Annotated in this window: 91 protein-coding genes and 1 pseudogene; 67 read left to right on the top strand and 25 right to left on the bottom strand. The window is 50.4% G+C overall.

What is annotated here, in order from left to right:
* The first annotated feature begins 1,094 nt into the window (after window positions 1–1,094).
* The 17 genes from KTH89_RS12520 (at window position 1,095) to KTH89_RS12600 (ending at window position 17,568) form a co-directional block, all read left to right on the top strand.
* Window positions 1,095–1,490: a zinc ribbon domain-containing protein gene (locus tag KTH89_RS12520; RefSeq protein WP_158348519.1), complete on the top strand. Its 396-nt coding sequence runs from the start codon at window positions 1,095–1,097 to the stop codon at window positions 1,488–1,490.
* Between the two features lie 2 nt (window positions 1,491–1,492).
* Window positions 1,493–2,332 (top strand): DUF5685 family protein, encoded by an 840-nt coding sequence (locus KTH89_RS12525; protein ID WP_238721941.1) that lies wholly within the window; start codon window positions 1,493–1,495, stop codon window positions 2,330–2,332.
* Complete coding sequence (locus KTH89_RS25120; protein ID WP_238721942.1) at window positions 2,329–2,985, top strand: J domain-containing protein; 657 nt, start codon at window positions 2,329–2,331, stop codon at window positions 2,983–2,985. The genes KTH89_RS12525 and KTH89_RS25120 overlap by 4 nt, the downstream gene beginning before the upstream one ends.
* A 558-nt stretch (window positions 2,986–3,543) precedes the next feature.
* A complete protein-coding gene (locus KTH89_RS12535) occupies window positions 3,544–4,785 on the top strand; it encodes an AfsR/SARP family transcriptional regulator (protein ID WP_238721943.1) in 1,242 nt (413 codons plus the stop codon).
* Between the two features lie 556 nt (window positions 4,786–5,341).
* On the top strand, window positions 5,342–5,809 hold the full coding sequence (locus tag KTH89_RS12540; protein ID WP_238721944.1) for a hypothetical protein: 468 nt from the start codon (window positions 5,342–5,344) through the stop codon (window positions 5,807–5,809).
* Entirely contained in the window at window positions 5,806–9,009 is a 3,204-nt protein-coding gene (locus tag KTH89_RS12545) for a vWA domain-containing protein (RefSeq protein WP_238721945.1), read from the top strand. The genes KTH89_RS12540 and KTH89_RS12545 overlap by 4 nt, the downstream gene beginning before the upstream one ends.
* Before the next feature lie 26 nt (window positions 9,010–9,035).
* Window positions 9,036–9,713, top strand: coding sequence for a hypothetical protein (locus KTH89_RS12550; protein ID WP_238721946.1), 678 nt, complete (start codon window positions 9,036–9,038; stop codon window positions 9,711–9,713).
* Between the two features lie 12 nt (window positions 9,714–9,725).
* Window positions 9,726–10,352, top strand: coding sequence for a BsaA family SipW-dependent biofilm matrix protein (locus tag KTH89_RS12555; protein ID WP_158348506.1), 627 nt, complete (start codon window positions 9,726–9,728; stop codon window positions 10,350–10,352).
* Between the two features lie 39 nt (window positions 10,353–10,391).
* Window positions 10,392–11,237 (top strand): BsaA family SipW-dependent biofilm matrix protein, encoded by an 846-nt coding sequence (locus tag KTH89_RS12560; RefSeq protein WP_158348504.1) that lies wholly within the window; start codon window positions 10,392–10,394, stop codon window positions 11,235–11,237.
* Between the two features lie 115 nt (window positions 11,238–11,352).
* Window positions 11,353–12,240: a BsaA family SipW-dependent biofilm matrix protein gene (locus tag KTH89_RS12565; RefSeq protein ID WP_238721947.1), complete on the top strand. Its 888-nt coding sequence runs from the start codon at window positions 11,353–11,355 to the stop codon at window positions 12,238–12,240.
* A gap of 33 nt (window positions 12,241–12,273) precedes the next feature.
* Window positions 12,274–12,795, top strand: coding sequence for a signal peptidase I (locus KTH89_RS12570; protein ID WP_238721948.1), 522 nt, complete (start codon window positions 12,274–12,276; stop codon window positions 12,793–12,795).
* Window positions 12,779–13,624 (top strand): BsaA family SipW-dependent biofilm matrix protein, encoded by an 846-nt coding sequence (locus KTH89_RS12575; RefSeq protein WP_238721949.1) that lies wholly within the window; start codon window positions 12,779–12,781, stop codon window positions 13,622–13,624. The genes KTH89_RS12570 and KTH89_RS12575 overlap by 17 nt, the downstream gene beginning before the upstream one ends.
* Before the next feature lie 44 nt (window positions 13,625–13,668).
* Window positions 13,669–14,340, top strand: a complete 672-nt coding sequence (locus tag KTH89_RS12580) for a SipW-dependent-type signal peptide-containing protein (protein WP_238721950.1) — start codon at window positions 13,669–13,671, stop codon at window positions 14,338–14,340.
* Window positions 14,321–14,854: a signal peptidase I gene (locus tag KTH89_RS12585; protein WP_238721951.1), complete on the top strand. Its 534-nt coding sequence runs from the start codon at window positions 14,321–14,323 to the stop codon at window positions 14,852–14,854. Before KTH89_RS12580 ends, KTH89_RS12585 begins: the two co-directional genes overlap by 20 nt.
* The gene (locus tag KTH89_RS12590; RefSeq protein ID WP_238721952.1) at window positions 14,851–15,543 is read left to right on the top strand and encodes a TasA family protein; all 693 of its coding nucleotides are present in this window, start codon (window positions 14,851–14,853) and stop codon (window positions 15,541–15,543) included. Before KTH89_RS12585 ends, KTH89_RS12590 begins: the two co-directional genes overlap by 4 nt.
* A 29-nt stretch (window positions 15,544–15,572) precedes the next feature.
* Complete coding sequence (locus KTH89_RS12595; protein ID WP_238721953.1) at window positions 15,573–16,373, top strand: sortase B protein-sorting domain-containing protein; 801 nt, start codon at window positions 15,573–15,575, stop codon at window positions 16,371–16,373.
* A gap of 145 nt (window positions 16,374–16,518) precedes the next feature.
* The gene (locus KTH89_RS12600; RefSeq protein ID WP_238721954.1) at window positions 16,519–17,568 is read left to right on the top strand and encodes a hypothetical protein; all 1,050 of its coding nucleotides are present in this window, start codon (window positions 16,519–16,521) and stop codon (window positions 17,566–17,568) included.
* A gap of 502 nt (window positions 17,569–18,070) precedes the next feature.
* Here the strand turns inward: KTH89_RS12600 and aroE are convergent.
* Together aroE and KTH89_RS12610 are read right to left on the bottom strand one after the other, a co-directional pair.
* Window positions 18,071–18,931, bottom strand: coding sequence for a shikimate dehydrogenase (aroE, locus tag KTH89_RS12605; protein WP_238721955.1), 861 nt, complete (start codon window positions 18,929–18,931; stop codon window positions 18,071–18,073).
* A 30-nt stretch (window positions 18,932–18,961) separates the two neighbouring features.
* A complete protein-coding gene (locus tag KTH89_RS12610; RefSeq protein WP_238721956.1) occupies window positions 18,962–19,330 on the bottom strand; it encodes a VOC family protein in 369 nt (122 codons plus the stop codon).
* Window positions 19,331–19,616: 286 nt separating this feature from the next.
* Here KTH89_RS12610 and KTH89_RS12615 point away from each other — a divergent pair, with 286 nt between their 5' ends.
* Complete coding sequence (locus KTH89_RS12615; RefSeq protein WP_158346020.1) at window positions 19,617–20,093, top strand: TrmO family methyltransferase domain-containing protein; 477 nt, start codon at window positions 19,617–19,619, stop codon at window positions 20,091–20,093.
* Window positions 20,094–20,211: 118 nt separating this feature from the next.
* Entirely contained in the window at window positions 20,212–20,451 is a 240-nt protein-coding gene (locus KTH89_RS12620; protein ID WP_158346022.1) for a hypothetical protein, read from the top strand.
* 85 nt (window positions 20,452–20,536) lie between these two features.
* Here KTH89_RS12620 and KTH89_RS12625 read toward each other — a convergent pair whose 3' ends face one another.
* Together KTH89_RS12625 and KTH89_RS12630 are read right to left on the bottom strand one after the other, a co-directional pair.
* Complete coding sequence (locus tag KTH89_RS12625) at window positions 20,537–21,361, bottom strand: MerR family transcriptional regulator (protein ID WP_238721957.1); 825 nt, start codon at window positions 21,359–21,361, stop codon at window positions 20,537–20,539.
* 585 nt (window positions 21,362–21,946) lie between these two features.
* Window positions 21,947–22,831 (bottom strand): helix-turn-helix transcriptional regulator, encoded by an 885-nt coding sequence (locus KTH89_RS12630; RefSeq protein ID WP_238721958.1) that lies wholly within the window; start codon window positions 22,829–22,831, stop codon window positions 21,947–21,949.
* 112 nt (window positions 22,832–22,943) lie between these two features.
* Here KTH89_RS12630 and KTH89_RS12635 point away from each other — a divergent pair, with 112 nt between their 5' ends.
* Both KTH89_RS12635 and KTH89_RS12640 read left to right on the top strand, forming a co-directional pair.
* A complete protein-coding gene (locus KTH89_RS12635) occupies window positions 22,944–24,296 on the top strand; it encodes an MATE family efflux transporter (protein WP_238721959.1) in 1,353 nt (450 codons plus the stop codon).
* 62 nt (window positions 24,297–24,358) lie between these two features.
* Window positions 24,359–24,994: a sugar O-acetyltransferase gene (locus KTH89_RS12640; RefSeq protein ID WP_238721960.1), complete on the top strand. Its 636-nt coding sequence runs from the start codon at window positions 24,359–24,361 to the stop codon at window positions 24,992–24,994.
* Between the two features lie 440 nt (window positions 24,995–25,434).
* Here KTH89_RS12640 and KTH89_RS12645 read toward each other — a convergent pair whose 3' ends face one another.
* From KTH89_RS12645 to KTH89_RS12665, 5 genes are all read right to left on the bottom strand, one after another.
* The gene (locus KTH89_RS12645) at window positions 25,435–26,613 is read right to left on the bottom strand and encodes an ROK family protein (protein ID WP_238721961.1); all 1,179 of its coding nucleotides are present in this window, start codon (window positions 26,611–26,613) and stop codon (window positions 25,435–25,437) included.
* A 10-nt stretch (window positions 26,614–26,623) separates the two neighbouring features.
* On the bottom strand, window positions 26,624–27,754 hold the full coding sequence (locus KTH89_RS12650) for a carbohydrate kinase family protein (RefSeq protein WP_238721962.1): 1,131 nt from the start codon (window positions 27,752–27,754) through the stop codon (window positions 26,624–26,626).
* Window positions 27,755–27,767: 13 nt separating this feature from the next.
* Window positions 27,768–28,697, bottom strand: a complete 930-nt coding sequence (locus KTH89_RS12655) for a class II fructose-bisphosphate aldolase (protein ID WP_158346034.1) — start codon at window positions 28,695–28,697, stop codon at window positions 27,768–27,770.
* A 27-nt stretch (window positions 28,698–28,724) separates the two neighbouring features.
* Window positions 28,725–29,267, bottom strand: a complete 543-nt coding sequence (locus KTH89_RS12660; RefSeq protein ID WP_238721963.1) for a D-lyxose/D-mannose family sugar isomerase — start codon at window positions 29,265–29,267, stop codon at window positions 28,725–28,727.
* Window positions 29,268–29,542: 275 nt separating this feature from the next.
* A complete protein-coding gene (locus KTH89_RS12665) occupies window positions 29,543–29,887 on the bottom strand; it encodes a transporter (protein WP_238721964.1) in 345 nt (114 codons plus the stop codon).
* Between the two features lie 515 nt (window positions 29,888–30,402).
* On the opposite strand from KTH89_RS12665, the gene KTH89_RS12670 reads away from it, so the two are divergent.
* Window positions 30,403–31,275 (top strand): cation diffusion facilitator family transporter, encoded by an 873-nt coding sequence (locus KTH89_RS12670; RefSeq protein WP_238721986.1) that lies wholly within the window; start codon window positions 30,403–30,405, stop codon window positions 31,273–31,275.
* Window positions 31,276–31,283: 8 nt separating this feature from the next.
* Here the strand turns inward: KTH89_RS12670 and KTH89_RS12675 are convergent, their stop codons facing one another.
* A complete protein-coding gene (locus KTH89_RS12675; RefSeq protein ID WP_238721965.1) occupies window positions 31,284–32,150 on the bottom strand; it encodes a hypothetical protein in 867 nt (288 codons plus the stop codon).
* Window positions 32,151–32,279: 129 nt separating this feature from the next.
* Between KTH89_RS12675 and KTH89_RS12680 the strand changes: the two genes are divergently transcribed.
* The gene (locus KTH89_RS12680; RefSeq protein ID WP_158346076.1) at window positions 32,280–32,996 is read left to right on the top strand and encodes an AzlC family ABC transporter permease; all 717 of its coding nucleotides are present in this window, start codon (window positions 32,280–32,282) and stop codon (window positions 32,994–32,996) included.
* Window positions 32,993–33,319, top strand: a complete 327-nt coding sequence (locus tag KTH89_RS12685; protein ID WP_158346078.1) for a branched-chain amino acid transporter permease — start codon at window positions 32,993–32,995, stop codon at window positions 33,317–33,319. Before KTH89_RS12680 ends, KTH89_RS12685 begins: the two co-directional genes overlap by 4 nt.
* Window positions 33,320–33,440: 121 nt before the next feature.
* On the opposite strand, the gene KTH89_RS12690 is transcribed toward KTH89_RS12685, so the two are convergent.
* Together KTH89_RS12690 and KTH89_RS12695 are read right to left on the bottom strand one after the other, a co-directional pair.
* Window positions 33,441–33,605: a hypothetical protein gene (locus KTH89_RS12690; RefSeq protein WP_238721966.1), complete on the bottom strand. Its 165-nt coding sequence runs from the start codon at window positions 33,603–33,605 to the stop codon at window positions 33,441–33,443.
* A 106-nt stretch (window positions 33,606–33,711) separates the two neighbouring features.
* Window positions 33,712–34,653: a 2-hydroxyacid dehydrogenase gene (locus KTH89_RS12695; protein ID WP_238721967.1), complete on the bottom strand. Its 942-nt coding sequence runs from the start codon at window positions 34,651–34,653 to the stop codon at window positions 33,712–33,714.
* Between the two features lie 223 nt (window positions 34,654–34,876).
* Here KTH89_RS12695 and KTH89_RS12700 point away from each other — a divergent pair, with 223 nt between their 5' ends.
* Window positions 34,877–35,929, top strand: a complete 1,053-nt coding sequence (locus KTH89_RS12700) for a metallophosphoesterase family protein (protein WP_238721968.1) — start codon at window positions 34,877–34,879, stop codon at window positions 35,927–35,929.
* Between the two features lie 7 nt (window positions 35,930–35,936).
* Window positions 35,937–37,550 (top strand): ATP-binding protein, encoded by a 1,614-nt coding sequence (locus tag KTH89_RS12705; protein WP_238721969.1) that lies wholly within the window; start codon window positions 35,937–35,939, stop codon window positions 37,548–37,550.
* Between the two features lie 120 nt (window positions 37,551–37,670).
* On the opposite strand, the gene KTH89_RS12710 is transcribed toward KTH89_RS12705, so the two are convergent.
* The 4 genes from KTH89_RS12710 to murC form a co-directional block, all read right to left on the bottom strand.
* Window positions 37,671–38,843, bottom strand: a complete 1,173-nt coding sequence (locus tag KTH89_RS12710) for a ribose-phosphate pyrophosphokinase (RefSeq protein WP_158346086.1) — start codon at window positions 38,841–38,843, stop codon at window positions 37,671–37,673.
* Window positions 38,843–39,835: an ATP-binding protein gene (locus KTH89_RS12715; RefSeq protein ID WP_238721970.1), complete on the bottom strand. Its 993-nt coding sequence runs from the start codon at window positions 39,833–39,835 to the stop codon at window positions 38,843–38,845. Before KTH89_RS12715 ends, KTH89_RS12710 begins: the two co-directional genes overlap by 1 nt.
* Before the next feature lie 24 nt (window positions 39,836–39,859).
* Window positions 39,860–40,963, bottom strand: coding sequence for a DnaD domain protein (locus tag KTH89_RS12720; protein WP_238721971.1), 1,104 nt, complete (start codon window positions 40,961–40,963; stop codon window positions 39,860–39,862).
* Between the two features lie 337 nt (window positions 40,964–41,300).
* Entirely contained in the window at window positions 41,301–42,680 is a 1,380-nt protein-coding gene (gene murC, locus KTH89_RS12725; RefSeq protein ID WP_238721972.1) for a UDP-N-acetylmuramate--L-alanine ligase, read from the bottom strand.
* A 566-nt stretch (window positions 42,681–43,246) separates the two neighbouring features.
* Between murC and KTH89_RS12730 the strand changes: the two genes are divergently transcribed.
* From KTH89_RS12730 to mfd, 5 genes are all read left to right on the top strand, one after another.
* On the top strand, window positions 43,247–44,518 hold the full coding sequence (locus KTH89_RS12730; RefSeq protein WP_158346094.1) for a glucose-1-phosphate adenylyltransferase: 1,272 nt from the start codon (window positions 43,247–43,249) through the stop codon (window positions 44,516–44,518).
* On the top strand, window positions 44,518–45,636 hold the full coding sequence (gene glgD / locus KTH89_RS12735; RefSeq protein ID WP_158346096.1) for a glucose-1-phosphate adenylyltransferase subunit GlgD: 1,119 nt from the start codon (window positions 44,518–44,520) through the stop codon (window positions 45,634–45,636). Before KTH89_RS12730 ends, glgD begins: the two co-directional genes overlap by 1 nt.
* Window positions 45,637–45,698: 62 nt before the next feature.
* The gene (gene spoVG, locus KTH89_RS12740; protein ID WP_158346098.1) at window positions 45,699–45,983 is read left to right on the top strand and encodes a septation regulator SpoVG; all 285 of its coding nucleotides are present in this window, start codon (window positions 45,699–45,701) and stop codon (window positions 45,981–45,983) included.
* Window positions 45,984–46,182: 199 nt separating this feature from the next.
* A complete protein-coding gene (gene pth, locus KTH89_RS12745) occupies window positions 46,183–46,755 on the top strand; it encodes an aminoacyl-tRNA hydrolase (protein WP_158346128.1) in 573 nt (190 codons plus the stop codon).
* A gap of 11 nt (window positions 46,756–46,766) precedes the next feature.
* Entirely contained in the window at window positions 46,767–50,279 is a 3,513-nt protein-coding gene (mfd, locus tag KTH89_RS12750) for a transcription-repair coupling factor (protein ID WP_238721973.1), read from the top strand.
* Here the strand turns inward: mfd and KTH89_RS12755 are convergent.
* On the bottom strand, window positions 50,260–52,296 hold the full coding sequence (locus tag KTH89_RS12755) for a sensor histidine kinase (protein WP_238721974.1): 2,037 nt from the start codon (window positions 52,294–52,296) through the stop codon (window positions 50,260–50,262). The two genes, mfd and KTH89_RS12755, sit on opposite strands and share 20 nt — an antisense overlap.
* Window positions 52,297–52,333: 37 nt before the next feature.
* On the opposite strand from KTH89_RS12755, the gene KTH89_RS12760 reads away from it, so the two are divergent.
* Window positions 52,334–54,208, top strand: a complete 1,875-nt coding sequence (locus KTH89_RS12760) for a hypothetical protein (RefSeq protein WP_238721975.1) — start codon at window positions 52,334–52,336, stop codon at window positions 54,206–54,208.
* Here the strand turns inward: KTH89_RS12760 and KTH89_RS12765 are convergent.
* Window positions 54,203–54,901, bottom strand: a complete 699-nt coding sequence (locus KTH89_RS12765) for a response regulator transcription factor (protein ID WP_158346106.1) — start codon at window positions 54,899–54,901, stop codon at window positions 54,203–54,205. The two genes, KTH89_RS12760 and KTH89_RS12765, sit on opposite strands and share 6 nt — an antisense overlap.
* A gap of 385 nt (window positions 54,902–55,286) precedes the next feature.
* Here KTH89_RS12765 and KTH89_RS12770 point away from each other — a divergent pair, with 385 nt between their 5' ends.
* The 20 genes from KTH89_RS12770 to KTH89_RS12865 all read left to right on the top strand — a co-directional run bounded on the left by KTH89_RS12770 (window position 55,287) and on the right by KTH89_RS12865 (window position 76,861).
* A complete protein-coding gene (locus tag KTH89_RS12770) occupies window positions 55,287–56,318 on the top strand; it encodes a peptidylprolyl isomerase (protein WP_158346108.1) in 1,032 nt (343 codons plus the stop codon).
* Window positions 56,319–56,911: 593 nt separating this feature from the next.
* Complete coding sequence (locus KTH89_RS12775) at window positions 56,912–57,811, top strand: DUF6017 domain-containing protein (RefSeq protein ID WP_330361515.1); 900 nt, start codon at window positions 56,912–56,914, stop codon at window positions 57,809–57,811.
* Window positions 57,812–57,828: 17 nt separating this feature from the next.
* The gene (locus KTH89_RS12780; RefSeq protein ID WP_002566676.1) at window positions 57,829–58,041 is read left to right on the top strand and encodes a DUF5348 domain-containing protein; all 213 of its coding nucleotides are present in this window, start codon (window positions 57,829–57,831) and stop codon (window positions 58,039–58,041) included.
* Between the two features lie 43 nt (window positions 58,042–58,084).
* Complete coding sequence (locus KTH89_RS12785; RefSeq protein ID WP_002566675.1) at window positions 58,085–58,561, top strand: PcfB family protein; 477 nt, start codon at window positions 58,085–58,087, stop codon at window positions 58,559–58,561.
* Window positions 58,558–60,363, top strand: a complete 1,806-nt coding sequence (locus KTH89_RS12790; protein WP_002566674.1) for a VirD4-like conjugal transfer protein, CD1115 family — start codon at window positions 58,558–58,560, stop codon at window positions 60,361–60,363. The genes KTH89_RS12785 and KTH89_RS12790 overlap by 4 nt, the downstream gene beginning before the upstream one ends.
* Window positions 60,364–60,427: 64 nt before the next feature.
* Window positions 60,428–60,643 carry a Maff2 family mobile element protein gene (locus tag KTH89_RS12795; protein ID WP_002566673.1) on the top strand — a complete coding sequence of 72 codons (216 nt, stop codon included), beginning with the start codon at window positions 60,428–60,430 and terminating at the stop codon, window positions 60,641–60,643.
* A gap of 75 nt (window positions 60,644–60,718) precedes the next feature.
* A complete protein-coding gene (locus KTH89_RS12800) occupies window positions 60,719–61,582 on the top strand; it encodes a VirB6/TrbL-like conjugal transfer protein, CD1112 family (protein WP_002566672.1) in 864 nt (287 codons plus the stop codon).
* 33 nt (window positions 61,583–61,615) lie between these two features.
* Window positions 61,616–62,182: an MT-A70 family methyltransferase gene (locus KTH89_RS12805; protein ID WP_080548698.1), complete on the top strand. Its 567-nt coding sequence runs from the start codon at window positions 61,616–61,618 to the stop codon at window positions 62,180–62,182.
* A 6-nt stretch (window positions 62,183–62,188) separates the two neighbouring features.
* Complete coding sequence (locus KTH89_RS12810) at window positions 62,189–62,638, top strand: PrgI family protein (RefSeq protein ID WP_007036732.1); 450 nt, start codon at window positions 62,189–62,191, stop codon at window positions 62,636–62,638.
* Window positions 62,541–64,946: a VirB4-like conjugal transfer ATPase, CD1110 family gene (locus tag KTH89_RS12815; protein ID WP_038282497.1), complete on the top strand. Its 2,406-nt coding sequence runs from the start codon at window positions 62,541–62,543 to the stop codon at window positions 64,944–64,946. The genes KTH89_RS12810 and KTH89_RS12815 overlap by 98 nt, the downstream gene beginning before the upstream one ends.
* A 31-nt stretch (window positions 64,947–64,977) precedes the next feature.
* Window positions 64,978–66,924, top strand: a complete 1,947-nt coding sequence (locus KTH89_RS12820; protein WP_238721976.1) for a C40 family peptidase — start codon at window positions 64,978–64,980, stop codon at window positions 66,922–66,924.
* Window positions 66,925–66,947: 23 nt separating this feature from the next.
* Window positions 66,948–67,211 carry a DUF4315 family protein gene (locus KTH89_RS12825; protein WP_002566668.1) on the top strand — a complete coding sequence of 88 codons (264 nt, stop codon included), beginning with the start codon at window positions 66,948–66,950 and terminating at the stop codon, window positions 67,209–67,211.
* Window positions 67,201–67,968 carry a DUF4366 domain-containing protein gene (locus tag KTH89_RS12830; RefSeq protein ID WP_002566667.1) on the top strand — a complete coding sequence of 256 codons (768 nt, stop codon included), beginning with the start codon at window positions 67,201–67,203 and terminating at the stop codon, window positions 67,966–67,968. The genes KTH89_RS12825 and KTH89_RS12830 overlap by 11 nt, the downstream gene beginning before the upstream one ends.
* Window positions 67,965–70,055, top strand: a complete 2,091-nt coding sequence (locus KTH89_RS12835; protein ID WP_002566666.1) for a DNA topoisomerase 3 — start codon at window positions 67,965–67,967, stop codon at window positions 70,053–70,055. The genes KTH89_RS12830 and KTH89_RS12835 overlap by 4 nt, the downstream gene beginning before the upstream one ends.
* Before the next feature lie 209 nt (window positions 70,056–70,264).
* On the top strand, window positions 70,265–70,420 hold the full coding sequence (locus KTH89_RS12840) for a hypothetical protein (RefSeq protein WP_002566665.1): 156 nt from the start codon (window positions 70,265–70,267) through the stop codon (window positions 70,418–70,420).
* A gap of 10 nt (window positions 70,421–70,430) precedes the next feature.
* Window positions 70,431–70,907: a hypothetical protein gene (locus KTH89_RS12845; protein ID WP_002566664.1), complete on the top strand. Its 477-nt coding sequence runs from the start codon at window positions 70,431–70,433 to the stop codon at window positions 70,905–70,907.
* A 49-nt stretch (window positions 70,908–70,956) separates the two neighbouring features.
* Window positions 70,957–71,160: a hypothetical protein gene (locus KTH89_RS12850; RefSeq protein ID WP_002566663.1), complete on the top strand. Its 204-nt coding sequence runs from the start codon at window positions 70,957–70,959 to the stop codon at window positions 71,158–71,160.
* A 102-nt stretch (window positions 71,161–71,262) separates the two neighbouring features.
* Window positions 71,263–71,862, top strand: coding sequence for a helix-turn-helix domain-containing protein (locus KTH89_RS12855; RefSeq protein WP_002566662.1), 600 nt, complete (start codon window positions 71,263–71,265; stop codon window positions 71,860–71,862).
* 133 nt (window positions 71,863–71,995) lie between these two features.
* Window positions 71,996–76,657 (top strand): LPD25 domain-containing protein, encoded by a 4,662-nt coding sequence (locus KTH89_RS12860; RefSeq protein WP_238721977.1) that lies wholly within the window; start codon window positions 71,996–71,998, stop codon window positions 76,655–76,657.
* 3 nt (window positions 76,658–76,660) lie between these two features.
* Window positions 76,661–76,861 carry a transposon-transfer assisting family protein gene (locus KTH89_RS12865; protein ID WP_003509281.1) on the top strand — a complete coding sequence of 67 codons (201 nt, stop codon included), beginning with the start codon at window positions 76,661–76,663 and terminating at the stop codon, window positions 76,859–76,861.
* A 47-nt stretch (window positions 76,862–76,908) separates the two neighbouring features.
* Here KTH89_RS12865 and KTH89_RS12870 read toward each other — a convergent pair whose 3' ends face one another.
* From KTH89_RS12870 to KTH89_RS12885, 4 genes and pseudogenes are all read right to left on the bottom strand, one after another.
* Entirely contained in the window at window positions 76,909–78,075 is a 1,167-nt protein-coding gene (locus KTH89_RS12870) for a protein kinase family protein (protein ID WP_238721978.1), read from the bottom strand.
* Between the two features lie 221 nt (window positions 78,076–78,296).
* The gene (locus tag KTH89_RS12875) at window positions 78,297–78,668 is read right to left on the bottom strand and encodes a cysteine-rich VLP domain-containing protein (RefSeq protein WP_002566658.1); all 372 of its coding nucleotides are present in this window, start codon (window positions 78,666–78,668) and stop codon (window positions 78,297–78,299) included.
* A pseudogene (locus KTH89_RS12880) lies at window positions 78,665–80,001 on the bottom strand (relaxase/mobilization nuclease domain-containing protein). The gene KTH89_RS12875 and the pseudogene KTH89_RS12880 overlap by 4 nt, the downstream one beginning before the upstream one ends.
* A complete protein-coding gene (locus KTH89_RS12885; protein ID WP_002566656.1) occupies window positions 79,962–80,291 on the bottom strand; it encodes a plasmid mobilization protein in 330 nt (109 codons plus the stop codon). Before KTH89_RS12885 ends, KTH89_RS12880 begins: the two are co-directional and overlap by 40 nt.
* A 377-nt stretch (window positions 80,292–80,668) precedes the next feature.
* Between KTH89_RS12885 and KTH89_RS12890 the strand changes: the two genes are divergently transcribed.
* From KTH89_RS12890 to KTH89_RS12930, 9 genes are all read left to right on the top strand, one after another.
* Entirely contained in the window at window positions 80,669–81,505 is an 837-nt protein-coding gene (locus KTH89_RS12890; RefSeq protein ID WP_002573990.1) for a tyrosine-type recombinase/integrase, read from the top strand.
* A 336-nt stretch (window positions 81,506–81,841) separates the two neighbouring features.
* Window positions 81,842–82,126 (top strand): hypothetical protein, encoded by a 285-nt coding sequence (locus tag KTH89_RS12895; RefSeq protein WP_018595755.1) that lies wholly within the window; start codon window positions 81,842–81,844, stop codon window positions 82,124–82,126.
* Between the two features lie 28 nt (window positions 82,127–82,154).
* The gene (locus KTH89_RS12900) at window positions 82,155–83,342 is read left to right on the top strand and encodes a nucleotide sugar dehydrogenase (protein ID WP_002566654.1); all 1,188 of its coding nucleotides are present in this window, start codon (window positions 82,155–82,157) and stop codon (window positions 83,340–83,342) included.
* A 21-nt stretch (window positions 83,343–83,363) separates the two neighbouring features.
* Entirely contained in the window at window positions 83,364–84,656 is a 1,293-nt protein-coding gene (locus tag KTH89_RS12905) for a glycosyltransferase family 2 protein (RefSeq protein ID WP_002566653.1), read from the top strand.
* Window positions 84,634–85,671 carry a glycosyl hydrolase gene (locus tag KTH89_RS12910; protein WP_002566652.1) on the top strand — a complete coding sequence of 346 codons (1,038 nt, stop codon included), beginning with the start codon at window positions 84,634–84,636 and terminating at the stop codon, window positions 85,669–85,671. Before KTH89_RS12905 ends, KTH89_RS12910 begins: the two co-directional genes overlap by 23 nt.
* A gap of 588 nt (window positions 85,672–86,259) precedes the next feature.
* On the top strand, window positions 86,260–86,703 hold the full coding sequence (locus KTH89_RS12915; protein WP_002566650.1) for an RNA polymerase sigma factor: 444 nt from the start codon (window positions 86,260–86,262) through the stop codon (window positions 86,701–86,703).
* On the top strand, window positions 86,700–86,939 hold the full coding sequence (locus KTH89_RS12920; protein ID WP_002566649.1) for a helix-turn-helix domain-containing protein: 240 nt from the start codon (window positions 86,700–86,702) through the stop codon (window positions 86,937–86,939). Before KTH89_RS12915 ends, KTH89_RS12920 begins: the two co-directional genes overlap by 4 nt.
* Window positions 86,940–87,368: 429 nt before the next feature.
* Window positions 87,369–87,572, top strand: a complete 204-nt coding sequence (locus KTH89_RS12925) for an excisionase (protein ID WP_002566648.1) — start codon at window positions 87,369–87,371, stop codon at window positions 87,570–87,572.
* Between the two features lie 79 nt (window positions 87,573–87,651).
* Window positions 87,652–88,929 carry a site-specific integrase gene (locus tag KTH89_RS12930; protein WP_002566647.1) on the top strand — a complete coding sequence of 426 codons (1,278 nt, stop codon included), beginning with the start codon at window positions 87,652–87,654 and terminating at the stop codon, window positions 88,927–88,929.
* 223 nt (window positions 88,930–89,152) lie between these two features.
* Here the strand turns inward: KTH89_RS12930 and KTH89_RS12935 are convergent, their stop codons facing one another.
* The gene (locus tag KTH89_RS12935) at window positions 89,153–89,557 is read right to left on the bottom strand and encodes a PH domain-containing protein (protein ID WP_238721979.1); all 405 of its coding nucleotides are present in this window, start codon (window positions 89,555–89,557) and stop codon (window positions 89,153–89,155) included.
* A 226-nt stretch (window positions 89,558–89,783) separates the two neighbouring features.
* Here KTH89_RS12935 and spoVT point away from each other — a divergent pair, with 226 nt between their 5' ends.
* The gene (spoVT, locus tag KTH89_RS12940) at window positions 89,784–90,332 is read left to right on the top strand and encodes a stage V sporulation protein T (protein ID WP_158346112.1); all 549 of its coding nucleotides are present in this window, start codon (window positions 89,784–89,786) and stop codon (window positions 90,330–90,332) included.
* Window positions 90,333–90,342: 10 nt separating this feature from the next.
* Window positions 90,343–90,552 (top strand): hypothetical protein, encoded by a 210-nt coding sequence (locus tag KTH89_RS12945; protein WP_158346114.1) that lies wholly within the window; start codon window positions 90,343–90,345, stop codon window positions 90,550–90,552.
* Here KTH89_RS12945 and KTH89_RS12950 read toward each other — a convergent pair.
* Both KTH89_RS12950 and KTH89_RS12955 read right to left on the bottom strand, forming a co-directional pair.
* Window positions 90,509–91,126, bottom strand: a complete 618-nt coding sequence (locus tag KTH89_RS12950; RefSeq protein ID WP_238721980.1) for a M15 family metallopeptidase — start codon at window positions 91,124–91,126, stop codon at window positions 90,509–90,511. The two genes, KTH89_RS12945 and KTH89_RS12950, sit on opposite strands and share 44 nt — an antisense overlap.
* 259 nt (window positions 91,127–91,385) lie before the next feature.
* Window positions 91,386–92,837, bottom strand: a complete 1,452-nt coding sequence (locus KTH89_RS12955; RefSeq protein WP_238721981.1) for a nicotinate phosphoribosyltransferase — start codon at window positions 92,835–92,837, stop codon at window positions 91,386–91,388.
* Between the two features lie 247 nt (window positions 92,838–93,084).
* Here KTH89_RS12955 and KTH89_RS12960 point away from each other — a divergent pair, with 247 nt between their 5' ends.
* From KTH89_RS12960 to KTH89_RS12975, 4 genes are read left to right on the top strand one after another with little or no spacing between them, the layout of a single operon-like run.
* A complete protein-coding gene (locus KTH89_RS12960; protein ID WP_238721982.1) occupies window positions 93,085–94,770 on the top strand; it encodes a two-component system response regulator in 1,686 nt (561 codons plus the stop codon).
* Window positions 94,771–94,789: 19 nt separating this feature from the next.
* The gene (locus KTH89_RS12965; protein ID WP_238721983.1) at window positions 94,790–95,989 is read left to right on the top strand and encodes a GGDEF domain-containing protein; all 1,200 of its coding nucleotides are present in this window, start codon (window positions 94,790–94,792) and stop codon (window positions 95,987–95,989) included.
* A 15-nt stretch (window positions 95,990–96,004) separates the two neighbouring features.
* On the top strand, window positions 96,005–97,237 hold the full coding sequence (locus KTH89_RS12970) for a GGDEF domain-containing protein (protein ID WP_238721984.1): 1,233 nt from the start codon (window positions 96,005–96,007) through the stop codon (window positions 97,235–97,237).
* Window positions 97,234–99,078, top strand: a complete 1,845-nt coding sequence (locus KTH89_RS12975) for a putative bifunctional diguanylate cyclase/phosphodiesterase (protein WP_238721985.1) — start codon at window positions 97,234–97,236, stop codon at window positions 99,076–99,078. Before KTH89_RS12970 ends, KTH89_RS12975 begins: the two co-directional genes overlap by 4 nt.
* Window positions 99,079–99,254: the final 176 nt, after the last annotated feature.

Here is a 99,254-nt window from a genome sequence, read left to right on the forward strand (position 1 = left end):
CGGTTCAGAGGCTCTTGCCCGTCGGACGTGAAGTCCGCCGTGCATCCTGAATCCGGCTTTCCGATTTCACAAAGCGTATTCACAGCCGCCCTATACGCCCCCAGGGAGATACAAAAGAACCCGGCCGCCCGGAGCGTCCCCGGATACCGCCCGCGGTTCCAAACCGTAAGCAGCGGACATACGAAGCCTCCAGGAAGAACGCTAAGCTAATGCGACAGCGCCTGGTGAATTGGCCCGGTTCCTGAATCTGCCGCCCGGATTTCACAAAGCAGCAGCCAGCCCTCCGCCCACCCAAGGACAGGCGTCCGTCCCACCCGGTGTCCCCGGCCGGAAGCCACCATCCCGCCCCCCAGGGTTCTTCCCTGCCTGGTGATAACTGAGTTTTTATGTGTATGATTTTGCGCTAATTGAAAGAACGGTATAGACCGTACACCGTAAAGAAAACTACATATTAAGAAATATTCAAGAGGAAGCCTTATCCTGAAATACATTGCAAATTAAATCAGTGCTCATTTCGAAAAAAGAAGAGGTAAGCATACTCCACAGAACCAACGTATATCAACATTTCTTCTATAAAAAAGTAAACATATTCCTCAGATCCAGTGAAAACCAACGCTTATTATTCAGGAAAGGAAAGAAACATAAGCGAACCCAAGGCAGCACCAAAGTAGGAGGGGGCAGGAGCCAGGGAAGCGTCCGGGGCGGGGGGACTGCGGGAACTGGGCGCGAATCGCTTGAGGCCGCGCCTTAGAACGGGTTACGCAGAAGAGGGCGAAACCTCGCAGGACCCGGGGCACTGTTTGAGCCGCATTTTGGCGAGTTTGCCCCGGGTCCTGCTAATCAGAGGTTTCTCCCTCTTCGGAGTTACCCGTTCTTAGGCGTGGCCGAAGCGATTCGCGCCCAGTTCCCGCAGTCCCCCCGCCCCGGACGCTTCCCTGACTCCTGCCCCCTCCGGCCCTTAGGGCCCCTAGGCCCCCCTAAACCGCAAGTTCACAAAACTTTTAGAAAAATATAATGAGTGGTTTATTGACTTCCGGGGGTGGAGGGTATAAAGTTACCAAATAGAATAAGCGGTAGAGGAGATTGGTATTGAGATGAAGGAGAAGTTTCAGAGATTTATGATGGGACGCTACGGAGCCGACGCGCTGGGGAAAATGATGATCGGGCTGGCGTTGGCGCTTTTGGTGCTCAGCCTGTTTTTCAGGAGAGGACCCTGGTATTTGCTGGCCCTGGTTGTTTTGATCCTTACGTACTTCCGCATGTTTTCCAGAAATGTGCAAAAGAGATATGCGGAAAATCAGTGGTACTTGAAGAAGATCGGGCCGGTGAAGGGCTGGTTCGCCCGGCAGAAATCTTATGCGGCGCAGAGAAAGACGCATCATATCTATACCTGCCCCAACTGCAAACAGAAAATCCGGGTTCCCAAGGGGAAAGGGAAGATCAGTATCCGCTGTTCGAAGTGCGGCACGGAATTTATTAAGAGGAGCTAGGCATGTTCGGATATATTACCATTAATGCACCGGAATTAAAGATCAAGGATTATCAGACCTATCATAGTTTTTACTGCGGGATGTGCCGCAGTTTAAAGAAGAAGTACGGGCGGTTCGGACAGCTGGCCCTGAATTATGATCTGACGTTTTTGGCTATGCTGCATACGGGGTTATATGAACAGCCGGAAGAGGTGGACAAGCACTTCTGCGCGCTGCACCCGACCAGGAAGATGGAGGCCTGCAGGAATCTGGCGGTGGAATATGCCGCGGATATGACGATGCTGCTGGCCTATTTTCAGTATCTGGATCACTGGGAGGATGACAGAAATGCGGCGTATCTGGCGGAGGCCGCTGTGCTGAGGAAGAAGGTCAGAAGACTGGCGGGCCAGTATCCCAGGCAGTTCCGGGCTGTGGTCTGTTATGTAAAAGAGTTAAGACTGGCGCAGCAAAAGGGCGAGTCGGATCTGGATGAGATCGCCGGGCTTACCGGCAATATGCTGGGAGAGATCTTCGTCATGCAGGAGGATGAATGGAGTGGCATTCTTCGAAAAACGGGGTTTTTCCTGGGCAAATTTATTTATCTGATGGATGCCTACGAGGATCTGGAAAAAGACGAGAAGCAGGGGAGTTATAACCCTCTTTCTTTCTGGAAAGAGAAAAAGCCGTTTGAAGAATGGAGTCGTTCGATCCTTACTTATATGATGGCGGACTGCTGCAGGGAATTTGAGAAGCTTCCTATCCTGCTTCATGTAGACATCTTGAGAAATATCCTGTATTCTGGTGTATGGACGAAATTCGATCAGATCACGCAGAAGCGGACGAAGGAGGAGATCGGGGGATGAATCCATACGAGGTGCTGGGTGTCACACCGGCTGCTACGGATGAGGAGATCAAGAAAGCATACCGCAGATTGAGCAGGAAATATCATCCGGATGCGAATATCGGGAAACCGGGAGAAAAAGAGGCCGAGGAGAAGTTTAAAGAAGTCCAGCAGGCCTATAATGCGATTATAAAAGACCGGGAAAACGGTTATTCTTCTTATGGAAGCAATAACGGGGGCGGCTTTGGCGGCGGGTTCGGTAGTTTCTACGGAAACGGCGGTTTCAACAGGCAGCAGGGCGGCTATCAGGATACCGCTTCTGTGGAGATGCAGGCCGCAGCGAATTATATCAACTCCGGGCATTATAAAGAAGCGCTGAACGTGCTGGAGGGTATCCGCAGCCGGGATTCCAGATGGTATTATTACAGCGCCATTGCCAACTCTGGAATGGGAAATAATATACGCGCCATGGATATGGCCCGGCAGGCCGCGGCCATGGACCCGTCCAATCAGGAGTATCAGCTGCTGCTGCAGAGGCTGGAGGCTGGCGGAAGCTGGTATGGGACGATGGGAAAAGCCTATGGCGGGCAGCCGGCGGCAGGAATGAATAATCTGTGCTGCCAGCTTTTGCTTTGCAATATGCTTTGCAACTGCTGCTTTTGCAGACCCTATTAGAGGCATTCTATTGAAGGCCGTACCGGCAGCGGGAGGCCGGGATGCTCCGGACAGCCGGATTCATTTGCCTCCCTGGGAGCGCAGAGGGCTTACGTTTACATACGCTAAGTGGAATCGAAAAGCCGGGTTCAGGAACCGAGCCTAGTCACCAGGAACACGTGATGTGTGCCCGGTGACTAGGCTCTTGCCCGTCGGAGGTGAAGTCCGCCGGACATCCTGACCCCGGCTTTCCGATTCTACTAAGCGGGAGCTCAGCCGCCCTATGCGCTCCCGGGGAGACACAAAGGAATGGCTGGCCGGAGCATCCAGGCCCTGAGCAGCGGGCATTTCCAAACCCGAGGAAGAACCGTGACGGCTTGTTCCTGTTTTTCTGATAAGTAGAAACAATATTACGAAAAATTCGTCAGGAAATTCCCCCCAAAGTACATTTTTATGGACGAAGGTGGGTTGACGCTTGTTCTTGAATTTCATATAATTAAATAAATTATTGTAAGATTAGAGTATTTTGGGCAGTGTGAACGGGAGCAGACGCAGTGCCGGGGGTAAAGGAGAATTACAATGCAGGATAGTGAAGCAGCGCTGAAAGTGCAGATGTTGGGTGGGTTTAATGTTACATATAAAGATAAAACCGTGTCTTTTGGAAGAAATAACATGGCGAAATCCATTCAGCTTTTTCAGATAATGATGATCAACATGGAGAAAGGCATAGGGAAAAGAACTCTGGTAGAGGCTCTGTACGGGCGGGATGAAGTGGAGAACGGCAACAGCAGTCTGAACAATACGATTTTCAGGCTGAGAAGGCAGCTGGAGACCGCGGGCCTGCCGGAAGACCCCTATATTGAGATCAAAAGCGGAGTGTGCACATGGAGTAAGAATATACCGGTGTGGATCGACGTGCTTGAATTCGAGGAGTTAGTGGAGAAGGCGGAAAAGACATCCGACCTGAACGAGAAGACTTCCTTATATATGCGGGCCTGCGCTCTATACCGCGGAGAGTTCCTGCCTATTATGATAGGAGAGGAATGGGCTACCGTAGCGAATGTTACGTATCAGGAAATGTATTTTAAATGTCTGCGGGAAGTCAGTGAACTTCTGAAACAGCAGCGGGAATATGAAAAAGTGTATCAGCTCTGTACAACTGCGGCGCAGATCTATCCCTTTGAGGAGTGGCAGATCTTAAGAATCGACAGCCTGATCGCCATGAACCGATACAAAGAGGCGATGGAGGTCTATGAGGAAGCCACGAAGATGTTTTTCGATGAGCTGGGTCTGACGCCGTCGAAGAAAATGCTGGAACGGTTCCAGGCGATGAGCGGCCATATTCAGCTGCCGGTGGGCAGCCTGACGGATATTAAGGAAGAGATTCAGGAAGATTGCCACGAGGAAGGCGCTTACTATTGTACTTTCCCAAGCTTTATTGACAATTACCGGCTGGTGAGCCGGATGATGGAGAGAAATGGCATTTCCTCTTTTCTGATGCTGTGTACTCTGACGGATTCAACCGGCAGGCCTCTGGAGAAGACGGAGAAAACCCGCGAGGTATCCGAACGTTTTCAGATGGCGGTGCGCAGATCCTTGAGACGGGGTGATCTGTATACAAGGTACAGTCCCTGCCAGTTTTTGCTTTTATTGTCCGGAACGAATCAGGAGAACTGTTCGGTCATTTCCCGGAGGATAGATAAAACCTTCAAGGAAGAGGGCGGAGGAAGGAATAAGATCCGATATCTGGTGACGTCTGTGGTAGATATGAAGGAACATGAAGCGGATAGGCTGAGTTTCAGCAATGTAACCTGGAATTAATGGGAGTGAAAGCGGGAAGAACCAGAAAAGGCCGGAAAAATCAGATTTAAACGTTGCCCGGGTTAGTGAAAGAGTTCAGGAAATAGTACATGTGATAGAATAGATCCGTAAGATAATGGAATACTTTTAAATGTGATGGAATTGGGGAACCGGAGACGGTTTTACCTCCTGAGCAAGTATAGGTTGTGACCTGCATAGTTAGCTATGCAGGTCTTTTTAATATAATAGGAAAGTTCGCCAAATGGCGAACTATTGATAAAAAAACCACAAAATGCGGGCAAAGCAAACAGACAATACTGCGTATAGCTCTGGTTCTTATTGCGTTCCACAACCGCATTCTTATCAAACGGTTTTATGATTCTGTTCCGTTCCCTGCTCATGTCAAACCTCCCTGTGAATAGTTTTTCTTTTATTTTACTAAATTTGTGTTCCGGAAATCCCCTGGAAAAAATAATTTCGCAGTTGCTTATATTGGAACAAAAAATGTAATTCCGAAAGAGATAGCGAAATACTGTTTTTGATATATTGATTTCAGAAGTTGCTGGAGGCGGAAAGAATGTGTAAATCTAAGATGAGTTATACGGCCCCCAATATTCTGAATCTTTGCATTGATGATACCCGAAACGGTGAGGGAAGCGGAAGAATATATCATTGTTACACCAAAGAGCCGATCTTGTTTGAGAACGAGTATCAGATGATCAGACATATGGAACGCCTTTTTGAAAATATCAGTTATCCGCAGGCATCGACGAAAGACCGTTTATTTATAGAACGAAAGGATGCGGCGTTGGAGGAGGCGGTAAGAGTAATGGATCCAAACGAGATCACGAATAAAGGCGGAGAGAAAGGTACATTTATCGTACATGTGCAGTACCGCCAAAACGCGACCTGGCAAGGAGAAGTGGTCTGGGCTGAAAAGAAGATTACCAAGAGTTTCAGAAGTGCTTTAGAACTGTTAAAGCTGATCGATAGTGCATTGGAACAAACGGATACAGAGGAAGCAGAGAAGAGGAGGAAATTATGAAGGATAAAAGATTTTTAACAGTGGTAGCGATTATCCTTTGCCTGACGTTGATATTGGGAAATGGTTTCCCTTCCCTGGCGAGCGATGAAAAGGGAGAAGGCGCACAGACAGAGGGACAGATTCCGGAACCTTCAGAGTCACCGGCAGGGAGCGAAGCGCCGGCGCCGGCATCGCTGCCGGTAGTGACGGATACGCCGGAACCTGGCCGGACGCCGGAGACAACGGAAGTGTCGAACGCCGGATCAGGGCCGGTGACACCGGAACCCACCCAAACACCGGAACCCACCCAAACGCCGGAAGCGGACGGGGAGAACGGTACGGCGGATGGAACCCCGGCGGTTACCCCAAGTCCCACGCCGGACGCAGAAGAGAATCTTTTGGACGCAGAGCCAAGTCCTACTCCGTCAGCGCCTCCCGTAAGCCCTGACGTACAGGCAGACATCCCTTCGGCGGTGGAAGAGGAAGAGAATTTAAAAGGTTTTGAGGCCGGTTACATAGATGAAGACGTAAATATAGAAGTAACCGCGCTGCCGGGCGTATTGCCCGAAGACGCCGTCTTAAAGGTAGTGCCGATCATCCGGCAGGAGATACCGGAAGAGACGGAGGCGGAAGAAAGAAGCAGGCTCGAGGACATAAATTCAAAATATGACCTGACAAAAGCTAAACTGGAAGAGTCGGCGGCGGAACAGGAAGACACGGTAATCGTGGGATTCAAAGCCTATGATATCAGCTTTTATATCACCGATGAAGAGACCGGGGAAGAAAGTAAGATCGAACCGACCGGCGACGTATCCGTCAAAATGAATTTTATCACTCCCATTGTTCCGGAGGATACTGAAGAGACAGAAGACGGAGAAGCTCCGGAAAACCAGATTGCGCCGATGGCTCTTACGGAAAATGAGGAGCTGCCGGAGATCCGGCCCGTGGTTAAGCATCTGAAGGAAGATGAAAACGCGGAAGACGGTATTTCACTGGTGGATATCACGGACCAGTCCGCGGTAGGAGTGGAAGACGGCGGTGCCATTACAGATGTGGCCTTTGTGTCCGACAGCTTTTCCGTATTCACGGCGGCCCTGATGGCTTCGGGTCCTCAGCTTGCGGCTGCCGGTGAAAGTAATTTTTCGAATCTGAGGTTCTATAACTATAAAGATTTAAATAACAGCGACAGAAAGCAAATCTCCGAATATTACGACAGCAGCAGGCCTGCCCTGCGGCTCCAGCGGGACCAGACGCTTACGAACCTGGAAGAGATCGGAAACGCGCTGGTAACCGACGGGAACAAGGCGTTCGGAAACGGGCTGTATGGGCCATATGGCGAACTAAAGGCGGTAACTACCAAAAAAGGCGCCAAAGTTCAGCAGATCAGATACGTAAAGTCCGGCAAGAACTATACATTCCAGTACACTACGGACGGAAAGAACTGGTCGGACCTTTCGAATAAAGACGACGACCGCCTGTATTTCTACTTCCAGGTGTCTGACCGGATCGATACCGGATCGGGGGACGAAAGGCCGCTGCCCGGCTATGAACCGGTGGAACACAATAAGCGGATCGATTATCTGGGAGACGGGAATCCGAATCCGGATACAAGGCTTGCCGATGAAGACAGCTATCGTCTGTACCTGGATATACTGGGTATTCCCAAACAGGAATCGGAACCGGTGGATGTAGTTCTGCTCCTGGACCGTTCCGCCAGTATGGTGAATAACAGGATGGAGGATGGCAGGACCAGACTGGAGCATCTGCAGGATGCCGCCAAAGCCGCGGTTAACACCTTTATGACGGAGGGCAGGAAGAATCCCAACCGCATGTCCATCATCACGTTCAGCAACGGCGCGAAGGAATATGTATCCTTTACCGAGACCAGCCTCCAGAACAAAGAGACGCTCTGTGAAATTATAGACGGAGAGTATAAAGGAAAAAATATCTGGGAGAACAAGTCGGGAACGAACTACCAGGCGGGACTGCAGGAAGCCAAAAGAATCATAGACGGGGACCAAAGCGGACGTAAAAAATATGTAATCTTTGTTACGGATGGCCAGCCTACCTTCTATTATGGCCCTTCCGGCACCACGCTTCATGGGTCGGGATCGAGTATTGATGACCAGACCGCATACTGGAGTAAGTACGCGGCGGCGCAGATTACCGGAATTTCAGGCTTTTATTCCGTGGGTATCGATGACAGCGGCTATAAGACCTATCTGACCGAATTGGCGAACCTGGTCGGGGCGACCGAGAGAATGTACTTATCCGGCAATAACACGGCTCAGCTGGAAGAGACATTTGCAGCCATCGTCAGCTCCATCACAAAGCAGATATCACATGTGTCCATCACCGATACGCTAAGCGATTATGTGGATTTTATAAAAACGACTGGCAGCAGTCCGCAGGCCACAAAAGACAGCATCGGGCTGGTGGTTACGAAGCAGGGGCCGGCAGATGCCCGGCCGGTAACGCTGGATTCAAGTATTTATAAATTAGAGATTAAAGGAAAGACCATAAAACTGATTTTTGATGAGGATTATTTCCTGGAGTCGGGAACCCGCTATACCATGTCCTTCAATGTAAAGCTGACGGATCTGGCTTATGAGACACCCCTTAAGGACACGGGCGATCCGGACACGGATTATGACCGGAAAAATCCGGTCAGCAGCGGAAGGCTGGGACTGTACTCCAACACGACAGCGCAGATCCATTACCGGGAAACGATTCGGACGGAACAGGGATATACTTACCAGAATATGACCGAGGATTACCAGAAGCCGGTAGTGGCGGCCAACGAAGGAAAGTTCCGTGTGCAGAAATACATCGACAATTACCGGGAAGATCTGGAGAATGACGAATTTATGATCCAGATCCTGGGACCGTCAGATAATCCGGTGAAAATGGGAGCGGTTCTGAAGGCCGTCAATGGTACGGGAACGGCAAGTCCGGTGATTAAGGTATCAAAGACAACCAAGTTCCAGATCACGGAGACAGTTCCGCAGGAATATGAGAAGAGCGATACCTATCTCGTCGTGAAGGATGCCGGGACCAACAAAGAAGTGACCGGCAGGATCAGCGGCGACGGCAGTTATGTAACGGTACAGCCGGGAGACGACCTGATCGTCGAGGTACACAATAGTTTCGAACACACAGGGTATTTCCACAATACAGACAGCGTGTTTAATATATTCAAAGCGTACAGAGGGAAAAGTTAAAGATTTGGAAGGAGGAACTGTGGAAAATGAAGTACATACCAAAACGTAATTTCAGATACCGGGTATTCCTTCCGCTGCTGGCCCTGCTGGCTTTGCTGGGGACCGGCGGTACCTACGCGTGGAAGCAGTGGAACCTGTCCGTGGTAAATGAGCTGAAGTCCCATACGACGGAGACTGAAATTACAGAAAAATTTGACCAGGGTTCGTACACAGAAGCGACCAAGACAAAAGAAGTGAGTTTTAAGAATACGGGAAGTTCCTCTGTTTTTCTGAGAATGAGTTATGAGGAGTATTGGACAAAGCAGGACGGAACAGAGGAGATCTACCTGTCGAACACCGTAAACAACAAGGATGTGGCGGTCAAGAACTGGACCGGCGGTTTTAAACCGGGAAGCGGAAGCAAAGACTGGTGGTACGGAGGCGACGGCTGGTATTACTACACAAAGGTACTGGCTTCACAGGGATCGACCCCGAAGGTGCTGGCTAGTGTTACTTTTCCGGATTACCTGAATCCCGCCTATACCGATTACCAGGGGGCCGATTACACTCTGTATTTCAAATCGGAGGTGGTGCAGTTAAGTGACGGCCCGGGAACTCTCAACAGCGCAGAGGTGAACGCCGATGCCACAAGCACACTGTTTGGTATGAAGGCAGCGGTAGACGGTCAGGGTAATGTGACCTGGTCGAAGCCGGACACGAATTAGGAGGAGTGGGAAATGAAAGATAAGTTAAACAGGCTCCCCGGAAAAACCAAATTCAGAGTTCTGCTTCTGGTCGGATTAGCCTTCGCACTTGTGATTGGAAGCACGGTCACCTATTTTGCAAACAGCAATTCGCTGCCCAATCCGTTTCAAACCAATAAAGCGGAGGTTGTGGTGATGGAGCAGTTCGATCCGTCCGACAAATGGGTGCCCGGAGAGCAGAAAAAGAAGGAAGTCTGGTTTGAGAACGACGGAGAGCAGGATATGCTGCTTCGGTTTCAGCCGCAGATCAGCTGGAAGGACCTTAAGGGCGGCGGTCTGCCGGCGCAGATCCCGGACGACGCGGTGACTTTGGATTACAGCCAGGTTATGCCGGGAGGAACCAACGTCCAGTGGGTATTGATTGACGGCTGGTATTACTATAACAAAGTGTTCCATGCGGGAGAATCTACCGAGCAGGTTTTAAAATCCGTAACGTTCAGCAAGACGCTGACCAACGACGGTCATGACGGGACAGATTACTCCAATGTGCAGTGCGATGTGGCGATCAAAGGAGAGACCGTTCAGGCCGATGCACAGGCGGCGCAGACCATATGGGGACGGCAAGCGCTCATCAGCGGCGATGACGTCCGGTGGAAGTAAAATTCATTCATTATAAATAGAAAATCAGGAGGAAGAAAGATGAAAAACAAGAAAATGGCAGCTGGTATCGCAGGGTTGGCAATCGTGGCCCTGGTAGGGGGTTCCCTGGCTTATTTCAACCAGACGATGTCCGCATCCAATAACTTCAGCACAAAACAATACGGTTCCACCCTGACCGAGGATTTTACACCGGAAGAGGGAAAAGACTGGGAGCCGGGCGTAGAAGTAAATAAAGATGTGGAAGTCGTCAATACCGGAGATATGCCGGTGGTAGTACGTGTGAAACTGGAAGAGAAATGGACCAGAGCCGGTGAGGACGCCGCTTATAAGACAAACGATGCTGTGGTAACAACGGCGGCAGTATCCCAGGTGGATCCCGAGGACGGCCTGACTCCGGCACAGGACGGTACGGTTGTAGCGAAGAACCTGATCACCACAGGATGGACCAAGGCCGACGACGGCTGGTACTACTTCAACACGCAGTTAGAGGCAGCCGCAAGCACACAGAAATTCCTGGATTCCGTAACCCTGGCGGCGGATACCGATATGGGTAAATATACGGTGACCAAATACTACACGGAACTGGAAGATATCAAGGCGGCAGAGGCGGCCGGAGTTACCGGCGACGCGGCCACCGGCTGGAAAGAATACACAGATCCGATGCCGATGACAGCATTACATAATAAGACGGTAACGGCGGCTGATCCCGACGCAGTCGGATACAGCGGCTCCAATTACAGCCTGACCATTACCGCACAGACCTGTCAGGCTACCGACAAGGCAGTCAATGCGTTCTTTGGAAAAGATGTGGACGGCGTTACACCCGTAACCATACCGGCGGACGTACTGGCCGGCTGGAATCTTCAGGCGGAAGATATTCAATAAAGCAAAAATAAGAAAGTAAGCTTTCGTACGAAGCTGGTAATTGTGAAGGAATAAAAATGACGGCCCGGTGTATGCCGCAGAGGCATACGCCGGATGAAAAGAAAGGGGATATCACATGAAAAAGAACAAAAAAGTACTGGTACTCAGCGGACTATTGGTCCTGGCTATGGTAGCCGGCGTGTTGGCATACTTTAATAAGACCACCACCATCAACAACCCGTTCTCCACCAAGTCCTACGGCGGGGAGACCGTCGAGAAATTCAACCCGGGCGAAGGCGAGGACTGGGAACCCGGAGCCACCGTTGAAAAGCTGGTAACCGCCACGAATACAGGCGACTATCCGCTGTATGTGAGAGTAAAATTCGATGAGACCTGGACCAGAAAAAATGAAAGCGCTGCTTTCATCGACATCAAGGCAGGCGACGCGGCCATCGAGCCCGGAGCTACCGCTAAGAAGATCCTGAATGTATTCCAGACGAAAGACGCGGCTGGTGAGAACGACGGTATTGCAAATGTGAACGCAGACGACACCGTAGTAGCGAAGAACCTGGTAAATATCACCGGAACCGATGCAAAATGGATCGACGGAAAAGACGGATACTTCTACTACTACAAGCCTCTGGAGCCCACCGACAGCACAGAAGCGCTTCTGGAATCCGTAACGCTTGCGCAGGACGCAGATATGGGCCTCTATGGTTCCGTGATCACCTATGCGCTGTGTGCAGATCCCGATAAGAAGCTGACCGCTCCTCCGGCAGACGCCGTATGGAAATCTGAGGCAGAACTGCTGGCTGGTTCCGGCGCGGCTACCGTAGCGGATTTCATGAAATTAGACCGGAATAAAGGCATGGCGCTGTTTACCAAGAACACCTCCGCACTGGAAGCCGGACTGTCCGGATATGCGGATGCCAATTATTTACTGACGATCACCACTGACTTCGTACAGACCTCGGCAGATGCACTCACGGCTGCGGGCTGGACGCTTCCGGCAGGAGTACAGTAAGCCGGCGGACACGAAAAGTAAAGGCTGGAATTTATGAGACTATTAAAACATATATTCAGCGTCCTTTCCTGGATTGTATTCGCAGTAATCATCGCGTATGTGTTGATCGCCGCGCCCATGGTGGCCGGGTATAAGCCGGTAGTCGTACTAAGCGGCAGTATGGAACCGGCCTACCATGTGGGCAGCGTGATCTACTACAAGAGCACCCCGTTTGAACAGATCAAGGAGGGGGATGCGATTACGTTCAAAGCCGGAGAAGACGCACTGGTGACCCACCGGGTGACAACCAAGAATGAAATCAGCAGGACCTTTGTCACAAAGGGAGACGCGAATCCTTCTGAGGATGCGAATCCGGTAGATGCCGCCAATGTGATAGGAAGAGCGTCAGAGCTCTCGATTCCCTATGCAGGATATTTTATATCCTATGGGAAGCAGTTGCCGGTAATCATCGCTATGGCGGCGGTTATCATAATCAGTATCATATTAGACAGTCTTTATCCCAAGAAAAAAAGGGAGACAGAAAGGGCTGAACAAGAGAATGAAGAGAAACAGTAAAGGAAAACTGATTTCCCTGATTGCTGTGGTATGTGTATTCTTGATTGGGGGAACGATCGCATATTTCAGCGACCAGGAAACCAAAGCGAATACGCTGACCATGGGCAAATTCAATTCCGATCTGCACGAGGAATTCGATCCGCCCTCTGACTGGAAGCCCGGAGTAGAAGTCGAGAAGAAGGTAAGGGTTGATAATACCGGAACCGTAGATATGATCGTTGCAGCCAGGTTTGACGAGAGCTGCGTCAGAAGGGAAGACGTGTATCTGAAAAGATATAACAACGAGACCAAGGAGCTTGAGGATATCTTAGTGGCCAACGCCGGTGAAAAACTTCCGGTAATCTTCGATATCCAACAGCAGGATGGACAGATCGTGTCTTACCAGGAAGTAGCTGTCAAGAACTTCGGAGCTGATGTAACAGAGTACATCGAAGGATCCGATCCTTCGGCGTACGAAGGCAAATGGGTATATACGTACGATGTGAAGAATGGCGTCTATTATTTCCTCTATATGGGGATCGTGGAAGCTGGAAAATCATCGCCGCAGCTGCTCGACAGCGTCACCATGAACAGCAGGCTTGAAAATGTTGTGTCGAATACCGAGCAGGTATACTGGTATGACGAGGAAACCGGTAAAAATAAGCAGTCATTTACGTATCAGAATTCCGAATACGGATATGATGCCGTGGATTACAAGCTGGATATCACCGCCAAAACCCTTCAGGCCAGTGGAAAAGCGATCCAGAGCGAATGGTCAACCGATACCGGGATCATACCGGACAATTTTAAGGAGCTGCTGACGCACCTGGAAGACATGTGCGGTAAGTAGCAGCCGGTGGGATCTTTGGCAGAGAAGATAAAGGAGAAAACCTGATGAAAAAGAAAAAGAATTTGATAAAAATCATCAGTATCATGGCATTGCTTGCTGTGGTGATCGGGATAGGCGCAACACTGGCTTATTTTACCGATTATGATTTCGCTTCCAATATTATCGGTGCCGGCCATGTGGACATCATCCTGACAGAGGACATGGCAGACCCGGAGAATCCGGAAGGCCCGGCGATTCCCTATGTGGATCCTGTGAATCTGGAGCCGGGCGCCGTGATATCCAAAATGCCGAAAATAACGGTTGCGGAGGATTCCCTGGACAGCTACGTGCGTGCGGTGGTCACGGTCACGAATCCGGAAGCTGCCGTTCCTCCTGTAACGATCGAGAATATCGATATCGATGAAAACTGGGTTATCGTTGCGGATCCGAAAGAAAGCGGCACATGGTACTGCTATTATATCGGAGGAGAAGACGAAGGCATCTTAAAGGCCGGAGACTCCGTATATGTATTTAATCAGATTGAATTGCCCGGAGCATGGGAACTTGAAATGAATGACCAGAAAATTCTGGTGGATGTGGTCGCGCAGGCTGTTCAGGCAGAGGGATTTACCCCGACCTATCAGCGTGACGCGGGCGGTAACATCATCTCCTGCGCGTGGTTAAACGCGGATGGCGAAGAAGTGGAAGCGGAAGTTTATGCAGGCACGAACAAATAAGCGGACGGAAAAAAGGATGCTGCCGGGGATATTAAACGGAATCGGAATCGTACTGATGACAGGTATCATCCTGATTTCCCTGCCGCTGGTGCTGCCGAAGGTGTTCGGATACCAGATCTACGGTATTCTGACGGACAGTATGGAACCTGAGTATTCCGTAGGGGAGGCGGTCTTTGTAAAGCCGGTGACCCCGCAGGAAATCAAGGTGGGAGATGCGATTACCTTTCGGCTGGGCACGGACAGTGATCTGACCGCGACCCACCGGGTAGTCCGGATTGAAGAAGAGAAACAACAGTTTATTACAAAAGGGGATGCCAATGTGTCGGAAGACACCACGCCGGTCAGTTACAGCCGCGTAGTTGGAAAAGTAGTATTCGGCATTCCGCTGCTGGGTAGATTATCGTTCTATCTGCATTCCTACACAGGAGTCATAGTCTGTATCGCGGCATTTGCGGTGGTGCTGGCCCTGTGGGTGGCTGCGGAGAAGTTGAAGTCAAAGGAGAGTGCAAAGTGAAAAAAAAGTTAATACTCATGGGTGTGGCGGCGGCTCTCGTTACGATAACATTAATCGGTGGGTCACTGGCCTACTTCCAGGCTACTGGCCATCAGGTGCAGCAGCAGATCAATACGAAAACACTGGAAATCCAGCTGAGTGAAGCAGGGCAGGATGGGAGTGGCAAAGAGATCTACACCGAGCTGCCGAACGGAACGGTCTTCGTGGATAAGATCGCGCCCGGTTCGATTATTCCGAAAGAAGTCTGTGTTACCAATACAAAGGATACCGATCTTTATGTCCGCCTCACCATCACGAAATACTGGGGGAAGGATTCCAACAGCGGAAATGACGCGGATCTTAAGGCCTTTGAAAAGGATATGAATAAGGATGCCGGTAAGATTATCCTGGAGCCGGTCAACACAGCGGGAACAGCCGGAAGCGGGGACTGGATATTACAAAGCGAAGACAAAGAACAGCTGGTTCTATATTATACAAAACCTCTGGCGCCCGGGCAGAACACATCCATCTTCATGGACCGGATCGGGATCTCTTCTGATCTGAAAAATGAGTACGCGGATCTGGGCATTGCATTAAAAATGCAGGCAGACGCCGTGCAGACCTTAAAGGGTCAGGATGCGATGATGTCGGAATGGGGCGTGCTTGCCACTATCGACGGCGCCGGAAATATTTCAAGCATAGAAGAGTAGCCGGATACTCGGGAAAGAAGGAGGATATCATGAAAAAAAGAATAATGGCTTTGAGCATGATACTGACGCTTGTGTTCGGCTTATCAACCGCGGCCTATGCGGATGATACGACTCCCACCGCAGTATTCGACGGGAGCGATGAGATCAAATACAACTATCAGGATACGAATAATTTCGGAAATGCATTCGCCAATATGCTCCCCGGCGAGGACCGGACTCAGGAGATCGTGCTTCAGAATACTTCCGATCAATCGGTGGATTTCTTCATGCGGACGGAAGTCCTGAAGGCTTTCGAAGATACGGAGCAGCGGTCCAACGCGGCCTATCAGATCACATTGACCGTGACGAAGGGGGCCGATACCACGACGATCTACGGCGGCGCGGAAGCGGACGGAAGCGTCAGAGTCGGCGGTGACGAACAGGGCTTAAAGAATATGAACGGCAGTCTGAATGATTGGCTGAAGCTCGCTACCCTAACGAAGGGGGAGAATGCTGTGATACGCCTGCAGGTATATCTGGACGGGGAATCCCACAGCAATGACTATCAGGCGGCTGAAGGAACGTTCCAGTTCGAATTCCGGGCCGGATATGAAGAACCCACGGTGATTAAGCAGCAGAACCAGGACAAAGTGGTTACGAAGACAGTCGTCACGGACGGCCCGGTCAACCGAATCGTCCGTCTGGTTCAAACCGGAGATAACGCGCCGATTTTCCTGTTCGTGCTGCTGGCAGTGGCAGCGGTGATCGTGCTGGCCGTTGTCGTGGTAAAGAAAAAGAAAAAAGATGATTCAAATACCGGGGACGCGGCAAATGAGGAGAAAACGGAATAATAATGTCGTTGACCAGGAAAAATTTACGAAAAAATGTCTTATGAAATAGTTGGCGAAAGTGTATGTCTGCTATAGTTATCCTAACGGGACAGAACCGGTCTCTGTCATAAGGGACCGCAGTATGTTCGGGAAAGGCGGAGGAGCAATGAAAAAGACCGCAAAAAGTTTATTTCGTATGGCAATCATCACCTGTCTGGGAATCTGCCTGACCCTGTCGGCAGCGCCTATGACGGTAAGGGCTGATGAAAACCAGACAGTGGAAAATACATATACAGTTACCTATCGTCCGGGAAATATCGCGAGATTTCGCGACAGCCTGTACGACGAATACGTGGGGCAATATACAAGCGGCGCAGTGACCCGGAGCCAGGCGACCGGAAGCATTAAGATCACCGTACCGGCGGGAGCCCCTTATCCAAGAGTTCCGAATGCCGGTGATGTGGAATTTGACGCGGCCTATGAGGGCAAGTATTATCTGGATACCGCCAGCTGGCCCACACAGCAGACCGTCACGGAAAACGGGGATTACGTAGCGGATTACATCGCATTGGTCGATTCCGTTGAGTACACAGTACGTTTTGTGGATGCGTCCAGCGGCGAAGATGTGGCCCCTCCCGTGATCAGCATGGGAAACAAAAATACGAAAATCACCTATACGGCCAGAAATATCGAGGGCTACCAATATGACAGCTATGTAAAAGAGATGACTCTTGGAAGTACCGGAACGGAAAATATCATGAAGTTCCAGTACACCAGCACAACAGGCCCCAACGTTATCATTGAGGAGATTCCCGGCCGTACGATTACGGATTATGATTATGTGCAGGGCCCCGGAACCGACGTCTATGAAAATGTAGCGGTGCCGGCAGCCAATGGAAACCCTGGCGGAGGCGGCGCGGGTAACGCGGCTCCCGAGGGAGAAGATACCACCACAATCCCGGAAGAAGAGGTACCCTTAGGCGACGGAACACAGGACAGTGACAATGAAGGCGCTGTCGGTGATGAAGCGGACGGTGGTCTGACGGAAATTCCTGAGGAAGAAGTCCCTCTGGGAAGCGGGGAGGAAACACCCGGAAATGTAAGCCCGCTGTTACTGGGCGGAATCTTTGCCGCAGTGGTCGTACTGGGCGGAACGGCATTCCTCCTGGTTAGAAGAAAAAATCGGATGAATCATAATACATCTGATAATGAATAAGTTGATTTCCCTTTATCGGTGCAGAGGAACCTATGTAGCAGAGCATAGGTTCCTTTTAATTGCACGGATATAGGCTGGGGAGGTTCTTCCTCGGGTTTGGGTATGCCCGCTGCTTACGGCATGGAACCGCGGGCGGTATGGTATACAGGGACGCTTCCGGGCGGTCGGGTTCTTTTGTATCTCCCTGGGAGCGCGGAGGGCTAGCGCTGGAATCCGCTAAGTGAAATCGAAAAGCCGGATTCAGGAACCGAGCCTATTCACCAGGAACACGTGATGTGTTCCCGGTTCAGAGGCTCTTGCCCGTCGGACGTGAAGTCCGCCGTGCATCCTGAATCCGGCTTTCCGATTTCACTAAGCGTATTCACAGCCGCCCTATGCGCTTCCAGGGAGATACAAAAGACCCCGGTCGCCCGGAAGCGTCCCCGTATACCATACCGCCCGCGGTTCCATGCCGTAAGCAACGGGCATACCCAAACCCGAGGAAGAACCGCAGAGGAAGCGGCTATTGGAATTCTTTTAAGAGAGCAGCCTTCATAATATCCCGGGGAGCGTCCAGGCCGGTCCAGAGCTTTATATTGATTGCGCCCTGATTTACCAGCATGGCGCAGCCGTTCAGCGTATGGCAGCCCCGGTTCTGGGCCTCCGTAAGGAAGGGAGTCTGGGGAGGATTCGGTATCACGTCGCAGACTACCATGTTCGGCCGCAGGGAGTCATAGACCAGATCGGGGGATGAGGTGTCCGGATATAGGCCGATGCTGGTGCAATTAATGAGTACATCCGTGTCTGCCGGCAGCTCATAGGAATGATCCCAGAGGACGAAATCCGCCTTGACCGGAGTCTTGGCGCGCAGTAATTCCACCAGATCTTCGCCCCGTTCCCGGCTGCGGTTCACGACGGTGATCTTTCCGGCGCCGGCCAGAGCCAGTTCCACGGCGATCGCCTTAGCCGCGCCGCCTGCGCCCAGCAGAACATAATTTTTGTCTGTTATGGGGATCTGTTCTTCCTCCAGAGCTTTGGTAAAGCCCTTGCCGTCGGAGTTTTCCCCGTAGGTCTCCCCGTCTTTCAGATAAATGGTATTTACCGCGCCGATGATGGAGGCGGCATCCGAAATGTGATCCAGATATTTCATGACCGCTACCTTGTGGGGAATCGTGCAGTTGGCGCCTTTCATATGCAGGGCCTTTATCGATTGTACTGCGGTCTCCAGATCCTGGGGATAAACCTCAAAAGCGTTGTAGATCCAGTCCAGTCCGAGGGCCTCAAAAGCCGCGTCCATAATAACTACGGTGGGATTTTCGTCAACGGGTGAACCGAAAACGGTGATAAATTCTTTGCGGTAACATTTCTCATTGGTGTCCGGCATAAAAAAACCTCCTTGTCTTTTCATCTTGTTTTATTTTTTCACGGGAAGGATCTCGATCCAATAGCCATCGGGATCTGAGATAAAATATATTCCCATTTTTTCATTTTCATAGCAGATAATCCCCATATCTTTGTGTTTCTGATGCAGGCCCTCATAGTCATCGGTCACAAAAGCCAGATGGAATTCACATTCTCCCAGGTTATAGGGTTCTGTCCGATCGGCCAGCCAGGTCAGCTCCAGAGAAAATCCCGTGGCCCCGTCCCCCAGATAGACCAGATGGAAAGAGCCGTCCGAAGCGGTCTTTTCCCGAACCGGCGCAAGATCCAGCGCATCCTTATAAAATTTCAGGCTTCTGTCCAGATCCAGGACATTGAAATTAAAATGATTAAAATGAATCATACAGTTACTCCTCTCTTGTGATACAGTCGGTTTTATGCTGCAAATCCGCCCGAAGGGCATGTATTGTATTGATGGGATACTGTTAAGTATACATTATTGAGCAGCGAATGCTGCGAATCCGCCCGAAGGGCATGTGTTGATGGGATACTGTTAAGTATACGTTTTTAAACAGAAGAATGCAAGGAAATGGAATAACTTTTAGGGGAACATCTTTTAGCGGTATTGACTCTCACATGATGTGAGGGTATAAGATCACATCACAATACGTATGAAGGAGGAAATGAGCATGAAACAGCTCTATGTAAAACCAATTGGAGAAACAGGTACAGATGAGGATGGGATGTATATCCAGCTGAAAAAAGAATACTTACCCGGTCTGAAAGGACTGGAAGGATTCGGAGCCATTCAGGTGATCTGGTGGTTCAGTGACTTTGACAAAGAGGAATACCGGTCGGTGCTGGAGTGTCCGTCGCCCTATAAGAACGGTCCTGACAGCATGGGCATATTTGCAACCAGATCACCGATCCGTCCCAACCCGGTCGCCATAACTGTCTCAGACATCACCGGGATCGAATGGGAAACCGGAAAAATCCATCTGGCCTATATCGATGCCCACCCGGGCACTCCGGTACTGGATCTGAAACCCTATACGCCCAGTATGGACCGGATCGAACATCCACAGGTACCCGGCTGGTGCAGTCATTGGCCCGACAGTGTGGAAAGTTCCGGAGACTTTAACTGGGAGGCCGAATTCAATTTTTAAAAGGACAGCAAGAAAATGACCGATGTTCCCTTCATAAAAGCCGCCGTCCCAATAACGGAATAAAAACAAAAGGATCGCACAAACTATCCCTATCCTAACGAAATCCGGAGGCGTGCATATGAAACAAGATCAAAGCAAACTCATATCCAAACAGGAACAAAGCAGACCTGTATCGAGACAGGAACAAAATCAGCCCGTTTCGAGACAGGAACAAAATCAGTCAACCTTAAAACAGGAACAGGAGCGTGCGGAAATGATCCGTCAGAACTCCAAGTACCGGGAAGGAAATAAGCCGGAACCGGACAATAATCCCTTCTTTGAAAATCACAGCAATCCATTGAGCAGCAAGGGAAACTGATGAGCAGACGATTTTCTCAGATATGGGGCGGACATCCCACCCATACCTGAGAAAAACTGCTTTACCCTTACAGTACCAATGGAAATCAATCCCGCCGTTTTAGCGGTACCTGAATCTCCGTCAGATAACGTTCCGGATTCTCTTCATTAAAAGGGCCAAGATGGCAGATCTGCCGGACAGTATCTTTCATTTCATAATACCGGTGTTCCTCCAGCCATCTGGCAAAGGTATGATAAGCCGTGCCGATATTCTGATAAGGTCCATAGACCATTACGCAGGCCATCAATTCCTCCCCTGCGATCAGCCGGTACACAAAATCTCCCCGCCCTATGCCGGGTTTTTTTACCAGACAGCAGACCTCCACGTCAACCTCGCTATCTCCCTCGTTCTCATCATAAAACAGGGCCAGATTATTCACGCCTGTATCCAGCGCCACGTGTTCTTCCATCACAAAGCGGTTCAGCTCAAACCATAGATCCCCTTCGCAAAAATGATCCGGAATCCGTCTCCTAAGAGACAAAACCGACAACTCCGGAATACTTTTTAAAATCACATTACAGTGTACATCCAGGTTCCTGGCCTGAACATCCCGGACGGCGATATCGATCTTATCCACTCGGTCCTGTATCTTGGCCACCTCGGCCAGCAGTTCCAGCTTCTTATGCTCCAGCAGATCGGTTATGGGCATGTCCTGCCAATGCGCAAGTGCCTGAGCGATCTCGTTCACCTGAAAATCCAGATCCCTTAAGAAAAGGATTCGCTGAAGCTTAGGAATCTGTTCCGATGTATAACTGCGATAGCCGGTAACCGGGTCCGTCCTGGAGGGCTTTAAAATACCCTGCTCATCATAATACCGCAGCATCCGGACAGATACCTGCGTCAATTTTGAAAATTCACCTATTTTAAACATTGTTTTGGGGAACCTCCTGGGGGTGTTGGGGGGGCCGGGCCTGAGGAAGCCGGTTGGGCCGGGGAGCCGGGGGACGTGGTGCGTCTGCTGCGGATCGGTCCGGCGGGAGGCCCGTTCTTTCGGGCTGTCTGGCGGGGGAGGCGGAAATTGGCCGCGCTCCGGGGCTGTGGGCTTGCGCCGGCAGCTGCTAAATAAAAACGGGCCGGCGGGGTCAGGAACCGGGGCTATTCACCAGGAACGCATGATGCGTTCCCGGTTCAGAGCCCCTTGCGTGTCGGCGTGGAACGCCGCCCCGCATCCTGACCCCGCCGGCCCGTTTTTATTAAGCAGCTGCACGGCCGCCCAATGCCCCGGAGCGCGGCCAATTTCCGCCGCCCCCGCCAGACAGCCCGAAAGAACGGGCCTCCCGCCGGACCGATCCGCAGCAGACGCATCACGCCCCCGGCTCCCCGGCCCAACCGGCTTCCTCAGGCCCTGCTTTAATATGTGCCAGGTTGCAATTTGCTTGAAATGTTTAGGATTATTGCTTATTTTATAAGCATAACCGGTTATGCAGCATACTTCAAGCTTTAGATCGGTGTAGAGTTAGATTGGGTAGACAGAAAGCGATTTACGATATTGTAAGGGTGTGATTCCGTATTTTCGCTTGAACGTTTCACAGAAATAGCTGCTGCCGCTAAATCCGGATTCTAATGCAGTTTCGATCATAGTTTTATCGGTGTTTTTTAATATTGTTCTGGCCTGCTGCAGACGATATTCCGTTAAATATTCGATTGGCGATGTACCCGTGTGTTTTTGGAATAATAATCCGCACTGTGACTTGCTGATTCCGGCAGAATCGGCGATTTGTTTTAATGTTATTTTTTCGGTATAGTGTTCTTGTATATAGCGAATCATTCGCTTTAGCAGAAGTCTGGTTTGATCCGGGATTAGGCTTTTGGTATCTGTGGGGGGAAGATTTGTTTGTAAATCTATGTAAATGGACAGAGCCGATAGCTGCATCAACAATGCGGGATTTTGAAGATGTTCCAGGCCGGCAGCTTGTTTGATTTTATCAAGAGTCTTCCTGTGCCACGGAATCTCTGATTTTAGTATAACGTAAGGATAAGCGCCGTCGTGAATCATCGGGGAAATGTAATGATCTTCAATGTAGCGGTTGGCAGACAAAATTTCCGGGTGAAAAAGTATACAAACAAAATGACATTCCGACAGATCCTTAGAAAAACCATAGTGCAACTGACATGAGTTGACGAAGATTCCATTTCCTTCCTCTAACAATACGATATCTTCATTGATGTGATACCACATGTGTCCGTTTATGATGTAAATGAATTCAAGATCGTCGTGCCAGTGGCTGATTGCACTGAAACCGTCATAGGCGGAAAGATAAGATGAATGTATGTAATATGGGACTTCGGGATTATTATAAATAACTCTTTCAGAGCCGTCTGATTTGACCGGAACCTGCATAATAGCTCCTTTCTGTGTGATTGTTATATAATTATGGAATATTACGCATGATTATCTTGGGATATTGTTATATTATGGTATCATTAGTAAAAGGAAAAGACAAGGAGTGTATATGAAGAAAACAGAATTACATAACAAAATTTTGTCGCTGGTGCTTCCCATCGCCTTTTCCCAGTTTATGCTCACTCTGGTCAGTGCCTGTGATGCCCTGATGTTGGGAAAGCTGGCGCAGAATGCAATGTCTGCGGTATCTTTGGCGGGGCAGGTAGCATTTGTTCTGAGCTTATTTACGGCTGCCCTGACGATTGGGGGCAGTATGTTCGCGGCACAGTATTGGGGAAAGAAAGACATAGATGCGGTGGAACGGATATTTGCTCTCACGCTGCGGGTGAGCGTCGGGGTCGGCTTACTGTTTACAGTGATATCTTTTATAAATCCATATATTTTTATGAAGATTCTGACCAATGAAGAGGAGCTGGTTGAATTAGGTACAGGATACTTGCGAAGTGTCAGCCTGTCCTATGTTTTGTGCAGTATCAGCCAGATTTATCTCTGCATCATGAAGAACAGCGGCCAGGCCAGATTATCAACTTTAATCAGTTCTTTGGCGGTCATTTTGAATATTGTATTAAATGCGGTCTTGATTTTTGGGTTGTTTGGATGCCCGGCACTGGGAATTTCGGGTGCGGCCTATGCAACAGTTATTGCCAGAGCGATGGAATACGGAATGGTTAAAATCAATGCACAGCGTTCCGAAAGTATTCACCTGCGTCTGCATTGGCTTTTGAAACCGGATAAGGATCTTCAAAAGACAGTCTGGAAACATACACTGCCTGTATTAGGAAATGAACTTGTATGGGGACTTGGCTTTTCCGTATCCGCTGTGATGATCGGACATTTAGGGACAGATGCGGTAGCGGCAAATTCCATTGCATCCATTGTCCGGAATCTGATTGCCTGCTTCTGCATTGGTCTTGGATCAGGGGGCGGCATCCTGGTAGGAAACGCGTTGGGCGCCGGCAGACTTGAGGATGGAAAAATTCTCGGCCGGCAGATTACAATCCTTGCCCTGGGAAGTGGGATCCTATCAGGAATTATTTCAATTCTGCTGATACCAATTGCGCTCAGCGTGATAACCCTTAGTCCGGGCGCAGAGCATGATCTGGTATGGATGCTTGGTATCAGCAGCATCTGGATGGTAGGAAAATCCGTTAACTGCGCAACCGTTGGCGGCATTTTCTGTGCAGGCGGTGACAGCAGATTTGGATTATTATGTGATACGGTAACCTTATGGGGAATCATAGTACCGCTTGGCCTGCTGGCTGCATTTATCTTAAAACTTCCGGTGCTTGTTGTATATTTCATTGTTAATATGGATGAACTGATAAAGCTTCCCGCGGTATTTCGTCATTACAAAAAATATAAATGGGTCAAAGACCTGACAAGATTGGGGGAATGTGTATGACAAAGACAAACAGATTACGAAGGAAGATCTGGAAGAAGAAAAAAGATTGAGAGGTATGGGAAATGAATCAAATTGAGAGAAGAGATGCAGGGCTTCCGTATATTTCGGATGACAGCGTCATGGAACAACAAAAACAAGCACGCAGGCTGACACAGGAACTAAATACGGTGGACCGGTCAGATTTTAAAAAGATTTCTGAGATAGTAAAAGAACTGTTCGGAAAATCACAGGGAGCCTTTGTGAATCCGCCGTTTTACTGTGATTATGGATTTCATATTGAAGTCGGAAAAAACTTCTTTGCAAATTACAATTGTACGATACTGGATGTTGCAAAAGTCAGGATCGGCGATAACTGCCAGATGGCACCGAATGTTTCCATCTATACCGCCGGTCATCCGGTACATCCCCTAACCAGAAACACCGCATATGAATATGGAATCGAAGTTACAATTGGCGATAACGTTTGGATTGGCGGCAATACGGTCATATGTCCCGGTGTCCATATCGGCGACAATGTAGTCATCGGAGCAGGAAGCGTGGTCACAAAAGACATTCCGGACTGGAGTATAGCAGCCGGAAACCCCTGTAAAGTGATTCGAAAGATCACCGATGCAGACAAAAAACTATATTACAGAAATCAGGAATTTGATGAAGCAGGCTGGACTGACGCCTGCCGAATCATTAGAGAAAAACAGTAATACCAGCAGTCCGTTCTCCAAGTCCTTACGCACTTAGCGGTAAGCCACTAACAATCAAAAGCAAAACCAGTAATGAAAACCGAAGAAAACAGACCAAATCCAACCCCAAATCACAGCACATTGCAACCCGGCTAATATTAGTGCAGGGATGAGAGGTACGGGATGCGCGGGGCCTTGCGGGAACCGGTGGAAAATCCCGTGGCGCCAATTCGCTTGAGGCCGGACCTTAGAACGGGTTACGCAGATGGAGGGAGAACCTCGCAGGGCCTGGAACACTGTCCGAGCCGTACTGTGGCGAGTTTGTTCCAGGCCCTGCCAATAAGAGGTTCTCCCTCCATCGTAGTTATCCGTTCTTAGGTCCGGCCGAAGCGAATTGGCGCCACGGGATTTTCCACCGGTTCCCGCAAGGCCCCGCGCATCCCGTACCTCTCATCCCGTCCCTACCCGAAAAACAGCTCCCCAACTCTGGAGCTTCCCCGGAAGACCCCGTTTAAGACACAGCAGGTACTTCCCAGAAGCTGCGCGTTATCCCCAAAATGGGAGCGAAGCACGGGGATAGGATGATCCTTGGCCAGCTTGATCTCATTGATCGTCTTCTCCATCTGCGCCACATTTTCATCCGGCAGATAGACCGCCTCGTGTCCCAGGATGATCGCCTGGGGATTCAGCAGATTGACCGCGTTAATAAGCGCGCTTGATATCTTGTCCGTCATATCCGATAAAATAGGCGCAATGGCGGGATGGGACGGATCGGTACAAAATTCACGGAAAGTCAGATACTGCTTGGTGGCTTCCCTAAGCTGCCGCTGGATGATGGACGCGCTGGCGTAGGTCTCCAGACAGCCCCGGTTCCCGCAGGCGCACAGGTTGCCGTTATAGTCGATGCTGGTGTGTCCTAACTCGCTGCCGTAGCCGGCCGCGTTGTGATAGAGCTGCCCGCCGGATATGATGCCGGAGCCGATTCCGTTGGTGACACCCAGGAATATAAAGTCTTCATAGCTGCGGCCGATGCCATAGAAACGCTCGGCCAGGGCCGCGCAATCGTAGTTATTGTCCAGATACGTGGGAACGCCGTAGCATTTCTCGAAGATCCGGACAATGGGTATATTATTGATTCCGTAAAAATTAGTTGGGTTTAAGATGATGCCGTTTACCGTGTCTACAGGGCCTAAGGAAGCGATCCCGATCCCGGCTATGGGGTCGGAGGTCTTTTCCTTGACTTTGTCAACCAGTCCGAAGAGGATATCCAGCAGCCGGCTGCTGTCGCAATGGGAAATCTCAGCGGTCTTTAGGGCCAGCATATTAAGTTTTAAATCACACAGGACCGCGGAACAGGAATCCCGGTTAATGAGGACGCCGATGACTTTGGGGGCGTCGGGGGAAATGTCCAGATAGATGGGAGTCCGCCCGGGTGTAACCGCCCGGTCTGATCCGGTTTCCCGGACCAGATGGCGGTCGATAAATTCCGAAATGATGTTAGTGACCGACATTTTGGTCAGCCCGGATTGTTTGGAAAGCTCGATCCGGGAAATCTCATTTCCCGTAGCGATTAACTGCAGGATCAGGCCGCGGTTCTGATATTTTAGATTCTGATTGTTGATTCCTGTTTTAGACGGCATGCGATAACTCCTAATTTTTCTCCCAACCGGCGTTTATTTTGTCACGAAGCTGATCGAAAGTCAGCAGTCCGCTTAACGCGTCATAGGCGGCGACACAGGAGGCCCCTGTGCCCGCAGCGTACTGCATGGCTTCCTGCCAGGTGTTGCTGTTCAGGACGGAACACAGGAAAGCGGCGATACTGGTATCGCCTGCGCCGGTACCGGATAGGATGCGGTCGGGACGGTAACTTTTTTCAAAATGTTCCAGATTATCCCATTTTATCATAGTTTCCGGCAATCCGCCACCAATTTGGGCGATCCGGTCCTGGCTGCCGGTGCGCAGATAGATACCGGGCGCGCCGCACTTGATCAGGATAACCTTCGCACCCATATCCAGCAGCCGGTCGGCCAGTGGACGCACATCTTTTTCAATGTCCAGCACAGAGGTGACGTCGCCGCCGGCCGCCCGTTTCACCCACTCCTGATATCTGGGGCGGTCCAGCATATAGGCCAGTTCCTCTACGCTGGGAACGAAGAAGTCCACATAAGGGAGAACGGCGGACAGAATCTCTTCCCAGTCAATTTTTCCAACCGCGGCATTTTCGTCGATGGCGGCGAAGTCCAGTGAGGTGGCGACTCCCATCGATTTCACCTTTTGAAAGAGCTGAACCAGCTGGCTTCCGTGATCGGAATACATATTCTTCATGAGAGGCGGATATCCGAAATGGAACAGGGCGGCATCGCCCACCAGGGAAAAATCAATGTCATCCATGCCAAAGGTATCGTTGGCGCCGGAACAATGCAGAAAAATCCGGTCGATCCCCACCGGCGCCAGCACCACCGAGTAGGAGGTAGCGGAACCGTCAGATACGATCATGCCCGCGGAAGCGTCATATTCTTCTAATTTTGAGAGAACCAGATCGCCAAAGGCGTCCTTGCCGACCTTCCCCATAAGGCGCACGTCGGCTCCGAGAATTTTCATGGCGAGCCCGGTGTTGGCGACCGCTCCGCCGGTATGGACATCGGCCTCCCCCATCTGGATCAGACGTCCGGGAACAAACATTTCGTCAATACGGCAGATCTTTTCGTTAGGAAAAGCAGGGGTGATATCCAGGCAGATATGCCCTGCGACGATTGCCATCCTGGATTTTGCGTTATCCATAAGAATCCCCCTTCTATTTTCCAAGTGTGCTGAGCACTTCTTTGGTTACCAGTTGTACGATAGCTTCGATATCGGCGGCGCTGCGATGCACTTTTCCGGTGGAACCGAACAGTTCCAGTTTTTTAATGACGGCGTTTTTAATGGCGAGGACAGCGGCGGGAATCAGATCGATCAGTCCCTTTTCCATCTTGTCGAAAGCCTGCAGTTCCGCTTCCACAGCTGCGATATTGATGTCGGTAAATATATTAACCTTACTGATTCCTTTTTCAATGGCTTTTTTAAAGTCCGCGTCGGCCAGGCCGGAACCTCCGTGCAGTACCAGCGGCACGGATACGGTCCGGGCGATGGTCTGTATACGTTCAAAGTCCAGTTTGGGCGGCAGCTTGTAAGCGCCGTGAGCGGTGCCTACAGCGATCGCCAGCGCGTCCACGCCGGTTTTTTCCACGAAATCTTTCGCCTGTCTGGGATCGGTATAGAATTTGGACGGATCGGAGAGCGTGGAATTTCCCTCGTGGGAACCTTCATTGTCTCCTACGTGTCCCAACTCGCCCTCGATGGTAGCACCGAAGGAATGAGCGATATCGGCCATCTCTTTGACTTTTTGAACGTTCACATCATAGGGGTCTGTGGAGCAGTCATACATGATCGAAGAGAAACCAAGCTCCAGAGCTTTGATGCAGGTTTCTTTCCTGAGTCCGTGATCCAGGTGGATGACTACGGGCACACGCGCTTTTTTCGCCATTGGGATCAGATAGTAGGACACTTCTTCCAGCGGACCGTAGGGGAACAGAACCTCAGCGGTTCCCATAATCACGGGAGAACCGGTTTCCTCCGCCGCGCTGATGATACCTCTGGCCAGTTCCAGATTGACGGCGTTGAATAAACCCACCGCATATTTACCCTTTTTCGCGGGGATAAGTACATCGTTCAGATTTGCTAACATAATAAATTTCCTCCTTGTGTCACGTGTTTACTCTATGGTGGGGATACGGTTAATACGGGTATCGGTAAAAATATCGTATTCATCGTAACAATGTGTGCTGAATTCGCTGACTACGGCGCCCTCGCTGCCGGCCTGGAACCAGTGTTTGGTTCCGGGATACAGCGTATACTGCTCTCCGGGCTCTAATTTTACTTCGTGGAATACGGTATAATAAGCCTCATCTCCGGCGGGCGGCGCAGCGCAGCGGTCTTCGGTGGCCTCACCCTCCACATACAGGTATACGGTACCCATACGGCAGCGGAACGTTTCCTCTTTTCCGGGATAGTCCTCCCCTACCGGAGGATGCAGGTGCTCAGGGCAGGTCTGGTGAGGCAGCAGAACCATTTCCTTGGCGCAGCATCTGTCGGTATTTATGTAAACAATACTTTCAAGTCCGGTACGCATCACATCATCCAGTCCAAAATCTGCCACTTCGATTGCGTCTTCCTCGGCGGAAGTAAGCGCAATGTGCGCGCGGGAAAAGTAGTCGAGCGTTTTTTCTCTGAGCTCCAGGTAAGTTTCTTTGGTCATAGGTGATTCTCCTTTCAAAATTTGATTTTTATGGATCTGGTTGGTAAAAGAGTTTTACTAATTAAAGTATATATGGAATGTGGTCCAAAGTCAATCATAATTTGCCAAGAATATCTATATACAACGATGAATAAACGATGAAAAATTTGGGCTTTTCCCGATTTTGCCAAACGGTTACAGATACCAGGAATATTAGAGGATAGGTAAAAGTATTTTACCATATATAGAGTACCGCTAAGACCTCTGAACCGCGTATTGCATATGCGCCGTACGCATTATTTGTTGTCCGTCCGACGGAGAAATTCTACGAAGGCGAATATAATGGAGATAACCGTTAGAACGGATACAATAAGCTCCGATATGTTGTTAGCATAGTCTGCCCGGGATGGAATAACGATACCTAATACCAGGAAAAAGCTGCACCAGATCAGCCCTAAGGTGAGCAGCAGAAAAGTAATGTATTTGAAAATGGCAGCAAATTTGTTTAGTAATCTGCGGGTGTTCAGTATCTCCTTTTCGGAGTAACTCCGTTTTTTTATAATAGATTTAATAATTCCTATGAAAAAACCTACGAATAATCCAACTGTGATTGCGATACAAATGTGATAATAATCCGTCATCTTTTCCTCCAATGGGTTTCGGCTGTCTGGGATCGTTATAGTTAAAGTTCTTTTATTCTATCATATATTGGTTGAGATAGCTACGAATGGTTTGTTATCAGCCAAAATATAGATTAGAAATGATCAAGATTTCATTAAAATTTATTATATCAGACTCTGTCGTTTGACTTTAACTCAGAGAAGATTTTTTGTTACCTTAAATTGCCGATATTACCAGTTATTTCCTGGTGCCGGGAACACCTACAGAGAATATAGAAAATAGCATATAGAAAATATAGGGAATATAGGAAAAAAGTGATTGCATTTTTAGGATGAAACTAATATAATAGTAAGAATTATATTTTCCAGCCTGAAGGAACGGGAGGCAATGATGTATGAAAAAAGATAACACAATGGAAAAAGAGTACATAACCGGAAAAGATATCACATTAGAAAATAAGGACAAAAATGAAAAGATAAACAATATAGAAGATACGGGCGCAGAGAGGAAGAATGCGGTCAAAGATGCAGGCGGTATAAAAACGGAAAAACAGACAGCGATACAGGTGTCTGTAGTCAGCATAGTCGTAAACCTGTTGTTGTCCGCCGCTAAGCTGGCGGCAGGAATTATTGGCCGGTCCCAGGCGATGCTGTCTGATGCGGTGCATTCTGCCTCAGATGTGTTCAGCACGTTTATTGTGATTATCGGTGTCAATATATCCAGCAAGGCGTCAGATGACGATCACCAGTACGGGCATGAACGGATGGAATGCGTTGCTTCTATATTATTGGCGACGATTCTGTGTGCCACCGGTATCGGCATTGGTATGGTCGGGATTAACGATATTATCGGGGGAAATTATGAAAATCTGAAGATTCCGTCCGTGCTGCCGCTCAGCATGGCCGTGATTTCCGTGGTCGTGAAAGAGTGGATGTACTGGTACACGAGAGCCGCAGCCAAAAAGATTAACTCCGGTTCGCTGATGGCGGATGCATGGCATCACCGGTCGGACGCGTTGTCCTCCGTGGGCAGTTTCGTGGGTATTCTGGGAGCGCGTCTGGGGCTTCCGGTGCTGGATCCGATCGCCAGTGTAGTGATCTGTATTTTTATTATCAAAGCAGCTTATGATATATTCGCAGACGCGATTTCGAAGATGGTAGATAAATCCTGTGACGATGAAACGATTGAAAAAATGAAGACAGTGATTCTTAGCATAGACGGCGTCAAAGAAATCGATGAACTGCGGACCAGGTTGTTTGGAAATAAAATCTATGTGGACATAGAGATCGGGGCGGACGGGGACCTTACACTCCGGGACAGCCATTCGATCGCGGAGGATGTACATCTTAAAATAGAAGAAGAGTTTCCCGGATGTAAGCACTGTATGGTCCATGTGAATCCCAGGTAATCCGGCGCTTAGGGCCAGGGGGAGTCAGGATCGGCCCCGTAGATCTGTACGATCTCCAGAAGGGGGCTGTTGGCGATATCCTTTGGGGTGACGATCATCCCGGAGTCGGAGTCCAGATCATACCCAAAGTGAGCATAAGCGAGCCAGACCAGATGGGAACAATGGGTCCCGGTTACGGAACCGGGCGGCTGGTATTTGGGACTTAAGACTCCTGCCGGAAAATAATACGGAATGTCGTTTAAATTGTCCATAGCGGATCGGGCGATGGCTGCCCGCTCTTCTTTCGGAGTATCTTTTAGACGGAGCACCAGAAAAGAAGGAAAAGTCCGCCATTTGTCATAATCCTGGGTTTTGGAGTTGCGTCCGATCACCACGGATTCCAGTGTCGTTTCCGATTCCGCGTCTATCACGAGAGCCGCGTGGCCGTTGCGCCAGCCTCCGATGTGGGAATTTTTTGTGATAAGGATGTCCCCGTCTTCCAGAGGAGCCAGTTGGGTGTCCGGCTGCCAGTAGCCATCCGGGCCGATGGAGTGCTCTTCCTTGGATATGGGGCTGTTCCAGGTACATTCATATGGAACGGAGGCAAAGAAAGCCTGCTGGATCTCCAGGATTTCCTGTCTGCCCGCGGCGCCTTTTGCCAGAAGGGCATCTACCGCCGGCTTTCCCAGACCGGCCTGATTATAAAGGGTTCTGTAATCCGCCTCGGTAAGGGCGGAACCGGACAAAATTCCGGTCAGGTCCGACATGGAATAATCAGGAGGAATATGGGCGCTTCGCTCCGCGAAATTACCGCTTATAAAAAATATACATACGATACATGTAAGCAGGGCAAGGCTTAAAAACGCAATCCATCTGCGGGAACTTTTTTTCTCCATACTTAACCACACTTTCAAATCCGGTATTACGGCGCTTCTATTTTTATTGCGCTAAACAGTAAAAGTATTATATAATATTCAAAGACTGCCATATAAGGCCATAAAATATACATATCGTGAGGTTTTTTTATGAGTAATGAGAAAAAAGCGGTGCTCAGGGTTGCCTGTAAAGCGGCTTTTCCCCATACGATTCCGGTACTGACCGGATATATTTTCCTGGGGATGGCTTTTGGAATCCTGCTGAACAGCAAGGGGTACAGCGCCTGGTGGGCGCTGCTGATGAGCGGATTGATCTATGCCGGCTCCATGCAGTTCGTGGCGATCGAGCTGCTGGCCAGTATCTTTAATCCGATCCAAACAGTCATCATGTCCCTGGTCGTCAATGCCCGGCACCTGTTCTATGGGATTTCCATGCTGGATAAATTCAAAGACATTGGCAAAAAGAAAGGATACATGATTTTCGGTTTGACAGATGAAACCTTCTCCCTGTTGTGCGGAGCGAAGACGCCGGAGGGGGTGGATGAGAATTGGTTCCGGTTTTTTATCACTCTGCTGGATCAGACTTACTGGGTTTTAGGGTCCGTAATGGGCGGTGTGATCGGCAGCATGTTCAAATTTAACACAACGGGTATAGATTTCGTGATGACCGCCCTGTTTATTGTGATATATCTGGACCAATGGAAGAGTACGAAAGATCATTTTCCGGCTATCGCCGGTGTGGTAGTAACGGTATTATGTCTGATCGTATTCAAAGCGGACAACTTCCTGATCCCCTCGATGATCGGGATACTGATTGTATTGGCCCTGTATAAGAAAATATATGACGGGAAGGGGGAAAAAAGATGACGCCCATGCATGCGTTTATCACGGTGATGCTGATCGCGGCAGCCACGTTTGCCACTCGCGTGATTCCCTTCCTGGTGTTCCCCGACGCGGACAAAGCGCCGAAATTCGTCCGCTATCTGGGCAATGTGCTGCCCTATGCGGCCATCGGAATGCTGGTGGTCTACTGCCTGAAAGGAGTACATCCCACCGTCTCGCCGTATGGTCTCCCGGAACTGATCGGGGTGGCCGCTGTGGCCGGACTGCATCTGTGGAAGCGGAACACTCTTTTGAGTATTGGCGCCGGGACAGTGTTATATATGCTGTTGGTGCAGTTTGTTTTCTGAGTATATTGACGGGATAGGAACATTTTCCTGCAATAAAAAGGCATAGCTGCTGGGATAAGCTCAGCGGCTATGCCTTTGCTGCGTCATATGTACTTTGTGAACGAAGCGGATCTTTTTGCAATCAGCACTGCAACATATTTTCCGCATCCTTAATATAATTGTCCACATCTTCGCGGGTGATAACATCCGCAGTATTCCACCAGCTAGGCCGGCCTACGCCCAGTTTTCGGCGGGCATCCGCATAATATTCTTCCGTTTCCGGACTTTCAAAATTCAGATTAATCATACACCCAACTCCTTTTCGCGTAACTGGTAAGTAATTTCTACATACCTGTAGTATAGTACAATTACGCCAAAAAGCAAAGCGTTATTTGAGAATATTAATGCATATGTTACATAACATGGACCGGAGTCCCATCCATCCATTTACGGATGTTATCGAATACGATGGCGGCCCGTTTAACCAGCGCCTCTTTGGTTGCAAAAGCTACATGCGGAGTGACCAGGGCGTTTGGAGCCTGCAGGAGGGGATGGTTCCCGGGGATGGGGGGCTCCGTTTCAAATACGTCGATTCCGGCAGCCGCGATTGTGCCGTCCGAAAGGGCGGCGGCCAGATCCCCGCTGTTGACGACGGGGCCGCGGGCGGTGTTGATCAAGACCGCATTTGGTTTCATGAGTTTTAAATTATCCCGGTTAATCAGGTCTTTGGTGTCGGCGGTCAAAGGCACATGCAAAGAGACAACGTCGCAGACGAATAATAATTGATCCAGGGAGACGTTAGTTACCCCGTCTATTGCTTTTGGAGTTCTTGAATAAGCGTACACATCGCAGCCAAATGCCTGAGCGATTCGGATGACGCGGCTTCCGATGGCGCCGGTGCCGACTACGCCGAATTTTTTTCCTTCCAGTTCAAAACCAACCAGTCCGTCTTTGGTTTGGCCGGCGCGGACAGCACGGTCGCAGGCCGGAATGTTCCGATAGATGGAAATGAGAAGCCCGAATACCAGGTCGGCCACCGCGCAATTGGAATAGCCGGCGCAATTGCAGATCATGATACCCTGGCGGCGGCAGGCCTCCACGTCGATGTGATCGATACCGGTAAAGGCAACGGACAAGAGCTTTAACTTCCGGCATCCCTCTATCACCTCCCGATTCAGCGGAAGGTTCGACACGACCAGAACCTCAGCATCCTTTCCCCTCTCAATCAGACCGGCCGTATCTGTAATTCTGGTATCATAATACATAATTTCAGCCTGGGCGCCCAGTGCCTCCCGCGCCATATTTAACAACAAATCCTGTTCCACTCCCAGTGGTTCCGCAATCACAATTTTCATAATCAGTATCCTTTCTAATAATGATCGATAGAAAGGGACATGTCCATTTCGTTTTGTCCATTTCATTATCTGTTTTTCTATTTTATCACTGAATTTGGAAAAAGGATAGCTCCATTGCGGAAATAGCGATAGAAACAAAAAAGAACAAATGTTTGAAAGAATAATGCCTGATATGCTATAATGGTGAGGCATAATAGACCTATGCGAAGGATTGGAGGTAATTATGAGATTTATTCATATAGCAGACGTGCATCTCGGGGCGGAGCCGGATCGTGGTTACCCCTGGGGAGCCCGCAGAGGCAGAGAGATCTGGGACAGCTTCCGGTCGGTGATTCAGCGGGCCGGGGAAGAGCAGACAGATCTGCTGCTGATCGCCGGCGATCTGTTCCACCGCCAGCCGCTGAAGCGGGAGATAAAAGAAGTGGATTCCCTGCTGGCAGGCCTTGTCAGGACGAAGGTGGTTATGATTGCCGGTAATCATGACTATATCCGCAACGATTCCTATTACCGGAATTATGAGTGGAGTCCGAACGTGACCTTTCTCAGGGGTGCAGAATTGGAAAGCGTCTATTTTCCGGAGCTGCAAACGGAAGTTTACGGATTCAGCTATCACAGCCAGGAGATCCGGGAAAACCTTTATGATGGGATCAGGCCCCAAAGACCGGACAGAATCAATATCCTTCTGGCCCATGGTGGAGATGACAATCATATACCGGTCCGCAAGGATCTTCCGGCGGTCAGCGGATTCGACTATATAGCGCTGGGGCACATCCACAAACCGGGAATGCTGGCATCAGGCCGCATGGCATATGCCGGGGCGCTGGAACCCATTGACATGAACGATACCGGGCCCCACGGTTATATTTCCGGGGAGATTGCAAACGGACAGCCCCGGATCACCTTCGTCCGCGCCGCAAGCCGGGAATATTTACATAAGGAATGGCGGATAACCCCGGAGGATACCTTTGAAACCGTACGGGCCGGAATCAGACATTTTATAGAAGAAAACAGCAGCCATAATATTTATAAAATCATACTCCGGGGCCAAAGAGATCCGGACATCTTTCTGGACCAGGAAGAGCTTCAGACGCTGGGAAACATCATCCGGGTAGAAGACGGGACAGAGCCTGATCTGGACTATGAGAAGCTTGAACGGGAACATGGAGACGATCTGGTGGGACGCTATATCCGGCGGTTGCGAAGAATGCCGGATTCCCGGATAAACGAGGATGCGCTCTATTACGGCGTACATGCGCTGCTGCGCGGACAGAGGTAGAAGATATATGGTCATACAGGAACTGGATATAAAAAACTTCGGGAAATTTCATAACAGGCAGATACAGCTGTCCGAGGGACTGAATCTGATCTATGGGGAAAATGAGGCCGGGAAAACGACGGTTCACACTTTTATCCGGGGAATGCTGTTTGGGATGGAGAAGCAGCGGGGAAGAGCTTCCGCTTCGGACGCTTACCGGATGTATGAGCCGTGGGAAAATCCCGTTTATTATGCGGGCGGGATGCGGTTCGTCTGCGGGGGCAAGGTGTTCCGGCTGTCCCGCAGTTTTGCCAGGATTGGAAGAAAGACGGAACTGGTCTGTGAAACGGACGGGGAAGAGCTGTCGGTGGAGCAGGGCGATCTGCAGATGCTGCTGGACGGCATGACAGAAACCGTCTACCGCAATACTTGGTGCATCGGACAGCATAGATCCGGCACGGAGGAATCCCTCGCCCAGGCGCTGGGCAATTATATGGCCGGCTATGAGGAAACCGGCGATACCACGCTGGACGTTTCCGAGGCGGTAAAATGTCTGAAGGAAAATAGAAAAGACCTGAACGCCCGGAAAAAAACACTTAAGCTTGAATGGGAAAAACAGACTCAGAGTCAGGAGCTGAGAGGGGAACTTCTGGAAGAGGAAATCCGTCAGAAGGAAAAGAAGCGCAATACACTGGCGGCGGAAATCTCACAAGCGTCGGCAGCCATGACCACAAGCCGCGTTACTTCGCCTGCTGCGGACATTCCTTCAGATACAGATGCAGAATCTCAGATAAGCCACAGGCGTTCGGACAGGGAGCCGGATCCTTCCCCCGGGAAAAGGTTTCAACAAAGATCTTCGGGGGCGTCGTGGTATATATGTTTATTTCTGATCCTGGCGGGGATTTTGGGAGTTCTATTTTCCCCCTGGATGTGGGCCAGAATTGGATCAGTCGTGATAATCGCCGTAGCTATTACTCTGTTATTCATCAGAAATAGAACGATAAAGGATCAGCAGGAAGCGGAATCGAAAAAAGAAAACGAGTCCCTTCAATGGAAGAAAAAAGAGTGGGCCTGCCAGCAGCTTCTGGATGAAATTCATGAGTTGAAATTAAAACAGGAAGCGTTCGCCTTGGAACAGGAGGAAGAAAATCCGACGCTGGCCCAGATCAGGCGCCTGGACGAACAGCTGGCCGCGGTTGACCTGGCCGAAGCCACGATCCGCCAAATCGCGGAAGAGATCCATGCGGGAATGGGCAGCAAACTGGAACGCACGGTTTCCATGATATTCTCTCAGATGACCGGCCGTAAATACAACCGTATCCACCTGGACGAAAAATTAAAGCTGAGAATTCATACCTCCGATCAGGTGCTGACACCGGAGCAGGTCAGCCGCGGCACCATGGAACAGCTGTATTTCGCGCTGCGCATGGCGGTGGGGCAGCTGTTCTGCCCGGACACCCCGATGCCGGTCCTGCTGGACGACGCCTTCGCCTATTATGACCAAACGAGATTGGAACAGACGCTGCGATGGCTGTCCGCCTGTCCGAACCAGGTGCTTTTATTCACCTGCCATAAGAGAGAACAGGAGATTCTGGATCATTGGGGAATTCCCTACCACGAAGTCCGGTTGACGGATTATTAGTCTGTCATATACAGACACCGGATGGAAAATCGGATAAACTTTGGGACGCAAAGGGGCCGGAGTTCGGCGGGGCGGTTATACAACGGCTCCGTATGAACTCCGGCCCTTTAAACTAAAAATTTATTTATTCTTATATTTTGCCAGCAGTTTCTGGATTCTGTCATTCGGATTCAACAGACCGCTGATAGAGGAATCATGATTCAACGTATCGATAATCAAAGCGATGTACTTACTCATATCGCAGCTGATATAGTAAGGCCTGGACAGCAATTCCGGCGGCTGATAGACGACATTGGTCGTCAGCACCCGGTCGAAGACGCCCTGCTCATAGGCCTTGTCGAATTTGGCCATGCCGTTGGTAAACAGGCCGAAGGTAGAGCACATGAAGATTCTTCTGGCTTTTCTGGCTTTTAATTCCGCGGCTACTTCCAGCATACTTTCCCCGGAGGAGATCATATCGTCGATGATAATCATGTCCTTGCCTTCCACATCCGCGCCCAGGAATTCGTGGGCTACGATGGGATTCCGGCCTTCCACGACCTTTGTATAATCGCGGCGCTTATAGAACATACCCATATCCAGGCCCAGGACGTTGGCCATATATACCGCGCGGCTCATACCGCCTTCGTCGGGGCTGATGACCATCATGTGGGAAGAGTCGATATCCAGGTCCGGCTCATTGCGGAGCAGAGCCTTGATGAACTGGTAGACCGGCTGGACCGTATCAAATCCGTGAAGCGGGATGGCGTTCTGCACTCTGGGGTCGTGGGCGTCAAAGGTAATGATATTGTCAACACCCATGGATACCAGCTCCTGCAGGCCCAGCGCGCAGTCCAGGGATTCCCGGCCGGAACGGCGGTGCTGCCGGCTTTCATACAGGAACGGCATGATTACGGTGATTCTTCTGGCTTTTCCGCCAACTGCGGAGATCACCCGCTTCAGATCCTGATAGTGGTCATCCGGAGACATCCGGTTCTGGTGTCCGCATAGGGAATAGGTAAGGCTGTAGTTGCATACGTCAACCATAATGTACAAGTCATAACCGCGGACGGATTCCATAAGGGCTCCCTTAGCTTCCCCGGTTCCAAAACGAGGTACTTTGGCGCCTACGATATAACTGTCCTTTTCATAATTGCGGAAATAGATCGTTTCCTTGTGTTCGTGTTCTCTGTCACGGCGCCACTTGACCAGGTAGTCGTTGATTCTCTCCCCCAGAGCCTTACAACTATCCAGAGGGATGATACCAAGGGTTCCTACCGGAACGGTCTCGAAAATTTGATCGTCGCTTGTCATTACAGATTTCCTCCTAATTTCTTTTTTATTCTTATATCTTCACCAACCAGCTTCAGCATGGTGTAGTTACTAGTTATTCTGGAAAAGGTCCGTTCGCTGTAGGTGCGCACGAAAATTTCCAACGGCAGATTCGTCGATATGATGACGGATTTTTTCCTGGCAATTCGCTCCTGAACACATAAAAACAACTGGGAGGAGGTGAAGGAATTCGTAAGCTCCGTACCCAGATCGTCGATGATCAGAAGATCGCAGTCAAAGATGTACTGATACATATTCTCTTCCGGACTATTATTGCCGGAAAAGGTATTTTTAGCAAAAATGTCAAATAATTGAAATGCGGTCAGATAGATGACCGAATGCGCGGTATCGATCAATTCTTTGGCGATACAGTTAGACAAAAAAGTCTTCCCGACTCCGGTATCTCCGTAGAAGAAAAGATTGCGATGTTTCGTATCAAAGGTTTTTACAAAATCCAGACATTCCATCACGGCGCTTTTGGCGGTCTCCAGAGCCGTACGGCCGGTAGAGGGATCTTTCACACGGTCATCATAGAATTCATAGGTAAAATGGGAAAAATTCTCTGACTGCAGGATTTCTTTCAGATTGGATTGGGTATAAAGCATATCAATCACTGCCTGTTTAAAGCAATGACACTTGGAATTACCGATAAAACCGGTGTCATGGCAGTCCGGGCAGTCATAAGAAGGCTCCATATAGTCGGCGGGAAATCCGGCCCCGGCCATGAGAGCCTGCCTTTTTTTCGACAAAGCGGCTATGCTTTCTTTCAGGTTATCCAGCGCATTTGGATCTCCGGAGAGCATCTTGCGCGCCTGCTCCACACTTAAGTTGGATATGGACGCGTCCAGTTCTTTAACCTGGGGGAGCGTCTCGTACACCTCCTTGATGCGGGCGTCCTGCAGATGGCGGTTGTGCAGCTGTTTGCGGTTGTATTCCCGAATAATGGTATCGTACTGTGAATTTGTCAGTGCCAAATCGGCGCCTCCTTTGTTGGAATTCTATCTGGTATGTAATAGCTGTTTTTCCAACTGCTCATAGTCATAATTTCGCTGGTGAAAGTTATTAAACTTGTTTGTTTCCGGCGCTGTCTTCGCCCGGGCTGTCTTGCGGGTATCCTTTGTTTTCTCATGTTCCTCATCCAGTGTCCGGATATCGGACAGATGCCGGATGTTGTTGGACTTCCATTTCTTCAGGATGGAATCCGCGTATTCAAAACTGGGCTGATGAATCGAACTGATCGTCCGGTTGCAGGCTTCCAGTATAATATCCAGAGAAAAGGCATATTCTTCCAGCCACTTGCGGATATAAGCGGCTTCCGGCTCGGCAGGGGCCCGTCCCTTGATGCCGAAGGCTTTCATTACCGCATAATAATTCCGGTTATAGGCCGCGGAAGCTTCTTTGGCCTGCTGAATGGTGGAAATATGCGCATCCGACCAGGCCAGCGCGACGGTTTTCATATACCGGAAACTTTTGCTTCCCTTGGAAATACAGTACTCGATCAGATACTCGATCAATTCCGCGGAAAAATGCAGCTCATCATGGAAGAACAGAATATAAGTCACTTCGGAAGGGCTTAAGGGTTTCCCCAGATACTGTTCCGCAATAAAAATCAACTGGCGGATCTCTTCTTTTTGAAGGAAGGCTTCCAGTTGACCGGTCGAATAGGAAGGAAGTTCCGCTGTTTCCTGTCGGGGCGCGTCCTGCCTGGGGGACGTCTGCCTGGCCGTAACAGACGCCGGTGCTTTGGGTTCCGCCGCTGTGACACTCACCTGTTCCTCTGCAAGCTTCGCCGCCTGCAGGCCTTCGGTGATACAAATACTCTTGAGAGACTTGTCCTCCCCGTATTCCAATTGCAGTAAATTCAGCTTTTCCCAGTATTTTAACGCTCGCTTTACATCTTTTTCCGTATGGTTGAACCTGTCCGCGATGGAGGAAATCGATACTTCCGGAGCCTTCGCGGCAGAAGTGGAAAGACAACGCAGCAGGTAAAGATATACCTTCACAAACTCACCGTTTGCTTCCGGCATATATGTGTCGATAAAATGGTTGGAGACCATCGTGGAGTCGGGATTGTTTTTAGAGTATAGATGGATACTTCCCATGTAGTTCACCTGCGCCTTTCATGAAATATGCAGCGCAGATCTTAAACTGCGTCACATTCGAACAACGACATTATAGCATAGGTTTCAAATCTTGCAAACAGCAATTTTCTTAAGTTCAATGGGGTTAAAGTTAAGGCAGTTTTATGTGGATAATGTGGATAATGTGGATAAATCCATCTGTGAATTGTTTGACAATTCTGTACAACCGCTTTCAGAGAGCGGTAAGACGACTTTTGTCGAAATTCATAATTTGTTTATGTTAACGGAGTAATCCACAAAAAAATCCACACATCTATCGGGGCCATTCTGTTGATAAATGTGTGGATAATGTGGATAACTATTGTCCAAGCAGATGTTCCCCAATGCGGTACACGTCTCCGGCGCCCATAGTTATCAACAAATCACCGTGTATACAATTTTCTAATAAAAAGTTTTCGATTTCATCAAAGGATGGAAAATAGTGGGCGTTGACATTCAGCGTTCTCAACTCGGATAATAAATCGGAGGAACTTATGCCAATCGTATTCTTTTCTCTGGCGGCGTAAATATCAGCCAGCACCACATAATCAGCTGCGGACAGCGCCTGGGCGAATTCCTTTAAGAAGGCCTGGGTTCTGGTATAAGTGTGGGGCTGGAACACGCACCAGATACGATTATGGGGATAATTCCGGGCGGCCGATAATGTAGCTGCGATCTCCGTGGGATGATGGGCATAGTCATCCAGAATGGTAACGCCGGCGACTTCTCCTTTATACTCGAAACGGCGGTCCGTGCCGGAGAAGGACAAAAGCCCCTGCTGCACGATGGCAAGCGGTATCTGAAGGCTTTCGGCCAGCGCTATGGCGGCCAGCGCGTTGGAAACATTGTGAATGCCTGGAACCATCAGCTGCATGCGGCTTTGAAAAACGCCGTTTTTATAAAGGTCAAAGGAACCGTGGGCCAGTTCATCGAAGGAGACATTGCGGTATGAATAAGTACAGTCGGCGTTGGAACCGTAAGTAATGACCTGGCAGTCCAGACCATCCGTGATCTCCCCGAAGCGTTCGATCTCCCCGTTGATGATCAGAGTGCCGTCGCTTGGAAGCCGTTTGGCAAATTCCCGGAAAGAGCTGCGGATATCTTCTATATCTTTAAAGAAATCCAGATGATCCGCTTCTATATTCAGTATCAGGCTGATGGTAGGATAGAAATGCAGGAAGCTGTTGGTATATTCACAGGCTTCCGTTATAAATGTGTCCGAGTTTCCTACCCGGATATTTCCGCCAATGGATTTTAAGATGCCGCCGACCGAGATGGTGGGGTCCTTTTCTGCGGCCAGAAGGATCTGGCTGATCATGGATGTGGTGGTGGTTTTGCCGTGGGTGCCGGATACGGCGATGGCGGTGCGGTAATTCCGCATCATCTGCCCTAGGAGTTCAGCCCGGCTCAGCATAGGAAGCTTAAGCTCCAGCGCCCGGTTATATTCCGGATTGTCAGGATGGATCGCTGCGGTATATACGACCAGATCCGGAATGTTATCCAGATTGGAGGCTCTCTGTCCGTAATAGATCCTGGCGCCCAGGGATTCCAGTTTCTCTGTCAGTTCGGATTTTTTCGCATCGGACCCGGAGATGGGAAAGCCCTCCTTTAATAATATCTCAGCCAGGCCGCTCATACTGATTCCGCCGATTCCGATGAAATGTACATGGATCGGACTTTCAAAATTAATTTTATACATAATTTCCTCCAGCAGCACATAAACTGTGCCATAGATTTAAGTAGATGTGAAAGTTTAGTTTCACAATTACACTTCCTATTAGAAATACAGTTTAAAGATACAGTATTGTTTAGAACTAATTCGGTACACTTTTTCCCCGCGGGATTTAAACTCCACGCCGGGAAAGGCGCCCAAGACGCCGGGATGACGATGGTTATTTCTGTAAGACAAAGTCCTATGGCCATTATATCTCATAAGTATATAAAAATACAAATAAATTTAAAAAGAGGGGGACAAGCAGTTCGCACCGCACGATAATGTATACCCCAGGGGCATCCCATTAACACATGCCCTACGGGCTGGCGTGCAGTTATCACTGCACGATAATGTATAAAAATCTGACAAAATTTTACAAAATTTGTGCAAAATGATGTCAAAAAAATTATGGAGTCATTTATTATATGCAAAAATATCGACTGTTGTGTTAAAAAGCAATGAAAATATTATATGTTTTTTGTAAATTTTGTTCACGGTTTATTAATTTTATGATATAATGTATAAAATAAATTACAGCGAGGAGTGATTGCATGATAAAAAAAGAAATGATTGCGATGCTGCTGGCCGGGGGACAGGGGAGCCGTCTGGGAGTTCTAACTCAGAAAGTGGCCAAGCCGGCAGTAGCTTTCGGAGGAAAATATAGAATCATTGATTTTCCACTAAGCAACTGTATCAATTCCGGAATTGATACAGTTGGCGTCCTGACCCAGTACCAGCCGCTGCGTTTGAATACGCACATCGGCATCGGCATTCCCTGGGATCTGGACCGGAATATTGGTGGAGTGACCGTTCTTCCTCCTTATGAGAGGAGTACAAGCAGCGAATGGTATACCGGTACCGCCAATGCGATCTATCAGAATCTGGATTACATGGAGACTTATAATCCGGAGTATGTGCTGATTCTTTCCGGTGATCACATTTACAAGATGGACTACGAGGTGATGTTGGACTTCCATAAGGAAAACAATGCGGACATTACGATCGCGGCCATGCCGGTTCCGATGGAAGAAGCCAGCCGTTTCGGCATCGTCATAACCGATGAGAACAGCAAGATCCAGGAATTCGAGGAAAAGCCGGAGAAACCCAGAAGTAATCTGGCCAGCATGGGTATCTACATATTCAGCTGGAAGATTTTGAAAAATGCGCTGCTGGCCATGTCCGACCAGCCGAGCTGTGATTTTGGCAAGCATATCATTCCTTACTGCCATGAGAACGGCAACCGTCTGTTTGCCTATGAATATAATGGTTACTGGAAGGATGTGGGAACGCTTGGGTCCTATTGGGAAGCCAATATGGAACTGATCGACATTATTCCGGAATTTAACCTGTACGAAGAATTTTGGAAGATTTATACAAAGAGCGATGTGATCCCTCCGCAGTATGTGTCGGCGGATGCCAGGATCGAGCGCAGCATTATCGGCAACGGCGCGGATATCTATGGAGAGGTGATTAATTCCGTCATAAGTCCGGGTGTAATCATCGGAAAGGGCAGCGTCGTCAGGGATTCCATTATTATGAAGAATACCAGGATCGGCGAGAATGTGGTGATTGACAAGGCGATCATCGCTGAAAATGTGGAAATCGATCACGATGTCCAGCTGGGTATCGGTGAGGATGTGCCGAATAAGACGGAACCCAGAATCTATTCGTTCGGTCTTGTGACCATCGGAGAAAATTCTTATATTCCTTCCGGCGTGAAGGTTGGAAAGAATACCGCAATCGCGGGAATCACCAAACCGGACGACTATCCGGATGGTGTGCTGGAAAGCGGCGAGACGTTGACAAAGGCAGGTGATATGTGATGAGGGCTATAGGTATTATATTAGCAGGTGGAAATAACAACCGGATGAGGGAACTGTCCAAAAAAAGGGCGATCGCAGCCATGCCCGTGGCAGGAAGCTTCCGAAGCATCGATTTTGCGCTGAGCAACATGTCCAATTCCCATATCCAGAAAGTGGCTGTGCTGACCCAGTATAACGCCAAATCTTTGAACGAGCATTTAAGTTCTTCCAAGTGGTGGGATTTCGGAAGAAAGCAGGGAGGGCTGTTCGTATTTACCCCTACCATCACAGCGGACAACAGCTGGTGGTACCGGGGGACCGCGGACGCTATCTATCAGAATCTGGATTTCCTGAAGAAGAGCCATGAACCCTATGTGGTGATCGCATCCGGGGACGGCATCTATAAGCTTGACTACAACGAGGTGCTGGAATACCATATCGCCAAGAAAGCCGATATTACGGTGGTATGCAAGGAAGTACCCAGCTATGAGGACACCACCCGGTTTGGCGTAGTGAAGATGAACGAAGATTACCGGATCGAGGAGTTTGAGGAGAAACCCATGGTTTCCCAGTCCAACACGATTTCCACCGGAGTCTATGTGATCCGCAGACGCCAGCTGATCGAGCTGATCGAGAAATGCGCCCAGGAAGACCGGCATGACTTTGTCAAAGATATTCTGATCCGGTATAAGAACCTGAAGCGGATCTACGGATTCAAGATCAAGGAATACTGGAGCAACATATCCACGGTGGAGGCTTATTACAAGACCAATATGGATTTCCTGAAACCGGAAGTGAGAGATTATTTCTTCCACCAGTATCCGGATATCTATTCCAGAGTGGAGGATCTGCCGCCGGCGAAATACAACGCGGGAGCCAATGTGCGTAACAGCCTGGTATCCAGCGGATCGATCATCAACGGGACCGTGGAGAATTCCGTTCTGTTTAAGAAAGTATTCGTCGGAAATAACTGTGTGGTAAAGAACTCGATCATATTGAATGACGTCTATCTTGGAGATAACACCCACATTGAAAACTGCATTGTAGAGAGCCGGGACACCATCCGGGCGAATTCCTATTACTGCGGGGAAGACGGGGTCAAGGTAGTTGTGGAAAAGAATGAAAGATATGTAATTTGATAGGGGTATAAATAAGCTAACTTATACACAAAAGAGAAGACGTAGGAAAGGGGCAAACGTATATGGAAATTACGGATGTAAGGGTAAGAAAAGTAGCGAAGGAAGGCAAAATGAAAGCGGTTGTATCTATCACAATCGATGAGGAATTTGTGGTACATGACATTAAAGTAATCGAAGGTGATAAAGGGCTGTTTATCGCGATGCCCAGCAGGAAGTCCGCGGACGGCGAGTACCGGGATATCGCCCATCCGATCAATTCCCAGACAAGAGAGCGGATCCAGCAGATGATTCTTGAGAAATACGAAGATGCGCTTTTGAACGCACCCGACGAACCGGCAGAGCTATAGGGGGAGAACAAGCTTTGAGCTCTCGCAGGTGAGCCGCGTGAAATAACATACAGATTATGAAAGGCGGATGCCCTTTTGGGGTGTCCGCCTTTTTGGGGCTTTCCGGAAAAACCACGTGACAAATGCGGTCCGGTTGGGTAGAATAAGGGTTAGGATTTCGGCAAAGCTTAGAGAAGATAAGGAAGAGGAAGTGTGTGAGATGTATGTGATCGTAGGTTTGGGTAATCCTACTTTAAAATATGCAAAGACCAGACATAACGTGGGATTTGACGCGGTGGATCTGCTGGGGAAGATGAACCATATTGCCGTCAATAAGAGGAAGTTTAAGGGACTGACCGGCCAGGGCAAGATCTGCGGGGAGCAGGTGGTGCTGGTGAAGCCCCAGACCTTTATGAATTTAAGCGGAGAATGTGTCCGGGAGGTTATGGATTTTTATAAGGTGAAGCCGGAGAGCGGGCTTGTGGTGCTTTATGATGATATTTATATACAGCCGGGAGAACTGCGAATCAGGCAGAAAGGAAGTGCGGGCGGGCATAATGGAATGAAGAATATCATTGCCCATCTGAAAACCCAGGACTTTGTGAGAATCCGGATCGGGGTCGGGGAAAAGCCGGAAGGCATGGATTTGGCAGATTATGTATTGCAGAGGTTCCCAAAGGCCGAGCGGGCGGAGGTGGACGACGCGCTGCTGCGCTCGGCAAAAGCGGTTGAGGAAATTCTTTCGAATAATGTGGAAGCAGCCATGAATAAATATAACCAGAGGAAAAGTTAGAGGTGTAGGTCGTGCAGACTTTTTTGGATCCTTTCCTTCAATTGAAGGAGTTTGAGGACATTAAATATCAACTGAAGAAGAACCGGGGAATTCTGCAGATTTCGGGCTGTATCGATTCTCAGAAGGAACATCTGATCTATGGATTATCCCGGGAGTTTGCGAACCGGGTGATTATCACCTACAGTGATCAGAAGGCGAAGGAAATCTACGAGGATTACCGGTTCTTTGACCGGAATGTCCTGCTGTATCCTGCCCGGGACCTGATGTTCTATCAGGCGGATATTCACAGCAATCTGCTGGTCAAACAGCGGATGGAAGTGATTCAGGCGCTGCTGACCCGGCCGGATGTGACCGTAGTTACGACGGTGGACGCCTGTATGGAACATGTGCTGCCGCTAAACGCGTTTAAGGAGCAGGTGATTCGTATTCAGGATACGGGGCAGCTGGATCTGGATGAATTGAAGGCGCGGCTGGTCAGTCTGGGTTATGAGCGGACGGCGCAGGTGGAAGGCAGCGGGCAGTTCGCTGTCCGGGGAGGTATCATTGATATTTTTCCGCTGACGGAGGAAAATCCGCTGAGAATCGAGCTGTGGGATGAAGAAGTGGATTCGATCCGCAGCTTTGACGTGGAAAGCCAGCGGTCCATCGAGAATCTGTCCGAGGTGCTGATATATCCGGCTACCGAATTGATTTTGACGGAGGACCGAAAAGCCGCAGGACTTAAGGCGATCGAAAAGGACAGCAAAAACTATGAAGCAGCGCTTCGCAAGCAGATGAAGACCGAGGAAGCGCACCGCATCCATACGGCGCTTGAGACCCTCCGGGAAGAGCTGGACAATGTAAATGGAAATACGGGTGTGGACAGCTATATCCGGTATTTTTATGATGATACGGTCTGCTTTCTGGATTATTTCGAAGACCCGAAGACGCTGTTTTGTCTGGATGAGCCGGCCCGGTTAACGGAGAAGGGCGGCGCGGTGGAGTTTGAATTCCAGGAGAGCATGATGACCCGTCTGGAAAAAGGGTATGTGCTGCCGGGACAGGTCAATGTGCTGCTTCGTTTTGAAGAGTTTCTGGCGAAAGTTCACGGGCGGAACAGCGTGGCTTTGTGTATGCTGGATCAAAAAGTGGAGCAGTTTAAGTTCAGCCGGAAATATTATTTTGAAGTCAAGTCGGTCAATCCTTACAATAACAGCTTCGAGCTGCTGATCAAGGACCTGAAGCAGTGGAAGAAGAACGGCTGCCGGGTATGCCTGATGGCCGCGTCCAGAACCAGAGCCAGACGGCTGGCGGAGGATTTCCGGGAGTATGAGATCAACAGCTTTTATACGGAAGATCTGGACCGTCCCATCGCGCCGGGCGAAGTGATGGTGGTCTATGGACAGGTGCACCGGGGGTATGAGTATCCGCTGATCAAGTTTGTGGTGATCTCGGAGACCGACATATTCGGAAAAGAGAAACGGAAAAAGAAAAAGCATACGACCTATGAAGGGCAGAAGATCCAGAGCTTTTCGGATCTGAGCGTCGGGGATTATGTCGTACATGAGAATCACGGTCTGGGTATCTACCGGGGAATCGAGAAGGTAGAAGTGGACCGGGTGGAAAAGGATTATATCAAGATCGAGTATGCGTCTGGGGGGAACCTGTACATCCTGGCCACGCAGCTGGATCTGATCCAGAAATATGCCGGAGCCGACGCGAAGAAGCCGAAACTGAACAAGCTGGGTACCCAGGAGTGGAGCAAAACCAAAACCCGGGTGCGGGGGGCGGTACGGGAGATCGCGAGGGATCTGGTGGAGCTCTACGCGGCCCGTCAGGAAAAGGAAGGCTACTGCTACGGGCAGGATACGGTCTGGCAGAAGGAATTCGAGGAAATGTTCCCATTTGAGGAGACGGAGGACCAGCTTCTGGCCATCGAGGCGACCAAGCGGGATATGGAAAGCAAAAAGATCATGGACCGTCTGATCTGTGGGGACGTGGGCTACGGGAAGACGGAGATCGCTTTAAGGGCCGCGTTTAAAGCGGTACAGGAAGGAAAACAGGTGGTCTATCTGGTGCCCACCACGATTCTGGCACAGCAGCACTATGCTACGTTTACCCAGCGGATGAAGGACTTTCCGGTCCGGGTGGATCTCATGTCCCGGTTTCGGACGCCAGCCCAGCAGAAGAATACGATTCAGGATCTGAAAAAGGGATTTGTGGACATCGTGATCGGCACCCACCGGGTATTATCCGCGGATCTGGCATTTAAAGATCTGGGGCTGCTGATCGTGGATGAAGAGCAGCGCTTCGGCGTGGCTCATAAGGAAAAGATCAAGAAACTGAAGGAAAATATCGACGTGCTGACCCTGACCGCAACGCCGATCCCCCGGACGCTTCATATGAGCCTGATCGGGATACGCGATATGAGCGTGCTGGAAGAGCCGCCGATGGACCGGATTCCGATCCAGACCTATGTGATGGAATATAACGAGGAGATGGTCCGGGAGGCGATCAACCGGGAGCTGGCCAGAGGCGGCCAGGTGTATTATGTATATAATCGGGTGAATACCATCGACGAGGTTACAAACCAGGTGGCAGGCCTGGTGCCGGAGGCCAATGTGGCTTTTGCCCATGGACAGATGAAGGAGCACGAACTGGAACGGATCATGTTTGATTTTATCAATGGGGAGATCGACGTTTTAGTGTCTACCACGATCATCGAAACCGGCCTGGATATTCCCAATGTGAACACCATGATCATTCACGACGCCGACAACATGGGGCTCTCCCAGCTCTATCAGCTGCGCGGCCGGGTGGGGCGTTCCAACCGGACCGCCTATGCTTTCCTGATGTACCGGCGCAACAAGATGCTAAAAGAAGTGGCGGAGAAGCGTCTCCACGCCATCCGTGAGTTTACGGAGCTGGGAAGCGGGTTCAAGATCGCCATGCGGGACTTGGAGATCCGGGGCGCCGGCAACCTGCTGGGCGCGGAGCAGCACGGACACATGGAAGCGGTGGGCTATGATCTGTACTGTAAGATGCTCAATGAGGCGGTGAAACAGGTAAAAGGCACGCAGCCGGAGGAGAGCTATGACACGGCCATCGATCTGGATGTGGACGCCTTCATTCCTCCGACCTATATCCGAAGTGAATTCCAGAAGCTGGATATCTATAAACGGATCGCCGGAGTCGAGAACAGCGAGGAATGCGAGGACATCCTGGAAGAACTGATCGACCGGTTCGGCGAGCCGCCGAAATCCGTGCAGAACCTGCTGGAGATCGCCAGGCTGAAAGCCCTGGCCCGCAGTGTCTATGTGATAGATATCGCCCAGCGGGGAGACGAGATCCGCTTTACGATGTACGAGAAGGCCCATGTGGACCCGGCCAGAATACCGGCGCTCCTGGAAAAAGAAAAGCAGTCCTTAAAGTTTACGGTGGAGACGAATCCCTACTTTACCTACCGCAGGGTAAATTCCAGAAACGAGGATGTCTTTACGATTGTAAAAAATATACTGAATGAGATTAAGGCCCTGTTGATTTAAAATCAATGGGGTCTGTTTTTTCCCGGACCAGCGGCAGACAGATGTGAAAGCAGGTTCCGGCGCCAGGTTCCGACTCCACGGTGATGGCGCCGGCATGTTCCTGAATGATCGTTTTTACAAGATACAGGCCAAGGCCTGTTCCGCCTCCGGATTCCCGGTGGGTGAAGAAACGGTCGAAGATTCTGGGCAGGTCCTCGGGGGTAATACCCTGACCGGTGTCTGCGACGGTGAGAACCGCGGTTTCACCGGTGATTTTAAGAGCCAGGGTGATGGTTCCATCCATGGGGGTAAAAGACAGAGCGTTGTATACCAGATTCTGGAGAACCTGAAGGAGCCGCTGCTCATCGCCGCAGATCCGGCAGGGCGCGTCCGGAAGTTTCAGGAGAAAATTGACCCCGGAAGTTTCCAGATCCGGCAGATTCATCTCGTGAAAATCCCGGAGCAGGACGGACAGATCCAATTCATGCATATTGTGGGGGCTGACGTCCTGAATGGCAAAGGTGTGGATCCATTCCAGACGGTCCTGCATTTCGTCCGCTTTGCGGTGTAAGAATTGGAGATAGCCGCGGGTTTCCTGATCCAGGCCCACTCCGCCGTCTTCGATCAGTTGGATAAATGTTTTTAACGAGGTCATCGGAGTCTTCAGATCGTGGGCCGCGCCGGCCAGAAACTGACGGCGTTCCTCCAGAACCGCCGATAGACTTTTCGTTTTCTCCGCCACCTCTTCCTGCAGGTGATAGGTAAGCTGGATATTTTCCCGCATCAGTGCGAACATGCGAAGGGACATGATAATGGCAAAAAAGATGACCAGCAGGAAGGTGCCGTATTCGTCCTGCCAGCACGTCCGGGCCGGTTCAAACCGGTTCAGGGTAATCACATGGGCGGCCAGGCTGATACTGTATATCCCGATTCCGCAGAGGAGAAAAGTAGCGTGGGCGAGATGCTTTAATCCGCCGTACAGGGCGAGGCCGGTCAAAAGCAGGGCAGTCAGTAATTTGTACCAGAAGATGATCTGTCCGTACACCGGTGTGAAGGCGGGGAAAAACGGCAGGATGAACAGCGGGATCAGAATGCCAACCAGCACCATGCGCAGGGAAATACGCCAAAGGAAATCAAAGGGCTTTCTGCCGTCCAAACCGCACAGGATGAGAGTGATTTTGACCGCGCAGCAGATGACCAGCAAGGAGGCGGCGTCCTCCAGGGCGTAAAGCGTGCGGATGGGCAGATCCCCGGCCATCCGCACAAAGGGATAACTTACCCGGATGGAAAACGCGGTGGACAGTATTCCAAACCAAAGGTAGAGCCGGTCCTGTTTCCATTTCCTGGAACCGAACCATATAGAGATGGAAAATAAGGCAAGCGCCAGGGAGGAAAAGCAGAGGAATCCGTAGAACAAAAAGCGGAAACCGGATTGGGTATGTACGGCCTGGGGGGTGCCCAGCAAGGGCGGATAGGTTATACCACTATAATAATGGGTGTCATTGCGTACCTGAATCACCACTTCCGCTGAGGGATTCAGAGGAACCGAAAAGGACAGATCCCGGATCTGTGGATCATAAGGCGTGATGCTGCCCAAGGATGCCGCGACAGCGCCGTTTACATAGACCAGGCAGGAGCTGTAGACCTCCTGCAGCAGCACGTTATAAAGGGCGGGGCCGTTCCCGGAACGAAGCCTTAACCGGTAGGTAGCCTGTCCATAAGGAGATCCGTCCGAATGGAAAGAAGAAAAATTCAGGCGCTGTCCGATAAAGGTGGGGACCGGCTGTATATCGGTATCCGCTATTTCATCCGGGGAAAGCAGGACGTCCGGGTACAATTCCCATCCATCCGCCAGATATACAGGCCGGTCAGCGTCCAGGGAAACCGTATCCGGTATTACAATTCCTTCTTGTGACACAGGGGCGCGTGCGGTATACTTATTATCATAGTGATATAAAAACAGGAAGAAAGCTGCGGCTGCCAGGCAGGCAAGCAGAAACAGAACCGTATTTTTAAATTTTGGTTTTATAGGAAACAATGGTTTTACCTCACTCTGGAAAAAAGGAATGTCGCGGATGCACACGATAAAAGCTATTTTATTTTCGATAACAGGAGTTATATTATGTATTTTAACATGCGGCCGTGCATTTGCCAACGAGCCGGAAATGAATGAGCAGTCTGCGGGTATGTCTGTAGAAGCGGGCGTTAAAGCGCTGTGTAACGAACCCTGCCTGTCTGAGTCAGGCGAACCGGCGGATACGGCGTCTGACTTCGGGGCGTTTGCGGCCTGGATGAAAAGCCACGCCAGGACCGGCGGGAAGTTAAAGCTCACCGGCGATCTTGTGGTGGAGGGAAACTGGATGTTTACAGGCTGGTACTCTGATCCGCTGCCAATCTGCGAGATCGATGCAGGGGATCATACGATCTACGTGGGGGAGGGGCAGAGCCTGACGCTTAATCCTTATGTGTCGGTCAGCGGCTTGGGCGGCGGGAACGGTATTTTCCATGTGGAAAAAGGCGGACGCCTGGAACTGTTCAGTATAGCGGTTAACGCTGCTGACGGCTATGCGGTTTATCAGGAGGAAGGCTCTGTATTTACTTACGGTTCTATGCATATGCCGGGAACGCCGGATTTTTCCTGGGAGGGCGGGATACATTTTGCGGAAAAGCCTGTGGTATCCTCTCAGGGGACCATAAAGGCTCCGGAAAACATCCCGGTGGTTGTCGTGCAAAAAGGAGAGCAGCCTGATTACGGCCTGCTTCCCACTATAGACCCGGTAACATGGAATTATCAGGGTAAGGAGGAAAAGCGGGATATTCCGGTGCTGTGGGATACAAAGACACAGGAGGAGGCGCTTGCGTGCGGCGAACGCTGTGTCCTGACCGGGAGCCACGGGAGTGAAGTGGTGACGTTTGAAGCTCCGGTTTGTATCGTCGCGTTTCAGCAGGAAGGCTGTCCGGTGTTTTTAAATGGCTGGGTGAGCAGGAGCTTAAGAGGCAAGATTCTGAATGTCAACCTGAATTTTAACCTGCATGATCCGGACTCCGGGTATCGTCTGGAATATTCCTACGACGGCCGTGAATGGGAAGAAATAGCCGATGCGGATATTCATCAGGATCTAACGCATGTGAATTTTTTCTGGGAACCGGATATGGAATTGGAAACCTTATATTTTTCTTTGACGGAACAGACGGAAGCGGGAACGAAATATTCGGATATCGCTGTTCTGGACAAAAGCAGTTCCCTGTTAAAAGGCGATGCTCTGGGGGGCCGCGGTGGGGAAACGCTTCCGGGAGATCCCGATGATGCGACGCTTCCGCCGGCCGGCACGATTGAGCCGTCGCCAGATCCTACAGCACCGCCTGGTCCGGCGGTGACGGGGCCATCCCCGGAGATACAGGCGCCCGTGACGCCGCCGGCCAGCTCAGTACCGCCGGTTAGTGCGGTGCCGCCGGCCAGCCCAGCGCCGCCGGTTAGTGCGGTGCCGCCGGTCAGCCCAGCGCCGCCGGTTAGTGCGGTACCACCGGTCAGCTCAACACCGGATGCTTCGGCAGAACCCAACCCCACGGCGGCTCCGGAGCAGCCGGATGCGGATGCCAGTCCGTCCATACGGAAAAAGAAAGGGGAAGGAAAGGTAGGAGCCGCAGCCTGGCCGTCGGACAAGGAGGAGCCGGAAGGAACGGATGACGGCGGCGCCGTATTGGACGCGGCGGATGAAACTACCTTGCGTTCGGCTGAGCCTGAGGATAAACGCAGTCCGGAGGAGAGCGCCCAGACTTCTGAAAAACCGGATCAGCATGAAGGCGGCAGGGAGGATGAAACCAGCGGGACTGTTAAGCGGGCCGTTCAGGTGGCGGCCGGCAGTATAGCGGTACTTGCAATTCTATGGGGAATTCCTGCCTTCATCCGAAAAAGATGGAGGAAGCTTTTCCACAAGCGTTCGTCATAAAGTTGTATGGTCTGAGGGGGATTCCACGAAGCGGTAGCCTTTCCGAGGTATCGTTTCTATATATACCTGTGAATCACACAGAGCGTTCAACTTTTGACGGACGCAGGCGATGACGACCTGCAGATTATGCCTGCTTCCCACGATAGGAGTTTTCCATACCAGGTCATAAAGCTGTTCGTAGGAATATACCTGTCCTGGATGCCGTGCGAGAAAAGCCAGCACGTCAAATTGAAGAGTCGTGAAGTCGCCATTTTTATCCTTGTACGAGACCAGGCGTCTTCCGGTGTCGATCTTCAGATCTCCGAACTGGAGTGTCTCGCCCCGGAATAAGCTGTCGGCATCCCGGATACGGGCCTGGATGCGTAATTCCAGTTCTTTTATATTGAAAGGTTTGCACATATAATCATCGCCGCCCACCATAAAGCTCTTTATGCGGGCTTCGTCCTCCGTGAGGCCGGAAAGGAAGATTACCGGTACGCGGGAGACCTCTCTTAAACGCTTGCAGAAGCTGAAGCCGTCTAAATCCGGCATGGCGATGTCCAGAATAATGCAGCTGAGAGCGGCGGAGGAGATCATATCCAGCGCCTGTCTGGCGCTGCGGATGCAGAAGACCTGATAGCCCAGTTTTGTAAAATAAGCCTTGCTGGATTCCAGGATATCTATATCATCATCGATAAATAGTAAAGCGGGCATGTTGTGTGAACCTCCAATAATATCTTTATATGTATTATGCTATTATAGCATCTCAAGAGGGAAATCCGATAAAGTATCCTGATAAAAGTGAAAAAATATGTCAATCAACCGTCAATTTATGAAAATATATGGATGCAGAAGTTGTTAATGCATTAGAGAGAATTATAAACTATGCGGAAGGATCACGAAAGACGGACTTGCTGGTGTTGAAAAAACTGATAATTGAGATAAAATCGTTGCTAAATTGAGAAAAACGGGCTATAATTAAAAACGGCTGTATGGATTTTCGCGTTATTCATAACGCAGTATAAACCAGGCAGTCTCCCTGTTTCCTGCGAGGGTACGGCGGAAGAAGAGAAATCAATAGGTACTAGGAGGATATATTATGAAATCTGGAAACAAAAGACTGGTTACGGTGATCTGCGCATTCTGCGTTCTGGCGCTTGCTTTGACCGGCTGCTCTGCGGGTGTGAAAGCGGACGCGACGGTAGCGACATTAAACGGACAGGAAATCAAACTGGGGGTTGCTAATTTTTATCTGAAATACCAGCAGGCCCAGATGGAGACCTATTATAAACAGTATATCGGTGAAGATATGTGGAATCAGTCTACCGGTGAAGAAGGAAAAACTTATGCATCTTCCACTAAGGAAGGCGCGATGGAAACGATCGAGACGATGTATCTGCTCCGGGAACATATGGGTGACTATAATGTTTCGTTAAGCGATGAGGAGACGAAAAAGATCGGTGACGCCGCTGCCGCTTTCCTGGAAGCCAATGACAAAAAGACGTTGAAAACCATGAGCGCGACCCAGGAAACGGTGGAAGAGTTCATGCAGTTATATACGATTCAGAAAAAGATGTATGATCCCATGACCGCTGATGTGGATACGAATGTCAGTGACGAGGAAGCCGCACAGAAGAAGATCAGCTATGTATTCTTCAATAAGACTAAGACCCAGGACGCGGAAGGCAATTCCGTTGACACTACGGATGAGCAGAAAGCGGAGATCAAAAAGCAGGCGGAGGAAGTTCTGGCCCAGGCCAAGGAATCCGGCGACTTTGATGCGGCCGCACAAACGGCGGAGAAGACGGTCAATACCGGTACTTATGGCTCCGACGACACGCTCTATGATACTCTGATAAAAGAAGCGGCAGATCAGCTAGACGAAGGCCAGTTCGCGGATCTGATCGAGACGGACACCGGATATTATCTGGTTCGCCTGGACAGCAAGTTCGATCAGGAAGCAACGGATACGAAAAAAGAATCCATCGTCAGCCAGAGAAAATCGGAAGCATACAGCGCTAAGATTCAGGAGTGGAAAGATGCAGCTGATTTCCAGGTGGACGACAAGGTTTGGGGAAAGATCAATTTCGACCAGCCGCTGGAAGTAAAGATGGAGAATGCGCAGCAGTAATTGCTTATCTCCGGCAATGATATCAGGATATATCATATCATCAATTATGAAAACCTCTGGACAGGAAGAGATCAGATTCCGGTTCAGAGGTTTTTTAGTTCTTCTTTTAAAAACTCTGATTATTTCAAAAAAGCCCGGAAATACGGGCAAATCACGGGATAAGGACACCGAATTTACTACCCATTTACTACATTCGGAGGGAGCCTTGACACGCTGTCCTTTCCCATGAAGCCCACTATCCCAAACAGCGCACATCGAAAAATCGAATACGACACCGCAGACGGCGGCGTTCTCTTTTCCCTTTGGGGAGATCAGGACGCCGCTTTTTTGCGCCCAAATAGAGGAAGGAGCGACCGCCTATGTACTTTACGTCCGGCAGCGACCGGGCCTTTGAACAGCTCATGCAGACAAGGCCAGGCGCAGATCATTTTGACAGCGGCGAGGCCGGAGCGCCGGAGGACTGCGGCACTTGCCGATTTTACCGCCCACACTGGAAGTATCAGTTTTGCATCTACGCAGAATGTCCTTACCAGCCGGGCAAGCTCACCGTCTTTGACACGGTGAAATTTCAAGTGAAAGGAGTGTGCGACAAGATGGCAGTTTTTCGAGTGGAGAAAAACCGAGGATACACGGTGATGTCCAACCACCACCTGCGGAATAAGGACTTGTCCCTGAAAGCCAAGGGCCTGTTATCGCAAATGCTCTCTCTGCCGGAGGGCTGGGACTACACGCTAAAGGGCCTGTCTTTGATAAATCGGGAAAGCATCGACGCCATACGGACGGCGGTGTGGGAGCTGGAACGGGCCGGATATATCACCCGACAGCAGAACCGGGACGGCAAGGGAAAGATGGCAGATATGCTCTATACCATCTACGAGCAGCCGCAGACCGAAGCATCGGTGTTGGAACAGCCGATATTGGAAAACCCGGTGTTGGAAAATCCAACATCGGATAACCCGACACCGGAAAATCCAACGCAAATAAATAAAGATAGATCAAGTAAAGAGAAATCAAATACAGATGGACGAATTACCGATTCCATTCCTATCCTTTCCCCTCCCTCTCCTTTGGAGAAAGCAGCGGCTGCGCCGCCGGAACGGAAAGGAACGGGAGCGAAGTCACAGAGCGCCGTAGCGGTTTATCGGGAAATCATCAAGGATAACATCGAGTATGAACACCTTTGCCAGCACACCAAGGGGATTGACCGGGAACTGCTGGACGAGATCGTGGACTTGCTGGTGGAAACCGTATGCAGCGCCCGAACGACCATCCGCATTGCCGGGGACGATTACCCCGCTGAGCTGGTGAAATCCAAGTTGATGAAGCTGAACAGCTCCCACATGGAGTTTGTCTTTGACTGTATCAGCAAAAACACCACGGAAATCCGAAATATCAAGAAATACCTGCTGGCGGTTCTGTTCAACGCCCCAAGCACCATCAACGGCTATTACACGGCACTGGTGGCCCACGATATGAACACCGGCAAAATCTGAAAAAGGAGGACAGCCCTATGAAACAGGGAACTTTGATTTTTGACGAGCAGGCAGACCGCTATGACATCCGTTTTGACCTAGCGGACTACTACGGCGGCCTGCACTGCGGAGAAACCTTCGATGTACTGGTAGGCGGCAGATGGAGGCCCACCCGCATAGAAATGGCTGAAAACTGGTATCTGGTGGGTATCCGCACCGACGACCTCTCCGGCCTGCGGGTGCGGATCTAAGCCGTGCCGCCTGCCTGCTTTGACTTCCAAGGAGGGATAGCAGTTGCAGGAAGAAATCGAACAGAAAACCATCGCGTTAGCGGTTAAGACGGGCAAGCTCACCGGCCAGGTATTGCAGGCGGCCATGAAGAAATTTCTGGCCGCCCGGCAGAAAGGGACAGGAAAGGCACATCACGGAAAACAGAGCTTGCGGCAGCTCAAAAAGGACGGTTCCGCCCTGTCCAACATTGAAATCACCGATGCCAACATCGGCCTGTTTCGGCCCTGCGCCAAGAAATACGGAATTGATTTCACCCTGCGGAAAGACCGCACCACCCATCCGCCCCGGTATATCGTGATTTTCAAATCCAAGCAGGCGGACAATCTGGAACAGGCGTTTAAGGAGTTTACGGCCAAGAAGCTCAAACAGCAGGAACGCCCCTCCATCCGAAAGGCCCTGTCGGCTATGAAGCAAAAGACGGCGGCCAGAAACCGCCAGCAGGCCAAGGAGAAAATCAAGGAAAGGGGGCTGTCTCTATGAGGCCGGAAGTGAAAAAGCTGATAATCGCAAACCTGCCCTATCTGCTGTTCGTTTACCTGTTTGGCAAGCTGGGACAGACCTACCGGCTGGCGGCTGGGGCGGATGTCTCAGAAAAGCTGCTGCACCTTGCGGACGGCTTTTCCCTTGCCTTTGAAAACGCCGCCCCCAGCTTCCACCTGTTCGATCTGGCGGTGGGTGTGGCCGGTGCGGTGGCATTGCGTCTGATGGTGTACTGCAAGAGCAAGAACGCCAAGAAATACCGCCGAGGCGTAGAATACGGCAGTGCCCGGTGGGGCGGCCCCAAAGATATAGCCCCGTACATCGACCCGGTGTTTGATAACAACATTCTCCTGACCCAGACGGAACGCCTCACCATGAACAACCGCCCCAAAGACCCCAAGACCGCCCGGAACAAAAACGTGCTGGTCATCGGCGGTTCCGGCAGCGGCAAGACGCGATTTTTTGTGAAGCCGAACCTGATGCAGTGCGTGTCCAAGGACTATCCGGCCTCTTTCATTATCACCGATCCCAAAGGGGGCCTGATCGGGGAGGTGGGCCAGCTCCTTGTGCGAAGCGGCTACCGGGTCAAAGTGCTGAATACCATCAACTTTTCCAAGAGCATGCGGTACAACCCATTCCGCTACATTCATTCGGAAAAAGACATCTTAAAGCTGGTCAACACCCTGATCTGCAACACCAAGGGGGAGGGCGAAAAAAGCGCCGAGGATTTTTGGATCAAGTCGGAACGTCTGTTGTATTCGGCTCTCATTGGCTACATCTGGTACGAAGCGCCGGACGATGAAATGAATTTCACGACGCTGCTTGAAATGATCAATGCGTCGGAGGCCCGCGAGGACGACCCGGAATTTCAATCCCCGGTGGATGCCATGTTTGAACGGCTGGAAGAAAAAGACCCGGAACACTTTGCGGTGCGCCAGTACAAAAAATTCCTTCTGTCGGCAGGCAAAACCCGCAGTTCCATTTTGATTAGCTGCGGAGCCAGATTAGCGCCATTTGACATCCGGGAAGTGCGGGAGCTGATGGAGGACGACGAGCTGGAGCTTGACACCATCGGGGATGAAAAAACGGCCCTGTTCCTCATTATGAGCGACACGGACACGACGTTTAACTTCATTCTTACCATGGTGCAGAGCCAGCTTATCAACCTTTTGTGCGACCGGGCCGATGACAAATACGGCGGGCGGCTGCCCGTCCATGTGCGGATGATTCTGGACGAGTTTGCCAACATCGGTCAGATTCCCAACTTTGACAAGCTGATCGCCACCATCCGAAGCCGGGAAATCTCGGCTTCTATCATTTTGCAGAGCCAGTCACAGTTAAAGGCCATCTACAAGGATGCAGCGGAAATCATTTCCGACAACTGCGACTGTACGCTTTTCCTGAGTGGAAGAGGTAAAAACGCCAAGGAAATCGCTGACGTGCTGGGCAAGGAAACGATTGACAGCTACAACCAAAGCGAAAACCGGGGCGCGCAGACCTCCCACGGACTGAACTACCAAAAACTCGGAAAGGAGCTGATGAGCCAGGACGAAATTGCAACCATGGACGGAGGCAAGTGTATTTTGCAGGTGCGCGGGGTGAGGCCGTTTTTCAGTGAGAAATACGACATTACCCGCCACCCCCGCTATCAATACCTCTCGGATGCCGACAAACAGAACACCTTTGATGTGGACAGGTACTTGTCGTCCCTGCGCCGGAAAAAACGGCGCGTGGTATCGGAGGATGAAACCTTTGACCTTTACGACATTGACCTGTCGGACGAAGATTTAGCCGCACAGTGAAGCGGCTTTTTTCCTGTAATCAATCAAATTTGGTCGCCGGAAACCGGCAGAAAGTGAGGCATATATGGAATTTTTCAATAGTGCAGTGGATACGTTACAGACCATCGTTGTGGGCCTGGGCGGGGCGCTCTGTGTATGGGGCGGCGTCAATCTGTTGGAGGGATACGGGGCCGACAACCCCGCCAGCAAGAGCCAGGGGATCAAGCAGCTTGTCGCGGGCGGAGGCGTGGCCCTCATTGGCATGACCCTTGTTCCGCTGCTGTCCGGGCTGCTGGGATAATCGTTTGGTCCATCTGCAAGCAATACGCCGCGCCCTCCTGCTGCTGGGAGGGCGCGGGAAAGGAGGGATACACACATGATTGATGATTTAATCGGGGAATGGATCAAAGGCATCCTGATTGACGGGATCAAGGGAAACCTGTCCGGCCTTTTCAGTACCGTGAATACCAAGGTCGGGGAAATCGCATCGGATGTGGGCAGCACTCCGCAGGACTGGAACGGCGGCATTTTTTCCATGCTGCAAACCCTGTCCGAAACGGTCATTGTCCCCATTGCGGCGGCGATTCTCGCCCTGGTGATGTGCTATGAGCTGATTGAAATGATTGTGGAAAAGAACAACATGCACGACTTTGATACGTCCCTGTTCTTCCGCTGGATGTTTAAGAGCGCATTTGCCATCCTCATTGTGACGAACACATGGAATATCGTCATGGGCGTCTTTGACGCCACCCAGGCCGTCGTGAACCAAAGCGCCGGGGTCATCATCGGGGAAACCAGCATTGACTTTGATACCCTGATTCCGGATCTGGAAACCCGGCTGGAAGCCATGGACATCGGCCCTCTGTTGGGCCTGTGGTTTCAGACCCTGGTTGTTGGGCTGACGATGCACGCGTTATCCATCTGCATTTTCCTTGTCACCTACGGGAGAATGATTGAAATATACGCCGTGACTGCGCTGGGGCCGATTCCCCTTGCTACGCTGGGAAACTCGGAGTGGCGCGGCATGGGCCAGAACTACTTAAAATCCCTGCTGGCACTGGGCTTCCAAGCCTTTTTAATCATGGTGGTGGTGGGGATTTACGCGGTGCTGATTCAGGACATCGGCACGATGGAGGATATTTCCGGCGCGATCTGGGGCTGTATGGGCTATACGGTGCTGCTATGCTATGGCTTGTTCAAAACCGGCAGCTTGTCCAAAGCCGTATTCACAGCCCATTGACGCGACACTATTTGCACAGGAGGAAACAGGCTTATCGAGAAATCACAGAAGAAAACCTATCACATTATTTACGCTGACCCGCCGTGGAGATATGACCAGAAAACGGTACAGGGAGCAGCGGAAAACCACTATCCCACCATGGGAATCGACGCGCTGTGCGCTCTGCCGGTGGAAACCCTGGCCGCCAAGGACTGCCTGATGTTTTTGTGGGCCACGTTCCCTATGCTGCCGGAAGCCCTGCGGCTGATCCAGGCATGGGGCTTCACCTTCAAGACCGTGGCCTTTGTATGGCTGAAACGGAACAAGAAAAGCCCCACCTGGTTTTACGGGCTGGGGCACTGGACAAGGGGCAATGCGGAAATCTGCCTGCTTGCCAAGCGGGGACACCCCAAACGCTATTCCCGCAGCGTCCATCAGTTTATCATTTCCCCCATTGAGGAACACAGCAAGAAACCCGACATCACCCGCGAGAAAATCATCGAGCTTGCGGGTGACCTGCCCCGCGCAGAACTGTTTGCCAGACAGAAAACCCCTGGCTGGGATGTTTGGGGCAACGAAGTGGACAGCGATTTTTCCCTGTCCGCACCAGAAACGAGGTGATTTTATTTGGCTTATGTCACTGTCCCCAAGGATTTTACCAAGGTGAAATCCAAGGTGGTATTCGGGCTGACGAAACGCCAGCTCATTTGTTTTGGCGGTGCGCTGCTGGTCGGTGTCCCGCTTTTTTTGTTGATCCGGGGCCGCATCCCCACCAGTGCGGCGGCGCTCCTTATGGTGTTTGCCATGCTTCCGGGCTTTCTGCTGGCGCTGTATGAGCGCCACGGCCAGCCCCTGGAAGTGGTGGTACACCAAATCCTGGAGTGTTGCTTTTTTCAGCCCAAGGAACGGCCCTACCAGACCAACAACGCTTACACCGCCCTTGTGCGGCAATTCCAGATGGAACAGGAGGTAAATGCCATTGTTCAAAAAGCAAAGAAACGAAACGAGCGCAAAAGCGCCGGTCAGGCTCACCCGTGCCGAGCAAAAAGAAATTCAGGCCGTCATCCGCAGGTATAAGGGCGACGGAAAGCCCCACTCCGCCCAGGAGAGTATCCCCTACGAGGCCATGTATCCAGATGGGGTTTGCCGTCTGACGCCCCGCAGGTTTTCCAAGTGCATCGAGTTTTCAGACATCAGCTATCAGCTTGCCCAGGCGGACACCAAGGCGGCCATCTTTGAAAGCCTGTGCGACCTTTACAACTATCTGGATGCCTCCATCCACATCCAGTTTTCCTTTCTCAACCACAAGATCGACCCCAGGCAGTACGCCAAGAGCCTTGAAATCCGGGCGCAGGGCGATGCCTTTGACGACATCCGCACGGAGTATTCCGCCATCCTAAAAGACCAGCTCGTCAGCGGGAACAACGGACTGGTAAAGCGGAAGTTTCTCACCTACACCATTGAGGCTGACAGCCTGAAACTGGCCCGTGCCAGACTGCACCGCATTGAAACCGACCTGTTGGGCTATTTCAAGAGCATGGGGGCCGTGGCGTGGGGGCTGGACGCAACGGCCCGGCTGGAAGTCATGCACCGCATGTTCCACCCGGACGGGGAGCCGTTTTCCTTCGATTGGAAGTGGCTGGCTTCCTCCGGCCTCTCCACCAAGGATTTTATCGCCCCGTCGTCGTTCCGTTTCGGGAACGCCCGGATGTTCGGGCTGGGAGGCAAGTACGGGGCTGTCAGCTTCTTAAACATCCTGTCCCCGGAGCTGTCGGATGAAATGCTGGCCGACTTTCTCAATACGGAAAACGGCATTGTGGTGAACCTCCATGTGCAGGCCATCGACCAGAGCAAGGCCATCAAGACGGTGAAGCGCAAGATTACCGACCTGGACGCCATGAAGATTCAGGAGCAAAAGAGGGCTGTCCGCAGCGGCTACGATATGGACATCCTTCCCAGCGACCTTGCCACCTACGGGCAGGACGCCAAGGAGCTGCTAAAGACCCTGCAAAGCCGGAATGAACGGATGTTTCAGCTCACCTTTCTTGTCCTCAATACCGCCGACACCCGGCAGGCGCTGGAAAACGATGTGTTTTGGGCCGCAGGCGTGGCACAGAAATACAACTGTTCCCTTGTACGGCTGGACTACCAGCAGGAGCAGGGCCTTATGAGCAGCCTCCCATTAGGGGCCAGCCACATCCAGATTGAGCGTTCTCTGACCACTTCCAGCGTGGCCGTGTTCGTCCCCTTTGTAACGCAGGAGCTGTTTCAGGATGGAGAGGCCATGTATTACGGCGTCAATGCCAAGACCGGCAACATGATTATGCTTGACCGGAAGCGGGCGCGCTGTCCCAACGGTTTAAAGCTGGGTACGCCAGGAAGCGGCAAGTCCATGAGCTGCAAATCCGAAATTTTGAGTGTGTTCCTCTGTACGCCGGATGACGTGTATGTATGTGACCCGGAGGCCGAGTATTATCCCCTTGTAAAACGGCTGCATGGACAGGTGGTGAAGCTGTCGCCCACCAGCAAATCCTATGTGAACCCGCTGGACATCAACTTAAATTACAGCGAGGATGAAAGCCCGCTGGCCCTAAAATCCGACTTTGTTTTGTCGTTTTGTGAACTGGTGATGGGCGGCAAGAACAGGCTGGACGCCATCGAAAAGACGGTCATTGACCGGGCGGTGCAGGTGATCTACCGGCCCTATCTGGCAGACCCACGCCCGGAGAACATGCCCATCCTCTCCGACCTGCACAAAGCCTTGTTAGACCAGCACATCCCGGAGGCCGACCGGGTGGCCCAGGCCCTTGACCTGTATGTGAACGGCAGCTTAAACGTGTTTAACCACCGCACCAATGTGGACATTGAAAGCCGCATTGTGGCCTTTGACATCAAGGAGCTGGGCAAGCAGCTAAAGAAAATCGGGATGCTGATCGTCCAAGACCAAATTTGGGGCCGGGTGACGCAAAATCGCAGCCAGGGCAAGGCCACCTGGTTCTTTTGTGATGAATTTCATCTGCTGTTGCGGGAGGAACAGACAGCGGCCTTTTCCTGCGAGATTTGGAAGCGTTTTCGTAAGTGGGGCGGCATCCCCACAGGTGCCACGCAGAACGTCAAGGATCTGCTTTTATCGCCGGAGATTGAAAATATTTTGGAAAATTCGGACTTCATCTGCCTGCTCAACCAGGCGTCCGGCGACCGGCACATCCTTGCGGAGCGATTGAACCTATCCCCCCAGCAATTACGGTATGTGGAAAATTCCGAACCCGGCGAGGGGCTTTTGATTTACGAGAATGTAGTTTTGCCCTTTAAGAATCCTATCCCAAAGCACACCCAGCTTTACCAGATCATGACCACCCGCTTAGGCGAGAGGGCCACGGTATGAGGTGCGGGGCCGCAAAAGGAGGTGGCGCACCATGAAGCCCTTAAAACCCCGTGATAAGGTGACGCAGCGCATGACCCGCGCTGGGCTTACACTGGACAACCAGACCACCGGCGAGAGCATGAACATTTCCAGCCGGGAGGCCGAACCGGAATACACGGCCAAGCCGGATGGTACAGCGGAAAAGGCGCTGGAACGGGCTGTGGACATCCGCGACCGGCATAAGGCAAAGCAGGCGGCCCGGCATGGAGAGCGTATGGCAAAGGAAGCCAGCGGCCCGGCCTCCCGACTGCAATTTACCGCCGAGGAACGGGCCTCCCCGGAACTGGCCCCGTATATCAAACAGGCGGAGAAACGGGCCGACCGGCTGGATACAGCAAAAAGCGCCCTCCCGAACAGGCGCGTGATTACCAAGGAAACCGTCTACAACGAAGCCAAGGGAAAGGCCAGAAGCAAACTTCACTTTGAGAAAGTGGAGAAACATCCGCCAAAGCTCAAACCCAATCCGGCCAGCCGCCCGGTGCAGGAGGCGGGGCTATACCTCCACGGAAAAATCCATGAGGTGGAGCAGGAAAATGTGGGTGTGGAGAGCGGCCATAAGGCGGAAGAACTGGCCGAGCGCCAAGCGGGCAAGGCCCTGAGAAACGCCAGACGGCGGAATAAGCTGAAACCCTACCGGGCCGCAGCCAAGGCGGAACGAAAATCCATGGCCGCCAATGCCGAGTTTGTGTATCAAAAATCCCTGCGGGACAACCCGGAACTGGCGCAGGCGGTCACGAATCCCATTTCCCGCCTCTGGCAGAAACAGCACATCAAACGGGAATACGCCAAGGCCGCACGGGCGGCGGGCCGGGGCGCGGCAGGCAGTGCCAAGACCACCGCATCAGCCGCCAGGAAAGCCGCAGAGAAAGGTAAACAGGCCGCGTCCCTTGTGGCCCGTCACTGGAAAGGGGCGCTGCTGATTGGCGGCGTGGGCCTCATGCTCCTGTTTCTGATGGGGGGCCTGCAATCCTGCACCGCCATGTTTGGCAGTGCCGGGACGGGACTTGCGGCCACCTCCTATCTCTCGGAGGACAGCGATATGCTGGGAGCCGAGGCTGCCTACGCCGGGATGGAAGCTGATTTACAGTACGAATTGGACCACTACGAAACCCTGCATCCCGGCTACGACGAGTACCGTTTTGAGCTGGACGAGATCGGCCATGACCCCTATGTACTGACCTCTATCCTCTCCGCGCTGCATAACGGCGTGTTCACCTTGGAGGAAGTACAGGGCGACCTTGCCATGCTCTTTGAGCAGCAATATATCCTGACCCAGACGGTTGAGACGGAAATCCGCTACCGCACCGAAACGAGTACGGACAGCGAGGGGAACGAGTACGAGGAAGAAGTTCCCTACACCTATTACATCTGCAACGTGACGCTGGAAAACAGGGATTTATCCCACCTGCCCGTCTCCCTCATGGACGAGGAAGCATTAAGCCTGTACGCCGCCTATATACAGACGCTGGGCAACCGGCCAGACCTCTTTCCAAGCGGCAGCTATCCCAATGCCTCCACCATTAAAGAGCCGACCTACTATGAAATCCCACCGGAGGCGCTAAAGGATGAAGCCTTTGCGGCCATGATCGCGGAGGCGGAAAAGTATGTTGGCTTTCCCTATGTCTGGGGCGGCAGCTCCCCCAGCACCAGCTTTGATTGTTCCGGCTTTATTAGCTGGGTGGTCAATCATTCCGGCTGGAATGTGGGACGGCAGACGGCGCAGGGGCTTTACAGTCTCTGCACCCCCGTTTCACCGGAACAGGCAAGGCCCGGCGACCTGGTATTTTTCGTCGGCACCTACGACACCGCCGGGATGTCCCATGTGGGGCTGTATGTGGGCAATTCGGTGATGCTGCACTGCGGCGATCCAATCAGTTACACGAACCTAAATTCAAGCTACTGGCAACAGCATTTTTATTGTTACGGGCGTTTACCTTAAACGCCAGAAAGGAGTGTTTGACTATGGCAATGAACAAATTGGAACGCATTGAAAAGGACATTGAGAAAACCAAGGACAAGATCGCGGCGCTGCAAAAGCAGCTTCGGGATCTGGAAGCGGCCAAGACGGAACAGGAAAACTTGCAGATTGTCCAGCTTGTGCGGGACCTGCACATGACGCCCCAGGAATTTGCCGCCTTTGTCCGGGATGGCGCGTTGCAGGCACCCCCAGCCCCGCAGCCGGATTTTGAGCAGGACGAACAGGAGGAAACCGCCGATGAAGAATAAAGCCATTCGCATGTTCACCGCAACACTGGCCGCTGTGCTTTGCATGGCGGCTGTTTCCGTCACCGCCTACGCCGGAGGTGTTGACCCTCACCCGCAGCCATTGCCGGAGGAAACGGAAAAACCCACCACCGGGGGGATCGAGATGGAGCCGGAGGACGTACCCGTCACACCCAAGGGCAATGCGGCGCTGGTGGATGATTTTTTCGGGGATAAGCAGTTGATCACCGTCACCACCAAGGCCGGGAATTACTTCTATATCTTGATCGACCGGGCCAACGAGGACAAGGAAACGGCGGTGCATTTCTTAAACCAAGTGGACGATGCCGACCTGCAAGCACTGTTGAAGGACGGCGAGACCAAGCCGGAACACTGTACCTGCACAACCAAGTGTGAGGCCGGGGCTGTCAATACGAATTGCCCGGTGTGTAAAAACAACATGAACGCCTGCACCGGGCCGGAGCCGGAAGAACACAAGCCGGAGGAAGCCAAGCCGCAGGAGGAAAAGCCAAACGGCATAGGCGGCCTTGTGGTGTTCCTGGCGGTCGTTCTGGCAGGCGGCGGCGCGGCTCTTTACTTCTTCAAGTTCCGCAAGCCAAAAGCGGACATCAAGGGCGGCGACGATCTGGACGAGTACGACTTTGGGGAGGACGAGGACGACGAGGAAGAAGCCCCGGAGCCAGATGACACCCAAGAGCCGGGGGAAGATTGGTTGATCGAGAAAGAAGCACCTGAACCAAACAAGGAGGATGAGGAATGAGTATTCAGTTAGTGATTGCAGAGAAACCGAGCGTGGCCCGCAGCATTGCGGCAGTGATTGGAGCGGAGAAAAAACAGGACGGCTACTTAGAGGGAAACGGCTATCTGGTGAGCTGGTGTATCGGCCACCTGGTTTCCCTTGCCGACGCCGGGGCCTATGACGAGCGGTTCAAAAAATGGCGCTATGACGACCTGCCGATTATCCCGCAGCAGTGGCAGTACATCATCCCGGACGAGAAGAAAAAGCAGTTTGAAATCTTACGTTCCCTGATAGAGCGCACCGACGTGGAGAGCCTTGTGTGCGCCACAGACGCCGGGCGAGAGGGAGAACTCATTTTCCGTTTCGTCTACCAGATGGCGGGCTGCAAAAAGCCGTTCAAACGTCTTTGGATTTCCAGCATGGAGGACGGGGCCATCAAGGACGGCTTTGCCCATCTAAAACCGGGGGCAGACTACGACAGCCTGTATCAGTCGGCTCTTTGCCGGGCGCAGGCGGATTGGCTGGTGGGGATCAACGCCACACGGCTTTTCTCCATCCTCTACCACAAGACCCTGACCGTGGGCCGGGTGCAGACACCCACCCTCAAAATGCTGGTTGACCGGGAAAGCCAAATCGGCAATTTCAAGAAAGAGAAATACCACGTTGTCCATATCGCGGCGGGCGGCATGGAGGCGGCCAGCGACCGCTTTACAAGTCCTGACGATGCGGAGGCGGCTAAGGCGGCTTGCGCTGGGGCACAGGCTGTTTGTGTTTCCGTCAAGCGGGAGCAAAAAACGGAGAAACCGCCCCGCCTCTATGACCTTACCACCTTGCAGCGGGAGGCTAACCGGCTCTTTGGCTTTACCGCCAAGCAGACCCTAGACTATGCCCAGCAGCTTTATGAAAAGAAGCGGCTGACCTATCCGAGAACAGACAGCCAGCACCTTACCGACGATATGCAGCCCACAGCGGAAAGCCTTGTGTCCGGCCTCTGGCCGTTGCTCCCCTTTGCAAAGGGGCTTGACCTCTCCCCGCAGTTGGGCCGGGTGCTGAACAGCAAAAAGGTGAGCGACCACCACGCCATCATCCCCACGATGGAGTTTGTGCAGAAAGGCTTTGACGGGCTGACCGAGGGGGAGAAAAAACTTCTCTCCCTTGTGTGCTGCAAGCTCCTGTGCGCCGTGGCCGCGCCTCATGTGTTTGAGGCCGTCACCGCCACTTTCACCTGTGCCGGGAAAGAGTTTACCGCCAAGGGCAAAACCATCCTGACGCCGGGCTGGAAAGAGATTGACCTCCGTTTCCGTACTTGCTTTAAGGCCGATGCCAACGAGAACGCGCCGGAGCTGGCGCGGGTACTGCCTGAGATCACCGAGGGCCAGACCTTTGACAAGGCGGAGGCCAGCATCACCGAGCATTACACCGCGCCCCCGAAGCCCTACACCGAGGACACGCTACTTTCGGCTATGGAACGGGCCGGGGCCAAGGATATGCCGGAGGACGCCGAACGCCAAGGTTTGGGAACCCCGGCCACCCGCGCCTCCATTCTGGAAAAGCTGGTGCAGATGGGCTTTGTGGAACGAAAAGGCAAGCAGCTTCTTCCCACCAGGGACGGCCATAACCTTGCCTGCGTCCTTCCGGATGTGCTGACCTCTCCCCAGCTTACGTCTGAATGGGAAACGAAGCTGACGGCCATTGCCAAAGGTCAGGCCGACCCGGAGGACTTCATGCATGACATTGCAGAAATGACAAGGAGCCTGATTGTGGGCTATTCGCAGATCAGCGAGGACGCACAGAAGTTGTTTCAGGATGAGCGTGTGGCTATCGGCAAATGCCCCCGTTGTGGGGAGAGCGTCTACGAGGGCAAGAAAAACTATTCCTGCGGAAACCGGGCCTGCCAGTTTGTCATGTGGAAGAATGACCGATTTTTTGAGGAACGGGGCAAAGCGTTCACCTCGAAAATCGCCGCCGCTCTGCTGGGAGACGGAAAGGCAAAGGTAAAGGGACTGCTCTCTCTGAAAACCGGCAAGACCTACGACGGCACGGTGCTTTTGGCCGATACCGGCGGCAAGTATGTGAACTACCGCGTGGAACAGAGGGGCAAAAACTAAAAAACAGCAAGCATAGGGAGTGTAGCCACACTCCCGGTAAACTCCCTGTCCCGGCCATTCTGCCGGGCGGGAATTTTCACTTTGGGAAGGCTTCAATCCCCCTGTCTCATGAACCCCCGTTTGTGCGCAATGGATTCAGATTTGCTTTTCAACATCGGGTATCCCTGCTATAATATGCGCAAGGAGTATGTCATGCAAAAGAGGAACCGATGAAACAACCGGATAAAAAATCACGTTTGAATGGTATGGCTGCGATTGGGATGGGGCTTGGCCTGATTTTTGGAATTTTGTTGAAGGACCTCCCGCTGGGCCTTTTGATGGGAGCGGCACTGGCTGGCTTTGGAAATATGACAACGAAAAGGTAGGCGAATGGTTATGAAAAAATGGATACTTATTTTTAGCGCAATCGCATTGCTTTTGTTTTCACTGACCTTTGTTCTATGTAGCCGGGAAAATAATCTGGCAGCACTGTCCAGACAATGCGGGATTGACTTAACGATAGGGAAAGTTGTTTCCCACAAGGATACGCATGGTGGATTTCATGGAGATGGTGTTTCCTACACAGTGGTACAGTATCCCGATGATTCCATCGGTGAACAAATGGAAGAAAGTGAAACCTGGCATACACTTCCACTTCCCGAAAACTTAGATACTTTCCTATACCAGCCATACGATGATGAAGTATCTATACCGGAAATACAGGACGGATACTATTATTTTTATGACCGCCATTCGGAAAGTAGGAATCCATATGATGATTCCGAGTTGTTCCAACGTTTTTCCTTTAATTTTACCTTTGCAATTTATGATCAAAGCTCCAATCAAATATATCTCATTGAATATGACACATAAAGGTAGTCGATCTGTTTGATTTTAAGAACGGCTTAGACCAGGAGGAACAATGTATACGAACAGCCGGGAGAACGAAGTCCGTTTGCTGAAACGGTTATGGGCAGAGCTTCCAACCATATGCCCCAAATGCCACCAAGCGGAATTAGAGCATCTTCATAAGAAAGCGAAAAAGAGTAATCTGGACTGGAAGTGCCCTGCCTGCGGAGAAATTTACCGCACCATAAACATGCTGAGTGAGCTGCCGGATTCTTAAATTTCTGTATGGCCTGGCTCTTGCAACCTACGGTTGCGTTTTAGTTGGTAGCCTGCAACCGGAATGTTGATGTATGATGAAATCTGAAAGGAGGGCGTGAACATGGCACTGAGCGAAAACATTAAAGCCAGGCGTACACAACTAAAAATGTCCCAAGAGTATGTTGCCGATCAGTTGGGCATCAGCCGTCAAGCTGTTGCAAAGTGGGAAGCAGGAACCAGTGAACCGACATCTAAAAACTTATCGGAACTGGCTTCTCTCTTTGAAATGAGCATTTCTGAATTGGTTGATCCTCAAACCTATGCCGAGGAACAAGAGACGCAGGAACAAAAATTAAGTACTAAGCAGCGAAATGCCAAGATGCTTTTTGGCAGGTGGGGGGCTGTCATACTGATGAATGCTGGCTGGGACGGCTATTCTTCCGGTCTGTATGGTACAGACTTCCCGTACTATTGGTTAGCCATTTTGGCGGTTGGTCTTGTATTGCTGTTTATCACATCAAAGGATATGGGGAAAAAGCATAGGCTTGAAGCATTGCAGATTATACTTGGTCTTTCCATGATTTTCTCTGTTTTCTTTTTGCCGCGCATCATTCCTTTGGAGCAGGTTGGAGTGACGTATCTTCTGGCAGATGTGATTACTGCAATCTGCGCGATTCTATTAAGTTTGAAATATTGGCGGCATATTTGGAAGGTTAAATAAAACAAAGGCCGTGTAGGCCCCTCTTATTCACAACTAAATACCAGCCGCCCACCGGCGGCACAACCCAGCAGGAAATCTTTGAAACGGTTTCCTGCTTTTCTTATGCCATTTTTTAGGAAGGATGTGACACCAAATGTCTTATAGCTCTTATGACCATGACGATTTAGAACCGGCCAGCACGATGCGGATCGAGCGCCGGATTTACTTTGAAAGCGGCAAGGCCGATCTCTCCGAAGCGGTAAAGTTGCCCCTTGCGGAGCTTCTTTCTCTGCGGGCGGAAAGCGCCGCCGCAGAACAGGAAGTGTTTGACCGTTTGAAAGCGCAGGCCGCCGCATGGGAGAAACAGGCCGGAAGAACCCTGTTTCTGGACAAAGTCCTGGAATATGCCCGGACGCTTCCCGTCACGCACACTTCCAACCAGTGGGAGCAGCCGGACAACTACCGGCATATCCGCAGCAACATGGTTTACCAGATGTATTACTCCATTTCAGAGAACACCCGGTACGACAGCGCCGCCCAAACCTCCGTCCCTTACTCCTGGACATTAAGCTGGAGCCTGCGCACCAACGCGCCGGGCAGCTACCGGCAGGCCAAGATTGCCGGACAGGATCGGAAAGTCTTTGCCAGCCGGGAAGCACTGGACAAGTACCTGAATGGCCGTATCAAGGCACACGCCCATTACTTTACGGAAATTTCCCCGGCTATCCCTAAGGAATACGCCGACTATTTCAAGGTCAACGGCTGTCTGCTCCCCGGCTACACCATCGAAGGGGAGGAACCGGCAAAAGCCGCAGAGCTTCCCACACAGGAGGAACCCATGCAGCCGCCAACGTTCAACACCACCCCGGAACGGAGAGCCTCCGTGAACGAAGTATGTTCCATTTTTCTTGATAACCACGCCGAAGCACAATCCGACGAACCACATGGCTGCTGGCTTTCCCTGCCAACGACCGCCGAACAGGTGCAGGCCGCCTTAAACGAAATCCATATCACCGCCGACAACCAGCAGGATTGTTTCATTGCCGGTGTTTCTGCCCCGGAGGGGCATCCGCTGGAACTGCCGGAGGACTTGATACAATCCGCCAGTGTGGACGAACTGAACTTCCTTGCCGTGCAGCTTCAAAAGTTGGATGCTGTGGAACGGTCGCAGTTAAACGCCGTCATGCAGTCCCTGGAGAAATTTCAGACCATCGGGCAGGTCATCGACTATTCCGAAAATACCGATTGCTTTGTTCTCATTGACGCCAAAGACTACCGCACCTTAGGGGATTACTACCTGAATCATTCGGGCCTGATGGTGATTCCCGATGAATGGAAACCGGCCATTGACACGGAACGGCTGGGCCAGTTTATTGCCCAGGGGGAACAAGGCACATTCACCGAGTACGGGTATCTTCTGCGAACCGGGGACAAATGGCAGCGCGTCCATGAGGGCCAGCCAGTGCCGGAAGAATACCGGGTGATGGCCTATCCTGCGCCGGAAATTATGCGGGAGGAAAGCAAGGTGCAGCCGGAGACGGCAGCTCCCGCAAAGGCCCCGCAGCCTGTCACCCCCATTCTATTAAACAGCCAGAACAGTACCGACCGTATGAAAGAAATCACCGACCGGATGGAAATCGGCATACAGGAGCTGTTTGAGAGTGAACGCTACAAAGCCTATCTCACCTCCATAGCGAAGTTCCACAGTTACAGCTTCAATAACACCCTCTTGATTGCTATGCAGGGGGGCCAGCTGGTAGCGGGCTACAATAAGTGGCGGGACGAGTTTCACCGCAATGTGAAGAAAGGCGAAAAAGCCATCAAGATCCTGGCCCCGGCCCCGTTCAAAGCAAAGAAGGAAGTGCCGAAGCTGGACGCCCAGGGCAAGGTGGTGATAGGCCAGGATGGAAAGCCAGTCACCGAGGTACAGGAAATCCAAGTTCCGGCCTTCAAAATCGTGTCCGTCTTTGATGTAAGCCAGACCGAGGGCGAGCCGCTGCCCTCTATCGGCATGGAAGAACTGACCGGCAGCGTGGAACGGTACGAGGAATTTTTCAAGGCGCTGGAACAGACCTCCCCCGTCCCGATGTCCTTTGAGGACATCCCCGGCGGCTCCCACGGCTACTACCACTTGGCAGAACAGCGGATCGCCATTCAGGAGGGCATGAGCGAATTACAGACCCTAAAGACGGCCATCCATGAGATCGCCCATTCCAAGCTCCACGCCATCGCCCCGGAAGCCCTGGCCATAGAGCAGGCCGACCGCCCCGACAGCCGCACCCGCGAAGTGCAGGCCGAAAGCGTGGCTTATGCCGTTTGCCAGTACTACGGGCTGGATACCTCCGATTATTCCTTTGGCTATGTGGCCGGTTGGAGTTCCGGCAAGGACTTGAAAGAGCTGAAAGCCTCCCTTGAAACCATCCGGGCCACCGCCCATGAACTGATTACCACCATTGACGGCCACCTTGCCCAGCTTCAGAAAGAACGGCAGGCCCAGCAGGAACAGCCGCAAACCGCACCGCTGGAACAGGCCGCTGAGCAGCCAGACCCAGGCAGTGCATTTTCCAAGTTGCCCCCCAAGCAACAGCAGGAAATGACCGACAGCGTAAAAGCCATGCTGCAAACCCTCATTGAAGCGGATTTAAAATCCACCGGCGAGGTATCACAGGGAACCAAGGAGGCGGCGCAGGAACAGGGCTTTACCATTGCCGGGGACGGTTCACTGGAAAAGGCCGAGGCCCCGCAGGAAGCCGCCTACCGTCTGGAAAGCGGCGATTACCTGTATATCCAGACATCGGAAAACGGTTATGACTACACGCTATATGGCCCTGACTACAAGGAGCTGGACGGAGGCCAGCTTGACAATCCCGACCTGTCCCTTATGGAAGCTGGAAAGGAAATCCTTGCTGCCCATGAGCTACCGGCTGGGACGATGGAACCCCTGACCGGCGACGCGCTGGACGGTTTTCTGGAAGCCGCCAAGCAGGCCAACGCCATTCCCCAGCCGCAGGCATGGAACGGAATCGACGGTATTTTGAACGGCAATCCCTTGATGCCGGATGTATCCCCGGCTGACCGGGCGGCCGCCCTGATCGCGCTGGCCGAACAAAGCGCCCCACGTTTGGGAAGGGAAGAACGGAAGTTGATTATGGACTATGCCGACGCCGTGAACGACCCGCAAAAAATCATAGGGCTGATCAACCACCTATGTGAACAGGGGTATGAACTTCAACACGGCAAGATGGATGACGTTGTAAAAAGCCAGATTGTAAGTGAGATGGCCGTTGCCAGGGCGGAACAGACCATCGCCTGTGACCCGGAAGCCGAGCCGATTGTCACGATTCTTTGGAGTGAAAGCCCCCACTTAAAAGATGGCCAGCAAATGCCATTACATGAGGCCGACGCTGTTTTTCAGTCACTGGACGAGGCCCAACGCCGCGGCCGAGAACAGCCGGGCTATACGGGAAGCTGGTACGACAAGACCAGGTTCCGCATTGACTTTACCATGCAGGGCCAGCCGGACAACTACGAGGGGCGGCAGGACTTTGGCGATGGGGACGGTTCCCTGATTCAGCATATCCGGGGATGCCACGAATACTACGAACAGGATGAAAGCTGGAAAAACCATGTGCTGCACCATGAGGGGCCGGAGGCATGGGAAGCGGACAAGGCCCAGCGGGATATGCTGCTGCATACCTTTGTCCCATATCTCAAACAGCACTGCAACCTTTCCCGTATGGAACAGGAGGCCCAACACCTTTTACGATCCGGCGATCCCCTGTTGCCAGAGCAGACCGCCTATTTGGACGCCTTGGTGGAGTATGTAAGAGAGTGCCGTCCGCTTCTCAATCAGGGAGAATCGTTACCGGAGCCGCCGCAGCTTTTCGACTTTGATAAGAGCTTGCAGGACTATAAGGCGCAGGTCAAGACCGAGCTGGAACAGGAAGCCGCCACTGCCGGGCTGACGGTGGAGGAATATATTGACTCTGGTTCCTATGCCCCGGCGCAGCCTAACTTTTCCATCTACCAAGTGCCGCCCGGCCCGGAGGGGCGCGACTTCCGCTACCGTTCCTATGAGGACTTGCAGGCGGACGGGCTTTTGGTGGACAGGAAGAATTACCAGCTTGTCTACACCGCGCCGCTGGATAAGGACACCACACTGGACGAGATTTACCGCCGCTTCAATATGGAACATCCCGCCGATTACAAGGGACGTTCCCTCTCTATGGGGGATATTGTGGTGTTCCGGCAGGACGGGGAACAGACGGCCTACTATGTGGACGAGGGGGCCGACTACCGGCAGGTGCCGGAGTTCTTCTCCCAGCCGGAAAAGCAGCTCACGCCGGACGAGTGCATGACCGGCGAACAAATCCAGACGCCGAGGGGACGTTTCTATCTGACCGACAGGAGCCGGGAACAGATGGAGGCTGCCGGGTATGGATTCCACCACCAGTCGGAGGACGGCAAGTATCTTATTATGGCAAACGGCACAAGGGCCTTTGCCATCCCGGCCCAGCAGGACAGCCACATCAAAACCGCTGAAATGTCCACCGAGCAGAACTACAACATGATTGACGGCATGATGAACAACGCCCCGTCCATGGAGGAACTGGAAGCAAGGGCGAAAGCCGGGGAACAGATTTCCCTTTTGGATGTGGCCGAGGCAGCCAAGGCGGAGGCCAAAAAGCCCAAGCAGACCCGAAAGACGACGCAGAAACAAAAGAAACCGTCCATCCGGGCGCAGCTTGCCGCCGCCAAGGAGGAACAGAAAAAGAAGCCCCCGGCGCGGGAAAAATCAAAAGAAATGGAGGTATGAGGAATGTATTTCACCGTGGAAGAAGAAAACCTGATCTGTCTGTACCACAACGCCGACCGCCGCAGGACGGCGGCAAATCTCCGGGCAGCTTTGCCGGACATGGACAAGGAAATGGCGGCGCTGGCCTGCCAGACCGCCGATAAGCTGGACGCCATGAGTGACGCCGACTTTGCGGCGCAGCGGTTCCACTTCACAGACGAGTAAGCAAAACGCCGGGCGCGAGGGCTATATGGCCCTTGCGTCCGGCATTTTTATATGGTCTTAAACGCTGAAATCATATCGCGAATATTTTGAAATCTTTTGGTTTTATCCGGGTTCAATCCTCTCTCAACAAAATTTCGTAAATTCTGATTCGTAATTTTTTCAGTATTAGTTTTACCTGTCATTACAAAATAAATAACTCTGGTGAGAGCATAAGTTTCGTGAACTATGCCATAAGTGTTAAACCCCTCGACAACCAGTGCAGGATCATTAAAATAACCCTTGAACTCCGTATTAACCGTTGTTAGCGTACTATCAGGAATTTTTACAAGTCCAAAATCTGAAAGTTTAACTACAAGGGTATCGTCGTACTCTTTCAGGATAATATTTTTAGGGCTTATATCACGATGCAGATGTCCTTTTGAATGAAGATAATCAAAAGCGCGTAATATTTGTTGGGCAATTCCTTTTCGCTGTATAATTGTTAAGGTGGAGTTATGAGCAGCGATATATCCGTCCAGTGTATAATCCATATATTCCATAATATACTCATTTTTATCTGGATTGTAGCAGTAAACTTCAAGTATGTATGGAGAAGATAGATCATTCATTACATCAAATTCTCTTTTGAAACGGGCCATTTCTTTATCTGTAAGTTCCTTTTTTGCACGCTTTAAAATAAAAGGCCGATTATAAAAAGTGTCCTTATATTTATAAACATTAGCATAAGAACCGCTTCCGATCAGCTTCAAATCAAATGTAAAATCTTGTTGCTTATGTGAAATGGTTATGCTACTAAGAGGTAAAAAAATAGGAAGTGTATAATATAATTCGACCTTTGCCATATTGGGCGGTAATGAACTGCCTCCACTTGAACTAAGGAAATCTCGACAGCGTGTAAGTAACTCTAAATAGTATGGGTCTATTTGAAAGGCTAAAGGCGTTGCTTTTAGTGAACTTACTAAGCTGAATATAATTTCGATTCTCTTAATTAAATCTCTGCTCGGTTCTGCCCAAAAGTGTGCTTCATGTTCCCCAGTTGGTAGCCTTTCGTTCATTGTTCTAAAAAGTCCAACCAGATCATGATGTAAGGTCATAAGTATTTCCCGAAGTTTTTGATTTCTAAATGATTTATATAAATCGGAGTATTCCACATTTATTTGACTACATGATAATAATTCTCTGTACTGTGATTCAATATAGTTTTCAATATTCATACAAGTTCCACCGTTTCCCGCTTTGTTTTACTGTATTATATCATGCAATTACATAATCGGCAATTATCCAAAACGCCGGGCGCGGGGCTGTATTGCCTCTGCGTCCGGCATTTCTTGTTTGTCCATTTTCCCGCATTTAGAACCCCGTTTTGCGGGGAACAGGATAACTTTATCCATCTGCCTGCTGTCCATGCGGAAAAGCCCTTGATTTCCGTGTATTTTTACCGTCCTAAATGCGTAGACAGGAGGTATCTTTTCCGCTGGCGTTCCGCCTCTTTCTTTCGGCGTACCTGCACCGCACAATCCGGGCAGTATTTGGCCCGGTTGGAGTTGGGCGTAAAGGCCGCCCCGCAGACGGTGCAGCGTTTGATATCATCCCGGCCTTTGGTGATTTCGGCGCACAGGGCCGCGTCCAGCGGCAGGACGGCCACCTTGAACCACCGGCACAGCAGCGAATAGGAAATACTCTGCACACAGACACATTCCTCCCCATCGTCCAGCAGGAGGCAGTTTCCGTTACAGTAGTTGCAGCACTCATGGGTGAGCCTGCGGGCCTTGCGGTATTGGGGGTAACTCATTCTCGGTATATTCATCGTTCCTGCGTAAGCTCCTTTCCCGGCGCTGTCCGCAAAATGCTGTCCACATTCTGTTTGACAATGCCGTATTCTTTCAATTTTTGTTTCGCTTCGCTGTATTGTGCGGACAGCCGTTCCCGTTCTGCGTCCAGCTTTTTATACTCGGTTTTGAGGGCGTACAGGTTGGGGAGCTTTGTGATCCCAGCCTCTTTGAGCGCCTTTGCCGCCGCCTTTCATACAATATCAGTTGGCTTTCATGCTGCCGCTGGAACGCGGCCTTGTCTTTGACATTTCGCAGTTCCAGCACCACAGGCCGGAGCTGCTTGTAGGCGGAGAGGTTTTTTATCAGCAGCGCCATATCCCCAAGGCGGCGTTCTGCGTCTTTCAGGGCGGAGGCCGCCGCGTCGCCCACCGCGCTGATCTCGGCCAGCCTGCTTTCCAAGTCCTCGTAGCTGTCAATCTGGTGTTCCGTGATGAAGTTTAAGGAGTTGGCGGCCTGTTTCAAGTTGTGCAGCTTCGCCCACCGCGCATAGCCCGCCGACTGCTGGGCCTTGATACTGTCCTCCAAGGCGATCCGCAGGGAGATTTCCCCGGCGCTTCTTCTGCGCGGCCCTCGGTCGATGGCAATGCCCTTGATTCGCTGGGTGATCCGTTCCTCGGTGTAATCCTCCCCCAAGGTCTTGCAGCGGGTGAAGCGTTCCTGTCCGGGGGCGCGGAATGAAATAAACTTGCCCTGTTTGACTTCATAGCCCTGCGCCTCCATGAGCTGCAAAAAGCTGTCAAAATCTTTGGACTGCGGGATGGCCGCGTCGATAGCAATTTTTAGTTTTGCTTTCCAGCTCTTGCCCTTTTTCTGTGCGTCCCACTCGGCATAGGTCTTGCCCTTGTCCTTGCCGGGCTTTACCACAGACAGGCCGTGTTCCTTGCACAGCCGGTCGCTGGTGCGCCGGATAAAGGCGTAGCTCTGACGGTTGGAAATGTACTTGCGCTGGTTCGCCATATCCACGGCGCAGATAATGATGTGGTTATGCAGGTGGCCCTTGTCAATGTGGGTGGTAATCACATAGGGGTATTTGCCTTGCAGCACTTCATCGGCAAGCTGCCGCCCGATCTCGTGGGCCTGCTCCGCCGTGGTTTCCCCCGGTTCAAAGGCTTGTATCAGGTGATGTGCCAGATTGTTTCCCTTTTGGTACGCCTGATCCAGCAGCATTTGAAATTCTATATCCGCCGTTTCATAGGAACAGCCATAGGAAGAAACGAACAGCTTTTCATCGGTCTTGTCCGGGTTCTCGATGTAGTCCAGCGCCTTTTTCAGCGTTGACTTGATAGGATGGATCTTTGTAACTGCCATATCTGTGCCAGCGCCCCCTTGATGTCCTCCAAGTCCTGCGCGTACACAGTCCCGGTACTGTTGATACGCCTTGCAATCTGGTTGATGTTGACGCCGATTTTTTGCAGCTCTGCGGTCTGCGCCCGGACGGGGCCGGTGTCGATATGGACGATATAGCCGTCGATCAACATTTTCCGGGCGTAGGCAGAAAAGTTCTTTGTGCCAAGCTGGGCCATCTTCTGTTGGATCAGCGCCCGTTCCTCCGGCGTCACTGGGACGCGCAGCACAAATTTCCGTTTTCGGTTTGCCATTGGTTCACCTCCGTTCATTCAGGGGTTTGGGGACTTCCCCAAGATACAAACGGGAAGCCGTTTGCCGGGAGTGTGGCTACACTCCCTATGCTTGCTGTTTTTCTTTTCCTCCACTCCTAATACTCTGAGAAGCCATCAAACTACCCGCAAAATAGCGCTTTGGAAAGAAAAATTTGCAAAAAAATAAGAGGCCCTTGGCCTCCATACAACAAATGATAAACAAATGCCGAATCCGTTTGACGCGTTCGCTTGACGGTCCGTGTCTACAGCACATCGTTAAACTTACCCGTTCTTTTGTTTTACCTTTGCAGAGAATACGGTATAAAAGATTCTGTCATACTACTTTCATACTATCAATTTAGAAGAGGTAAAACACGATGAAACAAAATTACAATGAAATCTTGCGGGAGTACCGCATCTACTTGACCGAACATGAAAAATCTCACGCAACCATACAAAAGTATGTTCGTGAGTTGGTTTGGTTTCTTTCATTTTTACAGGGGGAAGAACCTACAAAAGCAAAGGTGCTGGAATATCGAGAGCAACTGCAACAGAGCCACCATGCCCGCACCGTAAATGCCAAGCTGTCCGCCATTCATTCCTATCTGGACTACCTGGGGCTGGCGGCCTGCAAGGTGAGGTTTTTGAAAATCCAGCATACGGTATTTGTGGATGACAGCCGAGATTTGACCGAAGCGGAATACCACCGCTTGTTAGACGCTGCCAAAAGGAAAAAGGACAGCCGCCTGTATCATGTGATGCTTGCCATTTGCACCACCGGAATCCGGGTCAGTGAGCTTTCCTTTCTGACTGTGGAGGCATTGCACAAAGGAAAAGCGGAAATCCGCATGAAAGGCAAAATCCGCACCATTCTCTTGACAAAAGAGCTGTGCCGGAAATTGAACGCCTATGCCAAAGAAAAAGGCATCCGAACGGGGTATCTGTTCTGCACCCGTACCGGAAAGCCCTTAGATCGAAGCAATATCTGTCATGATATGAAAAAGCTGTGCCGGGCGGCGCGGGTAAATCCTGAAAAGGTCTTTCCCCACAATTTGCGGCACTTGTTTGCAAAATGCTATTATGCCATCAAAAAGAATCTGGCATATCTTGCGGATATTTTAGGACACGCCTCCGTGGACACCACGCGTATCTATGTAGCTATGGGCACACGGGAACATGAGCGAACCTTACAGCGGATGCATCTGATCTCATAGCACCACGGAATAATGATTCTGTGGTTCCATGGCCCCCTTGCTCAGTTACAAGTAGAACTGATTAACTCTATTATAAGTGTATCAGAGCAGATTTTCAACCATTTATTACATATAGAACAGCAAAATAAATACGAAAAATAGACCTGCACCGCGAAATATGTGCGCAGGTCTGCTTTTTATGCCTGTCAGAACGCCCTTAGTTGATTAAAATAATAATTTTCTTCCTAGAAGCAGTAACGATTACCCCAGAATCATTATTCTGCGGTAATTGAATCGTTCAGAAAAGGAAAGTTTGTGGTTAGGATATTCCCTTTGAAATGGCAGGAGGTGAATAAAGTGGAAGAAAGATGGTCGGTAGAATTGTTGGAGTGCTTGGCCCAGAAGGCCGGATGTGGGTATCTGTCGGATTTGCGGTATCTCAGCCCATGGGAGCAATTCCATCTGTCCAGGGAGCTTTTACATGTTCCTTCGGAAGCCTTTTCGCTAAAAACGTGGAATGACGCCTTGGCTTATCTGACGGGTCTTTCCCAGCAAGCGGATGCATCCGCCGCGAAAGAAACGTTGATGAAGCATCTATCGGAACACTGCAGCGGTTTGCAACGTCATCCGAGCCGAGAATGAATTTGAATAGAAAGGTGGTTAGAATGCTATGCAAATTACTGTTGTAGGCGCAGGTTATGTGGGGTTATCTCTTGCCACTCTGTTAGGCCAAAAGCATGAAGTAATAGTGCTTGATATTGATGAAGAAAAGGTTGCGAAAGTTAATTCCCGTATTTCTCCCGTTCAGGACGTATATCTCGAAAAGTTTTTTGCCGAAAGAAAACTAAATTTGACAGCCACTGTAGATACGGCAATAGCATATAAAGACGCCGAGTATGTAATTATTACAACACCTACTAATTATGAGGATGAAACCAATAGCTTTGATACTCATGCGGTTGATTCCACCATAGAAATTTGTATGGCAAATAATGATCATTGCATTATGATCATCAAAAGTACGGTTCCTGTTGGGTATACAAGGAGTGTGCGAAAAAAATATAACACCAGCCACATTCTATTTTCCCCTGAATTTTTAAGAGAAACGAAAGCCCTATACGACAATTTGTACCCTTCCAGAATTGTTGTTGGTACAGATATTGCAGACCCTGCTATGGTTATCCATGCACAGGTTTTTTCAACCATCTTGCAAGAGTGCGCAAATAAAGAAGATATTCCCGTCTTGATTATAGGGCTTGATGAAGCAGAAGCCGCTAAACTTTTCGCTAATACTTATTTAGCCATGCGTGTTGCGTTCTTTAACGAATTGGATACCTTTGCAGAAATGAATGGGTTAAGTACAAAGAACATCATAGATGCAATTTGTCATGATCCTCGAATTGGTAAGCATTATAACAATCCATCTTTTGGCTATGGCGGATATTGCCTCCCGAAAGATACAAAGCAGTTGAAATCAAGTTTTCATGATATTCCTGAAAATTTGATTACCGCTGTGTGTCAGGCAAACCACACCAAAAAAGGCCATGTCATAAAGGGAATTCTGAATAAACATCCTGGCACAGTTGGTATTTACCGCTTAACGGCAAAGTCTAATTCTGACAATTTCCGTTCAAGTGCTGTTTGGGGTGTTATGGAGGGGCTTTCCAAAGAAAAACAAGAAATTGTAATATATGAACCCTTATTAGGCGATGCCGCAGAGTTTATGGGTTATAAGGTTGTACATTCTTTTGCGGAGTTTAAGCGTTCATGTGATGTTATTGTTGCTAATAGAGTTTCCAGTGAACTCTCGGAAGTTATGTATAAGGTTTATACAAGAGACATCTTTGGAAGAGATTGACCCGGCGAGGCGGTGATTGTAATGTACACATTTTTCTTGATGGTCGAGGATTATATCAAAACTCATAACCTTCACCTCTTTATGTTTTTCTTCGCATTCATTTTCATTCGATGGGGAATAGTATTTTTCCATGCTATTCGATATAAGCCATATGATTATGAAGATAAAGAAATAAATTATTTTACATCGGTGCTGCTCCCAGTCGTTGACGAACCATTAGATCTATTTTATAGTGTTCTGATGAAAATAGCACGCCAGAATCCGTCTGAGATTATAGTTGTCATTAATGGGCCAAAAAACGAGGGGCTTGAAAACCTGTGTGTAGATTTCAACAGGAATTTACCAATTTGCTTTACTCCTGTTCAGCATTATTATACACCTGTTGCCGGTAAGAGAAATGGGATCCGTGTGGCAATGGAGCACATTAATCCGAATTCCGATATAACAGTGCTTGTGGATAGTGATACGGTATGGACAGAGGATACTTTGTCCGAGTTGCTGAAGCCTTTTGCTTGTGATCAAAAAATTGGCGGTGTTACAACCAGACAGAAAATACTTGATCCTGACCGCAAACTCGTAACCATGTTTGCAAATTTGCTTGAAGAGATCAGAGCTGAAGGAACGATGAAAGCAATGAGCGTTACAGGCAAAGTGGGCTGCCTTCCCGGCAGGACAATTGCTTTCCGTACTCAGATTTTGATAGATGTGATGTATGACTTTATGAATGAGACATTCATGGGATTTCACAAAGAAGTATCCGATGACAGAAGCCTCACAAACCTGACGCTCCGAAAGGGGTACAAAACAGTTATGCAAGACACCTCAGTAATTTATACAGATGCGCCCACCGAATGGAAAAAATTTATCAGGCAGCAGTTAAGATGGTCGGAAGGTTCACAGTATAACAATCTGAGAATGACTCCTTGGATGTTAAAAAACGCCAAGCTGATGTGCTTTATTTACTGGTCAGATATGATTAGTCCGATGATGCTGGTTAGCGTTTATGCCAATACTATAATTTGCAAGGTGTTAAATATACTTGGCTGCGCGATTCCAACATTGGCATATACCGCTCCATGGTGGCAGATCATTCTCTTTATTCTTCTTGGTTGTATCATTAGTTTTGGTTCACGAAATATTAAGGTTATGAGAAGTGTGAAGTGGTATTATACATTACTGCTTCCAGTATTCATCCTTGTTTTAACTGTTGTCATGGTTCCTATCCGATTGCTAGGCCTTATGCTCTGCTCTGACGATATGGAATGGGGCACCCGGAAATTGGAGGAGGACAATGATAAAGTGGAAGTTCCTTAATTGCATTTGTATATTCGCGGCTGCTATATTTATATTATGGGTTGGTTGCAACGAACAGCCTGTCGATACCGAGAAGGCCGATGGCTCTGACAGCATTGCGTCTATTGAGGCTCCGAGTAATAGTCAAGCTACACTGGAAGAACCAACTACGGAATCTATTGTAACAGAATCCTCAGTTGTCGAGTCTGAATATTATCCTATTACAGAGGGACAAAGATATTTGGGCGTTTATGTTCAAGGCCCCGAAGAGACTGATGTTTTAGCTGACAGCATCAATACTTTAGCTTGGTTTGATCGTTTTGATCAGACAAGTGATTACAAGATTTCTTTATGTTTAGACGACAATAAATATATAGCGTTTATCACTTTGCAGCCTACCGACTGGGACTTAAAATTGGTTTCTGACGGGTATTATGATGATTTAATTATTGAATATTTTAAGAAACTCTCTTCGGATAACAGAGCCAATACAGAACTTTTTGTTCGATTAGCGCATGAAATGGAAATGAGGCCCTCTTACAAATCTGGTTGGTACAGTTGGCAAACAGATGATGCTCACGCATATGTAAACGCTTGGGTTCACATTGTGAACTTGGGTAGGGAATATGCTCCCAATGTTAAGTGGGTATGGTCTCCCAACAGGGCAGACGAATACACAACGAAATATTATCCAGGTGATGAGTATGTTGATTATGTCGGATTGACATTGAATAACACATTGGATTCCCGTGAGAGTTTTCAGCAATTCTATGAAAATGAAGGTCAAAGAGACTATTTGGAAGCATATAATAAGCCAATTATTTTTGGAGAGATCGCGGAGCATAGCACCAGTGATGAAGTTCGCAATGAATACATACAATCTGTTTTTGATTATCTTGGAACCTACGATAAATGCATCGGTTTTATTTTCTTAAATCAAGATATAGAAAGTGCAAGACAATACAAGTTTACAGATTGCGAATTGATATTAGATACATTTATTGAGAATGCGAGGGATTACATTTGTGCGAAATAAGAAGTTTACAAAGTATCAGATCATGACGAGAGTTGGAACGATTATCAGCATTTTACTGTTTGTTGTCCTTGGATTTTGTATCGAAGTTATTTTCTAAAAAAATGGAGAAAGTGAAAGATGGAACATCAAACCAAAGGAACGTTGCGCAATCAGGCCGTCATTACATCAGCCGGATCGCCCCGAGCAACCACACCGCGGTTCGTAAGGTATTGGATGGGAGCAATTCCCCCTAACGCTGATCCCATTGGCGGTTTCAGGAGGGAGCCGTCATGTGTAGAACGGGATATCGACCAACGGAAATGGGAGTAACACCGTTAAAAAAAACATCCCCCGGCCCGTGGGAAATGTGGCCGGAACCATGAATTTGCGTATGCAATAAAATATCATACTATTTTTTTGTTCGCCCGGAGGGTTTATGCCCTTCCGGGCGAATTTTGTTATTTCCTTCGGCCCGCTCTATCGGTCAAACACTTTTTCAAAATTTTTTTAAAAAAGTGGTGTTTGGCGGGTAGCTGGAGGCCTTTCAACAGTAACTTTGGCGGAAAGGGAGAAAACCACCGAAATCCCCCACAGAAAGGGGGTGAAAAGATGGAAACGATCCCCCGCAATGATTTTATCCTGCGGCACCGCTATGATGCTTTCTGCAAAGCGGTACTCCGCAATGAGGCTAAAAGCTACTGGTCGGAGATGGCGCATCGCCGCGAACGTGAAAAGTCGCTGGATGCTCTGACACAAGAGGAAATGGACAAGCTCTCAGTCGTGGATGATTACCCCAGCGACAGCTACGTTTTTTCGTCGTATGGGTATGACCTGCTGATCGACAACGAGCTTGTAGCCGAGGCGTTCGCCAGCCTGCCGGAACAGGAACAAAGCATTTTGATTTTGCACTGTGTTCTGGATTTGGCAGACGGAGAAATCGGCAGCCTCATGGGAATGTCCCGCAGCGCCGTACAGCGTCACAGGACAAGGACCCTGAAACAGTTGCGTATGAAATTGATGGCGTTCATGCCAGAGGGAGGTAAACGCGGATGAAGGAACCTACATTCAACGGCAGAGAGCTTCTTCCCCTTTCGGTGATGGAAGCTGCCCACGCTGGGGATGCAATGGCTATGGAGCAAGTGCTGCGGTACTATGAGGACTACATAAACAAGCTCTGCATCCGCACCTTGTATGACAGCAACGGCATCCCCTATGTGTGCGTGGACGAGTATATGAAGCACCGTTTGGAAATCAAGCTCATTCATTCCATCATCGTTGCCTTGAAGTAACGACCCGGCCACGGTAACGGAAATGTCTTATTACTCTCTTTCCGCATTTCCGCCGGCTCGGTGGCTGATGTATGTACCTTGACAAATACGCCCGCAGGACAATGGCGGCGCGTCATAGGGCATACGGACACATTCTGTCTACACCGAGCCGGACGGCGGGTGCGCCATGATGCTGGTTTCTACGAAAACAGCGGAGCGACAACCACCCAGCCGCAAAATAAGCGTAGCTGCTTATGGGCGATGACGTGCAGGCAGGACAATGATACTCCCTTACAGCCACAGTCCGAGCGTTAAAAGCGTCACAGGCAATGGGTAGGGCCGTGTGAGAACCACACGGGGGTGAAAAGCCCGTGGAGCTGGGCCGCCAGCCGTCCGTGTTTTGCCCACATTTACAAGGAACCTTTGCTTTGAACAGAAGGAGGCCATATTATGAGTAATAACGATGTGCCTATTTGGGAAAAGTATACGCTTACCATTGAGGAAGCGTCGAAATATTTTCGCATTGGAGAAAACAAACTGCGTCGGCTTGCCGAGGAAAACCCATCCGCTGGCTGGGTGATTTTGAACGGCAACCGCATCCAGATCAAACGGCAAAAATTTGAAAAAATCATTGATTCTCTTGACACAATCTAGTGAAAAAGAGCCTTGACTATGCTATAATACTCTTAAAGCGTGTCAAGGCTCTTTCCGTCATGGAAAGGAGCATGACGAAATGTCAAAAAAAGAACGAGATGAAAAAAGGCGGGACAGCAAAGGCCGCCTTTTGAAATCTGGAGAGAGCCAGCGAACAGACGGAAGATACGCCTACAAATATACGGATACCTTTGGAGAACCGAAGTTTGTGTACTCATGGAAGTTAGTCCCTACGGACAAAATCCCTGCCGGAAAACGCCCGGATATTTCTCTGCGTGAGAAAATCAAGCAGATACAAAAAGACCTTGACGATGGGATTGACACCATCGGTAAGAAAATGACCGTGTGCCAGCTATATGAAAAGTATATCCGGCAGCGGGGCAATGTGAAACGGGGAACCCATAAGAGCCGCCAGCAGTTAATGAAACTTCTGTCCGAGGATAAAATCGGAGGGGCCAGCATCGACAGCGTGAAGCTGTCTGACGCCAAAGAATGGGCCTTGCGTATGCAGGAAAAGGGCGTGGCCTATCATACCATCTGCAACGGCAAGCGTTCCCTGAAAGCCATTTTTCACATGGCCGTACAGGACGATTGCCTCCGCAAGAATCCCTTTGACTTCCAGATCAATGAGGTTATCAACGACGATACCGTACCAAAGGTGCCGCTTACCCCTGCACAGGAAAAGGAGCTTTTGGGCTTCATGCAGAGTGACCCCGTTTATGCCAAGTATTATGACGAGGTATTGATTCTGCTGGAAACCGGACTTCGCGTTTCCGAACTCTGCGGCCTGACGCCTGCCGACCTGAATTTTGACAAGCGGTTTGTGAATGTAGACCACCAGCTTTTGAGAAGCACCGAGGACGGCTACTACATCGAAGCGCCAAAGACAGACAGCGGTTATCGCCAGGTGCCTATGAGCGCAGCGGCCTACAAAGCATTTCAGCGTGTGTTGCACAGGCGAAAGGACGGCAAAGGCGTTGTGGTGGACGGGTATAAGGGATTCCTGTTCTTAAATCGGGACGGACTGCCGAAAGCGGCTGTCAACTATGATTCCATGTTTCAGGGCCTTGCCAAGAAGTTCAACAAGTTCCATGCGGAACCGCTGCCGGAGGTCATGACGCCACACACCATGCGGCATACATTCTGTACCAGAATGGCAAATGCGGGCATGAACCCCAAGGCATTGCAGTACATTATGGGGCATTCCAATATCGTTATGACGCTGAACTATTACGCCCACGCCACGTTCCATTCCGCACAGGAGGAAATGGAACGGCTGCAAGCCAAGTCACAGACCGCCGCCGCAGTCAACGCGCAGCCTGCGTCAGAGAGCGCCCAGGAATCCAAGGCCGCATAAGATACGCAGAATGTACTACTGTTTGTACTACGTTTGAGAACGAAAACATGAGGGGTAATAAGAATGTTTGTGAGGTTCTTCCGATAGGAAAAATGCCGGAAAAGCCCGAAGTTAAGGGCTATACCGGCATATAAGAACATCTAACGAGATAATTGGAAATCTATTAAATGATTCATAGAAAAATTCGCCTTATAGTAAATTACACTTATCAATCAATTTATTTTCACACAAACACTACAATATACGGATTACGCTTTTTTAATTCCTGTATCAGTAATTCCTTATCCACCACGGCTATCATCATCTCCTGCCGGGGCCCCCGGATAAGGAGCCTGTCCAGGGAGGCTGCGCTGGAAGAGATGGGATTATGCGTTTTCCGCACTTCTTTTATCGAAGCTATTTCCATGCTGTCTTTAAAAAAGCCGAAATACAGGTAAAGTTTATCATCCCGGATTTCTACCCGGTTCCGAATCAGGATCGGTAAAAATATGAGATTTATCATAATCAGAACCGCCGCAAGAACCAACAGGCTGTCCGGATCCATCAACAGCTCGTATAGGGTAATCGCGTTGGCGGCGATCACAAGAAGCCAAAACCATATCGCTATTTTTCCTTTTATCTTTATCATTTCCCGCCTCGCTTGAAATCCTACCTATGTTTTTCCTTTTTTATTATATACGAAAAAAACAAATCATTCCAACACACTTTTTTGTGTAACGTATGAAGAATTTCGATTTGATTCAACAAAAAGAAGAGTCGATTCTGAGAATAATTTCCCTCGTTTTACAGATAATAGCATCATTGAAGGTACAAGTTGATTAAATGATAAAAGTAAAATGGAGGAAAATGGCATTATGAAAGCGACCGGAATAGTAAGAAGAATAGATGAATTAGGGCGCGTGGTAATCCCTAAGGAAATTCGAAGAACACTCCGGATCCGTGAAGGTGACCCGCTGGAAATCTTTACGGATCGTGAAGGTGAAATCATATTAAAGAAATATTCGCCTATAGGCGAGCTGAGTTTGTTCGCGAAACAGTATGCGGAATCACTGGCCCATACGACAGGTCATACCGTGTGCATCACGGACCGGGATATGATCATCGCGGTGGCCGGAGGATCCAAAAAAGGATTTATGGAACAGCCAATCAGCAAACAGCTGGAAAGCATGATTGACGAGCGTGAAACCCTGCTGGCCAGCAAAGACAACCGGAAATGCATCAAGATTCTGGCGGAAGATTCTGAAGAGTATACGGCCCAGGTGGTCAGCCCCATCATCTGCGAGGGTGACGCCATAGGAGCCGTCATACTGTTCAGCAGGGATGCCAAAGTGAAAATGGGAGAAGTAGAACAAAAAGTGGCCATGTCGGCGGCGGGTTTCCTGGGCCGGCAGATGGAACAATAGGAGGTGCCTTATGCTTAAAGGAGAACTGCCGATCGGATTTACCATGTCGCTGGCTATGGATCTGGAAGCCATGAACTGCTACGCGTCTTTGCCGGAACAAAAGCAGAAGGAATTGTTAAGCTACGTGAGCCGGCCGGGAGAGGGAGACGAACCGAAAAGGCGGATTGATCAGGTCATCAGCCAACTCCATCACCATCAGCTGCCTGACAGTTTCCGCTGATAGAGGTTTTCAGATTATGATATTCTTCCAGGGTCAGATCCGTCTTGGTCAGATACATGGAAAGCGGTTTTGTCACATACCGGATATGCCAGGGTTCCCAGGCATATCCGGTTATTTCTTCTTTATGCCGCGGATAACGCAGAATAAAACCGTAGAGGGGCGCAAAGCGTTTCAGCCATCTTCCTTCCTGTGTGTCGGCAAATCCGTCCACAAGATCAAGCCCGGCCGCCTCGCAGGATACGTCCAAAGACAGACCGGTCTGGTGTTCGCTGCCTCCGGCCGGGGCGATATATTTACCAACATGTACCGGGCCGGTTTCTTTTAGCCGGTCCGCGATGATCTGCGCCTGTCTTTCATAGGAACGGTAACCGGAGATGCCATACAGCGTAATACCGGAGGCGGCAGCCCGCGCAAACAAAGCCTCTGCGGCCCTGGCCGCTTCCTCGCGCATCTGTTTTTTGGGATCGCCGGGAGGAGCGTCAAAGGGAATGCGGACTTCTCGCAAATCCGGGGGAACATAATCTTCCGGAAGGCGGTTCGTCTTATTGACCAGGATATCGTAATTTTTATACAAAGGAATACCTCCTTCGTGAGGATTTAAATCCATTATATGCGGAACAAACCCGGAAAATACACTGCGCAAGCCCTCCGCACTCCCGGGGAGACACAAATGAATCCGGCTGTCCGGAGCATCCCGGCCCTTAAGCAGCGGGCATACCCAAACCCGGGGAAGAACCGTGACGGGGTGTTGACCGGACAAAAGGGTACAAAAAACGGGATGCAGTTTTTGCATCCCGTTATGCCTTGACGGCAGATTTTCATTTCAAGGCTTCTCAAGACTGGCTCATCTGCTCCAGAAGCTGGCTTTTGATTTCATACAGGCGGTTGCTTAAGTCCACGTATACCTCGTGGGGGTTGATCAGACGCCGGGCCTCATCCCACAGGGTATTAAGCTCCTCCTGACAATAGGCGCGGATATCCATAACCTTCGGGGATTCATAGACACACCGGCCCTCTTTGAATATCTGGGTCATCATCTCGCGCATGACATAGGTTCCGCCCTTTAACGTGGTTTTCTTCCAGGTCTCGATAGGGTCGAAAATCTTCAGATCCTGGGCGGGATCAAATTTGTCGTCCACGAGGGCGATCAGATCGGCTTTGATCTTGCCGCTGTCCTTTTCATAAATCCGGTAGACGGTTTTGTTTCCGGGATTGGTAATCTTTTCCGTATTTTCAGACAGTTTAATTTTCGGTATAAAGGTTCCGTCTTCCGCCTGAATGGCAGCCAGTTTATAGACGCCGCCGAAGGCGGGACAATCCTTGGAAGTGATCATGTTGGTGCCGACACCCCAGGAGGTGATCTGGGCGCCCTGGGTTTTCAGGCTGTCGATCAGATACTCGTCCAGATCGCTGGACGCGGAGATTACCGCATCGGTAAAGCCGGCGGCATCCAGCATCTTGCGCGCTTTCTTGGACATATAGGCCAGGTCGCCGCTGTCCAGGCGGATTCCGTAATTCTTTAACGGGATTCCGGCTTCGCGCATTTCCGTAAATACCCGGATCGCGTTGGGTACCCCGGATTTGATGGTATCATAGGTGTCTACCAGCAGAGTACAGGCATTCGGATACATCTCGGCGTATTTTTTAAATGCGGTATATTCATCGGGGAAACTCATGATCCAGCTGTGGGCGTGGGTACCCTTCACCGGAACGTCAAACAGCTGTCCGGCCAGCACGTTTGAAGTGCCGATACAGCCGCCGATCATGGCGGCTCTGGCGCCGTAGATTCCGGCGTCCGGCCCCTGGGCGCGCCGCAGTCCGAATTCCATAATGCCGTTCCCCTTGGCCGCGTAGCAGACCCGGGAGGCCTTTGTGGCGATCAGGCTCTGATGATTGATAATCGTAAGAATCGCGGTTTCCACCAGCTGGGCTTCCATAATCGGAGCCACTACCTTGATCAGAGGCTCCCTGGGAAATACGACCGAACCCTCCGGGATGGCATAGATATCGCCGCTGAAACGGAAGGTACTCAGGTAATCCAGAAAATCCTCGTCGAAACTGCCCACGGAACGCAGATAATCGATGTCCTCAGCGGAAAAAGTCAGATTCCTGATATAATCGATCACCTGTTCCAGGCCTGCCGCTATCGCGTAACCGCCATTGGAAGGGTTTGTCCGATAAAACGCGTCAAAGATTACTTTCTCGTTCGCCTTGTTTTTGAAATACCCCTGCATCATTGTCAGTTCATAAAAATCTGTCAACAATGTCAAATTCATTGTACTCATATTTGCCTCCATTGTGCGTTTCACAGCACATACAGGTATGGGGAAACACTGTTTTTCCGGTCCTTTCCCTGTTTAGAACCTGTTTATTTTTGCTTTAGCGTACCACAGTTACCTGGAAATATCAAGTTTTGGATAGGCAAAAAGCCCTGGTATGCCTTCAAACTGTTGCTATTTCAGGCTGATATTGTTATACTGTATAGTAATTTGTAAGGTATAGACGATCCATATCCAGGACGGAGATAAGGCTATGATGTCACAGAGAAAAATATTGGTTGTGGAAGACAATCAGATCAATCGGGAGATTCTAAAGGAGATATTATCCAAGGAGTATCAGGTATTGGAAGCGTCGAACGGGTTGGAAGCGCTTATGTTACTGAAAGAGTGCGGTGCGGAAATCTCGCTGATTCTGCTGGACATCGTGATGCCGGTTATGGACGGATATACCTTTTTGTCGAAAATCAAAACAGATCCCGCCTGCCGCTCCATCCCTGTGATCGTCACCACCCAAAGCGACAGTGATGCGGATGAGGTGGCCGCCTTGTCCCAAGGGGCGACGGACTTTGTGGTCAAGCCCTATAAGCCGCAGATTATCCTGCACAGGGTGGCGAACATCATCAATCTGCGGGAAAATGCCGCTATGGTCAACCAGCTTCAATACGACCGGCTGACCGGGCTTTATAACAAAGAATTTTTTTACCGGCGGGTGATGGATATTCTGGCCGAGCATTCGGATAAGAAATATGATATTATCTGCTCGGATATTGAAAATTTTAAACTGATCAATGATATCTTCGGGATTCCAAACGGCGACCGTCTGCTTCGGGAAATAGCCGGGATGTACAAAGATTTGGTGAGAGATTACGGAATATGCGGTCATCTCAATGCGGACCGTTTCGTTTGTCTGCTGGAACATCAATGGGAGTATACAAATGACATGTTTGCCCAATTTACCAGCCGCCTGAACACGCTGCCCTGCGCGAAAAGCGTTGTGATGAAATGGGGAATTTACGCGGTGGAGGACAGTTCCCTTCCGGCGGAAAAGATGTGCGACCGTGCGCTCCTAGCTGCCCGGAGTATAAAAGGCCAGTACGGAAAATATTTTGCCTGTTATGATGACGCTCTGCGCAATGAGTTAGTAAAGGAACGGACGATAACGGATCAGATGGAAACCGCGCTGACGCAAGGACAGTTTGAGATTTACCTGCAGCCCAAATACCGGCTGCGGGGTGACAGTCTGGCCGGGGCCGAGGCTTTAGTCCGGTGGAATCATCCGGAGTGGGGAATGCAGCAGCCGGGATCTTTTATACCTCTTTTTGAAAAGAACGGTTTTATCACAAGCCTGGATCAGTTTGTCTGGGGCAGCGCCTGCGCGGTAATGCGCGCGTGGGATGACCAGGGACTCCCTCCGCTTAACATTTCCGTGAACGTGTCCAGAGCGGACCTTTATAAGGAAGACCTGGGGAACACTCTTCTGGAGATCGTGCAAAAGCATGGACTGGATGTTTCGCGCCTTCCTTTAGAAATCACGGAAAGCGCTTACACCGATGATCCCAATCAGATTATCGAAACGGTGAACTCCCTGAAAAAGCTCGGATTTGTCATTGAGATGGATGATTTTGGAACCGGATATTCCTCGCTGAATATGCTGAATCAAATGCCGTTAGATGTCTTAAAGCTGGACATGGGATTTATGCAGAACGAGACGGCGAAGCCGATGAATCAGGGCATCCTGCGTTTTATTATGGAGCTTGCGCGGTTCATGGGCCTTAGCGTTGTGGCGGAAGGGGTGGAGACCAGGGAACAGCTTGAACGGCTTCGTGAAATCGGCTGTGACTATGTGCAGGGATATTACTTTGCCAGGCCGATGCCCTGTGGTGATTTCGAGCAATTAATAAAGAAGTCCATGGACCCTTGCGCGGCCTCTTGGGATTGAATGGAAAGGAGGCAGTCCATTGCCATTTCCTATTTATATAGGCTGGGGTCTGTTAGCGCCCGTCTGCCTGTCTTTATTTTATGGTTCTTTGAGCTATCCGGCCATGAAAGCTTTGGGATACCAGCCTAACCATAGTGTCAGGTACCGAATCAGCGTGTATCTGTTCCCTATGCTGCTGTTCCTGGGGTGGGGGATGTTCAATATTCCGCTGCCCCTTGTGTATATTCTGGCCTTCCTTGAAAAGGTGTTCCGTATTGATCGTAAAAATATGGGACATACCAAGGAGCTTATTTTGGTCAATCTTTCTCACTTGACGTCCATGGCTCTGCACATGATTCTGATTGGGGTTTTCTCCCTGATTCTGAGGATGCCGATGAATGAACTACTCCGGCAGCCTTTTTGGCGGATACTCACGATCTGCAGCGTACTGGCGGCAAACAGTCTGCTTACTTTGCTGATACCTCATACGGATATCGTGGGCGAGGTATTCCGCACCCAGGCTGAAAGCGCGGAAGTACGGCCGTTTCTCATATTTCTCTGGTTTTGCAATGCCTTTTTACTGGTGGACAGTGTGCTGTGCATATCCAGCATTGACTGGCGGTTACTGCCGCTGTTCTTGGTTGGCAGTACCGTCTTGCTCGAATTTTACCTAATACGTTTTCTTAAACATCTCTATAACCTGCTGAAAGAGCATTATGTGGAGGAGGAACACCGCAGCCTGATGAAGAAGCTGGAACAGCAGAAGCAGGATGCGGCCAAATTGCGCAGCAGGAGTGAGCGGGATCCCATGACAAAGGTTTTTACCCGCAGATATGTGCTGGAACAGACGGAGTTTTTATTAAAAGCGAAGAAGCCGTTTTCTTTTGTTTATCTTGATCTCGACCACCTGAAGCAGATCAACGATAAAGAAGGGCATGAGGCGGGAGATCTCTATATCAGCCGGTTTGCAGAAGAGTTTTCCCGGATGCTTCGCAAGACTGATATCTTCTCCAGAGTGGGCGGGGATGAGTTTGTCGTCCTGCTTCCGGGGTGTGAGGAAGAGAAGGCGGCAGAGCGTATGGAGGCCATCCGTTCCCGATTATCGGAGGAGTTTCATCCGCCGTACTCTTTTAGCTACGGCATTTTCTATGTTTCCGGCCGTAACGCCCACAGCGTGGAGCAGATTTTCCGAAGTGCGGACCTGGCGATGTACCAGGATAAACAGGCCAGAGAAAGTTAGGGGGAGGTGGAGACAATGCTGTTGATCTTGCTGACGGCGGCAGCTTATTTTTATTTTCATAGTCAGTATTTCCTCCTGTTAACCGACATTGGGGAAATACCCCGCCTGCGAAGGGGAATCGTCTATCTCGGCTTTATTGTTAACTATGCATACTTTATTGCCTGCAGCCTCCTGGAATTCTCGCTGATTTTTAACTGGCTTTTTTTCGCGTTCCTGCTGTTTTTGGAAACGCTTCTATACAATAAGGGAAATAAAATAGGATCTATGTTCAGCACATTGCTGGGAATTATATGCGGACTTGCGGTCAATATTTTCTGCCGCAGCGTAATAGCGATCCTGCTGAACCTGCCTTTGCAGAACTTCGATAACCGCACGCGGGACATCGGCAATCTGAAAGGATTTCCGGTCATGCTTGGTTTTGTACTGGCAGGGGCGGCCATGCGGATTATCAGGAGGCCGGTGTTGATTGGGCGAATTCGTTTGATTCTCAAGCATCGGCAGAATCTTTCCTTTATTCTGGAGATGATGGCAGGGCTGTTTTTTTATCTGTTTTTGAATCTGCTGTTGTATTCCACACCGCTCAATGACCTGCTGCTGAAGCTTTGGAGCATAAAATCCTGTCTGTTTTGCGTCGTGGGGTTTTATATTGCTATCCGCTATACCTGGAGAATCTGTGTGCTGGATGATTACCGGGAAAAGAACCGGCAGATTGAACGGCAGCTGGAAGAACAGAAGCGGGAGGAAGAATATCTGCGTCATCAGGCCTTTCTCGATACGCTGACCGGGCTATACAACAGGCAGTGCGCGGAAGAAACGCTGGCTTCCCTGATGGATCAGAAATCCGGTTTTTCCCTGTGCTTTCTGGATCTGGACGGCCTTAAAAATGTCAATGACCGGTACGGACATGAAGAGGGGGACCGTTATATCCGGGCGGCAGCGGAGGAGATCCGCCGTGCCTGCCGAAGCGGAATGGATTCACTATACCGTTACGGAGGCGACGAGTTCCTGGCCCTGTTCGTGGGAATGGGGGCGGCTGCGGCCGAACAAAGAGTGGATCTGATCAACGAAAGGCTGCAAAAATCGGCAAGCGCCGGGGAGTATCCCTATACTTTGTCTTTGAGCTATGGAGTTGTGGAGAGTGCGGAATTTACGGATTGGAAAGAATTGATTAAAACCGCAGACGGGAAGATGTATGAGCAAAAGCGCAGAAAACAGGCGGTAAAATGCACGCATGGAGGGCAATCATGAAGCAATTTTTGAAACGTGGACTGGCGGTACTGTTTGCTTTGCTTGTACTATTTGGCAGCATTACACTTCATACCATCGTGCAGTCTCAGCATTACAGCCGGTTAATCAATTATGTGGGCATCGTCCGGGGCGCCACCCAGCGGCTGGTAAAACTGGAATTGGAGAACCGTCCGAACGATCCTCTCATAGAGTACCTGGATGGAATTCTGAACGAACTGAACACCGGAAATGGGGAATATGGACTCCCGCTTTTGGAGGATGAAACGTACCGGCAAAATTTGTATGAGCTGAGCCGTATGTGGGGAGATATAAAAGAAATGATATCCTCCTACCGAAGCGCGGATGAAAATGAGGAAGCGCTTCTGGATCTCAGCGAAAAATACTTTGAAAAGGCCAATGATACCGTTTTTGCCGCGGATGAATACGCGGCGCATCAGACCCGTATGCTTCTGGCGATCTGCGCCGTTATGCTTTTGATTATGCTGCTGACCTGGCTGTTTATTTTTTGGGCTTATTCCCGGAAACTGCTGCTGTTGGAAAATACGAATCAGAAACTAAATGACCTGACGCGCAGGGATACCTTGACCGGAGTCTATAAGCTGGAGGAATTTAAGAAAGAGGCGCAGCATCTGCTGGATGAGGGTCCAAAAGATGAAATGGCCGTGGTCTATACGGATTTCTCGGATTTTAAATATATCAACGATGTGTTTGGCTATAACTATGGCGACAGCATTTTAAAAAAATACGGCGAGATCCTGTTGGAAGGATTGCGGGAGGGAGAGCTCTGCGGCCGTGTTTCCGCAGATAACTTCGTTCTTCTTCTGCGTTATCAGGAAAAAGAAGAAGTGGCGGCGCGTCAGCAGGCTGCCGATTGGAAAATCATACAGTTCATGCACAGCTTCTATGACCGGCAGTCTGTGCCCACGTGCTGCGGGATTTGCTGTGTGGGGGATGTCATAGAGGATTTAAAGATTGATGGTTTTCTGGACCGGGCCAATTTTGCCCGGAAAACGGTAAAAAACGGGACTAAACAAAATTATGTCTACTATGATGATAGCATCCGCAGACGGCTGCGGGAAGAAAAGGACGTGGAAAGCCGGATGCTAAAAGCGTTGGAAATGCGGGAGTTTACCGTATTTTATCAGCCGAAGGTGGAACTTAAGACTGATAAAATCGCATGTGCGGAGGCGTTGGTGCGCTGGCAGTCCCAAGACGGGACCATCATTCCGCCCGACCGTTTTATACCGGTCTTTGAGAGAAAATATATGATCGACCGGCTGGACCAATATGTGTTTGAGGAGGTCTGCCGTTTCTTGCGGGACCGGTTGAAGGAGGGAAAACAGGTTTTCCCGGTTTCCGTCAATGTCTCCAGGCTGCAGTTTTACAATCAGGATTTTGTACAGCGATACGTGGATATACGGGATCAGTACCAGATCCCGCCGGAACTGTTAGAAATTGAATTTACGGAATCCATCGCCATCGACAATGCGCTCCTTATGGCCCGGATTGTGAACCGGCTGCGGCAGGAAGGCTTTTCCTGTTCCATCGATGATTTTGGAAAAGGTTATTCTTCTTTGAGCCTGCTCAAGACGCTGCCCATTGATACCCTCAAATTAGACCGGTTCTTTTTTGACATGAGCAGCGATCCGGAGCGGGATATGGCAGTGGTGGAAGGCGTGATCGAGCTGGTACATAAATTCCGGATCCGCACGGTGGCCGAGGGAATTGAATCTTCGGATCAGGTGGAGGATTTAAAACGGATGGGATGTGACTTTGTACAGGGATATGTTTTTTACAGGCCTATGCCGGAAGCTGAATATGCACAGGTTTTGGATAGCTGAGGGGGGGCTGTCGCACTCACTTTGCGTTCTTCCCGGAGGCTTCGTATGTCTGCTGCTTACGGCTTGGAACCGCGGGCGGTATCCGGGGACGCTCCGGGCGGCCGGGTTCTTTTGTATCTCCCTGGGAGCGCGGAGGGCTTGCGCTGGAATACGCTAAGTGAAATCGAAAAGCCGGG

Source organism: Diplocloster agilis (assembly GCF_019042275.1).
Taxonomy (GTDB): domain Bacteria; phylum Bacillota; class Clostridia; order Lachnospirales; family Lachnospiraceae; genus Diplocloster; species Diplocloster agilis.

Excerpts from the sequence above, each read along its gene's own strand:
- KTH89_RS12520 (WP_158348519.1), top strand. The coding sequence starts at position 1,095 with ATGAAGGAGAAGTTTCAGAGATTTATGATGGGACGCTACGGAGCCGAC.
- KTH89_RS12525 (WP_238721941.1), top strand. The coding sequence starts at position 1,493 with ATGTTCGGATATATTACCATTAATGCACCGGAATTAAAGATCAAGGAT.
- KTH89_RS25120 (WP_238721942.1), top strand. The coding sequence starts at position 2,329 with ATGAATCCATACGAGGTGCTGGGTGTCACACCGGCTGCTACGGATGAG.
- KTH89_RS12535 (WP_238721943.1), top strand. The coding sequence starts at position 3,544 with ATGCAGGATAGTGAAGCAGCGCTGAAAGTGCAGATGTTGGGTGGGTTT.
- KTH89_RS12540 (WP_238721944.1), top strand. The coding sequence starts at position 5,342 with ATGTGTAAATCTAAGATGAGTTATACGGCCCCCAATATTCTGAATCTT.
- KTH89_RS12545 (WP_238721945.1), top strand. The coding sequence starts at position 5,806 with ATGAAGGATAAAAGATTTTTAACAGTGGTAGCGATTATCCTTTGCCTG.
- KTH89_RS12550 (WP_238721946.1), top strand. The coding sequence starts at position 9,036 with ATGAAGTACATACCAAAACGTAATTTCAGATACCGGGTATTCCTTCCG.
- KTH89_RS12555 (WP_158348506.1), top strand. The coding sequence starts at position 9,726 with ATGAAAGATAAGTTAAACAGGCTCCCCGGAAAAACCAAATTCAGAGTT.
- KTH89_RS12560 (WP_158348504.1), top strand. The coding sequence starts at position 10,392 with ATGAAAAACAAGAAAATGGCAGCTGGTATCGCAGGGTTGGCAATCGTG.
- KTH89_RS12565 (WP_238721947.1), top strand. The coding sequence starts at position 11,353 with ATGAAAAAGAACAAAAAAGTACTGGTACTCAGCGGACTATTGGTCCTG.
- KTH89_RS12570 (WP_238721948.1), top strand. The coding sequence starts at position 12,274 with ATGAGACTATTAAAACATATATTCAGCGTCCTTTCCTGGATTGTATTC.
- KTH89_RS12575 (WP_238721949.1), top strand. The coding sequence starts at position 12,779 with ATGAAGAGAAACAGTAAAGGAAAACTGATTTCCCTGATTGCTGTGGTA.
- KTH89_RS12580 (WP_238721950.1), top strand. The coding sequence starts at position 13,669 with ATGAAAAAGAAAAAGAATTTGATAAAAATCATCAGTATCATGGCATTG.
- KTH89_RS12585 (WP_238721951.1), top strand. The coding sequence starts at position 14,321 with ATGCAGGCACGAACAAATAAGCGGACGGAAAAAAGGATGCTGCCGGGG.
- KTH89_RS12595 (WP_238721953.1), top strand. The coding sequence starts at position 15,573 with ATGAAAAAAAGAATAATGGCTTTGAGCATGATACTGACGCTTGTGTTC.
- KTH89_RS12600 (WP_238721954.1), top strand. The coding sequence starts at position 16,519 with ATGAAAAAGACCGCAAAAAGTTTATTTCGTATGGCAATCATCACCTGT.
- aroE (WP_238721955.1), bottom strand. The coding sequence starts at position 18,931 with ATGCCGGACACCAATGAGAAATGTTACCGCAAAGAATTTATCACCGTT.
- KTH89_RS12610 (WP_238721956.1), bottom strand. The coding sequence starts at position 19,330 with ATGATTCATTTTAATCATTTTAATTTCAATGTCCTGGATCTGGACAGA.
- KTH89_RS12615 (WP_158346020.1), top strand. The coding sequence starts at position 19,617 with ATGAAACAGCTCTATGTAAAACCAATTGGAGAAACAGGTACAGATGAG.
- KTH89_RS12620 (WP_158346022.1), top strand. The coding sequence starts at position 20,212 with ATGAAACAAGATCAAAGCAAACTCATATCCAAACAGGAACAAAGCAGA.
- KTH89_RS12625 (WP_238721957.1), bottom strand. The coding sequence starts at position 21,361 with ATGTTTAAAATAGGTGAATTTTCAAAATTGACGCAGGTATCTGTCCGG.
- KTH89_RS12630 (WP_238721958.1), bottom strand. The coding sequence starts at position 22,831 with ATGCAGGTTCCGGTCAAATCAGACGGCTCTGAAAGAGTTATTTATAAT.
- KTH89_RS12635 (WP_238721959.1), top strand. The coding sequence starts at position 22,944 with ATGAAGAAAACAGAATTACATAACAAAATTTTGTCGCTGGTGCTTCCC.
- KTH89_RS12640 (WP_238721960.1), top strand. The coding sequence starts at position 24,359 with ATGAATCAAATTGAGAGAAGAGATGCAGGGCTTCCGTATATTTCGGAT.
- KTH89_RS12645 (WP_238721961.1), bottom strand. The coding sequence starts at position 26,613 with ATGCCGTCTAAAACAGGAATCAACAATCAGAATCTAAAATATCAGAAC.
- KTH89_RS12650 (WP_238721962.1), bottom strand. The coding sequence starts at position 27,754 with ATGGATAACGCAAAATCCAGGATGGCAATCGTCGCAGGGCATATCTGC.
- KTH89_RS12655 (WP_158346034.1), bottom strand. The coding sequence starts at position 28,697 with ATGTTAGCAAATCTGAACGATGTACTTATCCCCGCGAAAAAGGGTAAA.
- KTH89_RS12660 (WP_238721963.1), bottom strand. The coding sequence starts at position 29,267 with ATGACCAAAGAAACTTACCTGGAGCTCAGAGAAAAAACGCTCGACTAC.
- KTH89_RS12665 (WP_238721964.1), bottom strand. The coding sequence starts at position 29,887 with ATGACGGATTATTATCACATTTGTATCGCAATCACAGTTGGATTATTC.
- KTH89_RS12675 (WP_238721965.1), bottom strand. The coding sequence starts at position 32,150 with ATGGAGAAAAAAAGTTCCCGCAGATGGATTGCGTTTTTAAGCCTTGCC.
- KTH89_RS12680 (WP_158346076.1), top strand. The coding sequence starts at position 32,280 with ATGAGTAATGAGAAAAAAGCGGTGCTCAGGGTTGCCTGTAAAGCGGCT.
- KTH89_RS12685 (WP_158346078.1), top strand. The coding sequence starts at position 32,993 with ATGACGCCCATGCATGCGTTTATCACGGTGATGCTGATCGCGGCAGCC.
- KTH89_RS12690 (WP_238721966.1), bottom strand. The coding sequence starts at position 33,605 with ATGATTAATCTGAATTTTGAAAGTCCGGAAACGGAAGAATATTATGCG.
- KTH89_RS12695 (WP_238721967.1), bottom strand. The coding sequence starts at position 34,653 with ATGAAAATTGTGATTGCGGAACCACTGGGAGTGGAACAGGATTTGTTG.
- KTH89_RS12700 (WP_238721968.1), top strand. The coding sequence starts at position 34,877 with ATGAGATTTATTCATATAGCAGACGTGCATCTCGGGGCGGAGCCGGAT.
- KTH89_RS12705 (WP_238721969.1), top strand. The coding sequence starts at position 35,937 with ATGGTCATACAGGAACTGGATATAAAAAACTTCGGGAAATTTCATAAC.
- KTH89_RS12710 (WP_158346086.1), bottom strand. The coding sequence starts at position 38,843 with ATGACAAGCGACGATCAAATTTTCGAGACCGTTCCGGTAGGAACCCTT.
- KTH89_RS12720 (WP_238721971.1), bottom strand. The coding sequence starts at position 40,963 with ATGGGAAGTATCCATCTATACTCTAAAAACAATCCCGACTCCACGATG.
- murC (WP_238721972.1), bottom strand. The coding sequence starts at position 42,680 with ATGTATAAAATTAATTTTGAAAGTCCGATCCATGTACATTTCATCGGA.
- KTH89_RS12730 (WP_158346094.1), top strand. The coding sequence starts at position 43,247 with ATGATAAAAAAAGAAATGATTGCGATGCTGCTGGCCGGGGGACAGGGG.
- glgD (WP_158346096.1), top strand. The coding sequence starts at position 44,518 with ATGAGGGCTATAGGTATTATATTAGCAGGTGGAAATAACAACCGGATG.
- spoVG (WP_158346098.1), top strand. The coding sequence starts at position 45,699 with ATGGAAATTACGGATGTAAGGGTAAGAAAAGTAGCGAAGGAAGGCAAA.
- pth (WP_158346128.1), top strand. The coding sequence starts at position 46,183 with ATGTATGTGATCGTAGGTTTGGGTAATCCTACTTTAAAATATGCAAAG.
- KTH89_RS12760 (WP_238721975.1), top strand. The coding sequence starts at position 52,334 with ATGCACACGATAAAAGCTATTTTATTTTCGATAACAGGAGTTATATTA.
- KTH89_RS12765 (WP_158346106.1), bottom strand. The coding sequence starts at position 54,901 with ATGCCCGCTTTACTATTTATCGATGATGATATAGATATCCTGGAATCC.
- KTH89_RS12770 (WP_158346108.1), top strand. The coding sequence starts at position 55,287 with ATGAAATCTGGAAACAAAAGACTGGTTACGGTGATCTGCGCATTCTGC.
- KTH89_RS12775 (WP_330361515.1), top strand. The coding sequence starts at position 56,912 with ATGGCAGTTTTTCGAGTGGAGAAAAACCGAGGATACACGGTGATGTCC.
- KTH89_RS12780 (WP_002566676.1), top strand. The coding sequence starts at position 57,829 with ATGAAACAGGGAACTTTGATTTTTGACGAGCAGGCAGACCGCTATGAC.
- KTH89_RS12790 (WP_002566674.1), top strand. The coding sequence starts at position 58,558 with ATGAGGCCGGAAGTGAAAAAGCTGATAATCGCAAACCTGCCCTATCTG.
- KTH89_RS12795 (WP_002566673.1), top strand. The coding sequence starts at position 60,428 with ATGGAATTTTTCAATAGTGCAGTGGATACGTTACAGACCATCGTTGTG.
- KTH89_RS12800 (WP_002566672.1), top strand. The coding sequence starts at position 60,719 with ATGATTGATGATTTAATCGGGGAATGGATCAAAGGCATCCTGATTGAC.
- KTH89_RS12820 (WP_238721976.1), top strand. The coding sequence starts at position 64,978 with ATGAAGCCCTTAAAACCCCGTGATAAGGTGACGCAGCGCATGACCCGC.
- KTH89_RS12825 (WP_002566668.1), top strand. The coding sequence starts at position 66,948 with ATGGCAATGAACAAATTGGAACGCATTGAAAAGGACATTGAGAAAACC.
- KTH89_RS12830 (WP_002566667.1), top strand. The coding sequence starts at position 67,201 with ATGAAGAATAAAGCCATTCGCATGTTCACCGCAACACTGGCCGCTGTG.
- KTH89_RS12835 (WP_002566666.1), top strand. The coding sequence starts at position 67,965 with ATGAGTATTCAGTTAGTGATTGCAGAGAAACCGAGCGTGGCCCGCAGC.
- KTH89_RS12840 (WP_002566665.1), top strand. The coding sequence starts at position 70,265 with ATGAAACAACCGGATAAAAAATCACGTTTGAATGGTATGGCTGCGATT.
- KTH89_RS12845 (WP_002566664.1), top strand. The coding sequence starts at position 70,431 with ATGAAAAAATGGATACTTATTTTTAGCGCAATCGCATTGCTTTTGTTT.
- KTH89_RS12850 (WP_002566663.1), top strand. The coding sequence starts at position 70,957 with ATGTATACGAACAGCCGGGAGAACGAAGTCCGTTTGCTGAAACGGTTA.
- KTH89_RS12855 (WP_002566662.1), top strand. The coding sequence starts at position 71,263 with ATGGCACTGAGCGAAAACATTAAAGCCAGGCGTACACAACTAAAAATG.
- KTH89_RS12860 (WP_238721977.1), top strand. The coding sequence starts at position 71,996 with ATGTCTTATAGCTCTTATGACCATGACGATTTAGAACCGGCCAGCACG.
- KTH89_RS12865 (WP_003509281.1), top strand. The coding sequence starts at position 76,661 with ATGTATTTCACCGTGGAAGAAGAAAACCTGATCTGTCTGTACCACAAC.
- KTH89_RS12870 (WP_238721978.1), bottom strand. The coding sequence starts at position 78,075 with ATGAATATTGAAAACTATATTGAATCACAGTACAGAGAATTATTATCA.
- KTH89_RS12875 (WP_002566658.1), bottom strand. The coding sequence starts at position 78,668 with ATGAATATACCGAGAATGAGTTACCCCCAATACCGCAAGGCCCGCAGG.
- KTH89_RS12885 (WP_002566656.1), bottom strand. The coding sequence starts at position 80,291 with ATGGCAAACCGAAAACGGAAATTTGTGCTGCGCGTCCCAGTGACGCCG.
- KTH89_RS12890 (WP_002573990.1), top strand. The coding sequence starts at position 80,669 with ATGAAACAAAATTACAATGAAATCTTGCGGGAGTACCGCATCTACTTG.
- KTH89_RS12900 (WP_002566654.1), top strand. The coding sequence starts at position 82,155 with ATGCAAATTACTGTTGTAGGCGCAGGTTATGTGGGGTTATCTCTTGCC.
- KTH89_RS12905 (WP_002566653.1), top strand. The coding sequence starts at position 83,364 with ATGTACACATTTTTCTTGATGGTCGAGGATTATATCAAAACTCATAAC.
- KTH89_RS12910 (WP_002566652.1), top strand. The coding sequence starts at position 84,634 with ATGATAAAGTGGAAGTTCCTTAATTGCATTTGTATATTCGCGGCTGCT.
- KTH89_RS12915 (WP_002566650.1), top strand. The coding sequence starts at position 86,260 with ATGGAAACGATCCCCCGCAATGATTTTATCCTGCGGCACCGCTATGAT.
- KTH89_RS12920 (WP_002566649.1), top strand. The coding sequence starts at position 86,700 with ATGAAGGAACCTACATTCAACGGCAGAGAGCTTCTTCCCCTTTCGGTG.
- KTH89_RS12925 (WP_002566648.1), top strand. The coding sequence starts at position 87,369 with ATGAGTAATAACGATGTGCCTATTTGGGAAAAGTATACGCTTACCATT.
- KTH89_RS12930 (WP_002566647.1), top strand. The coding sequence starts at position 87,652 with ATGTCAAAAAAAGAACGAGATGAAAAAAGGCGGGACAGCAAAGGCCGC.
- KTH89_RS12935 (WP_238721979.1), bottom strand. The coding sequence starts at position 89,557 with ATGATAAAGATAAAAGGAAAAATAGCGATATGGTTTTGGCTTCTTGTG.
- spoVT (WP_158346112.1), top strand. The coding sequence starts at position 89,784 with ATGAAAGCGACCGGAATAGTAAGAAGAATAGATGAATTAGGGCGCGTG.
- KTH89_RS12945 (WP_158346114.1), top strand. The coding sequence starts at position 90,343 with ATGCTTAAAGGAGAACTGCCGATCGGATTTACCATGTCGCTGGCTATG.
- KTH89_RS12955 (WP_238721981.1), bottom strand. The coding sequence starts at position 92,837 with ATGAGTACAATGAATTTGACATTGTTGACAGATTTTTATGAACTGACA.
- KTH89_RS12960 (WP_238721982.1), top strand. The coding sequence starts at position 93,085 with ATGATGTCACAGAGAAAAATATTGGTTGTGGAAGACAATCAGATCAAT.
- KTH89_RS12970 (WP_238721984.1), top strand. The coding sequence starts at position 96,005 with ATGCTGTTGATCTTGCTGACGGCGGCAGCTTATTTTTATTTTCATAGT.
- KTH89_RS12975 (WP_238721985.1), top strand. The coding sequence starts at position 97,234 with ATGAAGCAATTTTTGAAACGTGGACTGGCGGTACTGTTTGCTTTGCTT.